The following is a 115,343-nucleotide window of genomic DNA, read 5'->3' as shown; positions in this document are numbered from 1 at the left end:
AAACCTGTGTGGGGTAAGAGAAAAAAATGATCTTATTGACGTCCTTTAGCTCATCAATATTCTCCGGAAATGGAAGGTAAGTGCTTAACGGTTTTGAGAAATCATTGGGAACCAGAATGCTGTCCAGCCTTTTAAGATGGGTGGTATCTACCCGGTTAATTGCATTTAAAATATTAAGGTGTTTAGCCCCTTCAAACGAATCCTTGAGAGACTGCCATTCTTTTTTCTTCATCCAATGATAAGTGATAACCGGCTTCAAGTTTTCTTTTTGTGGAGGTGCGATTGTTTCTACAACATTTTTCATGGTACTGTCTACTATATCCGGGATACTTTTTTTGCTCCTTGTTTTTGCACGAGAAAACAGAGGCTGTTAGCAAAGCCAGGGTGGATAAAGAAAATGCTTTTAAGTTCATGGTACTTGCAAGATGCTGAAATATTTTGAGTAAATGAAATTTTGCCGGGGGCAGTAGTCATCATTTTGAAAAACGTATATTCGTAGCAAACAAATGCTTGTTGTGTGAAAGAGTTCATCACTATTAATTGACAGTTACAACTTTGCTTTGGATCACTTTAATTGAAATATCTAGCTAAAATAAAAAATATACGAATGAAATTTAAGTTAAGAGCCGGTATGATCGGCGGTGGTAAAGGCGCATTTATAGGCGCAGTACATCGTATTGCTCTGAATATGGATGGTTTGATTGAACTGTGTTGTGGCGCGCTCAGTCAGAATCCCGAAAAAGCCAAAGAGTCGGGCCGGGAATTATTCTTGCCTGAAGATAGAATTTACGGGAGTTATGAAGAAATGATCAAAAAAGAAAGTGAGTTGCCCGAAGACAAGCGTATGCACTTTGTGATCATTGTAACACCCAATTTTGCACATTTTGAGCCCGCTATGATGGCCCTGGAACATGGCTTTAATGTAATGATCGATAAGCCGATGACGCTTACACTGGAGCAGGCCAAAGCACTGAAAGCGAAAGTTGACGAAACGGGGCTTTTGCTGGGACTCACCCATACTTATTCGGGTTATCCGCTAGTGAAAGAGGCAAAAAAGATGGTGGCAGACGGAAAATTTGGAGCTATCAGGAAGATCTATGTTGAATATCCGCAGGGTTGGTTAAGCCAGTTTAGTGAAGCAGATGGTAACAAGCAAGCGGCCTGGAGAACAGATCCATCTAAAAGCGGAAAAGCAGGCTGTATGGGAGATATCGGTACTCATGCCGCTCATCTGGCGGAATATATATCCGGTCAGAAAATTGTGAAGCTCTGTGCAGATCTGAACATTGTTGTACCTGGAAGGTTACTGGATGATGACGGCGCTATGTTGTTGAAGTTTGATAAAGGAGCCAGTGGTGTACTGGTAGCAACGCAGGTGGCCGCAGGAGAGGAGAACAACCTGAGAATACGAATTTACGGAGAGAAGGGTGGTTTAGAATGGAGCCAGCAGGAGCCGAATACTTTATTGGTTAAATGGCTGGATGCACCAGCGCAGGTATATCGTACCGGTAACGGCTATCTTTCGCCCATCGCTCAGTTCAATACCCGAACGCCCGGTGGCCATCCAGAAGGATACCTCGAAGCATTTGGAAATATCTACAAAAACTTTGTGCTCGCCTTATCGGCTAAATTAAATAACGAAACGCCAGATCCGCTTATCGATTACCCAACGGTTGAGGATGGTGTACGTGGCATGGCTTTTATCGACAATGTTGTGGCATCTTCCCAAAGCGATCAAAAGTGGTGGGACTACGTGGTTTAATTCGCTTAATATGTATTTTCCACACATTATTCCCAAACAATAATCTTAATATGAACGTCAGGGTAAATTAGTTTATCTTGCCCAGCTTAAAACGATTTCAATTATGAGTTTTCAAAACTATAATGTTCCTTACGAAGTTGATAATAATTATACGAAGAAGGTGGCTTATTTTTCTATGGAATTTGCAACCCATCAGCCTTTAAAAATATACAGCGGCGGTTTAGGATTTTTATCCGGGTCTCATTTACGAAGTGCCTATGAACTAGGCCAGAATATGATCGGTATCGGTATTTTATGGAAGTATGGATATTATGACCAGGAGCGCAACCAGGATCAAACACTGGATGTGGCCTGGAACGAAAAAATGTACAGCTTCCTGGAAGATACAGGTATTAAATTTCAAATAGATGTTCATGATCACCCCGTTTGGGTAAAAGCCTGGTATCTGAGTCCTGATACTTTTAAAACGGCTCCTTTATTCTTACTAAGCACTGATTTACCTGAGAATGATTACGTTTCTCAAACTATCACTCATAAGCTATACGATAGCAATGTGGCAGCTAAAGTGGCTCAATTTATACTCTTAGGAGTGGGCGGCGCCAAGCTGGTTGATATTTTAAACTTTAATCCGGATGTGTATCATTTAAACGAAGCACACGGTTTATCAGCTGCATTTTACCTCTACCAGAAATACAATAGAAATATTGAAGAAGTTAGAAAGAGATTAGTATTTACTACCCATACACCTGAGGAAGCGGGTAACGAAAAGCATGATATTTACCTTTGCCATAAAATGACTTACTTCTGCGGATTAAGCATCGATGAAGTAAAACAATTAACGCAGGATTACAGCGATTCTTTCAATCATTCCCTGGTAGCCTTACGGTTTGCACGTCTTGCAAACGGGGTATCGCAATTGCATGGTGAAGTATCAAGAGAAATGTGGGGTAAATATCCTAATATATGCCCGATCATTTCTATCACCAATGCGCAAAACTGGACTTATTGGGCAGATAAGCAGATGTACAAGTTCAAAGATGTGGGTGATGATTACGGTTTCGATGATCGTAAGAAATGGATGAAAAAACGTGCCTTTGAAATTGTAGCCGATCAGACAGGAAAACTTTTTAATCCTGATGTGTTTACTATTGTGTGGGCCAGAAGATTTGCGGGTTATAAAAGAGCTGGCATGATCGCTTCAGATCCGCATCGTTTTTTTGAGTTGATGAACAATCAACAATACCCTGTACAGATTATCTGGGCTGGAAAGCCTTATCCCATGGACCATCCCGCAATCAGCGAATTTAATGAGTTGGTGCATCTGAGTAAAAATTATAAAAATGTATCGGTTTTAGTAGGTTATGAACTGGGACTTTCTAAAAGATTGAAGCAAGCCGCCGATGTTTGGTTAAACAACCCGCGCGTACCGAGGGAAGCTTCGGGAACCAGTGGCATGACAGCAGCAATGAATGGCGCTGTTAATTTCTCAACCGATGATGGATGGATACCTGAATTTATTAACCACGGACATAATGGTTTTGTTATACCAAAAGCCGATTATGCAAATATGTCTACATACGATCAGGATCAGTATGATCTGAACAAATTGTATGAGATCTTGACCAACGAAATTTTGCCGCTTTATTATGGCGATTATAAAACATGGCGCCAGGTGATGAAAAACGGAATGCAGGATGTGCGTTTCCAGTTTGATAGTAACCGCATGGCTCACGAATATTACGAGAAATTGTACAACGCTTAAGGTCATTAGTCATAAGCGGAGAGGCTATAAAAGAGGATTGATCATATCTACTCTTTTATAGCCTTTTGTTTTATCGGTAGTGTATACTGTGGTTTTGCATTTCTGGAGAAGCACGGGTGTTTAAAAATAATAATATGAAAATTATTTGTTTATCAATATGTTGTGAGTTAAAAGGCTTGAAATTGATTCTTTAGTTATTTGCGCGCGGATATGTACGGGCCCATTCATTAATTGTATATTCGGCGTGAATGATGTTTTGGCTGAAAATCTATCCTGATTGGATTATCGCGCTCACTATGTGATGCTAGCAAATCGTATTGTTCAAAGTCTATTAAAATTGTCTTCGTTTCGGCAAAAATTATGTATTCACCTCTATTGGCGACCTAAATGAGGTAATAAATTTATATCTTTGAGACATAAAGACGTTTTATTTTAAAAGAGATGCCTTCTATTTAAACTAATACACACAGTAGGAAAAAGGCTGATAAACACTGAATTTCGAGCATACAGAAATGAATTTATCTCTGGAAACCTTGTCATTGTTAATGAATAATTCTCCTTCTGTACGAATAATGATCGTTTGATATATCAGCATGATGGGGTGCATTGGAAGTTTCGGGCAGTGATTAGGTTTTGTGTGATAAAAGATGATCAATTGCAATTACTCTTAAAACTAAAATATCGCTTCGTGTCGAATTACGTAAATATATGAATCTGACGAAACCGCAGCTGCAGTCCAATGTTGGATAAAGGGGTATTGCTACCTGTCAAACCGAATGCTAAGCCTGCAGCCGATATCGTTATATGCTGAAAGAAAAAAAATGAAAATGCAGAATCAGATGTACAAGCCGCTTCCTTCCGGAAGCGTTGTGGATTTTTTTGAATTGGCGGCTCATCAAAATGCTGATGGTATAGCTTTAAAATTTGGCTCAAATTCCTACTCTTTTAAAGCATTAAATAATTCTATCAACAAATATGCCAACTATTTACTTAAAAGCGGTGTTCAAAAAGGCGATATTATAGGTGTTGTGCTGGACCGCAGCCCCCAGGTAATAACGGCATTACTGGCCATATTAAAGTGTGGCGCAGCTTATTTACCTATTGATCCCGAGTTTCCGGAAGATCGCATAAAACTGATGTTAGACGATTCAGAAGCGGCTTTTGTTTTAATACATAATGGGCTTTCGGGCAGTATTCATACACCGCAATCAAAACATCTTATTATCGAAGAGTTGGAAGCAGCATTAACGGATGGTGATGTTGCTGATCCGGGTATTAAAGTATCCGGAAATGATCTGGCTTATTTGCTGTATACATCAGGTTCAACAGGTAAACCCAAGGGGGTAATGGTCTCACATAAAAACCTGCTGAATTTTCTGTTGGGTATGAAAGATATCTTCAATACAGATACTCATACCAGGTTGCTTGCCGTTACTACTGTGTCTTTTGATATTGCAGGTCTGGAAATATTTTTGCCGCTTATTTCCGGTGGGCAATTAGTACTTGCCGATAAAGAAATAACCAAGGACAGCAAGGCGCTAATAGATATTTTACAAGTACAAGGCATCAATATTTTTCAGGCTACACCGGCTACTTATAAGCTTCTGTTACAGGAAAAATGGCCTTCTTTGGAATCATTAACATTATTATGCGGCGGAGAGGCCTTGTCAAAAAATATAGCAGATGCGTTGCTGCAGAAATGTGGCCGGCTGTTCAATATGTACGGCCCTACAGAAACAACTATTTGGTCTACAGTAAAAGAGATAACAAAAGAAGATGGTTTTATCTCCATCGGAGCACCTATCAGGAATACCAGTGTTTATATTCTTGATGAAAACCATGCGTTATTACCAGCAGGTACAGAGGGCGAGATATTTATAGGCGGAGATGGTGTCGCACTGGGCTACTACAAACGACCCGAGCTCACGGCAGAGCGATTTATCGCAGATCCGTTTTCAGGTGTGGAAGGCGCGCGTATTTATAAAACCGGGGATCTTGGTAAAGTGCTGGAGAGTGGAGAGTTTCTTTGCCTGGGAAGAAGTGATAACCAGGCTAAAATAAGAGGATACCGGATAGAACTTGAAGAAATTGAACACTATATTTCTAAAATAAGTGGAATAAAAGATGCCGTTGTTAAAGTAGAAGGAGCAGATAGTTTAGAACCCAAGCTTATTGCTTATCTAATTCCTTCAGACCTGGCTACTCTTAACGGCGGAGCCGCAACAAAAAAGGAGGTGGTTAGCTGGCGGAAAGAATTGAGTAAAGATCTTCCGGCTTATATGATTCCTAATGGATGGGTAAAACTGGAAACTTTTCCGCTAACACCCAACAAAAAAGTGGATAGGAAGGCACTGAAATATAAAGAGCCTGAGAATGAATTAAAAACTGTAGTAGAGTCGTCCCGGGAAGAGGCGGTGCTTACCGGAAGGTTGAAGGCTATTTGGGAAACTGAGCTAGGGGTGAAGGGAGTCGAACCCGATGATAATTTTTTGAATTAGGTGGAAATTCTTTGCTGGCTCAAAAAGTTGTCAATATTCTTAAAGCGGATCTTGATATAAAGGTACCCATTACTAAATTATATCAGCATCCAACCATCGAAGCATTTCTTAAGTTTTTAAAAGGGGAAGAAAAGTCGTTACGCAGGCCCGGAAAAAAGAAACGCAACAGGTTTCTGATACAGCAATTGCTGTAATTGGAATGGAATGTAATTTTCCTGGAGTTAACACGGTAGAAGGTTTCTGGGAGTTACTAAAGAACGGCAAAGAAACCACAAGTTTTTTCTCCACCGATGAATTAGATAAGACGTTGCCGGATAGTGTGAAGAATGATCCCTCTTATGTAAAGGCAAGAGGTGTTTTAGAAGGAGTAGAGCTTTTCGATGCTGAGTTTTTTGGCATCAGTCCGCGTTTAGCAGAAATAATGGATCCGCAGCATCGGCTATTTCTGGAAACGTCAAGAAATCTGCTCGAAAAAACCGGGTACCTTTCTGATAAAAAATCAACGGTAATAGGTGTATTTACCGGCTGTGGGCCAAACTCCTATTTCAACAATAATGTAGTAGGGTATAAGAATAAAATAGACATACATAGTATCCCTGTTCTGTCTGTTTCTGATAAAGATTATATAAGCAGCCGGGTAAGCTATCAGCTTAATTTGTCGGGTCCCTCGGTAAATGTAAATACAGCATGCTCTACTTCGCTTGTCGCCATTGCGCAAGCGGTAGAAAAAGCCTGAGAGCCGGGCAATCTGATGCGGCAATAGCAGGCGGTGTTGCGATAACGGTACCGGTAAATAGCGGGCATTTGTACGAAGAAGGTTCAATGTTGAGTGCAGATGGCCATTGCAGGCCTTTTGATGCTGATGCCAGGGGTACTGTGTTTAGTGATGGAGTTGGTGCGGTGTTATTAAAACGATTGAAAGATGCCGAAGAAGATGGCGATACCATCTATGCTGTTGTGAAAGGGGTAGGTATTAATAACGATGGAGGTAATAAGGGAAGCTTTACAGCGCCTAGTGCCGAAGGACAGGCTGCAGCTATATTGATGGCCCTTGATGATGCAAAAGTGAACCCCGCTGATATATCTTATGTTGAGGCTCATGGCACCGCAACGCCTTTGGGTGATCCGATTGAGATAGATGGCTTGAAGCTTGCTTTTGGTAAGCAGGAGAAAAAGCAATTCTGCTCTATTGGATCGGTTAAGAGTAATTTCGGGCATTTGACACATGCGGCCGGTGTAGCGGGCTTTATGAAAACGGTTTTGTCATTGCATCATAAGCAATTGGCGCCTTCTATCAATTTTACCAAGCCTAATCCCCATATCGATTTTCAAAACAGCCCTTTTGTAGTGAATCATACATTCAGAGCATGGGAAACAGAAGGGAAGCGTATTGCAGGTGTTAGCTCTTTAGGAGTAGGTGGTACCAATGCACATGTGGTGCTGGAGGAATATGGTGGTAAAGAAGCAGGGTCAAAAAAACGGTCGATGTAGAACCTCAGTTAATCTGTTGGTCGGCGCACCGTGCGGAAAGTATCACCGGCTATGCTAAAAAGCTGCATGATTTTTTATTGACCGATATTGAAACTGATTTAGGTGACATAGCGTATACCATTAATACTACCAGGCAGGATCTGCCATTGCGCAATTTTGTTGTAGCTAAAACTAAAGAAGATTTGATAGCTCAGCTGGCGCAGCCGGAGCTTATCGTTTCAGCAAGTCATAGCGTAAAAGAGAAAAATAATAGCATTGTTTTTTTGTTTCCCGGTCAGGGAAACCAGTATCCCAATATGGGACGGGACTTATATGATTGTGAAGAGGTTTACAGGAACGCCGTAGATGAATGTGCTGATATACTGGAAACCATAATGAATGAAGATATTCGCGATATTATTTTCGTGGATAATGCGGACGAAGTGACTGCTGAGAAGTTAAAGGATACGCGTTACGCGCAGCCCGCTATATTTACCACTTCTTATGCATTGGCAAAATTGTATATGAGCTGGGGAATAAACCCGGCTGCCTTTGCAGGACATAGCATAGGTGAGTTTGTTGGCGCGCATCTTTCGGGTGTTTTTTCGCTAAAAGATGCATTGCATATTGTTGCAGAACGTGGCAGATTGATGAGCGAATTACCCGCCGGTAGTATGCTGTCTGTAAGAGCTTCCGAAGAAAGAGTGAAAGCGCTGTTAGAAACAGGCGTTTTTATAGCGGCGCAAAATGCTACAGAATTATGTGTGGTTTCCGGAGAAACAGGAGTAATCCATGCTTTTGCGGAAAAACTGACTGCCCAGGGAATCGTTAATAAGCTATTAAGAACCAGTCACGCTTTTCATTCGGCAATGATGGATCCCATGGTTCCATTATTAAAAGCCGTGGTGGAGAGCACCACCATGCATGTTCCTCAAATACCCATAATGTCTACAGTAACTGCAGGCTGGCTCAAAGACGGTGAGGCCACCAGCGCCGCCTACTGGTCCGATCATGCAAGAGAAACAGTGCGTTTTGGCCAGGCATTAAAAAATATTCAACAAGACTTAAATCCAATATTCCTCGAAGCCGGGCCGGGAACCTCGGCTACTATTTTTGTCAGCCAAAATGGCCTTGGATCGAACGCTTTCTCTTCGCTCAGCACAGCTACACTCCTTACGGGAGAGGCCATTGCAGCAAGAGGCGTGCTGGGAAAACTATGGCAACGTGGAGTAGAAATAAACTGGAAAAAGATTTATAATAACAGGGGTTATAACATCGCGCAGAATTTACCAACTTATGCCTATAACAAAAAGCGTTTTTGGATAGATCCTCCCGAACAGTTAGTCGTAACGCAACCGGTATTTGCTGTACAACCTAATACCCATGAAACAATGAGCAATACATCTACAACAACAATGAGCAGAAAAGATATTTTACTGGATAAACTAAAAGAAGTAATAGAGTCGGCGTCAGGCTTGTCTGTGGCAGAAGCCAATCCTAACAGTAATTTTACTGAGCTGGGACTGGATTCACTTTTGCTTACGCAGCTAACAAGCAGCCTGAAGAAGGAGTTTTCTTTACCAGTTACCTTCAGGCAGCTGAGCGAGAATTATGATAGCCTGAATAAACTGGCCGCATTTTATGATGCCAATCTGCCGGCATCAGCGTTCAGCAATCCCGTAACTCAGCCGGTACCTGTTGCTACTGTTGTAAATCCTGTAAGTTCTTTACCCGCTTATACGAATAATTTGCCACAGGCAGGAGGTGATATGCTTAGCATAATGTCGCTGCAATTACAATTGCTTACACAGCAGGTAGCTATGATGCAACAGGGCGTTGCCGGTGGCAATGTGGCAGCAGCCAGCAATTATAGTCAGGCAATGGTGCGAAATACCAGCAATGGCAATGTGAATGGAAATCATACTACAGCTGCGGTAACCACAGAGGAAACAGAAGAATTAACTGCAGAAGAAAAAGTGGAGTTAAAGAAGCCCTTTGGAGCTACAGCGCGTATTGAGAAAAAGTAACTGAAATTTCAGCAGATCAGCAAAAGTATATTACCAACTTCATTGCAGCCTATAATAAGAAGACGGCAAAGAGTAAAGAATATACGCAGCAACATAGGGCAAAGATGGCGGACCCCAGGGTGGTTTCCGGATTCAGACCTTATACCAAAGAAATGGTTTACTCCATCGTTACTAATAAATCGAAAGGATGTTATCTATGGGATATTGATGGCAATAAGTATGTGGATGCATTAAACGGTTTTGGTTCTAATTTCCTGGGTTATCAACCCGACTTTGTGAAGAGTGCATTACTGCAACAGGTGGAAGATGGATATGAAACCGGACCTCAGCATGTGCTGGCCGGAGAGGTTGCAGAACTTGTGTGTGAACTAACGGGTATGGAACGTACAGGATTATGTAACACAGGCTCAGAAGCGGTGCTCGGAGCTATGAGGATTACCCGTACGGTTAGCGGGAAAGATATTATTGTAGCGTTTGCCGGATCTTACCATGGTATTACCGACGAGGTTTTGGTGCGTGGCAGCAAGAAGCTTAAAACATATCCTGCTGCTTCGGGTATATTGGCGGACAATGTTCAGAACATGCTCATACTGGAGTATGGTACTGAAGAATCTCTACAGATTATTAAAGAAAGAGCTTCTGAAATTGCAGCAGTTTTAGTGGAACCTGTTCAAAGCAGGAGGGCTGAATTTGTACCGATAGCCTTTTTAAAAGAATTGCGGAAACTAACAGCTTCGCTCGATGTTGCACTTGTTTTTGATGAAGTGATAACCGGGTTCAGATGCCATTTGGGTGGAGCTCAGGCGCTGTTTGGTATTAAAGCAGATCTGGCAACCTATGGTAAAGTAGCAGGTGCCGGCATATCCATTGGTATTATTGCAGGTAGCAAAAAGTATATGGATGCATTGGATGGTGGTTATTGGGAGTATGGCGATGATTCGATGCCCGAAGTAGGTGTTACTTATTTTGCCGGAACTTTTGTACGTCATCCGCTTGCGCTGGCAACTACTAAGGCTGCACTAACTTTTTTAAAGGCTCAGGGACCCGGTTTGCAAAAAGACATGAATGAAAAGACAGAGCGGTTAGTAAAAAGGCTGGGCCAGATTATTGAAAAGTACCGGGTGCCCATTTATATCGTCAACTTTTCTTCGTTATGGAAAATTAAGTTTAAAGACGAATATCCTTATTATGAATTACTGTTTGCATTAATGCGGTTACGCAATATTCATATCTGGGACCTGTTTCCCTGCTATATGACCATTGCACACACACCGGAAGATATCGATGCTATTTGTATCGCTTTTGAAGAAAGTATCGCTGAGCTTTGCGAAGCTGGCTTCATTCCACAGGGAGAGGCTCAGACAGTGCAGCATGAAGCTGCCGTGAAAATTGTCGACAATTCAATGCCTCCTGTACCTGGTGCGCGGCTGGGAAAGGATAGAAACGGTAATCCCGCCTGGTTTGCGCCCGACGAGAATAGTCCAGGTAAATATTTGCAAATCTCATTGAACGATAAATAAATGATGACCGTAGAAAAAGAAACAACACCGTAATAGACTTTGACCCTTTTGCCGGAGACCTTATTGAAAAAATTGTTCCTGCGATAGAGTCTCAGAAGGAAATTTTTACATCCTGTATTCTTGGTGGAGAAGATGCGAATTTAGCATACAATCTGTCGTTGTCGTTACAATTTTCTGGCAGGTTGAATGAAGATGCACTCAGAAAAGCTATCGTTGATGTACATCAGCGTCATGAATCTTTGAGGTCAACTTTTACAGAAGATGGTGCTCAGATGATCATTTATGAATCTAAATCTCCACACCTCGATTATCAGGATCTGGAAGCCTTAGACAAGACCGCCCAGCAGGATGTATTGGAAAAATACCATTACCAGAATGCGCGATCACCCTTTGACCTGTTCAACGGGCCATTAACAAGAGTGGCACTTTTTCGTTTGAACCAGGAGGAATGGCGCCTTACCATTACTACCCACCACATTATTTGCGACGGATGGTCTTTAGGAATTCTTCTGGAAGATTTGGCCAGGCTTTATAATGCGGGATGCTCCGGATTGGTGCCAGAAATGAAGCCATTATTATTTACGGATTATGTTTTACGCTCGGTTCAATATGAAGAATCGAATGAGTATAATGAAGCGCTTAATTACTGGAGGAAGCAATACGAAGGGGATGTGCCTGTTTTTGAAATACCTCCCGATTTTCCCCGACCGGCCAGGAGAACTTACAAGGCCCACAGAGAGGATTTTGTGTTACCAGCTGAAATAGCAGAAAAAATAAAAAAGTAGGAGCCCGTTACGGAAGTAGTTTTGTGAACACGCTGCTTTCGGTGTTTGAAGTGCTTCTTTTCAAATATTCCGGAAGCGCTGATGTTGTTATAGGATTGCCGACAGCCGGCCAGGCCGCCAAGGAAATGTATGACCTGATAGGGCACTGTGTAAATCTGCTGCCCCTGAGAAGTAATCCTGGTAAAGATTTGTCATTTGCCGACTACCTGGCTGAAAGAAAAGCAAAGATGCTTGACGATTACGATCATCAGCAATTTACCTACGGAACCTTCTTGCAAAAAATTAAGATCGAGAGAGATCCGTCGCGGATTCCGTTGGTGCCGTGGCATTTAATATAGACATCGGAATGGATGGCCAGGTGCATTTCGATAACCTCAATTTCAAGATCATCAATAACAGGAGGGCCGCAGAAACCTTCGAGCTATTTCTCAATATCACCAATTGTGAAGAAGGGTATGAGTTTCAATGGTCTTATAATACACAGCTTTACGAGTCGTCAACTATAACAGGGCTTATGGCCTCTTTTAATTATCTGATAAATCAGATCGTTGAAGCGCCGGAAGCTAAAATCAGCGCATTAAAGATCAGTGAAGCCCGCGGGGTATTTGATCTGTTGCTCGAACAACAGGGAGATGGTATACTGAATATGACGGTGATTGAGCTGTTTGAAAAAGCGGTAAATTCCTATCCCGGCGCTTCAGCCGTTCGTTTCGGAGATCAGGTATTAACTTATACCGAACTTGACCTTGAGTCTAACAGGTTGGCCAATTATCTTCTGTTTAAAGGAATTCATAAAAATGACCGGGTTGCCATAGTATTGGAACGGGGTGTCAATATTATTGTTTCTTTGCTGGCCGTTTTAAAATGCGGCGCCTCTTACATTCCGGTTGACCCGCACTATCCGAAAGACCGCGTGGCTTTTATGATAGAAGATGCCGATGCACAGTTCATAATAACTTCATTAACTCATGTAAACCTTTTCGATAATGAACGGGTAAATACCATAGTTCTGGACGAAGCAGGAAGAGAGCTGGAAAGATGTTCACTTGAACGCCCGGATATAGAATTTGGGCCCGAAACTATCGCCTACATTCTATACACTTCTGGCTCTACCGGTAAACCCAAAGGAGCAATGGTCACTCACCGTAACCTGGCGCATTTTTTAAAAGGTATGCAAAATGCCTTCAACATCACCGCTCAATCCAGGTTTCTGTCTGTATCCAGTATTTCATTCGATGCCTCCTGCTTCGATAATTATTTATGTTTGGTGAACGGCGCTGAACTGGTATTAACCAGTAATGAAATTATTAAAGATGGACAGCTGCTGCTTAATGAAATAGAGAAGAGAAATATTAGCATTATACTGGCAACGCCCATCACGTTTAAATTAATGTTGGCAGCCAGCTGGGATCGGAAAATTCCGGTAACGCTGTTGTCTGCAGGGGAAGTATTGCTACCGGCCCTCGCAAAGGAACTGCTTCCCCGGTGCAAGGCGCTTTACAATGTATACGGACCCACCGAAACCACCGTTATTTGTACGTTGACCAGGATTTTAAGTGATAACCGTATCACAATTGGGGCTGCTATTGCCGATACGCCTATATATATATTAGATGACCAGATGAAACCGGTAGAGGAAGGCGAAACAGGGGAGATTTTTATCGGAGGCGATGGTGTTTCTAATGGATATTGGAAACGGGAAGAGCTGACACAACAACGATTTATACCCGATCCTTTTTCGGCGAAAGCTGGTGCAAGAATGTATCGCAGTGGCGACTTGGGGCGGCGAAAGAAAAACGGGGAGATCAAATACGAAGGGCGAGTTGATAACCAGGTTAAAATAAGAGGATTTAGAATAGAGCTGGGCGAAATAGAATATCACTTATCCAGGTTGCATCATGTAAGAGACGTTGCAACAACTGTTCATGAAGATCAACATGGTGAGAAGAATATCGTGGCATATATTATTTCTGATTTGGAAGAAGGGAAGGATGATAGCTGGTTTAAGAAGAGGAAGTAATTATCAGCTGGGGAAATCAGCTTCGCAATAATCTTCCTTATTTCATGATTCCTTCTTTTTGGGTAAGGGTAAAGGAATTTCCACTTAGCCCGAACGGGAAAGTAGACGTGAAGAAACTGGCGCCACCTGAAATGTACAAAAAGCAGGAGGCTGAACAAACCGTGCGTCAGCGGCCTGATATGACCCCACTTACAGAGTATGAGCAACTCATAAAAGATATCTGGGAATCTGAACTGGGTTTGACCGGCTTATCAATCGAAGATAACTTTTTCGAGTTAGGCGGTCACTCGATGGTTGCTGTAAAAGTGATGAACCGTATTGGTAAGCAAACCAATACTAAGCTTCCCATAGCGTCTTTATTTGAATATTCCACGATATCTTCACTAGCGAAGTTACTCGACAATACTGCTGATTTCAAGCACAGATCTTTAGTTGCTATTAAACAAACAGGGACCAAACCTCCTATTTATCTTATTCATGGCGGATCGTTAAATATCCTTCTTTATAAGGCACTCGAGCCATTTTTGGGTGAAGATCAGCCTCTATACGGTATCCAGGCGCTTGGCCTTGATGGCGATTTAACGCATCTGAGCACTATCGAAAGCATTGCAAAGCGGTATCTTGACGAGTTGCTGGAGCAAAATCCTGACGGTCCTTACATTTTAATAGGCTACTCCTATGGCGGTATAGTTGTTTTTGAAATGGCTAGACAGTTGATTGCAATGGGCAAAGAAATAAGGATGTTAGGTATAATGGATACCAATGTAAGTGATAGAGCTAATATGGAAGAAAAACCGGGTAAGGTAATGCGATTCCTGAGCCGCCAGCTTAAAAAAGCAGTGTTTTTGGTGGTAATTTGTTGCATTCTCCTCGAGAAGTTATTAATTATCAACGATCTGTGCTGAGTAGAAAGCTGAATAAAGATTTTAAAGAGGCAGAAGACGAACAAATTTATGATTACGAGAGGCCGGTAATTGAAGCATATAACAATGCTTACAATAGTTATATTTTAAAGCCACTCGATGTTAAAGTTCATCTGTTCAGGGTTAAAGAGCGTACTTATTTTGTAGATGACCGAACTTACCTGGGATGGATGAGGTATGCCACAAAAGGAGTATCCGTGTATGATGTAAGAGGAGATCATAAGACATTTATTCTTCCTCCACACAACGAACATCTTATTAAAACTATAGAAAAGATAATAGACAAAATTTAATTGCACCTTTAAAAGAATTGTTATATTTATGGCTTTACACCGTTGAAAGAAACCCTCTAAACAAAACTGGTGTAAGATTATTCCTAGGTAATATGACTGCTCAATACCTCATTGTGCTTAAATTTGCTTAATAGAAAAGAATATGATGAAGAAAACAATTCTGATAGTTGATGATGAACCAACCATATTAAAACTTTTAGAGTTTGTTTTATCAAAAGACTACCAAACCGAATTAAAAAGCAATGGGTATGAAGCCATTCGATGGCTGGAGGAGGGGAACAAGCCAGATTTGATTATCCTGGATGTAAATATGCCCTATTTTAATGGTACCGAGTTTTTGAACTCCATCAAGATCAGTGGTATTTTCTCCAAAATACCGGTAATATTGCTTACTGGCACAACTGATACCAAAAATCTCGAAGCTCAATTAAGATTTCCGGTAAACGAAATAATTCAAAAACCTTTTAATCCAACTAAGCTTAAAGATGCCGTCAAATACCTACTTGCTGAACACACAAAACTCTTTGCATCTGAAAACTAATTTTCTAAGTCAGACCGTTGGTATAGCGTATATAGGAAGTGATTTTTTTGATGAGGTAATAGATGAGAAATTTATTTCAGGATACAGGATTGATACATATCCTACTTTAGCAAGTTTCAGAAATCATCTGTCTGGGTCTTCTATTGCTGATGTACCCTACGCGTTATTGATGGAAGTGAAAAATGAAAGCAGCATTTTCAATGAGATAAGCGCGTTGCGTCAAAACGCAATTACTGCGGGTATTATCATTATTTTACTCACTTCTGTTAATAAAACTGAATTACATCAACGGGCGTTAGAAGCAAAAGCTAATGATATTTATTTTAGTCCATTTAACAGTGAGTTGATTCTTGAGCGTATTAATTTCTTAATAAAGTTCAAGCTCATTAAGCCTGATGATGCTTCCAAATTTTCTACCAAAGGCATAGAGTATAAAATGCCCGTTTATAAACGGATGTTTGATATTGCGGTGTCGTCTTTTTTGATCTTATTATTATTCCCACTATTTATTCTGGTCATTATTTTAATAAGACTGGAAAGCAAAGGGCCGGTGGTATATAAAAGTAAGAGAGCTGGAACGGGGTACAAAATATTTGACTTTTACAAGTTTCGTTCTATGGTTACGGATGCCGACAAAAAACTCGAAGCATTAAGTAAAACCAATAATCAATATAGTGCGGGAGAACAAAGCGGCAATGAGCAAAAAGCCTTCGTCAAAATACTTAATGATCCACGAATTACGAAAATAGGGAATGTTTTAAGGAAAACGAGTATCGATGAATTGCCCCAGCTTTTCAATGTTTTAAAGGGAGATATGTCGATTGTCGGGAACAGGCCTTTACCTCTGTACGAGGCGGAGCAACTTACTTCAGATCAGTTTGCAATGAGATTTCTTGGTCCTGCAGGGATAACCGGCCTGTGGCAGATATCTAAAAGGGGACAGGCGGAAATGTCGGAAGATGAGCGTAAAGAACTGGATAATACATATGCCAAAGACAGCTCTTTTTTAATGGATCTGAAAATTATGTTAAGGACGATACCTGCTATGCTACAAAAAGAAAAAGTTTAAAATTGATTTTCTATATGAAAAAAACATGTCTCATAATCTTATTTATCATAACTTCTATTTTAGGAGTAAATGCTCAACAGTCTATTATAAGTGACATCGATAGTGTATTGCTTAATAAATATATCAATCTGGCAGTTCAGAATTATCCCTTAAAGAAAGCTGCTGACGCTACACTTGATAAAGCGAGGATTCAGAAGACAATCGCTGCGGTAGGTCTTTTAGATATGTTTAACGCCGGCTATTTTTACAGTCCTACAAAAAATGATGCCCTGGTAATAATACCTGGCGGTGGTTCAAACGGGTCCAGTAATATTGTTACCCGTGGGTTTCAGTTTGGTATTAGCATGAATCTGGGCAACTTTCTTACTAAACCAGCAATGATCAAAAGCGCAAAGGCCGACTATATTATTGCGCAGGAGCAAAACAAAGATTTCAAAAATGTACTGGTAAATAATGTAAAGGGCAGGTATTACGCATTTTTAGCTGCAAGAAAGATGCTTGAGCTAAGAGCGCTTGCAGCTTCAGACCTGAGAGGCGTCTTTACTAATGCGCAAACCCAGTTTAAAAATAATGAGGTCTCCATAGAAGTCTACACCTCTACTAAAAATTTGCTTGTTGAAGCAGAAGCTTCCAATTTATCAGCCGAGGTTGATTATTTAAAAGCAAAGAACGAGCTGGAAGAAATTATTGGCACAAGGCTTGAAAATGTAAGATAATAACATAAGGAATGAATTTTAATTTTAATCTGAAGGAATTCTTAAAGTACTTAGTCAGGTTTAAATGGCTTCTTATTATAGTGCCTCTTGTGTGCGTTATAATTACCTATTTTTTTGTTAAGCAAATGCCCCGGGAATATCGCTCGGAGGCACTGATCTCCACCGGTTTAACCAGCAGTTTACAAGATGCCGCTTTAAAGGTGGAGCAAAATACCGATTACTTCAAGTTAACCCAACAGTTCGGCAATTTGTTGGAACTGATGAGGTCGAAAAAAGAATTACAGCGCTTTCCTACAAATTAGCTTTACACGATCTGGAAAATCCTGGGGAGGCGTTCAGAAAATACCCGGAGGATGTTCAAAAGCTAACCGCGCAGGAGAAGACCCAGGTGATCGCAGAATATCAGAAGCGTTTGAATGCAAATGCACTTATTTCTATAGCTGATAACGGCGAGATAAAGTTATTTGATATTTTACGGTCTTTCCGTTATGACGATGGCAGCCTGTCGAAAGGCCTGGAAATTTATCGTAATGGGGAGAGCGATTTTATTAAAGTTGTGTTCACTTCAGAAAATCCGCAGCTGTCTACTTATGTTGTTAACACATTGTCGGGCGATTTTATAAACTATTACACCAATATTGTAACCACCAATCAGCAACAATCCATTGCTTCATTAGATACAATCTTAAAAGCGAAGCAAAATGAGATGGTTAAAAAAAACGCCCAATTGTTGAACTCTAGCGCTGGTGCTGCATCCAATGCTGCCAATGCCATGAGTGCCCAACAACAGGCAGATGTGATCAATCAGCAGATCAATGAAGCTGAAAGCCAACGTACGGCTGTTGTACGGAATATTAGTTCGCTAAAAGGAGCATTAAACGAGGTCAACAATAAACTGGCCGGAAGTGGCGGCTATGTGAGTTCCGGCTCCACCAGTTCCGCCAGTAATAGTGATATTGTCAGCATCGACAACCAGATATCTATGGCCAACGCCAGGTATGTCAACAACAATTTCCAGCCCCAGGACAAAGCAACATTAGATTCACTGCAGCGTATCAAATCACGTTTGTTATCCAGTTCCGGAGACAAAGGCAGCTCGTCGGCTGCTGCGGGAATCAGGCAAAGCCTGCTTAATGATAAAATCAGGTTGGAAAATGACCTGGCGGCAGCTAACAGCATGTTAACTGTGGTCGAACAACAATTGGCCAGCTTAGGTCCCAGAAGAGCAGGAGGAAGCGTAGGCCTGGTGAATAATGCCGGGCAGGCAGCTTTAGCCAGAGATGCCGATCTGGCGACAAAGGAATATTCAGATGTGCAGACACAGTTTGAACAAACAAGCATGCTTGCCAGAGCGGGAATTCAATTGAATATTAGCGAGCCGGGTTTGCCGCAACCGCCTAATCCATCAAAAGGCGTTCTATATCTTGGTTTATCAGGTGTATCTAGTTTTATGATCTGCCTGCTTACGTTGTTGATTGTATTCATGTTGAATACAACTATCAATACACCCGATCAATTGAAGTCGGCCACAGGACAGAAAGTACTGGGCTGCCTGAATCTTATTAATGAGGAAAATAAAGACCTCCGCGATATCTGGAAGAATACCGAATCGGTTAATGATTATATGATTTACCGGGACCTGCTTCGTTCTCTTAGATTTGAACTGAATGAAGAGTTGTCTAATGGTAATAATGTTTTGGGTATAACCAGTTTTGCTGACGGAGAGGGCAAAAGTTTCCTGGCAGGTAGTTTAAGTTACGCTTTTGCAATGATGGGTAAAAATGTATTATTGATTTGCGAAAATCACCAGGGCTTAACCAGCCTCGTTACCAACAATTCAAAACAAAAGGAACAAAAGCAAAACCAGGTATTTGAATCATTCCTGGTTAAAAAGGAAATTCAAATTGAAGACAGAATTACGATTTTGAACAGAAACCAGGCTAATAGTAATTCTCTGTTAGAGCTTAAGGATGTTAAAAGCCTTTTTGCCGGGTTTAAAGTTTTAAAAGAAACTTTTGATATCGTTATCATGGACATCGATAGTTCTCAGGAAATGCATAACGTGAAGGAGTGGATGATGTTTACCGATAAATCCATTGCGGTTTTTGGTGCAGGAAATAAAATTGCAGCAAGCGACATGAATTTCCTAAAATATTTGTCTTCCGAAAAAGGATTTTTAGGTTGGGTGATGAACAAAGTAAAAATAACCGAGAATACCTGATAGAGGCGTGGTTTCAGAAAAAACATTATCATGAAACTGGACACCAGTTATTTTAAGTTGACTTTCGGCCAGTGCTTTTTATAATAGCTGCTGTTATCGCGGCTATCTTTATTGGAGTTTGTTTTGCCTTTACGGGTAGCTATATCGTACCCGTGTTGCCGGTACTTTTCCTGGGTTTTGCCGTTTATCTGATAATGGCTTTTAAAGAGCCGTTTATAGGTTTGTTAGGAGTTTTAACTTACTGTTTCATACTTTTCTTTTTTACCGGGAATTTGATGGTATTCCTTATGGAATGGGCATTGAAGCGCTCCTGGTAATTGCCTGGCTAAGCGTTTGGTATAATGCAGATAAATTAGACTTCCGGCTGCTCAATAGTAATCTTGCCTGGATTTTTCTGGTATGGCTTCTGTTCTGTATAGCGCAACTGGGCAACCCTGCGGGCGCTAGTTTCAGGGGATGGTTGCAGGAAATAAGAGGTGTAGGTATTTACCCCATAGCTCTTTCTGGTCTCGGCCTATTGCTTATCAATACCAAAAGCCGTATAAAAGTGGTAACCAAAATGATCCTGGTATTTTCTTTTCTGGGGGCATTATATGGTCTTAAACAAAAGTATATTGGTTTAAGCGCAGGTGACCAGCGTTTCGTTGAGCAATTTCCTACGCATTTAATTTGGGGGCAGTTACGTGTTTTTTCTTTTTATATAGATGCCGGCCAATTCGGTGCTTCAATGGCGGTCATGGTAATTGTCACGCTTTCCCGCGCGTTAGGATGGAAGAAAGGATTTTATAAAACTGCTTTGTTTCTGGCTGTGCCCATTTTTACCATAGCCATGCTTATATCAGGAACGAGAGGGGCTTTTTTGCACTTGTGGCAGCAGCAGGATATGCGCTTATATTAACAAGGCGATACAAGATTATAATAGCAGGATGTATTTTGATGGGACTTTTTGTTGGCTTTTTGAAGTATACCAATATAGGAAATGGTAATTATGCAATTTTCCGATTTAGAACGGCCATCGATCCTCAGGATGCATCTCTAAACCTCCGGTTCATTAACCAAAAAAACTATCAGACTATTTAAGTTCACGGCCACTTGGGGGCGGCCTGGGAGTAATAGGCGCATTTGGCCATGCCTATAACGCAGACAAATATTTGTCAACTATTGAACCGGATAGTTATTGGGTGAAATTATGGGCGCAAACCGGTATTATAGGTTTTACACTTTGGTTTGCATGCTGATGTATCTTTTGGGTAAGGGTACCGGCATCGCCTGGACGATAAAGGATCAAAACTTAAGGGTGATATCAATTGCCATAACGGCGGGCATAGCAGGCATTTTTGTGTGTAGCTATGGCAATGAGGTAATCAATAATATGCCTTCTAATATATTTGTCAATCTTGGATTTGCCATGATATTTAATGCTTCAAAAATTGATAAACAAAGCTCCTGATAGTCTTAATTTAATTATATGCCGGTTCTGATTTTTATAATACCAGGAATACTGTTTTTCCTGTGGGGATTAAAGCGAGGTATCAAATAATTTAATGCAATGATGTATTTCTGGTATATCATACAATTTTTGATTGGTTACAATTTAGTGCTGCCAATTGTATTGTATATATTATTCCGCCTGGCAAAAAGGTCTGGTCAAAAAGCTGCGCCTGGCATCGATGCCTTCAATGCTGACTATGCTATTATAGTTACGGCCTACCAGGAAATAGCTCATATTCCCGAAACGGTGCAATCCATCCTGCGCCTTAAGCATACGAATTTTATATGCTATGTGGTGTTAGATAATTGTTCCGACATTTCTTCATTACATTTTGATGATGAGCGGATAATTTTACTGCGTCCTGAACAGACGCTTGGAGGCAATGTTCGTTCTCATTTATATGCCATGCGCCATTTTAAGCGAAACCATGATTACCTTACCATAATTGATAGCGATAATCTTGTAGATGAGTATTACCTCGATCATTTAAATACTTTCTTTAAACACGGATTTAATGCCGTGCAGGGGTTGCGCGCTGCCAAGAATTTAGATAGCCAGTATGCCTGTTTAGATGCTGCCCGCGATATTTACTACCATTTCTATGATGGGGAAGTATTGTTTCACCTGGGTTCTTCAGCAACTTTGTCCGGATCGGGTATGGCTTTCAGCGTGGCGTTATATGAAGAATGTCTGGGTGGCAAGGATGTTTCAGGAGCCGGTTTTGATAAGGTACTGCAGTACGAAATTATCCGGCGCGGTAATCGCATCGCCTTTGCTGAAAAAGCTATTGTATATGATCAAAAAACTTCAAAGTCGTCACAGTTGGTTAACCAACGCGCAAGATGGATCAATACCTGGTTCCGGTATTTTAGCCTTGGCTTTAAGCTGATCGGGTTAGGTGTGAGGAAAGCTAGTGTCAACCAGTTCCTTTTCGGAATTGTGCTACTGCGACCACCGTTGTTTATTTTTCTTATGTTATCAGTGCTTTGCTTATTGGTGAACCTTATAGTAGCCCCTGTTCTTTCTTTAATGTGGGCTCTAAGCTTCCTCCTGTTCGTGTTAGGATTTTTATTACCCTTGAGAGGGGCAGATAAGCGTATAATAAAAGCGTTAAAACATATCCCGTCTTTTATGTTTTACCAGGTTATTTCTCTTATGCACTCCAGGAACGCCAATAAAAGATCGGTGGCTACAAAACATTTTGAATAAAAGATGGCATCATTATGATTAAAAACCGGGATATCATCATTGTAGGTCAGCAATCTTGGGATACTGAAATTGGCAGCAATTGTAAAAATATTGCTCTCGAATTCAGTAAACATAATCGTGTGTTATATATCAGCACGCCTTTAGACAGGAAGACCCGGTTTCAGCATGGAGATAAAGAATCTACGAAAAGAAGACTGGATGTACTTCTGAAGAAAGCGGAACCTCTCGAATTGATACAGGATAATTTGTGGGTGTGGTATCACGATGTTATGATTGAGTCCATCAACTGGATAAAAGGAGAGTGGCTATTTGATATATTCAACAGGCGGAATAACCGCAAACTCGCAGGTAGTGTAAAAAAGCTATTGCCCTGTTAGGGTTTAAAGATTTTATACTCTTTAACGACGGCGATATGTTCAGAAGTCTGTATCTCCAGGATCATATTACTCCTTCGGTATCGGTGTATTATTCGAGAGATAATTTTTATGCAACGGATTACTGGAGAAAACATGGTATGGTTTGGGAACCACGCCTTATCGCCAAGAGTGATGTTTGCGTAGCTAATTCGGAGTACCTGACACAGCACTGTGCCAAATTTAATTCTAATGCATATTATGTGGGGCAAGGATGTGATTTTTCTTTATTTGTTCCTAACCAGGAGGTGCCCGAAGAATTAGCAAAAAGAAAGCAGCAATCACCTAACGCTCCGGTAATTGGATATGTCGGTGCATTATTATCGGCAAGGCTTGACCTGGCATTGCTGGAAAACCTGGTTGAGGCAAGTCCATCAATGGTTTTTGTTTTTGTAGGCCCTGAGGATGAACCCTTCAAAAATAGTAGGTTACATAATTTGGATAACGCTTATTTCACAGGTTCAAAGCCGCCTGAAGAGCTGCCGGCATATATATCGGCATTTGATGTATGCATAAACCCACAGGTTGTAAATGACCTGACTATAGGAAATTATCCAAGAAAAATAGATGAATATCTTGCCATGGGCAAACCGGTATTGGCAACCAGAACTCAAACCATGGAGTTGTTTAGCGAGTTTGTATTTCTGGCAGACTCTTTAGCCGATTACCAGTCTTTATTGCAAAAAGCTTTAGTACCTCAAACCGAAGCAAGTATAAGCGCGAAGATCGAATTTGCCCACTCACATAGCTGGGAGAATTCTGTTAACAGCATTTACACCGCAATAGAAAACACGCAAAAAAGAAGTGTATGAACCTCTGTCATTTAATTATTACTTATAAAAATGCAGACCAATTAGCTAGGTTGATCAATGCTTTGACCTGCCCCGGAAGTGATATTTTTGTGCACGTTGATAAAAAAATAGACATTACGCAGTTTGAAAGGCTTAAAGAGAAAACGAATGTAACGTTTGTTAAAAACCGGGTCAAGGTTAATTGGGGAGGCTTTAGCCTGATAAATGCTATTACCGCTTCAATAGCCGAAATAAAAGCGAGCGAAACGAAATATGATTTTATCAATTTAATAAGCGGGCAAGACTATCCTATAAAAAAATAACTGAGTTTGTTAAGTTTTTAGAGATGAACAAAGGCAAATGCTTCATCTCTTATGAAGACACCGAGGAGAAAAAGTGGTGGCATGAAAACCTGGTGCGAATCACTAACTACCATTTTAATGATTTTTCTATAAAAGGCAAATATCTGGCTCAACGATTGATAAACACAATACTCCCGCAAAGGAAGTTTCCACTGGATTGGAAATTATACGGGGGAAATTGCTCCAGTTGGTGGACATTGCCTGCAGAAGCAGCTTATTTTTTTGCAGATACAATTACCAATAATAGCAAGCTTAAAAATTTTGCCAAACTCACCTGGGCTCCCGATGAATATCTTTATGCCACTATATTAATGAACTCCCAGTTTAAAGATGATGTTGTAAACGATAATTACAGATTTATCGATTGGTCTGAAAAAAGGCGAATCCCAAATTATTAACACAGGAAGATCTGACTGCTTTGAAAAGTACGCATAATTTTTTCGCAAGGAAGTTTGATACCTTGGTGGATGAAGTTATTTTAGATAGGCTGGATGACTATCTTCAGGTAAACTAATGTTATTGTCTTAAATCACCGTTGACGCTGTAGCTCATTTTTATAATCAATTAGCTCCTTTTGAAAGGGTTACTTTTTGAGCTTCAGCAAAGGGCTTGCAAAAGCAATATCAAAGTTATATTTAACCTGCCTGTAAAATGTTCTCAACAACGATATAAAAAATGAGTTCTTTTGTTTCCAAGCTGTGCGAGACATTGTACTTGGTTCTGCTTCAGAGTTTTTTTGTATAAAAAGCCCGGTAAAATCATTGTAAAAAATAGCCTGACCTTTGTTTTGTAAAAAAGAAATACACATTTTATATTCCGTTACATCGCCTTTAAGGCCTTCCGGATAACGACCGAATTTTTCAAAAAAATCGCTTCTTCTCAAATGCGGGTGGTCAGTATATGCATATATTTTGGTATAGTCGGTAGCAAGAGCGGGAATAGTTATTTTCGAAAACCCCTTTTTGAAATCGGTAAGATAAGGATGGCTATAGTAGGCATAAAACTTGGCCATATCCAGGCTGCGATCTTCTGACATCATATCAAATGCATCCTGCAATGCCTGCGGAAATTTTTCAGTAGCTTCAAAGTCTTCCTGCACATATAACGTATACGGCGTGGTCACTGCATCGTCACCTTTGTTCAAATTTCTTCCCAATCCGCCATTTTTTATGGCAGGAACGAGATTGAAATTGTAGGTAGCCTGTAGCTCCCTCAACTTGTTTGTGTGTACGTCATTACTGCCGTCATCTGAAACTACAATGGCTCCAAAACTACAACCAACTTTAATAAATGATTGAAGCAGGTTTTCTAAAGAAGCGCTGCGGTTATAATGAGTTACTAATAAGCTGATATCGGGAAAATAGTTAGACATAAAAAAACTATTCATTTTTTGAGGTTTTAGTGTCGTGGGGGCATGAGGTGTGAACATTGAGAAAAATCTTTTGATTCTAGTTTTAACCGGTTTGTTAAAGCTTTGCCTAGCCCGCCATCTCTCTGTAATGTTCGGGGACCTGTCCATACACGGGTCTTACTCGTCTTTACCTGCAGTACTTTTCCATAAGGCATCAAGTCAAAACACAAACGTCCATCATCACCCCAAATTTTATAAGTAACATATCCTACTTTCAATCCATATTTTTTACGTATCCCATGCTAATCCCGTAAGCATTCAAATACGGGCGCTTAAAGTGTCTTAATTCTGCAATTACATCCTTCAGCTTTTCAAATATATACAATTGCCACCTCGGATATTTTTGCTCGGGGATAAAGGAGTAACGCCCGTACACACAAACAACGCCGGGTTTGGTTAGGTAGTTCATCATTTCCTCTATCCAACCCTCCGCGTAAATACAGTCTGCATCAGCCAGTAATATGTAATCACCCAAGGCAGTTTCCTGTCCTAGCTGCCGGGCCGGGCCACAACCCTGTACCGGCTGGAAAAGCGCTTTTACATGCAACTTATCTAATGTTTTTTGCGTTTGATCGGTTGAGTTATTATTTATTACGATAATTTCAAATGGATATTTTGTTTTGGATGCTGATAAGCTAGATACGCAGTTCAGGATGTTGGTCTCTTCATTCCACGCCGCAATCAAAATAGAAACAACAGGAGTTGCTGATTGTGTGCTGTCCAGCCTTTTATTAATGGAGTCAAAGACTTCATTGGAGATCTCATCATAAGTGCCAAAGCTATACTTATGATGTTTTACCCAATCAGGATAAGAAAAAATGTAGTGCATCTCACTTGATTTATTAGTTGATTTGACTGACTGTAGCTTTTATGCAAAGCTCAATATCTGCCTAGCTTCTTTCGCACAAAAATAATATTGGTTTAGAAGTAACTTATGTGCAAAGTTGCATATCAAAAATAAACGATAATTAGTTAAGATGGCGCAGTAATTTTAAATCAGATTCTTCTTTCCCGCTCTAAAAATTAATTGTTGGTGACTTGCCATTAGAAAAGTATTATTGCACTTGAATTTAAACAGGATAGTGACTTTTTCAAATACATATATCAGGATAAACAAGCCAACCTGGCGAATCCTACGAAAGGGAAATATATTGTGGTTCTTTTTCGTATTGCGCAGGTTATAAAGCGTAATAAAGTATTGTTTTTGTTATTTTTCTGGTACTTGCTTTTTTACAGGGTGATAGTTGAATGGTGTATGTGTGTAGAACTTTCATGGAAAACCTCTGTAGGTCCCGGGCTTTCTATCTGGCATGGCAGTGGATTGGTAATACATCCTGATACTGTAATAGGAAATAATTTCACCGTTAGGCAATGTACTACCATTGGAATAAAACAAGATGCGAACGGAAATTATTGCTCGTCTGCACCGGTTATTGGTAATAATGTAGATATCGGATGTAATTCAGTAATTATTGGCCCCTTAAATATCGGTAATAATGTAAAAATAGGTGCCGGCACAGTGGTGGTAAAGCACATTCCAGAAAATGCAACAGTTGTTGGCAACCCGGCACGTATTATAAGCTCATCCTGATATCATAAAAGGCCTTTTGATAATTGATCAAAAGCGAAACTACAAGCTCTTGCAGTTAAAGCCATATAAGTTAATGATGGGTTTTGACAAGCGGAAGATGTCATGCAACTACCATCCGTAACAAATACATTTTTTGCTGCATGTATTTGATTATGCTTGTTTAAGACAGAGGTTTTGGGGTCATTGCCCATTCTCGCCGTGCCCATTTCATGTACGGTTGAACCACCTGGTTTATTGTATTTAAAAGTATTTACTCCGTCAAATCCGGCTTCTGTCAACATCTGTCCGCAGGCATCTTTAATATCATCCATCATTTTAGCCTCATTTTCTTTAAAAGAAAAATCAATATGAACCAGCGGCTGTCCCCATTTGTCTTTTTCTGTGTCGCTTAGGTAAACCCTGTTCTCGTGGTAGGGCAAACATTCTCCCCATCCTGCCATCCAAATTGTCCAGTCGCCGGGAGTTGCAATATGATTCTTAAAGTCAGCACCAAAGGCAATATCATCGTTTTTTCGGTCGCCCCATTCCAGTCTCTCGCCATCCCCCTGTATATTATAGCCTCTTAAGAAATCAACTTTATCTGAGGCTTTGTCAAGGTTCCTGAACCTTGGTATTAAAAACCCACAGGGGCGGCGGCCTTTATAGTATTTATCCTGGAATCCCGAGTATCTGCCGGAAGCGCCGGCTGAAGAATGATGATCCATTAAGTTGTGACCTAGTTCTCCGCTGTCATTTCCCAATCCGTTGGGGAACCTGTTTGATTTAGAGTTGAGCAGGAGTGCAGTAGTTGCAATAGTGGACGCGTTTACAAAAATTATTTTAGCACTGAACTCGTATGTTTTATTAGTTATGGCATCTACAACAACTACACTCTTTGCTTTCTGGGTTTTGTCGTCATAAATGATTTCAGTTACAATAGAAAAAGGACGGAGTTCCAGGTTGCCGGTTGCCATAGCTGCAGGAATAGTAGCACTATTGCTGCTGAAGTAGGCGCTGAACGGGCATCCGCGATTACATAGATTACGGTTCATGCAAGGGCCTCTTCCGTTGAGATTCCTTGTGAGGTTGGCCACACGTGCAATTGTTAAAAGGCGTTGATCATGATTTTTTTGATGGATTGCGCCAAATGTGTTTCAATACAATTAAGCTCCATTGGGTCTAAAAAGATCCATCGGGTAGATGAGGCAGGTTTTCTTTTTGCCCGCTCACACCAATAAATCCTTCCACATAATTATACCATGGAGCAAGATCATTATATCTTATGGGCCAGTCTACACCGTGCCCATCTTTTAAATTGGCGCTAAAATCAAGATCACTCCATCGGTAACATTGCCGTCCCCATGTTAAAGATCTGCCACCTACCTGGTATCCTCTCAGCCACCAAAATGGTTTATCCTGGATATAAGGATGGTCTTTATCCTTTACAAAAAAGTGCTTACAACCTTCGTCGAAACCATTCGCCTGTACCGGGTATTCTTCAAAATCTTCTGATGTTACATTGAGGCGATTAGGGAAATCCCATGGATTCATCATCGCTGTAGGGTAATCCTGGCCATGCTTCACATCCCGGCCTCTTTCCAGAAGCAGCGTTTTCAGGCCTTTTTCACAAAGCTCTTTAGCTGCCCACCCTCCGCTAATTCCAGACCCGATAACTATGGCATCGTAATTCATATAATTATTTTTTATTTTGTTGCCCAGGATTTTTGACCTTGTATCAGTGGCATACATGCAATAAATTTTACCGGAACAGCTTCGTAAGCCAGGCCTTTTGTTGCACCCAATTCTGATGTGCAATAGCCAATGGCCGTCATATCCTTCAGAAGGCTGATAAAGCTGCGTCCGATTAACTTAGTTTTCACTTTATTTAAAATAGGATATTTCGTATAAATTTTAATATCCTTTGCCGCATTAAGCGAAGCTACTTTATCATCCACAGCACAGTTAACGAAACTTTTTTATAATGTTTCTTGCAATAGTCGTCAATAAATTGAAGCCCGTCAATAAAGATGTTCGCTTCCTTAGTAGAAATCATATGCTGCACACAATGAATAACAAATTCTTCTACCTTGGCATCTTTCGCGCCCGGTGTGTCGGTTTTGGGGATAACGGTTTCGCATGCTTCTGCAATAAGTGCCTTATGCTGTTGAAGGTATTTATAGTCAGGTTTTCTGAATATAGAGTAAGCTTTATAACTGCCAAAACCTAAAACAGAGAGGGATCCCAGCACCAGCGAACCCTTAAGAAATTTTCTTCTATTCATGTTGAGCATCTTAAATTAGAGAACCTGAAGCAGTGTGGCTTTATTTGCGCGGGTACTATAAAGTATGATACATGCGTGTATAAACTTTACCGCTTGATAACAAAAATATAGTAAGTTTACAGTTCGTAACTGTTTTAAGCAATTTTTTTGATGAAACTAAACCACTTATTGTCAAAGATAAAGAATGTTCATTTTTTGTCTTTATTGGGAACTGGGAGTATATCATTTGTTACTTTTATTTTCACGGCCATCCTTTTCAGGTCTTTATCACCCGAAGATTGCGGTGTGTGGTTTTTCTTTCAAACGATGTTGTCTTTCCTTGATACTTTTCGGCAGGGTTTTTTAAATACCGCTTTTGTAAAATTCTATGCTGGAGCATCGGCTGAGCGTGGAAGAGAACTGATTGGATCGGTTTGGATTATTGCATCTGCCATCACCCTTGGTTTTATTATAATCAACCTCCTGGCTTTATTATTTATTTCATTGATAACAGATTATAGCGTCGTTTATTTTTTAAAGTATTTCGGAATTAATCTCCTGGTAATGTTGCCCATGATCATAGGTGTATGTATTGTACAGGGTGAATTGAGATTTGACAGGCTATTATATATAAGGTTATTTCAGGTATTGTTATTGATCGGCTTTTTGGTAACGCTTAATCTTACTCATAAAATAAGTCTTACAAACCTGATGTATGCCAATATAGCTACCTCTTTTTTAACCAGTTTGCTGGTTATTGTTATGGGCTGGAGCGGTTTAACCCATTTGTTCAGGTACACTAAAAAGGCGATCAGAGAATTGTTTCATTTTGGCAAATACACTGTAGGAACGTCTATCAGTACTAATCTTTTTGGGGTAACGGATACACTAGTATTGAATTTCATGCTTGGGCCCTCTGCTATAAGTCTTCTGAATTTAGGGCGGCGCTTTATGGAAGTGGTTGAAATTCCGTTGCGAAGTTTTTGCAATTCTGCGTTGCCTAGCCTGGCTCAATATTATAATAAGGGACAAAAGACCGAAGTGATCAAACTAATGCAAACATTTATAGGCGGCACCGTTATTGGGTTAGTGCCTATTGTTTTAATAACCTCCGTAGTGGCGCCTTTCTTAATAAGCCTGGTAGGAGGTGGACAATATATTGGTACCACCGAAGGTGTCATTGCCGCTAATATTTTAAGAATATCTCTGATATTGTCGTTCATTGCACCTGTCGATCGTTTTTTGGCAATTACTTTAGATGTGATTCATAAGCCTAATATTAATTTTTACCGGATCCTCCTCTTATTGGTTGTTAATTTCGCTATAGATGTGTTGGGTGTTTATATATGGGGAAATATATATGGTGTTGTATTACTGGGTGCTGTTACTGCCATTATATCGGTTATGATATCATACAAGCAATTGCAGAAACATTATCTTCCATTTCCGCTGTTCGGTAGCATTAAAATGGGCTATAGTTTCCTCGTAAATCTTATTCGGAATAATTTATTTAAAAGTAAGAACGTTTAATCATGAATTCAGGCGAAGTTATAAGCATTGTTACCGTTTGCGATAACCAGTTCGCAGTGTTACTTGCTGCATTGCTGAAGTCGATTGAAGTGAACCATGTGGCTGACACACCCATTGATCTATATATTGTAAATGACGGGATATCGCAGCAAAATGTTGATAAACTTAAAAATGTAATTGGTTCTGATAAAATAAAAATCATCTGGAAGACATTGGAAGAGGCCATTCCCCGCCATCTAAAGCTCCCGATGGATAACACCAGTTTCCCTGCTAATACTTATGCACGTATTTGCATTCCTCATTTTATTGATCCTAAAGCTACGCGGGCCATTTATCTGGATGTGGACATGATACTGCTTAAAGACGTGGAAACTTTATGGCAATTGTCGTTAGATGGTTTTGCTGTGGGTGCAGTGCGGGATCGCTCCCAGGTAGTAAGTTCAGAGTGGGGGGAATTAAAAATTACCGACAGTTGGGGTTACCGCCGGAAAGTGGGTACTTGAACTCAGGCCTGCTTTTGATAGACCCGGTAAAATGGAGAGAAATAAATGTTGCAGAGAAAGCGTTTCAATGCAGTATTGATAATATTGAGTACATTTCTTTTGCTGATCAGTACTCCCTGAATGTTATTTTTAACCAGCAATGGAAAGAGCTGGATGCCCGCTGGAATTGCTATGCACAAAATGATACTCCCGACCCGTATTTGATTCACTTTACAGGTATGAAACCCATCTTTAAAGGCTATTCAGGCAATAGCCGTTATAAAGAACAGTTTTTCTTTTACCTCGATCAAACGCCCTGGAAAGATTTTACAGTGAAAAATGATATGTTGAGGCTGATGAAAAAACTATACAATAAAGTGACCAAAAAGCTTAAACGTATCTGATTTTTACATGTAAATAAATTTAAAAGAACTCCCGGTTCTTATAGAGTTCCTATTTTCTGATTCTCTACGAGTGCATACTTTGAAAGAAATTAGCTAACGATTTTTCTATTGTAGAAGTTAACATATAACGCAGTTTTATTCATTAAAAAATCCCATTACACTGACATGTAACGGGATTTGATATTGGGGAACTGTTTTTGTTCCGCTGAATTAATTGATCATTAAAATTATTGCTTCAGGTTGGCTCCGATTCCTGGTAGCTTAGACTCAAAACTAATCAGGTTCACAAGAACTGCCAATGGGTCCTGCGAATAGATATTGTCCTTATTTACGGTGATCCGTGTTGTAGACATGTTATTGATGATTTGAGCATCCCTGTTATTAACAACTATATTGTTATAAATTTCCAGTGTTCCGTATGTCATATAAAGATCTAATAATCTTGCTTCGAAATATTTTGGATCTTCGAAATTTAAACGACCGGCGGTATTGTTGTACACTTTAGCATTTACCGGGTAAAATACAGAGGATTGCTTCATACCCTCGGTAACCTGCAACTCAAAAGCGCCATACCTTCTGCTGCTGTAAACGATGTTATTGTAAATTTCTATAATGCCTGTCTGGTTGTCAATACTGTGAATCCACGCACGAATAGCATTTCCCTGGTGGTTGGTAACAATATTACTATAGAATTTACCAAAACCTTTCAGAAAGAAGATACCATTGTGATTATCCACCTTCGTATTTACGTTATTAATATAATTGTTATGTACGTTGTAGTTATAGCCGTTACCTACATAAACAATTGTTGAAATGGTAGGAGAATTAACACAGGTAATATTGGCCACTTCCAATCCTTTAATTACACCGTAATGAGCACTACTCTCAATACTGCCGGGTAACATAATAAACGGTCCTACATTGTCAGCATCCAGGTTTAAAAATTTTAAATTCTTAGCATAAGAGTCTGCTGCGCCTGTATACCTCAGCTTTTCAAGTCCTTCATGCATAATTACCAGGTCGGCAATATTCTTAAAATACATGTTCTGAAGGGTAAAATCATTAAGCGTACCTCGCAATGCAATTGCCCTGTAGGTATTGTTCTTAAATTGAATACCCCTGTCAATGCCAGAAGTGCCTGCGCCCGATACAATAAGGTTGTTAACATTCGAAATATCCATTGGTTTGTATCCGTCTTTAAGCTCTACCAAACCATCATTTTGAATAGTCACCGCGCGCCAGTTGAAGGAACGGATATATTTCTTATGTAAATCACTTCATAAGAGCCGGCTTTAATTTTAATTGTGTCAGCATTTTTCAGCGTGATCTTAGTACCGCTTACTGTTAAGTTATTTCCGTCAATAGTTAAACTACCGGCGCCGGAGCCTACCAGAAATGATCTTCCTTTTGCAGAAGTATCTTTAGGCGGTGTAGTGGTCGTATCTTTAGGTGGAGTAGTAGTTGTAGTGTCTTTAGGTGGAGTAGTGGTAGTCGAATCTCCACCCGTATATATGGGAGAGGATTTTGTGCACGAAGAATTAGATTGTACGAATAGGGCCGTACAAAAGCATATGCCTAAGCATTTTAGAGAACTGTAAAAGAATTGGGACATGTTGAAATTTTTATACAAATTGGGGATCTTCCTCACGCGCAGGCGCAAAGATATCATTTTGAGGGTTGAGGGCTTTCTGTTTACCAGATATTTACAAATTTTTAAAATTACAAACTATGAATTTAAGTTTTCTTCAATTATCCTGCCAACTGCGCCATTTTTTGGTGTGAGGTAAATATTTGATATTTATTTAATAAAAGGAGGTGGTTATTGTAAATTTACTAATTATGATGTGGAGCGATTTCTCTTTCAAATTTCTTTCTATGTTGGTTTTTTTTAGCAGTTGCAACGAGCCAAAATCAGCCGATATTCCTACTGTCGTTGGAAATGAATACTTTGGCAGGGTGATTGACACTACGTCTCCTATTACGATGGATAAGTTTATAGGATTAAATGCCTTTGTCGACGATCCTTCACAGTTGATAAACGCCGCCGGTTTTGTACGCGAATATCACAACTGGTTTTGGGACGAAGGGGATGGAAATCCTGGTTACAAGGGTTTTCCACAAAGCCAGATCCGGTTTGCACCTAGTTTCCCGGGATGGAGCTACGATGATTTTTATCGTAACCTTAATGATATCAAAGTAGAAGTGGCGCCTTGTATACAGGGCTCGGTTCCCTGGTTGCAGAAAAACAGCTCTTTTCAATCGGCCTATAAACCGCTAGATGCTCCGGGCCTGAGTGCTGCTAACCCGCAATCTTATCATGCAAAGGCTAATTTTATGTACCAGTTTGCTGCAAGGTATGGCCAAAATGTAGTCAATGATAGTTTTTTGCAATTAGACCCGCACCAAAAACGAGTTTCAGGATTAGGTTATGTTAAATACATAGAAGACTGGAATGAGCAGGATAGGACCTGGGAAGGCAAAAATGCTGAGTTTACCTCTGAAGAATACGCGGCGATGGCGAGCGCTGACTATGATGGCCATGGTAATACCATGAATTTACATAACAAAAAGTACGGCATCAAAAATGCCGACAGCTCAGCAAAACTGGTTATGGGTGGGCTGGCTATTTTTAATATTGATTATATTAAGAGAATGAAAAGCTGGTTTGAGCGTAACCGGCCTGACAAGATATTTGCGGCCGATGTGCTTAATTTCCACTTGTACACTTTTCCAGACGGTTCGCAATTTGGAGATAGCGGCCCCGCTTTGTCGCCGGAGGCGGGTAAATTAAAGGAGCAGTTGATACCGGTTATTAAATACCGGAACGATCATTTACCTGGAAAAGAAGTATGGGTTTCAGAGTTCGGGTGGGATACGCATCCTGATTCCCGGTTAAGTGTTCCTGAAATCGGATCAATGGATCGACAAGAAGTGCAGGGTATCTGGCTGGTAAGAGCGTATATGGCATTAGCGGCTGCAGGCGTAGACAGGGCCCAAATGTATATGCTGCGGGATGTTAATCCAGATGATAAAATGCAGTTTGCCAGTTGCGGTTTAGTAGGCCCTAAAGGTAGCTGGGCGCCTAAAAAATCCTGGTACTATGTAGCTACACTCAAAAATATGCTGACCAATATGCGTTTTGCCGGTGAGGTTGCATCAGCAGATCCTAATGTACTGGTGTATAAATTTAAGGATGTAAAAAGCTCAAAAGGCGTATATGCTGTTTGGGCGCAAACTAGTAACGATTACAGGGTTGAAAACTTTTCAATTCAGCTTTCCGGGCAGTCATCATCAGCCGAAATGGTTTCTCTTCTAACCGGCAGCACATCTGGCGAACGGCAGTTGCTGACAATTAACGGAGGGAAGGTGGCGGTAGCAGTATCGGAGCGTCCCGTCTTCATATTGGTCGACCACATCAATTAATTTTAGTCCAATCTTATTACAGTTTCCAGGCCTTAATAAACCGGTCTTTACCCTGCATGTCTTTTTTAGAAGAGTATTGTAACCCTGTTTTTCAAACAATAACCGGGTCTCTTCACCCAATCCTTCAAATATTTCTACATAAACCATTCCCTCATCTTTCAGTAATATTTTCCCTGCTTCTGCAATAGCAGTATAAAAAATAAGTGGGTCGTTATCTTCCACAAAAAGCGCCAGGTTAGGTTCGTGGTCTAAAACATTATCATGCATAAAGCCCTTTTCCTTTTGTGGAATATAAGGCGGGTTGCTTACGATAATATCGGTTTGGGGAAATGAAGACCAATTCTCTTTTTTAAGAAATCACTTTGTGTAAATGCTATTTCAGTTTTATGCTTACGAGCATTTTTTTGGCTACTTCCAGGGCCGCAGCACTGATGTCACATGAAATTACTTCAGCCTGGGGTATTTTTCGTTTCAATATAACCGGGATACAACCGCTTCCGGTTCCGATATCCAGAATGGACAGGTCTCGCTTTCCCTGGTGATCTTTTATGATCCACTCCACCAGCTCCTCTGTTTCCGGGCGCGGAATTAATACGGATTGATTCACATAAAACGGAATGTCGTAAAACCAGGCTTCATTTAAAATATATTGTATAGGCTCGGCTTTTCGCAGTCGCTGTTCCATTTCGCTCCACATTTTCATAAAGCATCCGTCGGGAGTAAATGTCGCAGCGCTATTATTTCTAAGGTTGATTCCTGTTAAATGTTCTATGGCCAGGTTAAATAGGTTGCTAGCTTCATCAGAGGGATAAACACTCTTTAAGTTTTCAACAAAACCTGCTTTTAATTTTTGTAACGACATATTACAAACTTATAAAATTTACCGGAGGCGCTTTCATTTCATGCAAATAGAATGAGTGGCTGTTAATTCAGTTACATTTGCAGAAATGTACGAGCAGGCACATGAGGTTTATATGCAGCGTTGTCTGCAATTGGCAAAATTAGCCGCAGGCAAGGTAGCGCCTAACCCAATGGTGGGTGCCGTGCTGGTGTTTAATGGGCAAATAATAGCTGAGGGCTATCACCAACAATACGGAGGTCCACATGCTGAAGTGCATTGTATAAAAGAAGCCCTGCAAAATCATCCTGGTAAAATTTCAGCTTCAACATTATATGTTTCACTGGAACCCTGTGCTCATTTTGGTAAAACACCGCCTTGCGCTGATTTGATTATTCAGTATAAAATTCCCAAAGTAGTCATAGCTTGCCGCGATAGCTTTGAAAAAGTAGATGGGAAGGGTATTGATAAGCTCAAGGCCGTCGGTATAGAAGTAACGGTTGGTATTTTAGAAAAAGAAGCCATTGCCTTAAATAAAGCTTTTTCAATTTTCACCAGCTAAAACGGCCCTATATCATTTTAAAGTGGGCTCAAACGGCAAATGGCTATCTTTCTGAGGCTGGCAAAGACAGGTTGATGATCAGTAACGAGTATACCAATCGACTGGTGCACCGTTGGAGGAGTGAGAATGCTGCTATCATGGTAGGTGCCAATACCGCTATAAGCGATGATCCGCTTTTGGATAACCGGAACTGGATGGGACCTGCTCCTAAAAAATATTATTTGACCCCAATTTAAAAGTGCCTTCCACGGCCCGTCTTTTTAATACGGCAGATGTGGTCGTTGTTTTGAATACAGTCAAAGACGCTGTATCAGGTAATCTTATTTATTTAAAGATGAATAAGAACAATATGATACCAGACGCAATGGATCAGCTTCAGTTGCTAAACATACAAAGCGTATTAGTAGAAGGAGGTGCTTTCCTGCACCAATCATTTATAAAGGCTGGTATATGGGATGAAGCCCATGTGATCACCAATAAAGAACTTTTTGTGAGTGACGGCGTGGTAGCGCCCTCACTTTCAGAACAGGTAAAGCTGAAAGAAATAACACTACAAAACGACCGAATCGTCTATTTCAAAAACCAAAACAACTCATTTATTCATGCAGGTACCGCATTATTTTAACACCATCGATACAACCGGTACTGCTGAATTTAAAGACAAGGGGAGTCGTTTTATTGCAGTTGCTTACCCGGTTAAAACCATTGCCGATTGTAAGCAGAAGCTGCTGGATGTTAAAAAGGAATATCCTAAAGCCAGTCACTATTGTTTTGCTTACCGACTGGGGCTTGATAACAATCAATACAGGGTCAGCGATGACGGGGAGCCTTCAGGTTCTGCCGGGCGACCCATTTTAGGACAGATAGATAGTCGAGGCGTTACAGACGTACTGATTGTGGTGGTACGTTACTTTGGTGGCACCTTATTGGGGGTGCCGGGCCTGATCAACGCCTATAAGTCTGCCGCGGTTATGGCATTGCAGGTTACGCCGTTGATAAGAAAACCGGTTTTAGTTCCCCATCACCTGCAATTTGATTACACGCAGATGAATGATGTGATGACCACCATTAAACAATTCGACTGTGAAGTATTAAAGCAAGAGCTACAGCTTTTCTGTATCATGGATATCGCTATTCCTCAGTACCGCCTGGCTGAAACGCTAATGAAGCTGGGAGATATTCGGGATATTTCCATACAGCCCTTACAAAAATAACTCAGGGTGCTGCTAAAATAGCAGACGGATTTCCGCTTTCCTGCACTTTAGTCATATTTAATATACTGAATATGACATCATTACATTAAATACCGGCTTGGATTTTGATTTGATAATCAGAGTGTGTCCTTGATAATTCAACTTCAGCGTGATTGTTGCTGTGAGGTATCTGGGCATCAACTTTTAATTAAGAAACTTTAATTATGAATCTGGGAAATTTTACGATAAAAGCAGCTGAGGCTTTTCAACAAGCTCAGCAACTTGCATTTAATGCACAAAATCCTAATATAGAAACCGAGCATATTTTAAAAGCATTGCTGGAGCAGGAAGACTCTCCGGTAGATTATCTTTTAAAGAAAAATAATGTAACCATCAACCTGTTAGATAATAAGCTCAACGAATTGATAGCCAGGTTACCTAAATCATCTGGTGAGCCGGCGCAACAAATTAGCCGCGATGCGAATAATGTGGTATTACGCGCAGGCGCTGCTTTAAAACAGTTTAATGATGAGTTTATTACCCCGAACATTTGCTATTGGCAATTGTGGAGGGTAGTGATGCCGCAGGGAAATTATTGAAAGATGCAGGTCTTACTGCCAAAGGATTGGTTACGGCTGTTAAAGAGTTAAGGCAGGGGTCTACAGTATCTTCTCAAACCCAGTCGCAGGAGTTTAATGCGCTGAATAAGTATGCCAAGAACTTAAACGAACTGGCCCGGCAAGGTAAGCTAGACCCTGTAATTGGAAGGGATGAAGAAATTCGTCGGACACTTCATATTTTAAGCCGAAGAACTAAAAATAACCCTATCCTGGTGGGTGAGCCTGGTGTGGGTAAAACAGCCATAGCCGAAGGTATTGCGCACCGTATTGTGAACGGGGATGTGCCCGAGAACCTGAAAACGAAGATCATTTATGCCCTGGATATGGGCTTACTGATTGCCGGTGCTAAATATAAAGGGGAATTTGAAGAGCGTTTAAAAGGTGTGGTAAAAGAGGTGAGCGGAAGCGATGGAGAAATTATTCTGTTCATAGATGAAATTCATACCCTGGTGGGCGCCGGAGGTGGTGATGGTGCTATGGATGCCGCAAATATCCTGAAGCCGGCCCTGGCCCGTGGGGAGTTAAGGGCAGTAGGAGCTACCACCTTAAATGAGTATCAGAAGTTTTTGAAAAGGATAAAGCTTTGGAACGTCGTTTTCAAAAAGTAATGGTGGACGAGCCTTCGGTTGAAGATGCCATATCTATTTTACGGGGATTGAAAGACAGATATGAAACACACCACCATGTACGTATAAAAGATGATGCAATTATAGCAGCTGTGGAGTTGTCCAGCAGGTATATTACCGATCGTTTTTTACCCGACAAAGCTATTGATCTGATTGACGAAAGCGCTGCTAAGCTTAGATTGGAGATGAACTCTATGCCCGAAGAGTTGGATAAATTGGATCGGCAGATCCGCCAGCTGGAGATTGAGCGGGAAGCTATTAAACGGGAGAGTGATGAGGAGAAGCTCAAACAGTTAAACACCGAGATTGCAAACCTTTCCGTAGAAAGGGATACTTTAAAAGCTAAGTGGTCAGAAGAAAAAGAACTGGTAGAGCAGATCCAGAACGCGAAAGCGGGTATCGAGAGTTTAAAAGTAGAGGCAGAGCAGGCGGAGCGTAACGGAGACTATGGCAAGGTTGCTGAAATCCGCTATGGTAAAATAAAGGAAGAAGAAGAGCGTATTACCAAGCTTACAAAGGAATTGCAGGAAGACAGTGAGAAGCGGTTATTAAAAGAAGAGGTAGATGCGGAAGATATTGCCGAAAGTGTAGCCAAATCAACAGGTATACCAGTGAGTAAGATGATGCAGAGCGATAAAGAAAAGCTCCTGCAACTCGAAACGCACCTGCATGAAAGAGTAGTGGGGCAAGAGGAAGCCATTACAGCAGTAGCGGATGCTATCAGGCGTAGCCGGGCTGGGTTGAGCGATCCTAAAAAGCCTATTGGTTCTTTTATTTTCCTGGGAACAACAGGTGTGGGTAAAACCGAACTGGCCAAAGCATTGGCTGAGTACCTGTTTGATGACGAGGGAATGATGACCCGTATAGATATGAGCGAATACCAGGAAAAGCATACCGTGAGCCGGTTGGTGGGTGCGCCTCCCGGCTATGTAGGGTACGACGAAGGCGGCCAGCTTACGGAGGCGGTACGTCGCAAGCCTTATAGTGTGGTGCTGCTCGATGAAATAGAAAAAGCGCATCCTGATGTGTGGAATGTGTTGTTACAGGTGCTGGATGACGGAAGGTTGACAGATAATAAAGGCCGGGTGGTTAACTTTAAGAACACCATTATTATAATGACCAGCAATATAGGCAGTCACCTAATACAAGAGGCTTTTGAAGACGTTTCAGAGAAAACCCTGGATGAAGCTACGGAAAAGGCAAAGGTGCAGGTGATGAGTTTGTTGAGGGAAACAGTAAGGCCTGAGTTTCTGAACCGGGTAGATGAGATCATTATGTTCCAGCCTTTGATGAAGAAAGACATTGTGGGCATTATTAAGATACAGCTGGATGGTTTAAAAAGGCAGGTGCTGCAAAACAGCGGCTTGCAATTGCATTTTAGTGATTATGCGCTCGATTTTTTAGCTGAGCAGGGATTTGACCCGCAGTTTGGTGCCCGTCCTTTAAAAAGATTGATACAAAAAGAAATTGTGAACCAGTTAAGTAAGCGGATACTGGCGGGCGATGTGGATCGAAATATACCTGTTTTGATAGATGTATTTGACAACACAGTTGTATTCAGAAACGAAACGCACGAGAACAAAACAGTTTAATAATAGTTGGAAGCCCGTTGTTAAATAACTTCGGGCTTTCACTATTAAATAAGCGCAGCGGTTTGGAAGCCGCTTTTGTTATTTTATAGGCTTTTTTGCGATATTTTGAAGAAAAAATTTGTTAGATCAAAAAAAAAAATTATCTTCAACCGCTTTTTAAAATAGCGTAAATTTTCAGTACAAAAAAGGAAGATACCTGGCCAAAATAAAATTTATATTTTATGAGTTTAAAGAAAGATGATGAACCGATAATAGAACCTAAAGATATTTTTGTGGGCAAGAAAGATGCTCCGGTTATCTTGATGGAATTTGGTGAATACGAAAGCGAAGATTGTGCTAAAGCAAATGAAATTGTTAAGCAGATCCTTACTGATTATGATGGTCAGGTTAAGTTTAATTTCCGTCACTTTCCGCAAACAAGAATTCACCAGCGTAACTTGAAAGCTGCTGAAGCGGCCATTGCTGCGGCGCAGGAAGATAAATTCTGGGAAATGCATAATGTGCTTTTCCAAAACCGTAGAAACCTGGGTACAACCAGTTTGAAATTACACTCAAAAGATGCAGGCGTAAAAAACAAGAATTTCCTGGAAGAGCTGGTGAATGGCACGTACGGCTGGCAGGTGCAGGATGACCTGAAAGAAGGGCTTGACAGAGGCGTTAAAGAAGTACCTACTTTTTTGTAAATAATGAAATGATAAAAGGCAAACCAACTTATGCTTCTTTAAGCACAGCTATCGATGCTGCGTTAAAAAATGGTAAAAAGCCTGCAGCTTCCAAAGCGAAAGCAGCGCCTAAAAAAGATGCTGCTCCGGCGGCAAAAACAAAGAAGTAGACAAGCATGCGGAAGTACTTATATAGTATATTTTATAAGTGTCTGTTTCAGTAGTCTTTACATACTGTCTTATTTATTATATTTTGTCTGAAACCCTTTACTGTAAAGGGTTTCAGACGTTTTAGGCCATGTGTTAATAATAGCGCCATAAGCTAAAGTTATGTAAACAGGCAATTTTTAAGTAAGATCTTTTTTACAATTATTTTGTTTAATTGTTGAATAATTTCGAAAGTGTCAGGCCTGCCAATTTGAATTTGTGTAGCAGCGAAAAAAATGTCTGGGATTATTTTTTTATGTTGAATAAATGTGGATATTCGCCGTCCGTCTTAAAATTTTTTGTTGTATAGGAGAGGTGAAAATGATGATGTTTTTTGATGATTTTTCAAATTGTAGCACCCCCAATAAATTCGCTGTTTCAATGGAGAAAAATGCCGACAAAGTTTGGTCTAATTGTTTAAAGATTATAAAAGATATAGTAGAATGGCAGCATTACAAAACATGGTTCGAACCTATTAAGGCAATTTCTTTAAAAAGCAATGTATTAGTAATACAGGTACCCAGTCAATTCTTTTTTGAGTACCTTGAAGAGCATTATGTAAATTTATTGGCGAAGACGCTAAAACGTGAGTTAGGCAAAGAAGCTCGGTTAGAATACAGGATAATGGTGGATAGCGGTAACAGTAAGAACAAACCGCTTACAATGGATGTACCGGGCACGGGTTACAAAACATATTCTAATAACGAAATGGATTTCCCGCTCGTGGTTAATAACTCTGTAAAAAATCCCTTTGTCATTCCCGGCATTAAAAAGATGCAGATTGATCCGCAGTTGAATGTGAATTACACGTTCGATGCTTATGTGGAAGGGGATAGTAACAGGGTAGCGCGAAGAGCAGGTAAAACAGTTGCTGATAAGCCGGGAGCGAATTCTTTTAATCCACTGGTAGTATATGGCGGAGTTGGTTTAGGTAAAACGCATTTGGTTCAGGCAATCGGTAACGAGGTAAAGCGTTTGCATCCTAATAAGATCGTATTATATGTAAGCTCCGAGAAGTTTATTAACCAGTTTATGGACCATAGCCGTAACGGGGCTATTAACGATTTTATACATTTTTATCAATTGATAGATGTATTAATTGTAGATGACGTACAATTTTTTAGCAAAGCCGAAAAATCCCAGGATGCCTTTTTCGCCATATTCAATCATTTACATCAGTCGGGCAAACAGCTCATCCTTACATCTGATAAGTCACCTAAAGACTTAGATGGCGTACAGGAACGTTTATTAAGCCGCTTCAGGTGGGGGCTAAGCGCCGATCTGCAGATACCGGATTATGAAACCCGTATCGAGATACTGGAAAGGAAGATGAAGGCAGATGGTTTGGATATGCCTAAAGAGGTGGTGAAGTATATCGCTTACAATATCAACAGTAATGTAAGAGAGTTGGAAGGCGCACTTATCTCTTTATTAGCGCAATCTTCTTTGAATCGCCGCGATATCGACCTGGAGCTGGCTAAAAAAGTATTGCGTAATTTCATCAAATCATCCAGCAAAGAAATTACGATCGATACCATTCAAAAAATGGTTTGCGATTATTTCGATGTGGCTTATGATAAGCTGTTGCAAAAAACCCGCAAACGCGAAATTGTACAAGCCCGCCAGATAACGATGTACCTGGCGAAAGCCTTTACAAAAAATAGCTTAAAGACCATTGGCGAGCATTTTGGCGGACGTGATCATACTACCGTGATTCACTCTTGCCAGACGGTTAAAGACCTGATGGATACCGATGCATTGTTCCGTGAGAACGTGCTGGAGTTGCATCAGAAAGTACAATTAGCTGCGATGTAAAAACGCTCAAAAAAACATTTTAAAAGAGCGCATAATCTTGAAAGTTTTCCCTTATATTTGCATCCCTTTTGGTGAGGTGGATGAGTGGCTGAAATCAGTAGTTTGCTAAACTGCCGTACGGGTTAAACTGTACCGCGGGTTCGAATCCCGCCCTCACCGCTGAAAAATAGAAAGTCTGAAGATGTAGTTTCTTCAGACTTTTTTATTCAGTAAATAGAGGGGTTCGCGATTGTATATACTCCTATTCTTTACATGAGTTATGGGGCAGGTAATGAGTACATGCATTACATATAATTCTGAAAATCATGACTGCATTAAGGTTTGTAATACTGCTATTTTCGGTAGGGCTTTTGATGTCAGCGAAGTGCAAAAAGGAAGTTGTAGTAGGACGTCAATATTTTCGTATTGTAAATAACTCTGGTAAAGACATAATGGTTGTCCCTTAGGAAAGTCATTTTATGATAATACCTGTGCGCTTTATGGGTTCTGTGTCGAAACAGTGCGTGCATACTCTTCTGATAGTTGTTATCAGAAGTTTGGATGGGGGAGTGTAATGGGTGATTATATGGATTTCAGCGTTGTTGATCTCACTTATGAGCATATGGAACTTGGAAAGTCTTTTCCTTGTGATTCGCTAATGTTTAAAAGTAAGATATTAAAGACTTATAGATACAATTCCGATAGCCTGATAAAGTATAACTATACCATTACTTATCCATAACGCCACCCTTCTGATCCTTATAATGAAGTATAAGAATTTCTTTCTGAATATAGTGTTGTCTGTTGTAACAGGTCGTAGTAAAGCACCCATCGCAGACTTTTTCTGGGAGTCATAACAGCCCAAAGCCGGCCAGCCCGTATAGTTTAAAAATTGACTGTTAATGCGAAAAAATACTGGAATTTTGACGATATGTTCATGGGCTCCGGTGCGAACCCCTCGCATAATAGCAAAGCTGGAAGCTATATTGTAGATTTAATAGCAGAGAAAGGAGTATTATCTGATAAAAAGATCACAATAAAAGTGATAGATTAATGTATGTTGATATAATGGTCAATGATGTGAGCTGACAAACCCTAAAAATAGAAATATCCATAAATTTCAGATCAGGGTCCGCGCAAAAGGAGTAAGATTTGGTGCATTAAAAAAGCTCACAAAATTGTGAGCTTTTTTCTTTTTTCGTCGGGAAGACAGGATTCGAACCTGCGACCCCCTGGTCCCAAACCAGGTGCGCTACCGGCCTGCGCTACTTCCCGGATCCGCAGCCATTGTGCGAATGGGTTGCAAATGTAAAGGATTATTTTAAATAATCAAAAAGATGAACAAAAATTATTGAATAATTTCTTGCCGGGCCGATAAAGCCGGCTCTTTTTCTAACAACCGTTGTAATAATATGCTTTGATTGGTAGCTCTTACCAGGTTATGTTTGGGATAACGGGCGCCGTAATACACATCATCACTTATATAGTCGGTAATAAAACGCAATGCCTGCATATAAATCATAAACTTACCGGCATAAAAAAGTATTGCTTTTCGGTAGCGGTGAGCTCCACATCCATGAAACTCTTGTATCCGTTTACTATGGCAAAATAAAAGTCTTCCCGGATCTCTATTTTACTGAAATCTTTCTCTTCTTCGCTTACCGGGCATAAATAGGTTCGCATCATATCGCCAACATCGCTGATAAAATAGCCGGGCATTACTGTATCCAAATCAATTACGCAAAGCCCCTTGTTGTCCTTATCAAATAAAACATTACTGATCTTGGTGTCGTGGTGGGTTACTCTTTGGCGGAAAGCACTATTTTGTAATATACGATCGTATTCACTTACAATATCTGCATGTCCCTTCAATTGCTGTACCAGGCCGGTTACTTCAATGATCCTGTCACTATTGCCATGCTCAAGCGCTTCCAGGAACTGTCGGTAACGCAATCCGAGATCATGAAAAGAGGGGAGCGTAATATTAAGGGAATTAATATTCATACCTGACAATACCCGGGTGAAACGGCCAAATTGAGCGGCTGCTTCAAAAGCCTGTTGAGGTGTCTGTACTACATCTATCGTGTTGCTGTCTTTTACAAACGGGAACATACGGTAGTAATTTCCTTCCACACAAACCATCGTTTCCCCTTCCGAGCTTCTGCAGGGCGACGTAAAAAATACGCATCATCTGTTTTTGCCAGATAAGCTCTTATTTTTTCTATATTTTCAGCAATAAGAAACGGGTTGGTAAACACAGCTTTATTAACACGCTGGAGAATGTACTTCTGGTCCTCCTTTTTTACAAGGCAGGTGTCATTGATTAGTCCGTTCCCAAAGCGTTCGATGGTATAGCTATCTTTATTAAACCCATAGCTGGCAAGCACACTATGCATGATATCCATATCTCCGGTTACATTTCAGATAAAGATAACCTATACAGGAATAGTAAAATTGCGCAAACGATTGTATAAGTTTTCTGTCAACTATATACAAGGGAAACAGGCACTTCCACCTGTTCGAAAGGAGGTAGAGGGGCATCTCCTGATTGCTTTTTATTCAAAATATCGATCAGCATGTTCATGGCTGTCTGGCCCTGCTGGTAGGGAAACTGATCCAGGGAAACAACCGGAGGGTAGGCCGCATGCTTGTTGGCAGAGATATTTGCATAGCTGGCGAAAAGAATATCCTCGTTGATGTTTACTCCTTTCTGAAGGGCAAATTTCACGGCATCCAGGTGCACGTAGTCATTAAAACTGATGATGGCATCGGGCGGCCTTTTCAAATTCAGGAGTTGTCCATGGCGAGCTGCGTTCCTTCCTCCGAAAGATCGGTTTTCTCCACCATCTGCATATCGATCTTGAGTTTCTTTTTAGAAATACCCTCCATATAACCCTTCAGGCGTTCGCGGCTCGCGGCAATTTCATCGGGGCCATTGATAAAAGCTATGCGTTTTCTGCCTTGCCTGAACAGCCATTCGATCATTTGTTCAGTACCTTTATATACACTACAGAAAACCTTGCTGGCTCTTTCAAACGGCGGCACCCGGTCGAAATACACCACGGGTATATTGTATTTTTCCAAGGCAACCAGGTGGTTGTATTTGTTGGTTTCCTTCGAAAGAGAGATCAGGAGTCCATCGATCCGTTGTTTTACCATGGCTTCCATTACTGTTTGCTCTTTTGCAATACTATCATGGCTCTGCCCGAACAAAATGGTATAACCATGCTCCATGGCTACATCTTCGATGCCGCTGATACTTTTAGAAAAGAAGTCCTCCGAGATCAGTGGAAGGATCACGCCAATTACAAAGCTTTTCTTTTGTTTAAAGAAGATTGCCTTAGGATTAGGCTCATAATTCAGCTCTTTGGCTAGGCCCTGGATGGCCTGCTTTGTTTTTAGCCCTATTCTGGGGTGATCGTTCAGTGCCCGCGAAACGGTGGACACGGAAACATTCAATCTTTTTGCTATTTCTTTTATAGTAGGTATATCACTCATAAAACAGGACGGATGACTAGAGGTATTAAAGATAGAAAAAAACTCAAGGTTATTGCAAACAAAAGATTTATTAAGGCCAAACGCATTCGATTTTGCCGTTTATTTTACCCTGATTGTGCCATCCGGCAGGGATCGGGTAATTACAGCAGTCAGCTGAGATAGTGTTTGGAGGAGCCTCAAAGGGAAATGTCAATATCAGCGAATATGCTTTCTGTAATAATTCCGGCCTGCCCCTGGAGGTAGGAGGGTTTTCCCGCTTGAAATGTCTTTAAATGCGTTTGCCTTGGCGGTGCTAAGATGGGTGGGTGGTTTTTTATAATATTGTGTTACAGTATTTTTATAGGAGTCGAGGGCGTCCTAACTCATGCAGGAAATAAAAAATAGTGAGGTTGCGTCTTCAGCAATAAATATTCATCTATGCAGAAAGCTACGCGCAATGACAAGGCCTTAATTGTTGATATATTGACAAAAGCTTTTAGCGATAATAAAAGTGTCAACTATATCATTAAACAAGACCAGCGTAGAGCAGAACGCATCAGGGAGCTTTGTCATTACTCATTTGAGATATGTCTCCGGTTCGGCGAAATATTTATTTCTGAAGATGGCGTTGCTTGTGCGCTCACACTTTTTCCCGAAAAAAACGTACAACAGCAGGGACTCTTATGCTGGATCTGAGCTTGGCTATTAAAGCCATGGGATTAACTAACTTGTCGAAAGTATTGAAGCGCGAAAGTGCTATTGGTAAAACGCATCCGCCAGGCCTGCTCTATCATATATGGTATATTGGTGTGGAGCCAGAGCAACAGGGGCAGGGTATTGGATCACAATTGCTGAAGAAAATAATCGCAAGAGCCGGCAACATGAACCGGTTGCCGGTACTGGAAACTTCTACAAAAAGCAATATCGCCTGGTACCAGAAACATGGCTTTACCATTTATAGCCAATTGAATTTTGGATTTGATCTGTATTGTATGAAAATGATGACCACCTGATGTACGGTCCGGAAAACTGTTTCAATAAAATAAGGGTTAATAACTATAAGATGTAGAAAGCAGGTTTAAAACCAGCACACCCGCTATGATGAGCACGATCCCCAATATGGCGGGTAAACCAAGACTTTGCTTAAATATGATCACCGATGCCAAATAAGTAATTCCCAAACGCCAGCAGTATTAGCTGGTATGACTATCTCAGGCTTTTTCTATATCATAGTGGAGCGATGTGCAGGCTTTGTTATAATTCATAAACTTCAATGGGTAACGAATCGGGGTCGGCAAAGAACGTGAACTTTTTTCCTGTAAATTCATCTACTCGAACAGGCTCTGGTACAATGTTTTTGGATTGCAAATAGTTGATTGTTTCCGCTATATCTCTCACGCTAAAAGCAATATGTCTTAGGCCGGTAGCTTCAGGTTTGGTTATTCTGGCTGGCGGGTCGGGAAAACTGAAGAGCTCAATTAAGTATTGGCCATTAAGCGAAAGGTCCAGCTTGTAAGATTTTCGTTCGGCTCTGAATACTTCCTGTTCTATTGTAAAACCCAGTACATCTGTATAAAATTGTTTAGACTTTTCATAGTCCGAACAGATAAGAGCAATATGATGTAGTTTTTCAATTTTCATGCTGTAATGTAGGAAGTCTGCACCGAATTGCAGTACATAATTTTTTTGCGTGTTTTCATCTCTCTTCAGTGGTCCATTCTTTACCGCCATATTTCTTATAAAGCTGTTCTGTGAGTTTCACTTCCCCATTTCTACTTACTGTAAAGGTTTTCTTCTCCCATTCGGTAATAGGATCCCGTCCTGTCTTTTGAAAATGCCGCGTTGTGACAACAATGGTATTGGTTTTCACTGTTAGCCATTCTTTGGTCCAGAACAGATTATTGCAATCACCACCCTCGTCTCTATAAAGATGGTAAGCCAATAGATATTGCTGTTTTCCTTTTTTAAGAATGTATAATTCCCCTATTTCGTCTTTGGTGTTCCATTCATTATTGATTTTTTTAGTCTTAATAACAAATGTTTGGGCATTGACTGTAAATGTTTTTGCCTGCGCCGATACAGAACAGGTAGCAGCAAGAAAAAAGTAATAGATAATAGGATTCTGATAATCATTATTTCCCGTCGGATTTTATCCCGTAAACAAAAATAATATCTTATGACTTATATCAGTCTTCGCGGGTGCAATTCAAATTTTCGCTTTATGCTATACTTCTTTTTGTAGGTCCTTTCGGGCCCGTCGGGAAATTTTCAGGGTGATCACATCAATTCCTATTGGTTTGAAATAAAATATATCGCTGCGCAGCTCCGGTAACTAACGAATTATTATGACCTATTAATACTATGCCGCTATGCGGCAATGATCACAATAATAAAAGCAGCGTAGCTGCAATATATTAGTAAAATAATAGTCATAAGGACAGTAGAGCTGCGTCGCAGCGATATGTTAATGATTATACGTCTGTTCTGGGGAAATCTCCACTATTTAGGAGATGCTTCCACTTCGAATGGCAGGACTTTAGCGAAAATTTGAATTGCACCCGTCTTCGCGGAAATTTCTGAAATCGGGTATTAATAAGTATTAGACATGGGAGCGGTAATATGCTGTGCAGAACTACAAAGTTGAAACAAAGACCTCCGTGGGTATTTCGCTCACGGAGATCTTTAATGCAGCATTTTTCAGGGGCTGTACCCGGGTGTTTTGCATGGGCGTGTATACTAAAAATATCGTATGTTCAGCAGGCGCTTGTTTTTAGCAAATGCCCAGTTTTTATACATTAGTTGGTTATTGCTATTAATTCCCCATTTGCATAGCAAACATATAAAGACAGCAGAACCGAAAAAAGGGGAATTTTCCCGTATTTAACTAATTTTTGTATTCCTGATACATTATACAACTACCGGCTAAAAAATAATAGATTTGTGCACTTGAAATTAGATAGTATTTACTACAGCAACCGCGATGTGCTTTTCCTGGCCAGAGACCTTCTGGGTAAGGTATTGGTAACACAGATCAATGGGGAAATTACCTCTGGTGTTATTACAGAAACAGAAGCCTATGCAGGTGTGGAAGATAAAGCCTCTCATGCTTATGGCGGCAGGCGAACCCAACGTACTTCGGTTATGTATGAGCCAGGAGGCCTTTCTTATGTGTATCTCTGCTACGGTATACATTATTTGTTCAATGTGGTAACTTCTGTTAAGGACGAACCCCATGCTGTATTGATAAGAGCCGTGGAGCCGCTGGCAGGTAAGCATATTATAGAGCAGCGGCGTAAAAGGAGCGCAGGTGTTGCGTCTGTTTCCTCCGGGCCCGGTTCTGTGAGCAAAGCTCTGGGTATTGATCTTGGTTTTAATGCAAAAATCTTACAGGTAACCAGATATGGATTGAAGACCAGGGGCTTCTTTACAAAGATACTGATATTGCTGCTACGCCTCGTGTTGGCGTAGCCTATGCTGCGGAGCATGCGCTATTGCCCTGGCGGTTTTTTGTAAAGAGCAATAAATACGTGAGCAAGCCGAATAAGGTTTAATAGTGGTAAGGCTCTGTTCAATGTATTGTAGCTGGCTGCTTTTTGAAACGCTAACCAAAGACCCTGTGATCAGGCGCCCCGAATGAATAGTTTCCCCGTCGCCATTAATCATCGTTTTTTATATATGACTTTTGTTTTTATTACGAAAATTTTTGGTTGCAGCATCTTCCTGAAAAAGATTTTTCAATTGGAAAGTGATAATGCGCCTGACAGGCCTTACAAATAATCTCACAAAGAAACTTGATGGGGCCATGGCTTCCATATTTTCCAGTACTGATACTACTTCGATATATATCATGAAGTATAGCATAATGTCGCCAAATATCCAGGCAAATTTTTGCCCGAATGGTTCATTGGAAACATATACGATATTGAGAATAACAATAGCGATTAAAATGCAACCGCCATACTGAAGCAATTTAATAATGGATTGCCGGAACCCCTGCGAGGTGCGGGGCGTACCTTTTATAATGGATTTGCAAACCCCAAATAAAAAATCCCAAGTGTATACGATCAGTAGCCAGATCAATAAATGTGTTGTCGGCCAGTATTGAATAAATGAATTCATAAGAAGATATTTTAAAGAATTAAAAAAACGGCAGAACCGGACAATAAGGCAAACAAACCGCCTATAGACGGCTTGTTGCTTTGAGAGGCTTAGAGCTGGGCTCTGCGGGCTTCTACCGCTTGAATGAACTCGGCTGCTTTTTCAACGCTGTAATCTAAAAGATCCAGGTCGAACTCTTTGCCTGCATAACCGGGGCGGCCATAATTACGCTCCCGGCGCAGCGCCCGGTGCAGTTGGTACTCGGCCGTAATCAGCTTGTCTTCCAGATCATCGGCTTCTTTAGCACCCGGCCCCGATTCCAGTCGTTGCTTAAAGCTTGCGATATCTTTTTCAGGTCTTCAATCTGGATGGCGATCGTTTCCGAGGTTTCGCCGTAAGATTCTTTTTGACCTACGAGATTTACCTGTTTTCTTGCCAGTTCTTTTTGCCTTTTAATAAAAGCCTGAATGGCAGCATCGCACTCGGCAACCGTAGTAAATTTTTGTATTGCTTCTATTGGGTAAAGGTGATTTTACGAACATATTTTCCCTTGATGCGACCGTGTTGTCATTCACATTTATTGCGGGTAGTCTTATTTATTTTTTTGTTTCAAAGTGGGAAATAAATGAGCAACGAAAGCGATTTCAAAATAGCTATAACAATTTAAAAGAACGATATACAGATTTATTGGAGCCAGCGGACATCCAGCGGATTTTAAACAATGATAAGGAGTATCTTCAGGATATAGATTTTATAGATAGAAAAACTAAGGCTTATAGTAGAATGTGGATCTTTGTTTTAGTGATTCTGTAAGCTCCCCTTAAATCCGGCCGGTGCAGTTAGAGTTAACACGGAATGCGTTTGTTAACTTTAAATTTTAAATAGCGATGAAAAGGAAATTTACAGAGAGCCAGATCGTGGCAGCAATCAAGAAGCAGGAAGGCGGCATAGCAGTTAAGGATATCTGTCGTGAGATAGGTATCAGTGATGCCACTTTTTACAACTGGAAAGCGAAATACGGAGGTATGGAAGTTAAAGATGTGACCAGGATGCGGGAACTGGAGAAGGAAAATGCCGAGTTAAAGAAGATGTTTGCAGAGATGAGTTTGGAGAATCGAGCAATGAAGATTTTGATAGAAAAAAGTTCTAACGTCTCAGGAGAAAAGGGAAGCTGTTGAATGTCTTACCAAAGATGGACAGCTAAGTAACCGCAAGGCGTGTAAACTGATGAGTTTATCCCGAACCAGCTATCAGTATAAAGCGAAACTTAAGGATGATACAGAGCTACAAAATGCATTAACAGATCTTACTACCAAACATGTTGCGATCGGCTTTTGGCAATGTTGTTACCGGCTTTGGAATAAAGGTTATTGGTGGAATCATAAGCGAATTTATCGGGTGTATACAGATATGAAGCTCAACATACGCCGCAGAGCTAAACGCCGATTGCCAGAACGGGTGAAGCAGCCCCTGGAAGTGCCTACAGGGCCCAATCAGGTATGGAGTATCGACTTCATGAGCGATAGTCTTGTGGATGGGCGCAGATATCGCTTGTTCAATGTCATAGACGATTTTAACAGGGAATCTTTAGCTATTGAAGTAGATACATCATTGCCCTCATTGCGTGTGATAAGAGTATTGGAAAAGCTTATCAATCACAGGGGTATACCGACAACTATTCGTTGTGATAACAGGCCTGAATTTATATCGCATAAACTGGAACAATGGTGTAGCGAAAAGGACAAACCAATAACCTTGCAGTTTATTCAGCCTGGCAGGCCGATGCAAAACGCTTTTATAGAACGAAAAAACGGGAGTATAAGGCGCGAATTGTTGAACGCATACCTGTTTTACAGTTTGAATGAAGTGCGCGAAAAGTGCGAAGAATGGAGGTTGGATTACAATACCGAACGACCCCACAAATCGTTGGGTTATCTTTCTCCCATCAAGTATCAGGATGACCTCCTCCCTAAAAAACGTAGCGATTAAAAGTAGAAAATTGGCGCAATATCGATAACTTAAAAATTAAATATTGCGTATGAAGAAGTCAAAGTTTACGGAGGCACAGATTGTGTTTTCGATTCGTCAATCAGAACAGGGAGTAAAGGTGGAAGAGATCTGCCGGAAGCTGGGGATTTCGGAAGCTACTTTTTACAACTGGAAGAAAAAATATGGAGGATTGGGCGTATCCGAACTTCGGGAATTAAGAATGCTAAAAGAGGAAAACGCCCGTTTAAAACAGATTGTAGCCGATTTGAGTCTTGACAGGCAAATGCTACAGGATGTAATAAAAAAAAGCTCTGAAGCCTGCACAGAAAAAGGAATTAGCGATATATCTGAGGCAGCAATACCAGGTATCAACACGAAGATCGTGCAGGTTAATGATGGTTTATCATTCGGTATACTATTACAAACACCATCGAAGGCAAGATGCACCCCTACGAAGCAGGATCCGTGAGATTGCTGTTACACGTGTGCGATATGGCCTTTGGCGGATATATATACTGCTGAGGCGGGAAGGCTGGAGGGATAATCATAAACGAGTGTACCGGGTGTATAAAGAAGAAGGATTAAACTTAAGAAGCAAAAAGCCGCGGCGATGCAGGGCTGCGGCACAAAGGCTTGAAAGACTGGTGAATACTGAATTGCACCAGTTTTGGTCGATGGATTTTGTGAGCGATGCGCTCTTTGACGGCAGAAAATTCAGGGCATTAACTATAGTGGATAATTTTAGTCGGGAATGTTTGGCCATTATAGCGGGGCAGTCATTAAAAGGCAGCGATGTGGTCACAGCGTTGCAACAGATTAAATCTAAGAGAGGCTTGGTTCCGAAACGGATACAAACAGATAATGGAAGTGAGTTTATCTCAAAAGAAGTTGATCGTTGGGCTTATGAAAATAAAGTAACTCTGGACTATTCCAGGCCAGGTAAACCAACAGACAACCCGTTCATAGAATCTTTCAATGGCAGTTTAAGGGATGAGTGCTTAAATGCCCACTGGTTCTTATCTTTACAAGACGCAAGTGAAAAGATTGAAGCTTGGCGAATTGAGTATAACGAATTTAGGCCGCATAGTTCTTTAAATGATATGACCCCGGCAGAATTTATTAAATGGGTTCAACAACAGCAATAAAAAAGACTTTTCTTATGCCTGCCGGCGGCTCCTACGTTCGGAATGATGTGTGGATTGAGTTAAGAAAAAAAAGTAAAAAAGCAACCACACATCATTCCGCACGCAGGCACAATATCTCAGGAAAATAGCGCCAATTTTCTAGTTTAGGCTGCTACTAAATATGGGAGGACCTCAAACATCTTCCTTGTTTTTGAAAACAGCATTGATTACTCTAATGTATAAATAACCTACTGATATTTTTTGATCAAATAAGTTATAAAAGGTTTCTGTGTAGGTAGGGATTTCAAAACTCTTCTTACCAAATAAGATTTCTAGGTTTTCTTTATCGTAAGCTGCGGAGTTATCTGACTCTAATGCATAGAGTTCGCCTCTTTTAGCAAATAGCTTTTCCTTTCCATCTATTTGTTCAAGAAGGTTTTTCACTACTTCAATATTGTGAGTTGTTTGATCGCTGAATTTTAAATTCTTGAATTTGATATTGAAGCGTTGTTCTATAAAGTTTAGATTTTTAAAGTGCTGTAGTAGGTTCGCGGCATTGTCGATAATATCCTTTGCAGACCTCAGATGAAATCTTGATTTTTTTCCCTCAGCGAAAATGGTAAAGGGTTTTGCTCCTGCAAAGTTGTTTAATAGATGGAAGGCATTAATTTCATCTAGAGTATTAGAACAGATTTGATTGTGTTTGAAGTTTAACGTAATGGGCATTTCATCAGGGCGATCATTTTGGGGATTGAATGATACCGTCAATATGCCTGTTTTTATATTTATTTTAATTTCAATTAGATCAGAAGACTTATTGATTTCATATGGGAGGTCATTTATTTCCAGGCCATCTTCAAATCTTATATCAAAGTTGCCCTTTCTGTTAGGTTCTTTAAATAACTCAATAGAAACTCCATCCTTGAATAAGGGTATATTAATGCCGTTTATTGTTGTGATTATTGAAATGAGGTGTTCAGCTGGAATGGACACTTTACTGGTTCCGATTCCTTTAATCAGGCTTTGAATTTGTTGGTGAATGCCTTCATCTGTAAAGGTCATTTGTATAATTTGTTTTCCTTTACCGCTGATAGATCCCGCTTTTGCAATTTCCCTCTGTCCTTTGCTGGTATCATAATCTACATAGATATCTTGGCTTTGAAGGAAGCTTTCGCTATGGTTAAGACTTGTCCTGTTATTCAATGCGTCATCAATTATCCGATCAGAAATTTTCTCAAATATTAGCTTAAAGAATTGTTCGCCGGAATAACTGAGATATTTAACCCCCTTTTTTTCAGGGAAACCTGGTTGGATTTTGTACAACTTGGAGACACAAGGTAGGCCTCCTTAGCATTAGTGCCGAGGCTTTCCAATGCGTACATGAACTCACCTCTGATATTAATGTCCTGTAAGCTATAGCCAACAAATAAAACGGTTTTGGTTGTGAGCCTTTCCTGGATAACACTCAATAAGGGTGTGTTTATATTTCGCCTGTAAAAGCGAGCATAGTCATCCCTGGTTAGAACGATCGCTTCCGGATTGCCGGGATCGCCATGGATTTTGAACAAGTTTACTTTCTGCTGGTTGATATTCCCTAAATCAGATGTATCAACAATTGCCTGGAGCGAAGGTCCATAAGCTGCTTCGAATAGATAGTCGTAGTTCGTTGTAATTATGTCTCTAATGAACGGGATTTTGACGATCATTTCATGGACTTTGAAATTCTTTACGGTGGATCGACCAAATATTTCACTAATTTTATTGACAAGTACATCTCTGCCTTTTAGGTCTTCAATTACTTGAGCGATATCTAGTAAATCACTTTGTTCAGTAAATCTGGATTCTGCAAACTCTTCACTATCTAAAAGACTTAAAAGATCTGCTGCGAGTTTCCAGGCACTTGGATAACCCGCGTATAGAGATAATCCTGAACCTGCGAATAAAACAACTTCTCCTGAGATAATTTTGGCGACTAACTTATCTAAATCTTCTCCTTGCATCTTTTCTTAATGTTTTTCTTTGACCCTTTTCAAGAATAGTTCAAATTTACAGTATTCCGATATTTTGTTCTGCATACGGCAAAATATCAAAGCCATGATATTTGCCATGGCTTTGATTTAATTGATTAAAATAATACAGTTACTGTTTCACCAGCGCCTTTACCACTTTTGAGTAATTCTTCCCCCATCCTTATCAACCTGTAAGATCCTAACATACAAACTTTGCTCATTAGGATCAATATCATTCACTTTCTTACACGATAGGGTGCTCATCATTAAGCCAGTAATAGTGATGAGAGCAAGATGTTTCCTTTTTTTGCTGAAGGGTAAAAGTACCAGCAGCCCTATTGCCATCAACTCTGCAATAAAAGTAGTACTAAGATCCAGTGTGAATAGGTAATCTAATGAAGTATCAGAATTGCCAGACTTTAAGATTATTTTGCTAAGTTCTTGAAAGCTCACTCCATCTGCCGATCCTTCAATGATAAAATGATCGTTATTAGTTTCCTTCAACGTACTGGAATTGACATAGAGGGTGCCATGGCGGATGAGCTGGTAATGGCGCCAAACTCAACTCCAGGTTGCCTTTGACATTATCGGTATTTGTTACCAATATTAACCTGGTGCATTTTATTATAGCTGGTAAGAACTGTCTGATTAAATCCCTGGACGGTTAGAATCCCTCCAGAAAGGTCATATACTGTTGTACACCCCATGCAATATGGCTGGCAGAAGCATTATGCTCCAACCCATAAAATGCAAAAGGTGGTTGGTAATCGGCTTTAACATATTCAAAACTCAATTCAAAGGGTCTTGTGAGTTCATGTAGCGTATACTTGTATATGCCGGAGTTGCTTAATTCGTTTTCTTCTACCCCCAGGGATATAGCCAGTGCTGTTTTTTTCCTTTCATTCTATACCCGCTTTTACTACCATAAGCCCATCCGTGCGTCAAAACTTCATCAAACCATTTTTTTAATAAAGAAGGACAATTAAACCAATAGTACGGAAATTGGAAAATAATTTTATCATGCTGTTCAACTAAGCGCTGTTCGGCCAAAACATCTATCTTTTCATTTGGGTAAGCCTCATATAACTGGTGTACGGTATATTTTTCAGGAAATTTAAGCAATTCCTCAACCCATTTTTTGTTCATCGCCGATTCGCTGATATGTGGGTGCGTAACAATTATTAAAGTTTTCGTCTTTGACATCATGATCATATTTGATACAAAACTAGTACGCATTGAGAGGTTTTGTATATTGCCTCCCAATTGTTAGGTACTATAAAAAATGTAAGTAATGAGTAAGATTAAGCAATCGTCAACCAATTTCTCCAATAAAATCGCTTTGAGTGATGAATGCCCGGAAGCTTATGCATCAAATATTATTGGGGGACAATGGACCTTAGTGATATGTTCATGGTTACTGGGCGGTAAGCTCAGGTTTGGAGAATTAAAAAGAAATTACCCAACATTACCGAACGGATGCTGACCTTGCAGTTGCGTAAGCTGGAAGAAAACAAAATAGTAAGCAGGACAGTGTATGCGGAAGTACCGCCACGAGTTGAATACGAATTAACCCCTATAGGGTATGCGTTAAAGCCGGTGATCCAAGAATTGGAATTTTGGGGTAATCGTCATAAGCAACTAACAGATGGTTGACGACAATCTGTGACGGGGTCTCAGCCGGGAGTTTTTTCTTACACCCGGCTAATTCCATATACCATTCATTTCCGTGAGTATCATCGGTTGCCCATCGGTAACTACTATGGTATGCTCATGTTGGGCCATAAAGCCGCCCTTATTACCCACCATCGTCCAGCCATCAGCTAAAGTATCTGCATAGCGCGAAGCCGTAGTAATAAAGGTCTCGATAGCTATTACCTGGTTTTTCTTAAATTTCCGGGTATAATGTGGGTTCCTGTAATTGGCTATTTCCAGCGGCTCTTCGTGAAGGCTTCTGCCAACGCCATGGCCGGTAAGATTTTTAAGCACTTGATAGCCGCGTTTTTTGGCTTCGGTTTCAATAAGGTGGCCGATATCTGAAATGCGAACCCCGCCTTTAATATTGGAAATGGCTTTATATAAGATCTGTTTAGAAGCATCTACCAGTTGTTGATGCTGATGCAGGTCTGCTCCCAGCACAAAGGAGCTACCGTTGTCCGACCAGAAACCGTTCAGCTCAGCTGATACATCAATGTTTATAAGATCTCCCTCTTTCAATATTTTTTTATCGGAGGGAATACCATGACAAAACTCATTATTAACGCTGATGCAGGTATAGCCAGGAAAACCATAGGTTAAATAGGGCGCTGAATTTGCCCCGAAATCGGCAAGAATAGCAGCACCGTAATCATCCAGTTGCTTTGTTGTAATACCCGGCTGCGCATAGGCGACCATTTCTTTTAGCGCGTAGGCTACCGCTTCGCTCGCTTTTTGCATGCCTGCAAGTTCTGCTTCTTTTGTTATAGACATATAGACTGATTAATTGGTATAATAAGCACTCCGCTAGTGCTATTGCAAATATACAAATTACATGCGGGCCTGTATATTGTACCGGAGGAACAGAGCTTTTAACGCTTTAACCGGCGCCCCGATCTGTTTAATGCGCTACGAAAATAAGCAACCTGCTATAGCATGCTATAACGGGTTGCAGGCGATCCTTAGTTGCTTTATGGTGCTATCGTACCTGCGGGGACGATAAATGTTATGGATTTTGATGCCTGGTTGCCTTGCGTCGGTAGCTGAAATAAAAGATCTGCGGCAGTACGGTAAGTGATAGTATCATACAAATTAATAGTCCGCCTACGATCATAATAGCCAATGGCTTTTGCACTTCAGATCCCATACCGGTTGACAGGGCTGCGGGCAGTAAACCGATAGACCCCATCAGTGCGATCATGACTATGGGACGGATACGGCTATGAACACCGTTGGAAATAGCTTCTTTTAAATCCATCCTCCGCATATTCTCCTTCATTACTGCAATTAATATGATGCTGTTAATGGTATTTACACCAAATAAAATAATAAAGCCAATACCGGCTGAAATACCAAAAACCGTTTGGGTGATCCATAGGGAGAGAAAGCCCCGATAAATGCAAAAGGAATGGTGCTGGCTGCAATGAGGGTGTCCTTAATAGTACCAAAATTGAAGTACAATAAAAAAGCACCAGTAATAATACCGCCGGCACAATAACGGAAAGCTGCTGAGAGGCTCTTTCTTTACTCTCAAACTCGCCTGCCCAAGTCATTTTGTTCTTTACGGGTATTTTTACTTCTTTAGCTACTTTAGCTTTGGCTTCAGCAATCGTACTACCCAGGTCTCTGCCCTGTATGCTAAAACCTACAGCAATATAGCGGCTGCTGCCTTCGCGGTAAATAAATGCCGGACCGGTGATGTAGCTGATAGTAGCTATTTCTTTTAAAGGTACCTTCTTGCCATCTTCAGCAGGGATCATCATTTCACCGATCTTCTCTTCGTTATCCCGGTAAGGCTTATCAAACCTTAACCGTACATCAAACATTCTTTCTTCCTCGTAGAATTTGGTGGCCGCCCTGCCGCCAATGGCCATTTCTATTACTGCCTGCGCATCGGCAATATCAATGCCATAGCGCGACATTTTATGATCGTGCAGCTGTATTCTCAACTCGGGTAACCCGATATTGCGATACACGTTGAGGTCTTCAATACCTTTAACTGAACGAATGCTATTGGCCACCTGGTCGGCATATTTCTCCAGCTCAAACAGGTTGTTGCCATAGATCTTTACCACCAGTGAACTTTTTACACCTGCTACATACTCTTCCACATTGTCTTGTATGGGTTGGCTAAAGCCTAATACAATACCGGGGTACACATCCAGCGATTTTCGCATTTCTTCCACCATCTCATCTTTTTTCAAAGAACGTTTCCATTGCTTTTCCGGATGCAATTGTATATGGAATTCTATATTGAAGAAACCGGTAGGGTCGGTGCCATCGTTAGGCCGGCCTACCTGGTTAAGCACAAACTTTACTTCTTCGAAGCCGCGGATCTTCCTTTTCATTTCTTCGGCCAGCCTGGTCGACTCCTGCAGGTTAACACTATTGGGTAATGTTGCCCGAACGTATAGCGCTCCCTCGTTGAGTTTAGGGATAAACTCGGTTCCATAGAACATAAACCTCACAGCGCAGCCGGCGAGTATAAGGATAAAACCGAGTACCACCCATTTGCGCCGGCGATTGCTCCAAAGGAACAACTTAAACAGGTTGTTTTTGAAGAAACGCGAAATGACATTTTCTTTCTCCCTGATATTTTTCGTAAGCATGAGCCTGCACAATGCCGGCACATAAGTAATGCTTAAAAGCAACGAACCCAGCAAGGCATAACCCAGGGTGAATGCGAGGGGACGGAACATTTTGCCTTCTACTTTCTGAAAGGAGAATATAGGTATTAGGGCTACGATTAATATCAGCTGTGCAAATACAATATAACCTCCCACACTACCGGCTCCTTTACGTATCAGTCCCAGCTTGCTGCTTTTATTAAACCGCTCCATCCCTAGTTGGTGAGCCCTTACTTCCATAGTTACAAATACAGACTCCACAATAACCAAAGTCCCCTCCAGCAATAAACCAAAATCTATGGCGCCCAGTGAAATAAGGTTGGCAGGAAGCCCCTGTATACGTAGCATGAGCAGCGCAAAAAGAAAGGATAGGGGGATCACAGAAGCTACGATTAAGGTAGTGCGCCAGTTAAACAGGAAGATGAAAACAATGATGGATACAAACAGAATACCTTCCACAATATTTTTACTTACTGTATCTACCGTAGCATTTACCAGTTCGGTACGGTCAATAAAGGGCTCTATTTTTACATCGGGTGGTAAAGTGCTGTTGTTGAGTTCAGCGATCTTTTCTTTTAGCCTGGGTATTACATCTCCCGGGTTTTCACCGCGCAGCATCATTACAATGCCCTGTACGAGGTCGGTGTCATCCTGGAGTCCAACCTTGCCCAGCCGAGGTTTGGCCGCTACGGCTACACGAGCAACATGCTTTACCAGGATCGGCGTATTTGCTTTTACTTTGATCAGGATATTTTCAATATCTTCTATCTGCTCCAGCAAGCCAACACCTCTTACTACATAGGCCTGGTTGCCCCTTTCAATTACATCGCCGCCCACATTGATATTACTTTTGGCTACAGCGTCGTAAACATCCAAAGGAGAGAGGTCATAATTAGCTAACTCTGTTGGGTTGATCTTGATCTCGTAAATTTTTTCTTCCCCTCCAAAGCTGATGATATTGGATACACCAGGCACCGCTACCAGCTCTCTTTCTACCACCCAGTCGTGAATGGCCGTAAGTTCTTTAATATCCCGTTTGCTTTTCAACACATAACGAAATATTTCTCCGGTAGCGCCTGCGGGCGGCTCTATACTGGCGTCGGCCCCATAGGGCAGATCAACGGACTGTAACCTGTTAGCGGCGTATTGTTGCGCATAAAAGTCGTCTACATCATCATCAAAAAGAACGGTAACTACCGACAGGCCAAATAAGGAAATGGAACGTACATCCGATTTTTTCGGGATCGTGTTCAGTTCTTTCATCAGCGGCAGGGTAACAAATTTTTCTATTTCCTCCGCACTACGGCCCGGCCATTGTGTAATGATACGCGCCCTGGTATTGGTTACATCAGGGTATGCCTCAATGGGCGTATGCAGGTAGGCTACTATTCCCGATACCACCAGTAAGGCAGTAAGAAAGAGTACGATTATATAATTTTTTAATGAGAACGAAACTATTTGCTGAACGATCTTTGTCATGTTGATAGTGATTTAATCACACACCCATCCCGGTGCAATGGTATTGCCTGTTAATTTGCTTGTAGTTGCAGGATTAAAATGATTGAAGCGCCTGGTAAATAAGCAAGTGATTGCGGGTGATGATCTTTTCGCCAGGCGTCACACCTTCGGGCAGGTAGATTTTATTATTGTTCCTGTTGCCTGCATTCACCTTGCGTACTTCTATACTGCAGTCTTCTTTATAGATCAGCAGATAATATTCGTTATTGTCAAATACCAGGGCTGCCTCGGGTACGCAAACCTGCATGGTTGTTTCATTTTTTATGGCGGTAATATCCACCATCATTCCCGGCTTTAACAGCAGGTCTTTATTGGGCATTACAATACGGGCCTGCAGTACTTTTGAATCGTTATCCATTACCTGGGAAAGCAGGGATACTTTTCCGTGGAAGATCTTACCGGGATAAGAAAGCGTGGTGATCTCTACCGGCATGGCTTCTTTTATCTCCGCGATATTACTGGTGTAAATATTGGCCATTACCCATACCTCGTCAAGGTTAGATACTGTGAACAGTGCCTCGGTTTCTGAGTTAAGCTGGGTGCCTGGTGCAATATTTTTGGAAGTGACAATACCGCTTGACGGAGCTTTTACCTGGAATACACCCCGTGCTGGGCTGGCATTGTACAGGCTCATATTAGCGCTGGTTTTTTGTTGCTCCGATTTAAGTATGTCCAGCTCACTTTGCGCCTCCTGTAATTCTTTTGCCGATGCTATGCCATCGCTGTGCAGGTCTTTTAAACTCTCCAGTTTTCTTTCAGCTATTTTGATCTGCTGAACAATATTGCCTGATTCGGATTGCAGGCTATTCAACTCCACGCTCTTCACTTCAGCCAATACCTGTCCCATTTGCACTTTATCGCCTAAAGAAAAAATACATTATGTACTACACCGTTGGTAAGGCTGGAGTAGGTAACCTGTTTGTCTGTATTGGCTTCTACGCTTCCCATTAAATGGATACCGGTAGCAACGGGCTCGGCCTTTACTTCTTCAATAGTGATCATGTCTTTAAGCTCTTTATCCAGGCAAAATTGTTGTACAACCGCGCTGCTTCTTTTTCTTTACAGCCGCTGATAAGGGCAATAATTATATAAAATGAGAATATTCTTTGCATATGATATGTTGATTAGATCGGTTAGGATTTTGAGTGTAAGGCGATTAGGGTATCAACTCGGTGCCAGATGCATAGTTGACCTCTTCAACGGCATTATTGAGGTCGCGGGAGGCGTCCAGGATCGATTGCTTGTTTTGCTGATAAGACTCCAGGAAATCCAGGTACTCCAGCATGTTTATATTTTGAGATAAAAAATTGCGGGTATGCGCTTCAAGCGATTGGTCAAGTCTTTCCAGGTACAGGGGGTCAATGGCTTTGTGAAAGTTATGGGCAGTCAGCAATGATTTATAACTGGCCGCCACTTCAGTTTCTACATTGTGAAGCGATTGCTGCGCTACTATTTTCGCTTGCTGTATACCTAGCTCTGCCTTGCGGATATTACCCTGGTTCTTATTAAAAAAGGAAGATCGATAGACGCACCAAAGCCTACAAAGTTCAGCATAGTACTTCCGTTACGGTCGTAGCTGCCGTTGATGGTTACATCGGGTGTACGTAAAGCTTTCTCGTAAGTGTATGATTTTTCAAAATAGGTTTTTTCGAGTAACGCTAATTTATAATCCGGACGATGTGCTGAAGCCTCAGTTACCAGGGTCTGGTAAGTAGGTATTGTTTCATCTGTAATGTTTTTCTCAAATTGATCCATATCCAGCTTCAGCAGGGTTTGAGGTGGCAAATGAAGTAGTTGTTTCAGCTCCTTTTGGACGTCGTTGTTTTGCTGCTGTAATTCATATAGTTCTTTCTGTAATTCAAATTGTTTGCTTTGCAGGCGGGTAACCTGCGTAGCCGCTATATTCCCTTTATCGAGTTGTCGTTCATAAGCGCGCAGCAGGTCGTTTACAGACTGTAGCTGTGTTTGAAAGATTTGCTCTGAGAGCTGCAGGTGTTGTAATGTTGTTATTTGCCGGCGCAACTCCAGCTTCAGATTTCTTAGCAGGTCGTTAAAGTATTGCTGTGCTTTGTCTATGCCAACGCTTTGCAAGGCCATCAGTTTTTTTCGTTTGCCTGCGGTATAGATCAATTGTTCCACAGACACGGCATACTGCTGATTTCTGCCCCAATTGCCGATGATAGGAGGAGATACTTCCTGTCCGCCGGTTTGGTGCCTTGTTGCCCATAGGTTAATCTCGTCGAGCGTGAATTGTGGATTAGGCCATAACGAAGCTTGTTTCACCTCCGCTTCCGCCATGGGTATATTAAGGCGTTCTGCCAGCAGGGACAGGTTTTCTTTTAGAAAAATAGCCTCACACTGGCTGCGTGATAATTGTAAAGTATCTTGTGCGGCTGTATTGAACCATAAAGAAATGATCGCCGCGCCTGATAAAAGTATCCGTTTCATGATGGGGGCAAAGCTGGCGCGAAACACCTTAAGAAAGGCTTAAAGCGGATAAAATTGTACTTAAACTCCTGGTGAAGAAAAGGCTTCAGCACAGAAGTAATACCTTTGGAATATGAACCTGTTATTGATTGAAGACGATCATACATTGGCGCAGAATATAACGGAAGCATTGAAAGCCGAACAGGCCCATGTAAAAGTTATATATGATGGTATGCTGGCAGAACGTGTGCTACGCAAGGAAGCATTTGACTGTGTTATTATGGATGTCAATCTTCCGGGTAAAAACGGCTTTGAATTATGTAAGGCTTACCGACAGTACAATAAAAGCACGCCGGTAATTATGCTGACGGCATTTGCCGAATTAGAAGACAAGGTGACCGGGTTTGATGCAGGCGTTGACGATTATTTAACCAAGCCTTTTTACATGCGCGAGCTTTACCTGCGGGTACAAAACCTGGTTAAACGCTCCAGGCAATTGCAGGAAGATATATCATCCAACCTGGTAGCAGGAGATGTGGTGATCAATGACGCTCAAAAAACCGTGTATCGCCGGCAGCAGGAAATCGTATTGACGCCCAGGGAATACCAGATACTGTACATGCTGATCAGCAATAAAGATAGGGTGGTGTCCAAGTCCGAATTGATGAAAGAGATTTGGGGCGGCAATGTAGATTATAACACCAATACCATTGAAGTGTATATTAATTTTCTTAGGAATAAAATAGATAAGCCTTTCGGCGAGCAATCTATTAAAACAAAAGTAGGTTACGGTTATTACTGGGATATGCCATGAGAATTAAAAACAGGATACTGATTTATGTTTGCTCCACTGTTATAGGTATTACCGCTATTACCTTCCTGTTGATCTATATTCTGTTTTATTCTTACCGGGAACAATCTTTTAGAAAACAGCAGCAAAATAAGATCCGCTACACCGTACAACAGATCCAGAAGTACCGGCAACAAAGCGCTGAAATATCATCCATTTTAGATGAGCAGGATATTAATGATTTTTTCGACGAAAAACTGCTGGTGTATGATAAAGAAAAGGATCTGATTTTTTCCAGCCTTGACAGCTTAGAGATTTATGCTGCCCGGTCTATCCTTCATAGTCTTTCACCTGCCCGGCAATCTGTTTTTACCGATGAACAGCACTACGATGTTTTAGGTGTTTATATAGAGAGCAACCACCAGGTTTACTATGCCATCATCAAAGCCTATGATGCTTTTGGTTATGATAAGCTCTCGTATCTCAGGAATGTATTGATCGCGTTATTTATTGCATTTAGTCTGCTGGTGATATTGGTTTCATTATATATATCAGATAAAATATCCAAACCCATCGCTTTGCTGGCTGATCGTATTCAGCAATATGACTTCAGTAATAACAATATGCCTCTTTCTATAAAGACCAATACCTACGAAATTGAGCATCTTACGGAGCGGTTTAATGAATTAGTAAGGAGAACCAATGAGGCATTTGTTTTTCAGAAACGCACGATTGACCATATATCGCATCAGCTGAAAACACCACTGGCGGTTTTAGTGTCGGAGTTGGAGCGGATCAGCAACGCTGCAGACAATGATGAAATCAAACAGGAGCTGGATCGCCAGGTGATAAAAGCACAATCTCTGGGTAATATTATTACAGTACTGCTTGAGATATCAAAAGTAGAAGCAGGGCAGGAGTTGAAGAAATACACTACCCGTGTGGATGAAATGATCTATGATATTATTGACGAGCTGAATATCATTTACCCGGATTTTCATTTTCAAATTAAATATACTCCCCAGGAGTTTGATGAGAAAAAGCTGGAATTGATGGTCAACCCGCTTTTATTGAAACAGGCTTTTCAAAACTTGTTGTCCAACTGTATTATTTACAGTTCAGAAAATAAGGGTAGCATTGAAGTTGATGCAGCTCAAGATGGTTCTTTAAAAATACATATTACCAATAAAGGCACAACCATTACGGATGAAGAGCAAAAGATGCTGTTTCAACATTTTTTCAGGGAGAGAACAGCAGGGGGCAAACCGGCTATGGTTTGGGGTTGGTATTAACTCAAAAGATACTGACCGTTAATAATGCTGATTTGAGTTACAGCAACCGGGGTGATGAAAATGATTTTACCGTGTCGTTTACGACCTAAAGTTGGGTGCTAGCTTACTCAAAAAGATATTGTATATCTTCAATAGATAAACTCTTCATGAGGCTTTCTTCCGTGGTGATCAGGTCTTCTGCCAGCTTTCTTTTGCCCCCGCCAGTTTAATTATTTTTTCTTCAATACTATCCCTGCAGATCATGCGGTAAGCAAATACATGCTGTTGCTGGCCGATACGATGGGTACGGTCAATAGCCTGGCTTTCCACTGCAGCATTCCACCAGGGATCGAAAAGGAATACATAGTCTGCTTTAGTGAGGGTTAAGCCGGTATTGCCCGCCTTTAAACTGATCAGGAAAACTTCAGCTTTGCTATTGTCAGACTGGAACTCATTTACCAGCTCCTGTCTTTTTTGGACCTGCGTTTGGCCGTCAATTCTTAAAGTAGAAATGCCAGCTGCGTTTAGGTCGCGTTCTAACAGGTCCAGCATAGACGTAAACTGGCTGAACACCAGGGCGCGATGCTGAGGGATAATGCATTTCAGCTCATTGATGAGTACTTTGGTTTTAACGCTGTCGTAAGTAAAAGATCTTCACCGGTAACCAGTTCCGCGCTATTACAAAGCTGTCTTAATTTGGTTAACCCGGCTAGTATGCTCATTTTACCTTTATTCAGGCCATTGCTTTCTATTTCAGTAAATATATTCGTGCGTATATTGTCTTTAATGGTTTCGTAGGCGGCTCGTTGTTCCGAATCCATTTCACACCAAAGTATCGATTCTGTTTTTTCTGGAAGGTCCTTTGCTACCTGTTCTTTGGTTCGGCGTAAAATAAAAGGGCGTATCAACTTTTGTAAAGCAGCTGCTTTTTCTTCGTTGGCCTGTTGCTCAATGGGTATGGCGTATTCTTTTTTAAAGAACTCGGATGTGCCTAACAGTCCGGGCATTAAGAAGTGTACCTGGCTATGCAAGTCGCTGGTACTATTCATAATAGGAGTACCACTTAACGCAATCTTGGTTTTTGCGGTGAGTTGCCATACGGCACGGGTAGTTTGCGTAGCCGCATTTTTTATATGATGACTTTCATCTAATACAATGGTTTCCCATGCAATGTTTTCTAACAGGGACAGGTCTTGCCGCATGGTACCATAGCTGGTAATGATGATCCTGTTCTCATCATCGGTTAATAAAGCTTTATCTCTTTTAGAACCATGCAGTACGGTAGCCTTTACATCCGGGCCAAACTTCTCCAATTCTTTTAACCAGTTATATAATAAACTTGCAGGGGCTATAACCAACTGTTTACTTTGCGGATTGGTCTCTATTTTGTATAACAGAAAGCTAATAGTTTGAAGCGTTTTACCCAATCCCATATCATCGGCCAGGCAGCCGCTGGCGCCTATCTCAGACAATAATCGTAGCCATTCATAACCCGTGCGCTGGTAGGGGCGAAGCGCCTCCACCTGTAAGCCAACGGGTAAAGTATACAATTCTTCTTCCTGCTTTTCCCAACGCTTCCAGCGGGCAAACCATTCTGGCGTAATGCCGGTGTTGATCAGGCCGCCGTCTGCGCTGTTATCAGTGCCCTCACTTAAAGTAAGCCAACGGGCAACAAGCAATTCATTTTTTCTTACTTTACCATGGCGGATCAACAGGCCATATTGTTGCAGCCATTCTTCACCTAAAACACCCAGGCTGCCATCCTTAAGCATGATGGCTTTTTGATTATTGAGCAATGACTTTTGCAAGGTGGTTAATGGCACTTCTTCTTTACCGAATTTGACGCTGATTTCTATACAGGCAAAGTCACCCTCCCAGGTCTGCTTGCTGATTGTTGTGACGGCCTTATGCGGCGAGTAACGAAAGTGCTTTAACAGATCGATGCCCAGCAGGTCAATATTCTTATCGAGCAATAAATGGTAAGTTTTTAAAAACCACCCTTTCTTTTGCGCATCGGCAAAGCTTAGGTAGAAGAAGCCATTATGTTGGTTAGCAAATTTTTCATGAAGGGCCTGGAGAAAATGAACCAGCTCTTCTTCTTTCTCTTTATTGCGCTGAATCAAAACCGTTTTCCTGGGCGTATTAACCTTGGTTACCGGTTCAAACGGGCCTTCGAGGATAAAGCCTTCATATACGAATTGGGGTTCCAGTTTCAGAAAGGTATTGCTCAGTTCGCTTACCATAACCTGCGATTGTGGCTCGGTAATGATCATTTCAGCTTCAGCAAGATCTCCTTTTTCAATTGAAACATCCCATTGTTCCAATTTTTGTAATACCGATTCAAAATAATCGGTCCGTTCTATAGTCCATCGGGAAGTATCCTGTGTACTGATCCAATCCAGGGCTTCATAGCTTTTAGGAGATACCTGGTAATAGCAATTGTCTCTTTCCAGTAAAAAATGGTAGCGGCGAAAATGGCTCAAAGGCACTTTTTCTTTACCTATTTCAATAAAAGTATCAATAGTGTACTGTTGCTCTTTTTTGTCGGCATAAAAACTAACTTCCACAGGATAGCTATAAAAGCTGCACTTTATATTCTGTACTCTTTTATCGCTGGATACAACAGGGTGATACCAGTCCTGTACAGGCTGTCTTCTTAAAGCGCCGGTAATAGATTGTATATGGCGGGCATAAGCGGTTTGAACCGCAGCTTTCTGTTCTGTTTTGTCAACAATATAACTGGTTTGCTGATGCAGTGCAATAGATATCTTCTCCAGGTCAACCATGTTAAATGCCATCAGGGCTTTGATCGTTTCATCGCTATAGCTTTTGAAAAGTGCTTTGATATGCGCCCGGGTTAAAGGTTGTTCGCCGGTGGTAATACCATCAGGTGTTTTGATCAGTTGCTTTAACGCTATTACATTCTTTTTGGAGAATAATAATGCCGGTTGAAATAGTAAGTATGTCTTCGTATTCGCCATTGCCGTATTCATCTTTCTGGCGCGCAAATATAAGATTGTACAAAAGAGAGGACGATTGAATTTACAGATATTTTTTAGCAACAAGCACACGCTCAAATAACTCTCGCAACTTTTTGTATTGATCCCTCATAAAGCTCCTCGTAGAGCGGCATCTGTTGGTTGTGTGATTTTTAGGTATAAAGCAAAAGGCTCTGATTTCTCAGAGCCTTTTTGCGGACCGGACGGGACTCGAACCCGCGACCTCCGCCGTGACAGGGCGGCATTCTAACCAACTGAACTACCGATCCTTTCAAATTGGGAGTGCAAATATAGGAGCGTTTTTTTTTTTACAGCCAAACATTTTCTAAAAAATTTTCTACTTTTTTTAATTTGGTACTATGAAGCTGGATATACTATTACAAAAGGGTTATTCGAAGGAGCAAGCCAATGAGGTGGTAAGTTGGGTAAGTGACAATCAGAAGCATTTTGATGAGCTACTGAAAGTCTTTTTAACGCATAAAGACTTTCGCATTGTTCAAAGGGCTGCGTGGCCTTTAAGTTATGCTGCAGTTAACCATCCGGCATTAATTGGTAAACATTATAAGAAATTTGTACAGCAGCTAAATGCACCCAATCAACCTGCTGCTGTAAGAAGAAATATACTACGTATATTCGATCAGTTACCGAATATACCCGAAGCATACCATGGCGTTTTGATGGATAGTTGTTTTGAATATATTGCCGATCCCGAAGAAGCCATTGCCACGCAAGCCTTCGCGCTGGGAATACTTGATAAGCTGACTAAGTTATACCCTGAGATACTTCCCGAACTGAAGACTGTAGTAGAAGTTAGGTTGCCCAACGCGGCACCTGCGTTCAGGTCGAGAGCCAACAAAATTTTAAAAAGAAAGTAGTAATCTGCAGCGTATGAAACTCAACGCTATCCAAACTATCGAAATTGAAGAAGCTTACGATAGACAAATTTACCGCATCATAGTAACATTAAAAAGCAAATGATTGGACGAACAGGCAGAAGTTATTTGAAAAATAAAAATTATCCCGGCCTGGTAGTTTCAATAAATCGAATTCCTTTTTGCTAATAGCAATAATGTTATAGGGATATAATAATTTGCTTTGAATACTTACTCGGTTGAAGAAGTTGTTTAAAGCTTCTCTGCCAGCTGCCGGCTGTGCCAGAGATTGCTGCTCAAAATTTAATACATCGCCTGGATCAAAATCTTTACCAGCACCAGCCGTTAGCTCAAAATGCATATCGGCTACTTTCGGCAATGTTTCAAAGCCGTTGATATCCCTGTTTATTGTATTTAAAAGCTCTTTCTTTGTTTGTGCGATTATTTTGTTTATGCTCAATAAAAAATAAGACCGGTGAGATATTTCTTCATTATTGATAGTGGATGTATAGCAGCCGGTATATAAATGTACCGCTGTCTGATTGGCTGTAATTGAAATAAAAAATAAGATGAAAGGTAGCGTGATTTACAATTTGCAAGCCTTCTTTTAATATTCGTGACAACTTAAGGGTGAGCCGTTAAAGATGCTGGGAGTGCCATTTATGGGTGGTTCTTATGTCTGCTGCGAATGATGAATAAAACAGTTCCAACCAGCAGGTAAGGTAAGCACAACCACAGGGCAAAGGCCTCCATTGCCAGGGTGGCGTATATCGTAAACACTAACGGCAAGCCCAGCAGCAACAAGGCGTTAAGCCATACTTTATTGACAGTCTTACCACGCACCAGTAACGATGGTAGGGATCCCAGTGCCATAATAATATTAAAGGCAACTGCAAGGCCGTAAGCCAGGCCAACCATATCATCACCATGGTTAGGCGGCACGGCAGGTTGAACCCGTAGCTCCCTGATAATAACTAGGCTTAGCAAAGAGATAAAGCTGCCTGCAAAAAAGTCAACAATATAATTTTCCTGTACTTCATTTGGGTATAATATTTACAAGCGGTATTCAATGCCATGTAATATACTCCCTTGTATGTGCAGCGCTGCTATCTTTTATATATCCGCAGCAAATGAATTATTATTCGCATTAGTCGCGTGAAAGGGCTGTGCGAAATGAGTTAGTATAAGCGGAGGTCACTACACCAGTATAAGTTTACTGGTGATGGTATTTTTCATTTTTTAAAATAGTGCAGGCCCTGTATACCTGCTCGGCCAGTATCAATCGCACCAGCTGGTGTGGAAATACCAATTTAGAAAGGCTCCATTTAAAGTTAGACCTGGTTAGTATGGTATCGCTTAGTCCAAAAGCACCCCCAATCAAAAAGATCACTCTTTTAGTGGAGTTATTGGCACATAGCTGTATTTGTTGGGCCAATCCTTCCGAGCTTAATAAGATGCCTCGTTCATCCAGGGCAATTAAAAAATCATCTTTCTGAATTTTAGACAGGATCAATTCTCCTTCATTTTTTTGATATCGTCGATGCTCATTTTAGCAGCGTTCTTTAAAGGCGCAATGATCTCCCAGTCCTGCTTAAAATAGTTATTGATTCTTTTAGAAAAGTCCTCAATACCCGCTTTTACATAAGGCTCGTGAGCTTTGCCGATAGACCAGAAAGAAATTTTCATAAAAATATTTTATTCATGTTAATGCGATGTACATGGCTGCCGGGATAAAGTTATGTTCGTGGCGCAAAGTTAAGCCCTTGGATTCTATAAATAGTGGGCGCGAGGATGGTTGTTACCCGGTGTGGCTGCAGCCGTCAGGTTAAGGAGAACGTTTAAAAGTATGTGGCAATGGATCGTGATACAAGGACCGGAATTCCTCCGTAATCTATGTTGCCCTTTCAGGGTTCGTTTGTTTACGAATAATCGCCAGAAATTTTGCCGCAGGCCCATATATGAAAGGCTGGCATTTACAGCCCGGTACAGCATGGCGGGGAGAAGCAGGAAAGGTGCCTGGATCCGTGCTTTGGGCTGCATAGCATTGAATCCGAAGCACGGCGACGGTAAGTAACAGTACGAATAGCAAATACTGCTTATCGCAGAGGTTTTTAAATGATTCTCTGGTACCGACGCCTCTCGACTAAAAAGCTCACCGCTTTATAGGCTACTCCCAGTAGGTGTTTGTTTTTTGGGGCACGGCATCACCTGGCAGGCGTCTTTATATTCTTTGTGTGCCGGTTAATTGTTGTTCATTACCGTTACGATTCCGGAGTAAGTTTTTACCCCACCTGCATCAATCTGCGCAATGCGGATATAAGTGTTGGTATTGCCTGTAACATCTTCCATGTTTTTCCCAGGGTATCCTACTATGTGCGTTAATAGGCCCGTTAATACAATACCAGCAAATACCCATCTTGTTTTGCCTGGTAATCCCATTGCCAGACTACCTAATGCCAGCAGTGCTATAACAATACCCAAAGCTGCAAAGCTAACACCAGCCATGTCGGCACTGAACTCGTAACTTAATATAGAAGTAGAATTACCGTCTTCGTCCCGGGACTGCATTTCACCGATAGTAATGAAGTTTACTTTATCTAACGAAACTTCTATGTCAAAGCTTTTATTATTTTTCTCAGATGCGGTTGACCAGTTTACAAAAAGTATATCACCGTTTACTTCAGCAGACAGATCGGCAAAATTTACTTGCATATCCGTAGTGATGCCATCTGCGGTAGTTTCGCTGTTATGCTGGCTACCGGTAAGACTGATTGGATTTATATGTTTGTTGTCAGTATTATTGTCCTTAAAACCTTTGCTATCTGGCCTATGAGCAGTAGTGGATAGTTTGTCCGTGGGTTTAGCTCTATGGTTACCTGAAGCGTATGCAATAGACCCCAGGCTGATAATGAGCAATATTAAAATGATTTTAATAATGGGCATAGTTGTTAATATTTGATTTTAGATGCCTGATAATAATTATTGAATTTGAGGTTTCAACGAGCGTACACTGTCATCTACCCCTCCCCGTATTTTAGCCACAATGCAGCGTAGAACCACTAATGATAAATGCTATCGTTTTTGCTTCTCTTAAACGGATACAAACACCTTTTGAGCAAGGGGTGATTGTAACAATGGCTCCGCTTTATTTATTATGATCTCACAGCCTGGGTCTTATAGCGGACCTTCTTTTTAATCACCAGGACTCAAAGGTAGAACAGACTGCAGTCATACCATTGCCATTAGGTATCTTTAAATGGCGTATTCGTGTCATGCTGATACATTGCAGTGTCAACAACTATACAGTTGGGTAATCTAAGAAATGCCTGGTCGTAAATTCTTGTATCCAGAAATAAATAACTTTTCTTACATACATATAATTGTGCTGCCCTATCAGAGTGTATCTGGTCCATATTTATCGCCAGAGACATGTATCTGGCAGGTACGTAAAAAGCTTTCAGCATTTTGGCCATGCTCGGGCGAACATACCAGATTCACATGTGGGCGGCCGCCTATGTCCTGAAAGAGCAGGTTGTATATAACCCAGGAGCATTTAATAAATACTGTTTTGCTGGTCATCATTAAAATTGATAGTGGGGGAGTCAACAGTTCCTAAAACTAAAAAGCCCGCTCCGTTTCCGGAGCAGGCTTTTTATGTATAAGTGTACAGATTAATGGTTGTTCACTACTCTTACTGTTTTTGAGTAACTTTTGCCTCCGTCTTTGTCTATTTGTGCAATACGGATATAAAAGTTTTTGCCGTCAGATAGGGCCTCTGCACTTTTCTTCTGGCAGCCGATAGCACTAACCACAATACCCGTCAGCATCAAACCTGCAAATATCAGTTTCCTTTTACGCGGTAAGCTCATGGTTAAAGCACCCAGTGCCAGCAAGGCTACTATAAAGCCTGATGTTGCCATAGCTACACCTGCCAGGTCTGCTGAGAATTCATAGCTTAACACGCTGTCTGAATTACCGTTTGTTGCTTTAGAATCTAAAGAGCCGATAGTAGTAAAATGAACACCATCTGCCGAAGCTTCTACTTCAAAGCCTTTATTATTTTTCTCGGAAGATGTAGACCAGTTTATGAACAATGAGCCACCTCTTACTATCGCAGACAGATCAGAAAACTGAACCGGCAATACCAGCGGATCGTTACTGATACCAAAGTTCACGGGGATGTTGTAGTGCCACCTGCAACACCACTTAAGTTACCAATGTTGAGTTGGCCGGTACGGTTGGTATTGTCGATACCTGTAGTACCCCTGTTTACGCCTGTGTAGCCATAACCGCCTGTGGGCACATCTGCAGCAGTAAGCCGGTCACCCACTTCTTTATCGGTATTAGTAATGGTTATTGAGTAGTTGCCACTTGTTGCCAGGTATCCGGTACCCACCTGGAAAGTATACGTGCCATTGGTGTTTACTTTTGCTGAGGCAATAACGTTACCATTGGGATCTACCAGGTTTACCCAAAGCCCGTTGGCCATACCTGTTTCTCCTGAACCTATTACCGCATCCCCGTTGGCATCATTCCAGATAGTGCCTGGTATGGTTACCCTGCTGCCGCAATCTTCAACCGCAAAAACTTTTACTACCGTAACAGTGCCGCAGGAGCTGCCATCGTTAACTGTATAATTAACCCTTAGCGTACCTTCACCGGTAAAGGTTAATGTTGTGCCCGATAAAGTGGCGGTAGCTGTACTTCCGGCTACGTCAATGGCATAAGTACCGCCTGCAGGGGTTCCCAGCAGTTGCAGCGTGTTGCCGATGCAGTAAGGACCATTTACCGCAGCGTTTAAACTGGCATTCACCGTTTCGCCACCACAAACCTGTACCGCGTTAGTGTTAAAGTGGTAGACGGCATCATAACCTCCGTCGGCAACGTTGTCTCCCATGCTTCCCTCAGTTCTGTGGCCTACATAACCGAAAGTGCTGGTGCACTCGCGCAATACCATGGTGGTATGGCCACCGCTTTCTACAGCAATAATATTGCTGTTGGAGTAACCTGACTGGAAGTTTGTTGGCTGTCCCGGATTTACGGCACTGGGCCCGGAATTATTAGAGCCACGCCCGATCATATTACCGCTTTCTTCTCCCCAGGAATATACTACCTTACTGCTATTAATTACGTTGATAGCCGCATATCCAAAATCATGCTCGTTGGGCGATATCCACTTGATATCGTTCATAGGTGTTCCTCCGGCACTGTAAGTTGGCTGCACCCAGTTAGGCTGGCTGGTGGTATTCCAGTTACCTAACTGCCCCATACTATTGTGTCCCATAGAGTAGAGTCTTCCATTTTCATACAGTACATAGTAGCTTACATCGTAGCCGTTGGTTGTATGTGTGGTTCCGATCATTTTAATGGCATCGGTGGCGCCTGCAGGTGCTGCCAGAGGAATAGCTCTGTCATAAGATAAGGAAGTAGTATTTACACCATCCCAGCTTTGGCCCCATACCCACAGGCCTCCGGCTGTATCAAGGGCGATAACGCCTCCCATACTGGCCCGGGCAGCTACTATACCTGACAGAAATCCTCCTGATTGTTTTTGTACGTGCGACCATGCCGTACCTGAGCCGGTGCCGCCAGCACCACGCATATCCCCATTGCCTGATAAAACATAAACATCGCCTCCACAGGTAGTTAAAACCACGGCATAAGTGGTGCCGAATAACATTTTTACAGTGCTGGCCGTAACTCCCGCCGGTAAACCAATACTAAGCTGTTGGAAAGAAGTGCTGGTGGTAAGACTATTAGAAATCATAAAGTCCTCTGTACCCCATGCCCATAGTTTGTTATCGCTGGTAAGCAGTAAAAACTGGGCTCTACCGGTACCATAACTACCAATAGCCACTTTTAAAGGGGTACCCGTTAAACCAGGGTAATTACCGGCATTAATGGTAGTAGGAACCAGCCAGCTATCTGCGCCGTTGGCTTTGGTAAGCTCACCCCATATTTTTAAGGAGCCATCGAGGTCTCTCACTACTGTTTGGTGAAAAGCCGATACGTAGTTATCATATTCCAGTGTGCTGGCTCCGGTGGAGGAGAACCCGAAATTGCTATAGTCCTGGCAGCCGCTGTTGGTGTAACAGGTTTGACTAAATGATGCATTGCTAAGGCATAGGCCTGCGGCCAAAGCCAGCAACAGAACTCTAAATGTGCGTGTTGTTGTCATTGTTTGTTTAGGTTTTAGATATTAGATTATTCCATACAGAATGTTGCACTTGGGATTTAAACAACAGCTGTATAAGTTTGACTGGATTTTTTTGTTTGAATTGTTGAGTTTAATGTTAGATTTTATGTTGAACAAAGTTTTAATAATTACACACCGCCTCCTAATATTATTCATTGACTGCTGCAATTACCCTCATGTCGTATGAACTTACTTCTGTTAAAATGGCCCGGTCGCAAACCCTGTACAAAAGTGGTTTATCAGGCATTTTATTTATCATGAATTAACCACCTAACAAAGGTAAATTGCTGCCAGGCTGAAGTGTTTGCTTTACGTATCTAAAAATGGTTTATTGGTGTCATTGAGATACGGTGAAGTTATTTTTCTAATGTATAAAATGCGTATGGCAACGACGCCGTTCATGCTGTGATATTGGAAGTAAACTGCCTTTACAGCGCGCTTCTGATGGCAACCATTAGCCAAGACATTGGCTAGGGCTGGTGTGGAAGGTTTTCAACGTTTGGGGAATATGGATTTAATTGTTGCTTTAAGTGACCTCGGCCTGAAAGGCTCAGTGAGGTGGATACCATGCCAACGTTTAGTTGGGTAGTTGCCTCAGGCTGATGTATGAAAAGCTTTCAACCTTGGGGCACAGACCTTAATTGACCTGCATGCCCAGGCCTGAAAGGCTTATTTATGGCCTGCCCGGGGCAACATCCCGGGCAGGCAGAGGCAGGTGATCCGCGCCCTGAAAGGGCAGCATATATGTTTATACGGCTATAACAACAACTAAACCTATTTTTTATAACACTAATAATTTTTGAGTAAGTGGCAGTACCATCTTTATCTACCTGAGCAATACGTATAACGTATTTACTGTTATCGTAATGGAGGTCACCGGTATTGTTTTTAGAACAGGAGTAACATATACCCATACATCCCAGGATTGTTAAAGCAGCAGCAATCCGGCGTCGCTTCCGAAGCCATACAGCACTCCATAAAATGCCCAGGAACCCTGCGCCCAGAATGCCTTCAGTAATTGACTTTGAAAAAGAATACGTTAGGGTAGTGCTCGAATTGCCGTCAGTAGCTTTTGATGGTAATTTTGCTATGGTAAAAAGTCCGCCCCGTTTTCAGATACTTCAATCTCAAAATGATCGTTATTATTTTCGGATACTGTGGTCCAGTCCACAATGAGATCATTATTATTCAATACAGCTTTAATATCCCCAAATACCACAGGTAGGCCGGTAGCAAAGTTTACAGTATAGGTGGCAGGGGACAGGTCTTGATTGCCGGCACCATCAACTGTCGAATAGCCAAAACTTGTGGTGGTAGTGCCTACAGGTGTACCGGCGGTAGGCGTTATCGAAAGAAGTGTCGGATCATAATTAGCGATAGTGGTATTAGGGGTAGTAATCGGGGTTCCGTTGTAGGTTAAAGTAAATCCATTGGTAGGTAGTGAAGTTATAATCAACGTACGCGTAGCCCAGGAACCTGTTGTAGCCTGATCTTCCGGATCACTTCCGGCAAGCGGTACACTTGATAAGTCGACAGGCACACCTACTATGGGAGCTCCTGTTACATTATTAGTTAGGCTGGCACTCTGGGGCTGCGAATTGATGCCGAAATTATTGCCTGTTTTATCAGTATTCGTTGAGGCATCTATTATTGCTACAACAGAGGTGATTCCATTTGGAGTACCATCCCCAGGTGAAGGTTCCGTACCTGTTTTCTCTCCGGTGTTTGTATAAGTAGCGGGTAAACCGATGAGCCGTAAAGTATAATTACCGCTGCCAGAGTAAGCGAGGCTATAGGTGCCATCGGAGGCTACCGGTACGCTTGCTACCTGGTTACCTCCTGCATCAAACAGTCCTACAAGCAAAGTGCCTGATAGATTGGTTCCTGTACCATCAATACTTCCATTGTTTAATCCATTGCCATCGCTATATACAGTGCCTGAATATATAATAGGACAACCGAGAAAAGACACAGATTGAACCCTGAAATCGTCATTGCCTCCTATGGAATTGAAGGTTAGTACCAGGTTGCCGCTATTAGGAATGGAAGATGGTAGGATAATGGTAATATCGTTGTAAGTAACGGTACTGGAGGCTGTAACAGTAACAGTATTGGATGTAACGCCGCCTGGACCTACGGCGCCGTTTCCGTAAACAACAGTTGCATTTTCAGGGTCGGTATCGGGTGTGGCAGGGTTGGTAATGGTACAATATACTGTTCCACCATAAGCAATGCTAAACAAAGCCCCATTTGAACTGGTTCGTGGCGTGAAATCTGAAACAGCAATGCGAATGGCCACCGTGGCGCCGTTGCCTTTTAAATTAGCATTGCTTACCGCCTGGGTCATAGTCTGGATCACTTCATTCTCAAAAAAGGCTGTATTGGAAGTATTGGCGCTTACTAAATTGGTTCCACTTCCCGTCCAGCCAAATTGGTTGGAGATAGTAGTGATGCCAATATTAGCATCGCCGGCAGCGCCAAAATCAAAAAAGTCAGTTTTAACAAGCCGCTGGCTGGTTGCACAGGGGGCCTGTGCATTGGCTGGTGCCAAAAAGACAAAAAAACTCATTAAAAAGAAAAAAACGATCCCCAAAGAAACTTTAGTGTCAACGAAGAGCCTGGGCCCCATTTAAAAGAACGGGTTGTTTTTGTTAGAAGGTCCATAAAAGTAGTTTAGATTTTAAGAAAGTTGATACTTAGGTAGGAAGAAATAAGTAACTCACTTCATATCAGGCACACGCTTATCGCTTTAATAGTTACCTGTTAAAAAGGCCTGCGAGAAGATGCGGCAAGCCATCTCATAACAAAGCTATACCATCCGCTTAAAATAAAGATTACTCTGCGTGTCAAGTTTTTTCTTATTTGTATCATGTGTCTAGGCTGAACAGCTTGCTTGTAACAAAAACGGTGAACGAGCCGTTATCAAAACGATGGCTCGTTCACCGCTATAAAGCTGTGAATGTTTATTTATTTTTTACAACGGTAACTGTTTTAGAATACGAAGTAGTACCGTCTTTATCCACTTGTGCGATACGTACAAAATATTTGTTGTCATCATCGTTAACATTGCTTATGTCGTTTTTAGAGCAGGAATAGAACATGCCAACGCTGGCCAGGCCTACGAGTAAAACTGCTATCCAGCGTCTTTTGCGGGCATATATGCCACCGAGTAAGAAGGCCAGGACGCTGGCACCCAAAACGCCTTGCGTTATGGATCTCGAAAAAGAATAGCTAAGGGAAGTGTCGGAATTTCCGTTGCTGGCCTGGGTAGGGGTGGAACCTATTTTAGTGAAGTTAACGCCATCAGCAGAAAGTTCAACATCATAATGGCTGTTATTTACTTCTTTTAAAACTTCCCAGTTTACTGTAAGCGTACCATTGTTAAATAAGGCGTCAATGGCGCCAAAAAGTACCGGCAGTGCACTTGAAAAGTTAACAGCAACAGTAGCCGGAGTAGGATCCTGCACGCCTGAAGCGTCAACCGTAGAAAACGTAAAGCTTGTTCCGGTAGTGCCTGACACCGGTGTTACAAGCCGGGTTACCAGTTTCGCCGGATCGAAATTGGCGATCCTGAACCCATTGCTTCCGATATCTGTACTTGTTATTTCTACACCATCATAAAAAAGAACAAATCCATTTGTAGGCAGACTTGTAATGGCGATAGTACGGGTAGTCCATGGATTTCCATTAGGATTACCACCTGCCGGAAGGTCCTGGCCATCGCTTCCATTTAATGGCGAATCTCCAAATGAAATGTCCTGGTTAGGTACAGGAGCGCCGGTAATAGCCTTGGTCGTATTGTAACTTTCGGGTAATTGATTAACGCCAAAGTTGGTGCTGGCAATATCTGAAGTACCTACCGCAATATTGGTTAAAGTGCCGCTTGGAGTGCCATCACTACCAGTGCCGGTACCAAGTTTCTGGCCGGTAAGTTCCCAGCCGGCAGGTAATACAACAGGCGGTTTCGTAGTGCTGCCTACCACACCTGGCTGGCTGGTGATAAGGACATCGTAAGTTTTTCCGGGTGTAGCAGCCAGGCTGTATGTTCCGTCCGGTTGCACGGGCACTATGTCCAAAACCTTGTTCTCTACAGCATCCCAAAGTACAACGCTAAGGCCACCACCATCGGTACCGCTACCGTTTACGGTATTGTCGGTCATGCCATTCCCATCAGCAAAAACATTTCCCGAAATGGAAACATTATAAAGTAAGGCATTAGGGCAGGAGGCTCCGTCATTACCGCCATTGGGGGCTACGCTCGGCCCTATTTGTGTGGCCGTATTGGCAGTACGGTTAATACTATAATAACGGCCCAGGTTATTGGCAAAAACATACATAGTTGTACTGGCGTCATAAAATACCGAGCCGTATGCTGAAGTCTCGGTTTGTATGCCTGCTCCAGAAATAACACTACCGAAAGATAGTACCCCTGTCCTAGGGTTCAGGGTAACCAGTTTGTAACGGTTCGTTACATCGGGCGCTCCGGTATTCAGAGTAGGGTTGTTTAAGCCGTAAAAAAGCCCATCAGTAGGATTATAGGCCATATCACTTACGTTAATGGTAGCCCCCTGCAAAGTTGGTATAGTAGGGGGCGGCTGTTTTGGCCGGATAAGGATAGGTAGCGCTGGTTGGATCTACCACCTGGCCATAGGTTGCTGTGCGGCTTTCATTGATATCAACAAAAAATACCGGTTATCAGTACCTACAGTGGAGCTTGTTACCAGTAAATATCCATCAGGCGTTATGTCTCCAATATTACCCGATTCGAGCCCGGTTACGTTAAGCGTAACAACAGGGCCGGATGAGCCCATACCAATAACCTGGTTGGTTCCGCCACGGGTAGCGTATATGAGGTTATTTAATGGTGAGTAGGCCGCGGCATTCACCGGGTAAGGTAAGGTTCGAATCGTCGACCTGCTTCCGGTATTAATATTGTAAGAGTAAAGTGTGGTGGTGGTTCCATCATTTACGGTTTGGTAAGCAACGTTGCCACAATTGAAAGGCACCTGGGCCCACAAACCAGTTGTGAACAGGAATACCAATACCACTGGAAGAATAACTCGGAGTTTTAAATGCTTCGTCATAATAATAATTGTTAGATAAGAATATGGGTTTAAGGTTAAAATAGTAAGGCGCTCCTGCTAGTGGCACAAACAAACGGTGTCGCCCACAGGCCATGACCTGCCTGTCATTTTTTAATTTTTCAATCGGCTGCAACAGGTAATACGTATCCTGTTGCAGAAGTTTTTGTTACGGTTTTAGTCAACTCTTTTATACTCCTGTTCACTTTCAAATTGGGCTAAAATGAGCAGCAATGACTTAAAGAGAAGTTGTTGTTGATTCAATTAGATTCAATTCCTGATAGCGAGGTCATATCAGGCTATTAACAGCTTATTTAAGTTTTATTATTACAAAGATGCTTTAATAAAAAGAAAAAAATTTCTCTTCTGTGTCATTTTATTGCCTATTTGTATCAGCTAAAAGTTGGTAGCTATAATCTTGATCATCTACCTGTTTATAGTTATTTATATTAAAAGATTAATATGCTGTAAGAGGATCTTAAGGGAACAGGTTTGGGACAGTAATGAGCTTTAGGTAAAGGTTGGAAAAAAGTAAATACTGGTTTGGATGAGAAGAGGTTGGCAGGCATTATAACATTACTGGAGGCAGGCAGTACAACGCAAATGGGCAATATCATTTATTAAATGGTAAAAGTGATCATACGTCACGAAAGATCACGTGAAGGAACTGCACGTGAAAGTAAAGGGCTGCAATAGGTATTGCCTTGAAAACGGGTGAGTATGCTATGCAGATTAAAAGAAAGCAGTCATATGCAAGTGTCGTGGAAATGACAAATCCTGTGAGTTGGTGCTTCAGCTATAATTAATCAGGTTTCATTCGAGCGGGAATTTGGCTACAGATGGTTCATTAAAGACGCTCGATATGAATATCGGGCAGATAGGTACAAGGTATCATGCCGGTCAAGATTTCTGGTATTATTGTGATGCTCACATAAAAATGCCGGAATCTAAATTAGCCTGAGGTGAACAATCATTGTTAAGGGAATGCGCATAGACAAATAATGAATGGTATTAAAATATGAATTTCTTTTAGAAAGCGCTCGTTTAAAATAAGAATGAGGGCTAATAGATTTTTAGACTTTAGTCTATGTCGGATTTTATTGTATTTAGGTTGTTTTTATACATCATGTTAAAAACATCTGATGTTCTTTGTGGTACGAAGTAGCCTATCCATCCCATGCGTGAGACAAATGAACAAAAAAAGACACTGTGGGTAAAGCCTATTTTTGATTTTTAACGAACCTTTACATCGCCCAAAGTGCCTCTAAATTGTAAAAACCCGATCAATTTTTATAATAGAAACTGCACTTGTACACACAAGCTGAACTTATTGAATAAGAATATTCAGTAACGCGGGCTTTTAATGTTCCGTAACGTAAAACCAGTAAACAAAAAATCATGCAAAAAACGCACAAAAGGAAACCTATGCCGGTTTCGCTAGCATTTCTTCTAACTCTTTTTCTACAACTGCTTGTAGCGCCAGCTGGTATTCATGCACAAAACTGCTTTTCCAGCCAGGGTTGCGCAGATTATAGTAATTATGGTATCAATTCTACGGTGGCGGCTACTTTAGAGTACGATAATATAGTTACAGGGGCCGGCCAAACCATTGCCAGGGATGTGAATGGCGAACTGAAAATCTTTGGAAGGTATACGGCACTCGATGGTATCAGGAACCTATTGTCGCCAATGCCCATTAATAATATTATGTTTCCGGGCCTTACCGGTACGCCGTTGAAAGCGGGTATAGGCTCTTTTGGAAGCGATGCCCAGGTGATACTATTAACAACAGATGGCCTATGGGCCTGGGGTGTTTTAAACTCAGCAGTAAGCAGTAGTAGTACCGTGGCACCCAACAGGAAGTTTAGCAAAATACCTTTAGGGCTACCTGCCGGGGTAACCCCTGCAGATGTAAAAATGATGTTTGTTACCTACAAATCAATTGCTATTACTACCTGTGCAGGAAATGTACACGTGCTTACCAATAGCAATAATTCCGGTAATGCCGTTGCGCGTGGCGATGGAAGCACAGGTACGCCTGCTGGCTGGAATACTACATGGTCTACTGTACAAAAAACTGATGGCAGCCCGCTTACCAATGTGGTAGCAACAAGAGGTGGATGGGGTATGTTCTATGCGCTCACCGGCGCCGGCGAACTGTATACCTGGGGAAGTGATACCTATTTAGGTACAGGTACTACCGAAACTGCCGTTCAAAACAGATCGCGTGCAACTTTGATGACCTTGCCTCCAGCAGACCCCGGAGACGGACCTATCAAAATGATCGGTTTAACAGCCGATGATTTTATAGCACCTACTTACTATGTGTTGTACCAAAGCGGTAAATTATTTGCTATGGGTGCCGGTAGTGCCAGAGCCCGAGGATACTATACACTAACGAACGGCTCCTGGAATGTACCGGAATATCCAAGCGCCGGTAATCCTAATGCTCCAGGTCCTTTGATGACTGATATTAAGTGGATATCGCCCAATGAAACAGACCCTGCTTACCCTTCAATTAATGTAATTAACAGCGCTGGCCGACTATACAATTTCGGAGAGGAAGTGTATGGTAATCTGGGAAGAGACGCGGGAGATGCTAATCGCTATCCCGGCCAGTCTCCTACACTTACAGGTACAGATATACGCGCTGTGGAAAGCAGCGGCTACAATACTGTGGTTATTACCAACTGCCAACCTAATTTTGGCATTGCGGGTGATAACTTTGACGGTAGCAGAGGTAGCGGAATTGCTTCTACGATTATTGACGACGATTTCACCTTTAATACCGCCGGTATTAAGGTATGTGGCGCCTCCAATACCGATATGCCAGAGATCAATATACTTGGTGCACCGTCCATCAATGATGTTGGCGAATACTGTAACGGTACAACTGTGGAGTTAGGATTGAGCCCTGCGGGTGGTACCCTTGCCATCAGGTCGGGAACTGCCAACCTGAATACTACTGATAATACTATCAGCTTCACAACGGCTGGCCTTGTAACGATTGGTTATACTGTAAATGTTTCGGGTTGTGGTCCTGTTGAAGTAATACGCGTTTTTAACGTAAACGGAGGTTGTACACCTAATATTACATTAACCGGTAGTGTATGGAGAGATGATGGTAACGCAGTGATAAACGGTGGCGAACCTAATCTGGCTAACAATATGTGGGCTAATTTAACAGGTCCGGCCGGCGAGGTGATCAGTTCTGTAAGGGTAACCACTTCTGGTGCAAATCTGGGAACCTACCAGTTTTTAGTTAGCAAAGCCATTATTAACGAGATTGGAGCTGGTAACTATTCTATTGTGCTTACCAACGCGGGCAAAAGGCAAGGTACAATATTAACAGCTGCTGATGTACCTGCAAATGGTTACGGATATACCGGCACTAATAATAACGGTACTGCGGATGCTGCTAACAGAACAGGAAAGTTGAATGTGGGTGACTTGATGGCAGCGGCCGATAATAGCACGCTTCCTAATTTATCTTTTGGTATCAGTAACGATCCATTGGTATTGCCAGTGAGCTTTGGCGCTATTACTGCAAAAATAATAGGCGGCCAACTGACTGTAAACTGGAGCACCCTTAAAGAAACCAACAACGATCGTTTCGAAATTGAAGCATCTGTTGATGGAGAAAACTTTACTACAATAGGTACTGTAGACTCGAAGGCAACTAATGGTAATTCTGATCGGGATTTAGAATACCAGTTTGAAAGAAATGCCACCGACAGCAATTCCTTGTTGTTAAGCCTGGGAGTTCTGGCACTGGGTGCCATTGGCCTGGGTGCTACCCGTAAATTCCGTGTATTATTTGGTTTATTGTTACTGCTCGGTGTGTCTGGCTTTATTGTGAGCTGTAAAAATCAGATCCACAATCTTTGGAAGATGGCAAACTGTTTATTCGTATTGCACAAATAGATAAAGATGGTGCTAAAACCTACTCGAAAACTATAACTGTGCTTAAGAACTAAACCTGTCCTGCAATATATACACTAATAAGGGTTAACTTAAACGTTAACCCTTATTTTATAGAGATAGTACAAGATCAATCAGTTGAAGCCTGTGTAAAATTGTGGTAGTATTCTGCTTCATCGGTAAATTGTCAAACCTTCATAAACCGATACAACTGCTTTTTGCAAAACATTCATTTATCAAATGAAATAGTTTCCTTCCTTATCAATCTTTAAATCTAAGTAACATGAGAAAACAAATAGGATTGTTTTTAATGATCTTCTTTTTATGCGCTGACGCCAGCCAGGCACAGAATTTTATCACCAAATGGAGGTTTACAGCTGCTACCACGCAAATAGATTTTTTAGCTGGAACGGCGGGAGTGGTCAACTATACATGGGCTCATGGCGCCAGCAGCGGCAGTGGGAGCTTTAACACGGGTGCTTTCGGTGCGGTAACTATTACTGGCATCAACCTCCCGGCCAATACGGAGCTAACACTGCAGATTGAACCCGCTAATTTCAGGCGCTTTTTTATCAGAAACAATGCTAACAGCCGCGATGGACTTAGAGATATTAGTCAATGGGGCACCGTACCCTGGAGCACCATGCAGGCAGCTTTTGCTGGAGCGCCTAATCTGAATATTTCGGCCACTGATGTACCTGACTTAACCAATGTAACCAACATGGCTGAGATGTTTAGTGCCTCCTCTTCGGTAAATGGCCCCGCTAATATTGGTAGCTGGAATACCGCCAACGTAACAAACATGAGTTTTATGTTTAGCGGAGCCACAGCTTTTAATCAGCCACTGAATAACTGGAACGTGAGCAATGTTATGAATATGCAGAATATGTTTTATGTGGCTGCCTCTTTTAATCAGCCGCTTAATAACTGGAGCGTGAGCAATGTTACGAATATGCAGAATATGTTTTATGGGGCCAGTTCTTTTAATCAGCCACTGAATAACTGGAATACCGGTAATGTTACCGATATGAGCTATATGTTTCACCAGGCTTTTGCTTTTAATCAGCCTATTGGTAACTGGGATGTACGTAAGGTTACTACTTTTAGCAATATGCTCGTTAATGCTATTGCTTTTAATCAAAACCTGGGAAACTGGAGATTAAATCCAAATTCGACTGGTTTGTCTTTTTTAACCACTGCTGTGGATTGTCAAAACTATAGTCTTACCCTTAAGGGCTGGGCGGAAAATAACCCTACAGTAACTAACAGGACCATTGGTGGAGATGGCCGGACTTATGGCCCTGCTGCAGTTGCTTACCGAAATCAGCTGATCAGCCAGGGATGGACTATCCTTAACGATACCTATAATGCAAGTTGCGCTGTAGTGCTGCCTGTAGTATTGGGCGATATTACAGCAGTTAGTAAAAATAAACGCCTGCTGGTAAGTTGGACCACTTTTTCGGAAACCAATAACGATCATTTCGAAATTGAAGCCTCTGTTGACGGTGAAAACTTCACCAGGATTGGCAGGGTAAGCTCAAAAGCCACTAACGGAAATTCAGAGCAGTCTTTAATATACCAGTTGGAAATAAGCGCATCAGAAAGTAATTCATTATTGCTGAGCCTTGGAGTTTTGGCACTGGGAGCTATTGGCCTCGGTGCTACACGCAAATTCCGTTCGCTGTTTGGCTTGTTATTGCTTTTGGGCTTCTTGTTGTATGGTGAGTTGTAAAAAATCAGATACACCATCCTTAGAAGAGGGTAAACTGTTTATTCGTATTGCACAAATAGACAAAGATGGAAGCAAAACGTATTCGAAAACGATAACCGTTTTAAAGAACTAAACCTGTTCTATAATATATAAGACAGATAAGGGTTGACTTAAAACGTTGACCCTTATTTTATAGAGGGGATCAAAAATGACAATTGACAGGAGATAGGAGGGGTGATGAGAGAAGTTGACAGATGATAGATCTTAGATGATAGATCATGGTTCATAGAGCATGGCTCATAGTCGATGTCTATGGATTATCATCTAAGATCCATCATCATCACTTCCTATTGCGGGCATAATGCAGCGGCGATTGACCAAATCTTTTTTAAAGCTTTTAGTGAACTGGGAGGCTGAATTGTAGCCGCTCATTATGGCTACTTCGTTCATTTTATACTGGCTTTTTTGTATAAGATCTGTGGCACGCTTAAGGCGTCGTTGTTCTACAATTTCATAAGGGGTAAGTGGCGTCAGCGTTTTTATCTTTCTATAGAGTGAGGCCCGGCTCATGTGCAGGTGTTTGGCCAGAAACTCCAGGTCGAGCATAGGATCAGCGATATATTCGTCGACAATACTATGTAATTGGCTGATAAAGCCTTTTTCGCCGTTGTTTTCTTCGGCATCGCGGTTCTGTTTTTCCAGTAGCAGGAAGTCTTGCACGCGTGTACGGTTCTGTAATGTGCTTATCACCTGAGCTTTTAAATAATCGGGTGAAAAAGGTTTTTCGAGATACACATCGGCACCCCAGTGCAGCCCCTGTATCTTATGCTCCAGCTCTGCTTTGGCGGTTAGCAGTATAACCGGTATGTGGCTGAGGCTTCCGGTTCTCTTTATAAAGCCGCAAAGCTCAAACCCGTCCATGCCCGGCATAGCTACATCCGATATTACAATAGCGATATTGTGATTCTTTAGATGCTGAATAGCCTCTTCTCCACTGTTAGCGCTAAGCACATTGAAGTCGTAATCCAAAAGGTCGGTTAATAAATTAATAACCAATTCTTCGTCATCTACAACCAGTATAGTTTGTTTCAGCATAAAATAATTGGGGAGTAAGAATGTTTAGAAATTAGGTTCATAAGCTTTTGTTTGCCAATGGCTATATACAGGGTGCTTATTATATCCTTTATAGTGGCTTTGATAGCAATCGTGACTGCTTCTTTTAATCTGCCTTTGGAAGGTCGGGGGAGAAGTAATATAATTATATATGCCTCGATGAAGCGGGTGTCGTTTTATTGTTACCGCAAATTTACTTTGGTGGGCCGGTACCACATTTAAAGTTCCGTATTCATTAAAATATGCGGTTCGTTCATGACTGTTAAAAATAATCCCTTTGCCAACATATTTGTGGCGATAGTTCGCAGGATATACGCCAAACAGAGCCCGGCATATATTGCTATTGAGTTTAGAGGGCAGGTGCCAATAAGAAGGGGTCATTTCACTATTGATTATTCAAATTTAAATATTTGAATTGTAATAATGGATGTACGGCCTGTTTTATTTTGATCAGAAGGTTCCTGAAACTCACCAAGCTCTTTTAAATTGCTATAGCGTGTCATTGTATTGCTTGTGCGTGTCAATTTGGTGGCGCATTTATTTCAAGAAACCAAAACTATTATTTTTGGTTTTATAAAGTTTTTATAGGCTATTTTAATATATATATGATAGCATCATACCCCTACCGCTGAGCGCATGCCCTTTTAAATTTTACAAGGAAGCTTTTTATTTAAGGTTCATCATAAAAAAGCGTATGGGAATGGCTTCTCAAGTGGTATAGGTTCGAGGTAATTGGCAAGGGTAAAGGTTATTAATAGGCATGGGAGAATTAGGCATATGATTTCACGTAGCTATAAAACTTTATACTTTTTTAACACAATCTTATATAAAGGGTAAAACGAAATGAAGGCGCTTTTTAACAGCTATCGTGATGTTGCCACTTGCTGCATATATACTGGAGCTGCTTTGCCAGGTTTGCCTGATACCAGCTACTGCATACAAATTGTTTGCGCTTAACCATAGGTAATAATATGAGGGAACCGGCGATACTTATAATAGACGATGATAAAGTGCTCGTGGATTTGTTAACAGATATCCTGGGTGGCAATTATATTGTGGCTTCGGCCTTTAACGGCGAAGAGGCATGGACGATTTTACGCAATATACAGGTTGACCTGATTATTATTGATATTATTTTGCCTGATATTGATGGCTTTCAGCTTTGTTCGATGATCAAATTAAACAAGGAGTTTAGTCATATACCCATTATCATATTGAGTGCAAAAAGTGATTTAGAAGATAAGGTCTCTGGTTTACAAAAAGGCGCTGACGTATATATTGAAAAGCCTTTTTCTCCGGCCTATCTTGATGCTCAGGTATTCAGTATTTTACAAAATAGGTTAAAATTAAAGGAACGGTTTGAAAGGAGCGGCGACACCCTGATGATTCAGTTTCCACACTTAGCGATCAGCAATTCCTGGCCAAGCTGCACCTGTTAATTGAAACACATATAGGAAATACGTTCCTCAGCATCGAATTCCTTGCCGAGCAGTTACATATGAGCCGCTCGTCATTGTACCGGAAAATAAGGATGACTTCCAGCTATTCACCCTACGAAATAATAGAACAGGTAAGGTTGAAAAGAGCTGCTGCTTTAATGCACGAAGGCCGTTACAAGATCAATGAAATATCCATTTTGACAGGTTTTTCATCTCCCTCACAGTTTACCAAGAGCTTCAAAAGGAAGTTTGGTAAAGCTCCTTTGAGTTACCTGAGAGAGTATTTAAAACGAAGAAATGAGGGGACCGTTTAGGCGGACGATGATGGTAAAACGTAATGACTTATAGCTCACGCTAATAAATAGTTGAGTTGTCAATGCCTTACGGTATGACCTATGAAAAGATTCGTAGTTTTCTGAATCAGAGCGTTACAAAACTTTTTGGGTTTTTCGATCTGAAACCTTCTCATGCCGGTGAGTTGATTCCATTTGTCATTCATCTATTTAGTAATTTATGTATAAAAGGGCCCTTCTTTGCATATACAGGAGATGCTGATATTTATTCATGAATAAAAGATTACCATTGTCGCCGGATGGGATCATTTCATCATAATTTCCTGCCGTCGTCAAACCTAAGTGCTGCCAACCTCTATGTCTTACCGGTTAATGCGACTGCCCGATGTCAAGTCGCTCAAACTTGCCCTCAGCATTTAAGTGAAATTTAAAGAAGACTTTGAAGGTACCCCATTGGCCGGCTTTGAAGCTGCCGTATACATCTTTGCCTTCGTTTTCTACTTTGTCAATTGTGCTGAATTTCTCAGTACCTAATGCTTTTGAAAAGAAAGTTTTAAAATCTACTTTGTTACCATCGTCGGTCATTTGAGGATCTGCAATAAAGAATGTATACCAACTTTTATCGCCGGCATCTAATGCCTCAATAGCCTGTTTTACTTTCTCGTTGGTAATCTTTGAAAAATCCATAGTGGTTTATTTTTAATTTGATTTTGGAGATATTGGCGGGTGAGCGTTTTTGCTTTGCCTTCGGTTAGTGAGCGAAGGGCTCATCATCTATAGCGTAATAATATTAAGACTTTCATGTTGCATATTTTAATGAGACATATTGATTACCTGCCATACCTTTTCGAAGGGGATAGTGCAGATAGATGATGGAAGGTTGAGTAAAAGAAAAAGGAGCTTTCTGCCGACATGCATTTGAAATCTTCATCCAGCATTAATAAGGCAATATGCCTGCTATTGTATTTTTGAATGGAATAACTTCAACGCCAATATAAAACAGTCCGTTCGCGAGCCATCTGACTGCTTGCAGTCACTTTCGAAAAACACGAACATACGTAAGTGTCGTACTGTTAAAGTTGAATAAAAACGACTGAAATTAGTTTACCATACGTGCCAGTTTTTTTGTTATTTGTATCATATGATTTAGGTAAAAAGAGTAGGCCCTGAATTTGTTTTCACGTCTCATTTTTTGAACCGTTTAGCATAGCCGTTCATTTTACACTAAATTTGAATCATCTAACTAGTCTTAAATATTATTGATTCTGTCAATGTCTGCTTTTTCAATGGTGCATACTCTTCAAAAGGACGTATGCCAATGCTGGTGTATGCTATTGTTTTCTTATTGAACGTATACGCTGCTAAAGGACAGTTGCATGTTTTTACCAATTTCGATAATACGTCAGGGCTAAGTAATAATACTGTATTCTGCGTTGTACAGGGCAAGAAAGGATTTATTTGGTTCGGTACTGCGGATGGACTGAACCGGTTTGACGGGAAAAATTTTAAAGTTTTCCGTAATATTTCCAATGGAAAAAGAATTACAGGCCCTCTTTATGTATGGGAAATGATCGTACACAGTAATGGCTCTTTATGGCTTTCTACCAATAAAGGGGTTTTTGTTTTTGATGATACTACTGAACAGTTGCTTCCCGTAAAAAAGCACCGGATGGCGTAGTGTATGGAATGACTGAAGATGCTTTTGGAAAAGTATGGTTTTCTACTGGTCCCCGCATTTATGAATGTGACCCGCAAAAAAGGAAGCAGTATTATATGGTAACCCCGAACAAAAGCAATACAGTGATATTATCGTTACTCAAGATAAGCAGATGTGGGTGGGCACCGAAAGCGGTGAGCTGGGGCTATGGAATCCTGATAAGCGGCGATTTACTTTTTCCCGGTTAACACTGATTTGCAACCCGCAAGTATCAGGAAGGTGTTTCAGATTTTCGAGAAGGACAATGGAACCCTATGGGTAGGTGGTATGCAGGGGCTAAGATCATTTAATACACGATCGCAAGAAGTAACATCTTTGCGAATAGACGGTAGCTTCTTAAAAGATGTAACAGTACGTAATTTCGTTAAAATAAATGCCAACGAATTCTGGATGGCTACTAACAGAGGCATCTATATATTGGATAGTTCTGGTCTTGTAAGGGACAAGATTCAGGAAAATGTTTTGAGCCGGAATTCGCTTGCCGCAAATGATGTACAGGCGCTTTGCAAGGATCTGGAGGGGGTATATGGTGTGCTACTTATCAAAACGGTGTGAGTTATTATGCGCCGGTGAGCAGTGCTTTTGAGATTTATACGTCCGGGAACAGTGCTAATAGTATAAAGGGAAAGATATTTACCAATATTGTGGAAGACGCCAAAGGAGATATATGGATATCCGGAGATAATGGCTTGAACAGGTTTAATACAACAACCCGGCAGTTTACAAGCTATTCTACACAGAGTAAAACCGGCCGGCTTTCGGGAGTAGATCTGTTAGGGATGGGGATTGATAGCAATAAACTATGGATAGGTGCGTGGCGGCAGGGAATTGATGTGATGGATATTAACAACGAAAAAGTTATTAAACATTTTACGGAAGGACCGGGTATACATGATCTGAAAAGTAACCGTATCATGTCAATTTATCCCGATGCTGATGGTCGCATAATTTGGGTAGGCACAACTCAAGGGATTTGTAAGTATAACAAGCTTACCCGCCAATTTACTACAGCCAACAACTTTCCGCAGCTTACACCTTATAACGCTATAGCGCAAGCTGCTGATGGCACAATCTGGGCGCTGTGTCATGGTTTGTTTTTCTATAATGCCAAACAGAAGCTACAAGGGCAATTGAAGATAACGGTACGAGGGGAGGATATTTTACCGACTGGTATTAATTCTGCTTTAATTATTGCAAGAGATGGTAACCTGTGGTTGGGTACAGGGAACGGGTTGATACAGGTGAATGCTAAAAACACTAATGTCCGTATTTTTACAACCAGGAATGGTCTTCCATCCAATATTGTAACCGGCCTCGTAGAAGATGATGACGGAGGCCTTTGGGTAACTACGGCGGGCGGGGTGGTGTTTTTTGATCCGCGTACTCAAACCGTCACTAATTATCAACAGATAAAAGAATTCTCTGGTGGCCAGTTTTCTTATATTGGTTCTTACAAAGCCAGAAATGGGTATGTTTATATAGGCACCCAAAGTGGATTGATACGTATTAATCCAAGGCTTATACAACAGGCTGGTTTCACGCCGCCTCTTTATATTACCGGCATTTCAGTGCAGAATAAACGACTTTATATTAATAAAAAAGGTATTCTAAAACAATCAACTTTGGTCACCGACGACATTACGTTTACGTATGACCAGTCATCTTTTGATATCGACTTTGCCGCGCTTACTTATGCTTCTCTTGAGGGAGTTCAATATGCTTATAAAATGGAAGGCCTTGATAAAGACTGGCATTATATTAAAGGCCGCGACAATGTGAGCTTTACAGGGTTGCCTCCGGGCAATTATACTTTCAAAGTAAAATCTACCAGCAGCAACGGGATGTGGCAGCAAAACGAGAGAGCTTTAAGGATTACCATACTTGGACCTTTTTACACCACTATTTGGGCCTATTTGATCTATATTCTGGTATTAGTCATTTTGATATTGCTATCATTCAGGTATTATAAAAAGCGGTTAGCGCAAAAACAAAAGCGAACCACATTGTTATATGAAATTCAAAAAGAGAAAGAGATTTATGCATCTAAAACAGAATTTTTTACCCATGTTATTCATGAGATAAGAGCGCCGGTAACTTTGCTAAAGGCCCCCCTCGAAATGGCTAAATATGATAGTAGGGACCTGCCACGCACACAGAAATATCTTACCATTATGGAGGAGGGGGTACAAAGAGCTATACAGCTGATCAATCAGTTACTTACCTAAAAAGACCGAGAGTGCCCAGGTGCAATTGCAGCCGGAGTTCATAGAGCTGGCTCCCTTGCTCGAGTCTATCTATTTTATTTTTGATCCGCTTATAAAGGAGAAGGGAATTGTGTTTCAATCTGAGATAGATAAAGGGCTAACACAGGTATATGCAGACCGCGATGCGCTTACCAAGATCATTACCAACCTACTGGATAACGCTATAAAGTATGGCGACGGAAGGGTAGACCTGTCGGCAACGCATAACAGGGATGCTCATACAGTGCAGATCCGCGTAGCCAGTAACGGGCCGTTGATCGCCATCGAAGACCGGGAAAAAGTGTTTGAAACCTTTACCCGTTTAAAGCAAAACAAAAATCAGCCGGGAACTGGTATTGGCCTGGCTCTGTCAAAATCCCTGGCGCTTTTACACAGGGGCACCTTGCAGTTACAGGCAATAGACGGGCTCAATGTGTTTGTTTTAACGTTGCCAGCCCAACCTGGAGAAAAATAGGGTCAGATTATCATCTACCTGGTATCCGTTGATACAAATTGGCTAAAAATTGGCATGCTGAAGAAATGCATTTAACTGCAGCAGCTTGAACTTCGCATGTACAGGTATCGAGCTCGGCGGCAGTGTTGGTATGGTAAAGGGTGTTTTATTGGTTTGTGCAAATAGGTACGGTGTTGATGGGGTGGAAAGCCCGTGATACTGGTATATTTTTTAGGAAGGAGATTGAATGATGATAGAAAATAAGACGATATGAATCTGTTTTAAGAGTAAGATAATAGGATTGGTATATACACTGATCCTTATACGGGGTCAAATAATTGCCAAAATATCAATAATGTCAACAACTGTTTAGTAAGGTCTGGACGCATCGCTTTGCAGCCCCCATTTTATGAATAATTCAATTAAGTACAACCTTAATAGCAATGCTTTTGCGTTGCTGGTAAAGTTTATTGGAGTTTAGGTTAGATTAGATAAGCCCCTGGGTGTCTACCCGGGGGCTGTTTTTTGAGTAATGCAGACTCTGGAAACTACTGAACATAGAAATGGTTTTGATGCGTTCAGTAATAAAAACGGAACAATTGCTCAATGAATTTTAAAACCGGCATCCCAGGTTAATCCGCTGATATCGGTTAATTGGATGCGATAGGTTTGATTCGTATTTAAACCTTTTAGTGGAATGGACAGATCTGCTTTAGCACCTAATGGTATAACCAGGCTATGCTTTCCTGGTTTTACCTGGGCAACATAATGGTTGCGAATGTTTCCCGGAAGAAGCTGTGACAGTTCTCTTTGGCCTAATGATAGCACCCGGTCCCCGCTTTCATTCAGTACTGCTATTTCAATGAGAAAAGAACCGTATACATCAGCTCCCTCTGTTCTGAACAGTTGAAAATGTAGCTCATCAGCCTGATAGCGAATATCAGATAGCTCAATCCTTGGCTTCACCGATTTATTATGCAGGGTGCCCCAAACGCCCCCATGGAAATACTGGTTCGTCAACAGGGTGATGGCCGCTATAAGAACGGAGGACATTAAAACCAGTCGGCGCTGATTTTTGAAGGGCAGTCGTCCTGATCCTATAAGGGAGAACCATTTGGTACTGCTTACCGGGTGCCCCTTTTTTACCAGGTAGTGATCCATAGAAAAGTGCTGCTGCCGGCCAGGAAGATGGTAAATCCCCGGCAATGCCCAATACGCCAATCTGCCATTCGTCAAGGCATGTAGTGCCCAGCCAGCCTGAGCCCAGCAATATGCCCAGGGCAAGCAGCATAACACCAATGCTCATCAGCCGTGTAAATAATCCAAGTATCATCAATAACCCAACAACCGCTTCTATAATAGTAAAAGCTATCATCGAAATGTACAGGGAATCAGGATGAGAAACGAGGTACTCAATAATGGGTTTTATGCCTAATGCATTAGGAAGAAAATGATTAAACTTTTCGCCGATATAACCGGCTTCGCCGGGGATCAACTTGTTTTCAAGAATGAGTCGTCTCCAGAACGCAGAAAAATAGGTCCAGCCGATAACCCAGCGCAATGCCAATGTAAAAAGCCCGGCAGCGTTAGCCGACGCTTCTTCATGATTTAATTTCATATAACTGATATTTTAATAAACGTAAAAAAGAGATAAATTGCCGTTGGTAAATACTACAGGGTGCAATTCAAATTTTCGCTTTGTGCGATACTTCCGTTTGTAGGTCCTTTTGAGCCTGTGGGTCAGTCTCCAGGGCGACCGCATCAATTCCTTTTTGTTTGAAACAGAATATATCACTGCTACGCAGCTCCGGTGAACTAACGAATTATTATGGCCTCTATTAATACGATGCCGCTATGCAGCAATGATGACAATAATAAAAGTAGCGTCGCTGCGATATATTAGTAAAAGAATAGTTATAAAGGCGGTAGAGCTGCAGGGCAGCGATATATTAATGACCGATGCGTTCGCCGCGGGCAAATCTCTACCATTTAGGAGATGCCTCCATGACTTTAGCGAAAACGTGCATTGCACCCATGCTACACTATATCCAGCTTTAAACGTTTATATAAAATATAGATGGGCGGGCTATTGGCCCTCAAGTAGATGAAATCCGGGGAGATAGTTTCCTCCGCTATTACAGCGTATGTTTGTTCTGCGAGATCATAAGAAAAGGATTTTTTATGGATCGGTGTCTTTTGCTGAACGGCTATCTTGCGCCCACTCAAATGGCTATGCTGGCATTGCTGCCCTGTAGCGGTGGTTTTAGAGCCATTGAGCGGCTTGGTGTAGTCCAGGCCTGCAACAGAAAACCAGGCCTCTTTAACGGTGCAGGGCGCCAAGGCAAACACCAGTAACCAAAGTAAAGCGATCTGTTGGTATTTGTTGATATGACGGATTAAACCTGGCAAGTTTTCAAAGATAGTGATCCTGTGGCCTTGAACCGGGTAGCAATTTTTAAAACAAGGTTAAAACTCAAAAAGGCGAATCGGAAGAGGGATATTACCGGTTAATCGTTAAGCCATTTCCATCTTTGGGCCCAGTCCATAAGGATGGCCTTTCTCCATTTGGAAATGGTTTTCCTCCCTGCAGTTTTCCAAAGTAAAGCGACTGGTCGGGTTTGTCCGAATACCAGTTAGGGCCCAGCCGGTAGTCGGATGCGCTGCTCTTTCCAGGCCAGAGATTATCTACTACTATCGCGCCGGTTTTACCATTAAGCTCTTTAATAGCCGAAGAGAAGGTATAACGGAGGGTTTCGGCTTTTTAGGAATATACCTTAAGGAGAATACGCCATTACCTATGTAGTAGCCGGGCCATTTTTGAACGGTATTGCCATAAGGCACTTCCATCCAGAAACAGATCGAATCTTTAACCGCTTTAATATCCGGAATAGTAAAGCTGAATTCTAAAATGGAGCAGTAGGCTACTGTATCTTTTAGGGTAGTGGTATGCTCCAGTATGGTTCTGGGGCTATAGCCGATCTTTTCAAAGCTGCCTCCCCAGCTTTCACGAGTGGGGTCTTTAGGGTTGCCATCCATCATGTAAAGTAAAGATGGGGTATCGCCCATTTTGATCTCGCCTTTATAATAGTTTAGGAAGTCCTTACCCATAAAGCTATTGCCCTGTATATATTTATCGTAGTAGTTAGAGGCCGTTACACTATCAGGTTCATCGCTATGCGAAAAAAGCCATAGTAGCTTGAGTTGTTTTCAATAAACCAGAGGTTGGGGAAATTGGCCACTATATAAGCATAAGCATTAGCGCTCCATTTTTTATTTGGTCCGCCGATCCAGTATATCCTGATCTTATCCTGGATTCCAGGGGCATCATGTAATGCCTGCGCCACATCTTCCAATCCGCCCCATACTAACACCCATAGCGGCTCCTTATCTTTTTTAGGGCACATTTAATGATCCAGTCAGAGCCTTCGGTTGCCCTGTCATAGCCCTTAAACGGAGCTGCGCCTTTACGGCCCTGTTTGGTAACGGATCTCAGGTATTGCGGAGCCGCCATTTCTTTTTCATGCGACAATAGTTTGGGGAGGTCTTTCTCGTATAGATCAATAGTTTTTAAAATTTCTTCTTTATTGCCTTCGCCAAAAGAGGGGGATGATATCAGGCCTTCTATCCTGAATTTTTCGCTATACATGAGCAGGTGTATCAGCGACTGGTTATCGTCGGGGTCTGTGCCTCCTATATCTGAGCTGATCAGTATACGTGGCTTTAGCGGTGTGGGTTGCTGTGCAGATAGGTTCGTAGCTACCAAAAGAAACAGGGCACAATAAAACAGCTTACAAATCATAATAGATGGTATTGTTGCAATCGGTTGCAATATATCTTTTTTTTGCCAAATGGCTGATGGTGGCCGGCAAATGCATCTGGTTTTAACGGGTATACCGGCTGATTTTATCAATAGTGATAGAAATATGTAGCGGTGGTATTTAAACAAACTCCGAAGATTATTCGGACAGTTGTGAAAATGTCGTCCCTTGGGGATTTTAACATATCTAAAAATATTTTTTTCGATAATAACACCAGCTTTTCAGGCTTCAATATGTTGTAAACGCATTTACCCTATGACTCAGTTAATGCCCATATGTGCCGGGTAGACGGGGATAAAATATTAAGGCATAGATATTGCGTAGCTACCCTTAAAACCAGGATTATGAATGTGAAACGTATTTTCGGAACCGTGTTGACTATCTTAGGTATCATTGGCCTTATTTATACCGGCTATGAACTGATCAATAAAAGTAACAGTTATATCACATTAGTGGTGGTAGGTGTTATTGGTCTTATCTTTTTCTTCTCCGGTATCGGGTTGGTAAAGAACACCAAAGATGAAGCCTGACGTAACATAGATAGTCTTTCAATATTCTACATTATTTACCTGTTAGCCAGGGTGCCCGGCACTGGTAATATTGAAAAATATATGGCAGTATTATTGGTTTGCATCTGCGTGAGTATATTTTCTGTTATCAGTATCTTTTTTTTTGAAGCAGTTGATGCAGAGCCCTTTCATCCTCCTTTTAAATCTCCTTGTGTTACTTCTCACCTTTACCTGGTTATTGTTTTTTGTGGAACATTGGCAGGTGGTATAAGCCCTGATCAAACAACAACCAAGGCCACGAATAAAGGAAGGCCACGATTTAAATCGTGGCCTTCCTTTATTCGTAATAAAAACATTATTTTAATTGCTTCACCGCCTCGGTAAACTTGGGTATTACGTCAAATAAATCGCTACAATGCCATAGTCAGCTGCTTTGAAAAAGGCGCTTCCGAATCTTTATTGATCACCACAATAACTTTACTTCTGTTTACACCAGCCAGGTGCTGAATAGCGCCCGAAATGCCCACTGCAATATATAAATTGGGAGCTATGGCGCCCCCGTCTGACCTACGTGTTCGTTATGAGGACGCCAATGCGCATCGGCCACGGGACGACTACAAGCCAGGCCAGCATGTAGTTCTTTGGCAAGGTCTTCCAATATACCCCAGTTTTCAGGTCCTTTCAAACCACGGCCGCCACTCACCACTATTTCTGCTTCGGCCAATGGCACTTCTCCGCTCTGCTTTTTAACAGCGGTTACTTTTACCTTAGGGGTATCTACTGTGGCGTTCAGTTCCACCACTTCGGCTGTCCCTGCTCCTTCTTCTACTTTAAAAGCATTCGGGTTCAATGAAATAATCTTAACCGATGTAGTAATATTTACATTGGCAAAAGCCTTACCCGAGAATACACTTTTCTTAACTACAAAACCGTTTGAAGTGTCCGGAAGCGCAACAGCCCCGGCAACAAGTCCCGCTCTTAAACGGGCCGAAAGACGGGGTGCCACTGCTTTACCGTCGGTGTTATTTGAAAAAATAACTACGGTAGCCCCTGATTGTTCTACTGCCTGGGCAATAACCTGGGTATACACCTGTGCATCAAAATGTTTTAAGGCTTCGTTTTTACCTGGTGTATTTTACTTACACCATACCTGCCCAATGCACTCAGGTCTTCTGAAGCCGGTGCTAACACTACACCCTGTGCGGCTACACTTAATTGTTTGGCTAACTGTGCACCATAAGTAAGCGCTTCTAAGGATGATTTTTTTACACTGCCATCTTCTGCTATATCTATAAATATTAAAACCATAAATGTTGAATTTGAGATGAGGTAATTAAAGTTGAATGCCTGGTTGAAGCTTATATCACTTTAGCTTCTTCTCTTAAAAGTCTTACCAGCTCGACTACGTTATCGGCATCAATTAGTTTTACACCCGCTTTTGCCGGAGGAAGACTGAATTCAGTAATATTTGTTAGTCCTTCTGCTGCTACGGGCTCCACTACTTTTAAAGGTTTGGTTCTTGCTGCCATAATACCTCTCATATTGGGTATGCGCTGCTCAGCCATGCCTTTATTACAACTTACCACTACCGGCAAGCTTACTTCGCAAATTTCCTCACCACCTTCAATTTCACGGGTAACTGTAGCAGTATTCCCATTAAGCTCAAATTTAGTGGCCAGCGAAATATAAGGGAGGTTTAGCAATTCCGCCACCATACCGCCCACAGAGCTGCCATTATAATCAATAGTTTCCTTACCCAGGAAGACAAGATCATATCCGCCTTCTTTGGCTACTTCGGCTATTTGTGAAGCAATGGTAAAGCTGTCCTGGCTTTCGGTATTAACCCTTATGGCTTCATCACCTCCCAGGGCCAGAGCCTTGCGGATGATTGCATCCGCATCGGGCGCGCCTACCGTAACCAGGTGAATAGCAGTTGATGCGTCTGCTTCTTTCAGTTCAATGGCACGAACCAGGGCATAATACTCGTCGTTCGGATTAATGATCCATTGTACATTACCCGCGTCAAATTTCGTGTTGTTATCTGTGAAAGCTATTTTTGCCGTTGTATCAGGCGTTTTACTGATGCATACTAGTATTTTCATCTGTTGATATTTAGGTTTATAAATAGTATTGATCGGAACCGCGTTGCTTTAATGGCCTGTTGCTAAACAAAGTAACAACCAGGTTTCATATGACAAAAGACTTAAAAAGGTTGTTTATGCAACTAAAACAAAGATAAAAGGATATTGGTATAAAAAAAGATTCGTTTAAAAAATTAACATGTCCAGAATTGATCAGATAACAGAATTATTAAAAGAGAATCCGTCGGATAGCTTTTTGCAGCATGCCCTGGCTTTGGAATATGTAAAGGCCGGAAATGATGGAGATGCTAAAAGCATCTTCGAGAAATTGCTGTCAGATAATCCTCATTATGTAGGTAGCTATTATCACCTGGCTAAATTATTTGAAAGACTGGGCCAGGACGATGAGGCCATTAAAGTGTATGAGCGGGGAATGGATATAGCGCAGGAGCTGGGCGAACGCCATGCTTACAGCGAGATGAAGAGTGCTTACGAATACCTTATTTACTAATGCAAGCCAATAAAGAAGGATTGACCTTAACAGAGCGATTGGTAGCTTACATCAATCAAAACCACCTTTTTACTCGCAATGCCCGCCTGTTGTTGGCTGTTAGCGGGGAGTAGACTCTGTTGTACTATGCCATTTATGTAAGGCAGCTGGTTTTGACTTTGCTATTGCCCATTGTAATTTCCAGCTAAGAGGAGAAGATAGTAACCGGGACGAAGTATTTGTGCATGAATGGAGTAAGCAACTGGAAGTGCCCTTCCATGTAGTACGGTTTGCTACCAAACAATATGCAGAAGATCAGAAACTGTCTACGCAGGTTGCAGCACGCAAGCTCAGGTATGAATGGTTTGAAGAGATACGTAAAGAGCAGGGCTATGATTTTATTATAACAGCTCATCACGCCGATGACAATATAGAAACCGTCTTAATGAATTTCTTCAGAGGTACTGGTATCAACGGTATTACCGGTATACAGCCTGTTTACAATAAAATACGCAGGCCATTATTGTTTACCAAAAGATGGGAGCTGGAAGCGTACCTGGAGCGGGAGGCCTTATCATTTGTACAGGATGAGTCTAACCTGCACGATGATTATACCCGGAACTATTTTAGGAATACGATACTGCCATTGATCGCAAAAACCTATCCTGAAGTACAGCAGAATTTATTGGACAATATCAGCAGGTTTAAGGAGGTGGATATACTTTACAAAAGGGAAGTGGAAAAACTCTCGAAAAAATTAGTGCAGCAAAAAGGCGAGGAGTTGTATATACCCGTACTGTTACTCCAAAAACACCGGCGATGAAAACGGTTTTGCTGGAGCTGATCAAACCTTACGATTTTAAAGCTACTCAGCTGGAAGAAGTAGCCCGTTTAATGGATAGCGACTCCGGCAAATATATATTGTCGCCTTCGCACCGAATACTAAAGGACAGGAAGCATCTGATCCTGTCTCCCTTAAAAGACCAGAACCGGGCAACGGTAATTATAGAAGGAGAGGGGATAGTTGATTTTACACAAGGTATATTAAGGCTTACTCGAACGGAGAAGATAGTAATGGGTGATGATGAGCGTATGGCATTGCTGGATGCGGCCTTGATACAGTATCCCTTGTTATTAAGACCCTGGAGGGCAGGGGATTATTTTTACCCGCTGGGTATGAAGGGGAAGAAGAAGCTGGCCAAATTTTTTGTTGATAAAAAACTTTCGCTGGCTGATAAGGAAAAAGTGTGGGTGCTTGAAATGAACCGGAAAATTGTATGGGTGGCAGGCTACCGGATCGATGACCGGTTTAAAGTAACGGATAAAACAAGATCGGTTTTAAAAATAGAATGGATCGAATCAAAAAGGACGTGGTTTAAACCACGTCCTTTTTGTTGGAATTTATTGCTTCATTTATTTGCTAAACCTGTAAATCGTAGACGTTTTATAAACGGTTCCGGGTTTCAAAGTAGTTGAAGGGAAAGATGGAATGTTCGGTGAATCAGGATAATGCTGTGTTTCCAGGCAGAATGCTGTACGATAGTCATCTTTGGTATTGTTCTTCATGGGCTTTTGGCTCTTCATAAAGTTACCGCCGTAAAACTGTAAGCCTGGCTCTTCCGACCATACTTCCATTAATATGCCGCTCTGGTCTCCTCTAATCTCAGCAGCCTTTCTAAAACCTGTTCCTTTGATCACAAAATTGTGATCATATCCTTTTCCATATTCCAGCTGTGTATTCTTTTCATCTACTCTCGCTCCAATGGCAGTTGCGGTAGTAAAATCAAATGGGGTGCCTTTTACCGTTTCATTTTTACCAAATGGAATCAAAGTAGAATCAACAGGCGTATACTCATCAGCATTTACCTGTAATAAATGGTTGTTGATAGTTCCGCCGCCGTTGAGGTTAAAATAAGTGTGGTTGGTAAGGTTACAAACCGTTGTTTTATCCGTTGTTGCTTCGTAGTCAATTTTTATTTCTTTATTAGCCGTTAGCGTGTAGGTTACTTTCACGTTCAGGTTGCCTGGGAAGCCCATTTCGCCATCCTTAGAAAGGTAAGTTAACTGAAGAGCACTGTCGCTTAGCTGCTTCGGATCGAATACCACATTGTGAAAGCCATCTGGTCCACCGTGCAAGGTATTAGCTCCATTATTCTGGGGTAATATGTATTCTACACCATCCAGTTTAAATTTACCTTTGCCAATGCGGTTACCATAGCGGCCGATAGTGGCGCCGAAGAAATCCTTGGTTTCATACATGTCTTTATAGTTACCCGGACCAATCACCACATCTACCATCTTGTTGTCTTTATCTGGTACGAACAGGTTAACAACACGTCCTCCATAATTGGTAATAGACGCTTCTATACCGTTATTTCTCAGGTAAAAAATGCTGACCATTTTGCCGTTTAAGGTATCGTTAAATGCATCATTGTCCGCAAGCTTTACTTTGCTGCTATCGGTTGTAGCTTCGCCTGCTTCACCCGACTCATTTTTAGGTTGGCTATTGCATGAAAAAACAGCAACCGAGGCAGTAGCTGCAAAAAGAAGAAAGTACTTTTTCATTAATATATTTTTTGTTTTTAATAGTCTGGGCAAACCTGGCATGCAGTGCTTCATTTGAAACGGAAGGCATCGTGTCACCCATCAGTTTTTAATATTATACAATCGGGTTTAAATTATTTCATTTGAAAACAATCTGCGTTTTTGAATTTTCTTTGAAATAATTTTACTTCAAAAGAAACGCAATATATTCAAATATTCAAAGAAGAGCAAATGATTAGAGAATATGAAATAATTGAGACAGAAGATGGTAGTCATACGTTGAGGCTAGCCGGTACAAATGTTACTTTTCATTCTAACAGGGGGCAATACAAGAGTCCTCTCATATTTTTATACAGGGCGCATTTGATTATTTTGTACAGAAAAATCCATCGAAAAAGAACTGCGGATATTTGAACTGGGATTGGGAACCGGGCTTAATGCTTTACTTACTGCTATAGCCGCCCGTGGAAGCGGTAAACAGGTTGTATATAAGGCTGTGGACCTGTATCCCTTGCCTGGCTCGGTTTTTAGCAAGCTAAATTATGCCTCTCTGTTAAATGAGGTGGAACTCTATAAAATTATTATGCAAACCGGTTGGGAGCAGCTGTTATATATCGATCCTTTTTTCAAGATCCAAAAATGAATACAGGTATTGAGCAGTATAACTTTACTGAACAGTTTGATATGATTTATTTCGACGCGTTTGCTCCCGAAGACCAGGAAGAGTTATGGCAAATTACTATTTTTGAGAAGCTGCTGAATGCATTGCAGCCCGGAGGAGTGATGGTAACTTATTGCTCGAAAACTATAGTGCGAAGAGCGCTGGAAGCTGCCGGCTTTGTGGTAGAAAAAATACCCGGCCCCTGGGGTAAAAGAGAAATTGTTCGCGCTACCAGGCCTTAATATCCGGGCTGCTTATGCTTTACAGTTCGCGCGCGAAACCTGTTCAGTATTTTCTTAATCACCCATATAAATAAAAGCAGGAAGATTACAGCCATTACAACGGGTATCAGGAAGCTTAATAAGGCTCCGCCCAATGCGGCGGTATTTTCCCCGGTAGCCACTACGGCGTTTCCTGTGCCCAGTGTGGTTTTGCTGCTAAATAATCTCAGCAGGCCGGTTCCCGCAGATACCAGTCCCGCACCGCCACCGCCCGCCACGATACCAATGATCCATTTCATCCATTCGTTATCAATAGGGATAACCGATGTAGCCAGCAAAGTGCCGGCAATAGCCGCTGCAGGGGCCGCGATCGTATCCAGAAGATTATCTATAAACGGAACATAATAGGCCGTAATTTCCAGTACAGTTGCGGCTCCCAGGCAAATCAATGCCGGTGTGGTAGATAGCCATTGGAAGCTGTCAGAAAAATGAAATAGCTGGAACCGGCTTACCAGCCCGGCTACCAGCATGGGGAGAAAAACCCTGAAGCCACAGCAGGCGGCCAGGGCAATCCCTAGTGCAGTGGCTGCAATAGCCTGAATTTCAAAATTCATAGTTTATTGTTTATGCAGGCCAGGCCTGTTATATAAAGTTAATTAAATCCTGATTAGGTATGACGGTTGTTAGATGATGGCCGGCAGCAAAGCGTTTACAGTTCGTATAATGAAAACGGTGAATGGCAGTTTAAATCCGGCAAATGCCGAACGAGGTATGACAGAAAGAAGAAAAGCAGACAGAGACGATTTTGGCTTGCTACTTCTGGTCCTTGAGCGCTTCTTTGTCATCTCTCGTCCTGGCCAATGCATAAATACTGGCATTAATTTCAAACCCAATTAACAGGATCAGTGAGTTTAAGAACACCAGTACCAGCAGAAAGATAATCGTTCCGATAGAACCATATAGTTTGTTATAGGTTTCAAATTGGCTTACCCACCATGTGAATGCTAACGTGGCCACAATAACCAAACAGGTAGCAATCACAGATCCAGGTGTAATCAACTTCCATTTTTTGTCAACAGATGGGGCATGGCGATAGATATACGAGATGATAAAGAACACCAATAACCATATTAATATCCATCTTGCATTTACCCATATAGCGGTTACGATCTCGTTGGTAATACCCAGCCATTCCAATACAGAACCCTGCGCTATCAGCAATGCCAGGCAAAGAATAAAAAGCAGGATCAATGTTATAGTTATCCGTATAGCTGTCAATCTTTTTTGATGCCTTTTCTTTTAATAAAACCCGTATAATCCTGGTCGAAAGATCGCATCACACCCATCATTGCGTTGGACGAAAAGAATAGGGAGAGCAAAATACTTAAAAATAAAAGTGCATTTCTGGGCTTCTGAACTATGGTGTCTATAAAGCTTAATATGGGGTCGTGATTAGAACTCGCCGGTATAACGTCTATAATTAGTGTTTTCAGCTGGTCCATCAGCCTTAGCTTTACAATAAACTGCAAATTGGCGATAATAGGTATAAGGGTGCACAAAAAAAGCAGCAATGGCGGAAGGGCCATAGCTGTATTGAATGAGATAGCCGAGGCCCTTTCAATCAGGTCGTCCCAAACCACATGTTCCCTGAATTTTTTAACGGTATTGAATAAGGATACGCTTCTGAAACCGGGCAGATTTTCAGACCTGCTCCTGGCTACAAGTTTCCTCCAAACACTTGACTCAGCTACTTTTTCTTTTATCTTTTTACCTACGCCCATTACTTTTTAGTGGAATCCTGAATTTTTCCAAACCGCTGGTTTAATGCTTCCTGGTATAGTCTGGCCAATTTTACATGATCTTCGTAATTGGTCGAAAAATCATGTGTACCGTCAAAAGCCGGACTGGCAACAAAATAGATATACTCGGTTTTGGGAGCATCAAGCACTGCGTCCAGCGTCGCTTCCTGCGGGGTACAAATTGGCCCGGGAGGAAGTCCTTTATTGCGATAAGTATTAAAAGGAGATGGTGTGGCCAGGTGTTTAAACAACACTCTTTTAATGGTGAAGTCTTTGAGCGCGAATTTTACGGTAGGGTCTGCCTGCAAGGGCATTCCTTTGGCAATGCGGTTCATATACACGCTGGCTATTGTCCCTTTTTCTTTGGCGGCATTCGTTTCCTCATCTACTATAGAAGCTAATGTAATCACCTGTTGTATAGAAAGTCCTTTGCCTGCAGCTTTCTGCTTTCTCTCTGCGGTCCAGAAGCTTTTATAAGCATCATTGAATTTGCTAAAAACAGCTTCAGGGGTAGTGTTCCATTTATTCTCGTAGGTTAATGGAAGTACAGCACCCATTACAGTATTGGTATCCAGGCCATATTGCGCTAATGAGTCATTATTGTTTAAAAAACGGATGGCTTCAGTAGAGTCGAATTCAAAAGCCCTTCCCATTTTGCCAGCCAGCTGCTCCCTGGTTCGTAGTTTAGTTATTACAAAGCTTACGGGTGTCTGGCTGCCATTACGCAGCATTCTCAATAGGCTTACCACGCTCATTCCGGCATCAATCTTATATTTACCGGGTTTTACCTCGTCGAAACTAAGAAATTTCTCAGCTATATTAAACCAGGTAAGACCGGGAAGAATAGCCTCTTCCGTAAGTTGCTGCTTTAATTGCTCCATGGTAGTGCCGGTTTTTACATATAAAAATCCATCTTCCGGTTTTTGAGCAGCAGGTCCTATCAGCTTGAAGGCTATGAAAATGCCTGCTAACAGGATGATTACGAAGAGAATTTTCGGGAGTTTATTCATTGCTATTTGAACTGAATTAGTTGATACGGGTTTTGCCTGGGTGAAAATAATACAAAAAGGGTAGAGCCGAAAATGAAAAAACCTGTAAGGATCATAATCTTTACAGGTTTTAAAATTATTTATATAGACTTTTAGAGTCGATCTTATTTACCAGAATCTGCAGCAGGAGCCGTAGTAGCAGGCGCTGTTGTAGCGGGCACTGTATTCAGCGGAGTAGCTGGTTTTGTTGCCGGTTGTTGAATAGGCGCGTTGCCAATATCCTGCAATCTGCCGTCTGCACCAGTGTTGCTGCCGGAAATGAAGAAAGTGGATAAAAGACTTAAAACACCGATGAGAACCGCAAAGATCCAGGTACCTCTTTCTAAAATATCGTTGGTTTGCTTTACGCCCATAAACTGGCTGCTCACACCTGCAAAGTTGCCCGAAAGCCCACCGCCTTTAGGATTCTGTATCAAAACGAAAAATCCCAGGATCACCGCAACAAGTATTATGAGTATAACAAATAAAAGGGTCATGTCTATTTTTTTAAATGGTCTATTTTGGCTGCAAAATAAGCGCTTTTTGCGGGAATTTGCAAACTTAATTTCTTGTAGATATCGATGGCTTTTTTGCATTGCCTTGTTGTGCCCAAACCTGCGCCATGGCTTCAGTATCAGCGTTTTCGCCTTTCAATGATTGTTCAGCCATTTGTTCGATGCTTTTTCTTCCGTTAGGCTGATATTACCCTTGGCCGTAGCTCCCGGTAATCGTTTCATTTGCTTTAACCAGGCAGTAAAGCTTTTTAACTGTGTACCAAACCGGTCAGCAGAGCCTTGTTCGTCTCCCAATTTAATACCCTGGGCAGCAAAATAATCGATCGTGTGGTAGGGCGTGAAGGATAATTCTGCTTTTGCGGGATCGATAGGCTCAAACTTAAATTGGGGCAAGGGGAAGCGTGGCTTCATCCTCGGCTTCTAAGTCCTCATCATCATCTGCGGTGCCTGATTCTTCTGGAAGGGGCAGCTCTTCCGCTGTGATTTCCGGAGTGGCTAATACTTCGGGTATTTCCGGCACAAACTGCTCAGGCGTGGTTGCTGCACTTTGCTCCGGTTGTTGTGTAATTGTTGCTTCTGCTTCTATAATATCTACAACAGTTGCCGGTTCCTTCGCTACAGCCAGCGTATCTGTTGGGGTTACCTCAATTGTCGCAACCGGTACTGTTGACAGCTGTTCCTCAGTTTCTATTAAATGTTTAATGAAAAGCGGGTTGCTGTAATACAATAACGTCTTTTGCAGCTGCTCCTGGTAGCCCTCACTTCCCGATTTTTGTAACTTCTGTGCATACAGTAGCTGGATAGCTGAGGAGTAAGGGTGCTTTTGTGAAAGCGCTTGAAGCTCTTCCAGGTTACAAGATTCGAATGGTTTAGATAGAACCGTATCAGATAAAGTATTAATAAAGCTGTTCATGCTCGCTGGTTACCAGTTGGAAAATATTCTATTAAAAATGGCATCGGGTATATCGCGAAGCATCTGGTCCAGCAAGCCCTGCTCTGCCTGCTGTAAGCTTAGCGTTCCCGAGTAGTCAAACGGGGTACTTACGTCATATTTCCCAATGATTTTTTGTGTTTTATCTCTTACCACAATGTTCACACTTACATTTAAACGGTTCGCATTTACCTGCTGGTTAGAGATACCTGCGGTAGAGAAAGAGTAACTGGTTATTTTGCTGTCAATAATCCATTGGGCATCATCTCCTCTTGTTTGCTGTAACTTGGTTTGACGCATTACCTTTTGTATTAACCGGTCTGTAAGCTCAGGCGCCAGTCTGGGGTTTACGTAAGAGGCTGTATTAGTCATAGGATTGATTTTCACTATTTTTAGTGAATCGGGAATGGATTTGGCATCCTGGAATCCGTAACGGACTTTACAGCTGCTTTGTGTAAAGGCGAGAAAAAAATACCGGTAACAGTAAGGAAAACAAGTAATCCCTTATAACTCTTCAATGTCATATTCTTTTAGTTTTCTGTAAAGTGTACGTTCACTGATGCCCAGGTCCAGCGCAGCATCTTTTCTTTTGCTTTTATGTTTTTTCAGCGCTTTAATGATCAGCTCTTTTTCTTTGTCCATTATATTCAGGCTTTCTTCTACTTCTTCATGGTCGTGAATACTATTAGCCATTCCAATGTGAATCGGCATGGCTTGCTGATTCGGTACAGGCAAAGCAGACGGCAGCTCAATATGTAAAGGCGATGAAATTTGCTGAAAACTATCAGGGCTGGTTTTCAAATCTTTCAGATCGTTAATGAACGAAGGGTTTTGTTCGGCAATAGAAGGATTCTGCAATACTTCCAGGAACATTTTCTTAAGTTCGTTCACGTCTTTTTCATATCGAAAAAGAGCTTGTATAATATCTCTCTTTCATTTTGAAATTCCTGCTGGTTTTGTCCACCTACCACAACGGCAGGCAACCTGTTATTAGAGTAGGGTTGTAAATAGCGGCTAAGCTCCCTGGAACCTATATTTTTTTCAGGCGATAGTACAGAGATCTGTTCAGCAATATTCTTCAGTTCACGCACGTTACCCGGCCAGGGGTAGGTAAGCAATAAGTTTTTTGCCTCATCATCAACTGTACCGATTGTGTTTTGTATTTGTCAGCAAAATCGGCTGCAAATTTTCTGAACAGCAGTACGATATCTTCTTTGCGATGTGTAAGCGAAGGTACCCTGATGGGTACTGTGCTTAAACGGTAGTAAAGATCTTCCCTGAATTTATTTTGCTGAACCAGTTGCAATAAGTCTTTATTGGTGGCAGCTATTACTCTTACATCCGTTTTTTGAACCTTGCTCGATCCTACCCGTATATATTCCCCTGCTTCGAGCACACGTAGTAGGCGGGCCTGTGTTCCTAAAGGCATTTCCCCTATTTCATCAAGGAAAATGGTGCCACCGTTTACCGTTTCAAAATAACCTTTGCGGGCATCAACAGCACCGGTAAAAGACCCTTTTTCATGACCGAAAAGTTCTGAGTCGATCGTTCCCTCTGGTATAGCACCACAGTTGACCGCAATAAAAGGGTTGTGCTTACGTGATGATAGTGAATGTATAATGGAGGAAAAAGCTTCCTTTCCCACACCACTATCTCCTATAATTAAAACCGTCAGATCGGTATTGGAAACCTGGGCTGCAACCTGTAATGCATAGTTGAGCTCGGGCGAGTTGCCAATAATGCCAAAGCGGTTTTTTATTGATTGTAAATCCATAAAGTTTAAAACTCAAATTTCAAAATAGCAAGTGTCAGTTGTAGTAGCTGTGTAGCGGGAGCTTATATAATTTCTCCAAACAAAGTCGCCTGTGTGCAATCCTTAATATGCACTTCCACATAGTCACCTTTTTGCAGGGCGGCATTATTTTTAGGAAATATTACCACTTTATTCTGTGAGGTACGTCCCACCCAGTCGTCGGCGCTTCTTTTACTATCGCCATCGATCAGTACTTTAAAGGTTTTGCCCAGATCCTGTGCAAAGTTGATGCGTGATAACTCATTTTGTTTTTCGATGATCTCCTGCAGCCTCCGTTTTTTACATCCAGCGGAATATCATCCTTGTAACGGCGCTGCGCCAGTGTGCCCGGGCGTTCGCTATAGAAAAACATGTAGCTGTAGTCGTATTTGGTGTAATCCATAATGGAGAGCGTCTCCTGGTGCTCTTCCTCCGTTTCTGTACAGAAGCCTGCGATCATGTCTGATGTGAGACTGCAGTCGGGTATGATAGATCTGATCTCATCAACCTTGCTCATGTACCATTCGCGGGTATAAGTACGGTTCATTAGCTGCAGCACGCGCGTAGAGCCACTTTGTACCGGCAGGTGAATGCACTTACAGATGTTTTCATGAGCCGCCATAGTATGCAGCACATCACTGGTAATATCTTTAGGATGAGAAGTAGAAAAACGAACCCTGAGCAAAGGGGAGATCAAAGCTACTTTTTCCAATAGCTGCCCAAAAGTTACTGCGTGCTCCGTGCTGTTACTTTCGGGGTTGTAGTAATAACTATCTACATTTTGTCCCAGCAGGGTTACTTCGCGGTAGCCATTTTCAAACAGGTCTCTGCACTCATTGATAATGCTTACTGCATCGCGGCTACGCTCACGGCCCCTGGTAAAGGGTACTACGCAAAAGGAACACATATTATTGCAGCCCCGCATAATACTTACAAAGGCCGATACGCCATTCGTATTTAATCGAACGGGTGCAATATCTGCGTAAGTTTCTTCGCGGCTCAACAGTACGTCAATGCTTCTATGTCCGTCAGCAGCTTCATCTACCAGCCTGGGCAAGCTACGGTAAGCATCAGGTCCAACCACTATATCCACCAGTTTCTCTTCTTCTAAAAACTTAGATTTTAAACGTTCTGCCATGCAGCCCAATACGCCCACCAGGGTACCCGGGTTGCGGGTTTTTAGCTTCCTGAATTCTGTGAGGCGTTTACGAACCGTTTGCTCCGCCTTTTCACGAATGGAGCAGGTATTGATAAAAATAAGATTAGCTTCTTCCACGTTCCGTGTAGCGCCAAAACCTTCTTTGTTTAATATGGAAGCTACTACTTCGCTGTCAGCAAAATTCATCGCACAACCGTAGCTTTCGATATAAAATTTCTTCTTGTACTCATTAGGGTCCACCGAAAAAGGAGCGTAGGTTTCTCCCTGACGCTGCTCATCATGTGTTTTATTTGCTACCAAATCAAGCATTAATTTCTTTTTAATAGTTTCAAGCGTGCAAAGATAGGCGAATTTTAGTAGCTTTATGACAGGATGACAGGGTGAAAAGTTAAAACTTGAAATAATAGAAAACTGTATTTTTACAGTAGTTTGCAAACGACCAGTATAGTTAAATTGTTGAAAGGCTGCCGGATGTGCAAGGCCTGGCCCAGGAGGCCGAAGCGTAGCGGAGCCTGGAACAGCCGGAACTGTTGACGAGGTTTGTACTGAAGTTGACAGTCTAAAATAATATTGAAAATAAACCTTCTTTTTTACAAAAATCTTCGTACATTTGCACGCTCTAATTTCGGGGTAAGTAGTTTTTATGGCTAGCAGGAGAGAATACGATATTGCATTTGTGGGGTTAAAGCCTGGTATTCATGAGTTTGACTACGAAATCTCTGATAAGTTCTTTGAGGCATTTCAGCAACAGGATTTTACCGATTGCCATGCGCAGGTAAAACTACTCTTGGACAAGAAGAGCAGTTTTATGCAATTGAAGTTTGAAATTGGTGGTAGTTTGATGGTAACCTGTGACCGTTGCAATAATGATTTAAAACTCGAACTCTGGGACGAATTCAATATCACCGTTAAAATGGTGGAAGAGCCGGAGTTGATGAATGATGAGGAGGGCGACCCGGATGTATTCTATATCAGCCGTGGGGAAAGCCATCTGAATCTGGAGAACTGGATATACGAGTTTATAAATCTGAGCATTCCAATGCATAAAACCTGTGGTTATGATAATGCCGATGGACCGCAATGCAACCAGGAAGCGCTGAAGATGTTAGACAAATTAGAGGTGGATAAACCTGCAAAACCGGATGTGAATCCGATTTGGAAAGGCTTAGACCAATTCAAAGACAAGAAAGATTGATTTTTAGATAAACAGAATTTTTAACGCATATAAATAAAGAGTTATGCCAAATCCTAAACGCAGGCACAGCCAGCAAAGAAGCGCAAAACGTAGAACACACTATAAAGCTACTGCACAAACTTTAACTACAGACGCTACTACCGGCGAAATTCATGTACGTCACCGTGCGCATGTGAGCGAAGGAAAGCTGATCTACAAAGGTAAAGTAGTAGCTGAAACAGCTCCTTCAAAGGCTTAGTATCTTTAGTTCTATATTATTTTTAGGAATTCCATGTACATACAGGCTATTCAAGGGCCGATGTATCTGGAATTTTTTATTTTAGCCGATACAAACAGTATCCTGTATTTTCGATGCGGGATGTTGGTACACTGAAGTTTGAAATAAGGGAACGTACCCGATTTGATAAGCAAAAAGTCTGCGGATGAATATTGGATTAGACATGATGGGTGGTGATTTTGCACCTTTTGAGGCAGTAAAGGGCGTAAAGCAATATTTGCTGGAGCATGATTTTGATGGGTTGTCGCTGGTGCTGTTTGGAGATGAAGGTCAGTTGAGCGCGTTATTGGCTGAGCAGGAAGTGCCACAGCATAAATGCCAGGTTGTAGCAACTACTGAGATCATCGAAATGAATGAGCATCCCACCAGGGCGCTGAAGGAAAAACAAAATTCATCCATATCTGTAGGCTTTAAATACCTGGCGGCCGGGAAAATTGATGCTTTTATAAGCGCGGGTAATACCGGTGCCATGTTAGTGGGCGCCATGTTCAGTATAAAAACAGTTGAAGGTGTGTTAAGACCTACCATATCGTCTGTTATTCCCAAGCAGGATGGCGGAACCGGTTTGCTGGTGGATGTTGGGTTGAATGCAGACTGTAAGCCTGAACAGCTTAATCAGTTTGCAGTAATGGGCTCTGTCTTCAGTCAGTATATATACGGCGTAGAGCAGCCCAAAGTTGGATTGATCAATGTAGGCGAGGAAGAAGGAAAGGGTAATATATTGGCTCAGGCCACTTACCCGCTGTTGAAAGAGAATAAGGCCATTCATTTTGTGGGCAATGTAGAAGGCCGCGATGTTTTTGCTGATAAAGCAGATGTAATGGTTTGCGAAGGTTTTACAGGGAATGTTATTTTAAAGCTCGCTGAATCGATTTATGATATTGCTCAAAACCAACAAATCGATAACCCTTACCTGAACCGCTTTAATTTTGAAATTTATGGGGAACTCCTGTCCTGGGAGTGGAGAAGCCGGTAATTATCGGCCACGGCATATCGCATGGCACCGCTTTCAGCAACATGATAGATGTAGCTGTAAAAATGCTGAATACAAATGTATTGGGCAAGGTGAAAGAGGCGATCAGCCAGATGTAGTTATACAAAAGTTTTTGTACATTAGCTGAATAGTGAGCTGACCACCCGGCTGACTAGCTGTTTTGTTATACAATCCTAATCATCTTCTTAATTAACCAATGATGAAAAAAGTACTATTTATGGCGCTGGGCATGGCGGCACTGCAGTCTTTTGCCCAGAACAATTTTACCTATGCTCCGCAACAGCCCAGAGGTGGGGACGAAATAACCTTTCAATATACCCAGGGTGGAGAATTGTCGGGTATAATGAAATTGCCTACAGCTTATGCCTTACAGTTCTCTTCTAAAGGCAATAAGATTATTGATATACCCTTACGCCGCGAGTACGGAAAGCTGGTGGGGAAAATAAAAACAGATACCAGTGCCAGTCTTTTGGCTTTTGCATTTTCGATAGACGACAAATTTGATAAAAATAACGAAGACGGATTTTTGATTGAGCTATATGAAGGAAATCAGCCGAAAAAAACAGTTAACGCTAATGCTGCTGCTTTTTACACGCAATATGGTCCTAATTATTTTGGATTAAAATCTAACCCAACCAAAGCCATTACGTATTACGAAAAAGCATTTGCCTCTGATTCGGCATCAAGGGAAAAATTGCTGACCAACTATTTATATGCTAAGCGTGCAGCCGATAAAGAAAAAGGAACTGCGGCTATACAGGCTGAGATAGAAAAGCTGTTTAAAGCCGGGTTGAAAATAAAAGACGATTATTCGAAGGCTTCCTCGCTTTACAACCTATTAGGATTAAGACAACAGTCTGCATTTGTAACAAAGCTCAGGAGCGAAAAGTTCCCGGTCGGGGTAGAGGTAACTCCGATGGCCTTCTATGAAAAGTTTAATACTAAAAAGAGCCTTGCCGAAAAAGGCGAAGTGTACCAGGAAATAGTAGCAGTAGCTGACACAACGCAAAACAACGACGAATATAAAGCCCTCATCAGCTACCTGCAGGGAAATTTATTGAATGGATATGCCGCAGCTAAAGATTGGAAGGGGTTTGGAAGTATTGCAGCAAAAATTACGGATAAGGCTGCTTTAGCACAGGCTTATAACGGAGTGGCCTGGAAGATGCAGGAAAATGGCGATAGTTTAAAATATGCAGAGCAACTGTCTTCTTTTGCAA

124 protein-coding genes, 3 tRNA genes and 7 pseudogenes (1 of these 134 running past the window's edge) are annotated in these 115,343 nt (G+C 41.5%); 70 read left to right on the top strand and 64 right to left on the bottom strand.

The genetic code is table 11. The annotated features are described in order from the left end of the window. Nucleotides 1-304, bottom strand: partial view of a L,D-transpeptidase gene (locus tag MKP07_RS31630; protein ID WP_240852084.1) — the 5' portion only. 506 nt of this gene lie to the left of the window's left edge; the window shows 304 of its 810 coding nt (coding positions 1-304); it begins with the start codon at nt 302-304; its stop codon lies off the left edge, out of view. Between the two features lie 303 nt (nt 305-607). Here MKP07_RS31630 and MKP07_RS31625 point away from each other — a divergent pair, with 303 nt between their 5' ends. The 24 genes and pseudogenes from MKP07_RS31625 (at nt 608) to MKP07_RS40200 (ending at nt 24,272) form a co-directional block, all read left to right on the top strand. Then, the gene (locus MKP07_RS31625; RefSeq protein ID WP_240852083.1) at nt 608-1,762 is read left to right on the top strand and encodes a Gfo/Idh/MocA family protein; all 1,155 of its coding nucleotides are present in this window, start codon (nt 608-610) and stop codon (nt 1,760-1,762) included. Between the two features lie 103 nt (nt 1,763-1,865). After that, nucleotides 1,866-3,524, top strand: a complete 1,659-nt coding sequence (gene glgP, locus MKP07_RS31620) for an alpha-glucan family phosphorylase (RefSeq protein ID WP_240852082.1) — start codon at nt 1,866-1,868, stop codon at nt 3,522-3,524. Nucleotides 3,525-4,351: 827 nt separating this feature from the next. Next, a complete protein-coding gene (locus MKP07_RS31615; RefSeq protein WP_240852081.1) occupies nt 4,352-6,022 on the top strand; it encodes a non-ribosomal peptide synthetase in 1,671 nt (556 codons plus the stop codon). An 11-nt stretch (nt 6,023-6,033) separates the two neighbouring features. Continuing rightward, nucleotides 6,034-6,216, top strand: a complete 183-nt coding sequence (locus tag MKP07_RS43260; protein WP_394803738.1) for an acyl carrier protein — start codon at nt 6,034-6,036, stop codon at nt 6,214-6,216. Nucleotides 6,217-6,221: 5 nt separating this feature from the next. Further along, nucleotides 6,222-6,758 carry a polyketide synthase gene (locus tag MKP07_RS31610; RefSeq protein WP_240852080.1) on the top strand — a complete coding sequence of 179 codons (537 nt, stop codon included), beginning with the start codon at nt 6,222-6,224 and terminating at the stop codon, nt 6,756-6,758. Beyond that, on the top strand, nt 6,710-7,513 hold the full coding sequence (locus tag MKP07_RS31605) for a polyketide synthase (protein ID WP_240852079.1): 804 nt from the start codon (nt 6,710-6,712) through the stop codon (nt 7,511-7,513). Before MKP07_RS31610 ends, MKP07_RS31605 begins: the two co-directional genes overlap by 49 nt. 11 nt (nt 7,514-7,524) lie before the next feature. Continuing rightward, entirely contained in the window at nt 7,525-9,519 is a 1,995-nt protein-coding gene (locus MKP07_RS31600) for an acyltransferase domain-containing protein (protein WP_394803755.1), read from the top strand. A gap of 104 nt (nt 9,520-9,623) precedes the next feature. Further along, the gene (locus MKP07_RS31595; RefSeq protein WP_240852077.1) at nt 9,624-11,039 is read left to right on the top strand and encodes an aminotransferase class III-fold pyridoxal phosphate-dependent enzyme; all 1,416 of its coding nucleotides are present in this window, start codon (nt 9,624-9,626) and stop codon (nt 11,037-11,039) included. Between the two features lie 158 nt (nt 11,040-11,197). Beyond that, a pseudogene (locus MKP07_RS41630) lies at nt 11,198-12,162 on the top strand (condensation domain-containing protein). Continuing rightward, nucleotides 12,147-13,844 carry a non-ribosomal peptide synthetase gene (locus MKP07_RS31585; RefSeq protein ID WP_240852076.1) on the top strand — a complete coding sequence of 566 codons (1,698 nt, stop codon included), beginning with the start codon at nt 12,147-12,149 and terminating at the stop codon, nt 13,842-13,844. Before MKP07_RS41630 ends, MKP07_RS31585 begins: the two are co-directional and overlap by 16 nt. 44 nt (nt 13,845-13,888) lie before the next feature. After that, nucleotides 13,889-14,749 carry a thioesterase domain-containing protein gene (locus MKP07_RS31580; protein ID WP_240852075.1) on the top strand — a complete coding sequence of 287 codons (861 nt, stop codon included), beginning with the start codon at nt 13,889-13,891 and terminating at the stop codon, nt 14,747-14,749. Next, nucleotides 14,743-15,060: a thioesterase domain-containing protein gene (locus MKP07_RS31575; protein ID WP_240852074.1), complete on the top strand. Its 318-nt coding sequence runs from the start codon at nt 14,743-14,745 to the stop codon at nt 15,058-15,060. Before MKP07_RS31580 ends, MKP07_RS31575 begins: the two co-directional genes overlap by 7 nt. A gap of 142 nt (nt 15,061-15,202) precedes the next feature. Next, the gene (locus MKP07_RS31570) at nt 15,203-15,601 is read left to right on the top strand and encodes a response regulator (RefSeq protein ID WP_240852073.1); all 399 of its coding nucleotides are present in this window, start codon (nt 15,203-15,205) and stop codon (nt 15,599-15,601) included. After that, the gene (locus tag MKP07_RS31565; protein ID WP_240852072.1) at nt 15,564-16,670 is read left to right on the top strand and encodes a sugar transferase; all 1,107 of its coding nucleotides are present in this window, start codon (nt 15,564-15,566) and stop codon (nt 16,668-16,670) included. The genes MKP07_RS31570 and MKP07_RS31565 overlap by 38 nt, the downstream gene beginning before the upstream one ends. A 14-nt stretch (nt 16,671-16,684) precedes the next feature. Further along, the gene (locus MKP07_RS31560; protein ID WP_240852071.1) at nt 16,685-17,386 is read left to right on the top strand and encodes a TolC family protein; all 702 of its coding nucleotides are present in this window, start codon (nt 16,685-16,687) and stop codon (nt 17,384-17,386) included. 11 nt (nt 17,387-17,397) lie between these two features. Further along, nucleotides 17,398-17,688 (top strand): Wzz/FepE/Etk N-terminal domain-containing protein, encoded by a 291-nt coding sequence (locus tag MKP07_RS43255; RefSeq protein ID WP_394803737.1) that lies wholly within the window; start codon nt 17,398-17,400, stop codon nt 17,686-17,688. Between the two features lie 86 nt (nt 17,689-17,774). Further along, on the top strand, nt 17,775-19,607 hold the full coding sequence (locus MKP07_RS31555; RefSeq protein WP_240852070.1) for a hypothetical protein: 1,833 nt from the start codon (nt 17,775-17,777) through the stop codon (nt 19,605-19,607). Nucleotides 19,608-19,899: 292 nt separating this feature from the next. Then, on the top strand, nt 19,900-20,505 hold the full coding sequence (locus tag MKP07_RS31550) for a hypothetical protein (RefSeq protein WP_240852069.1): 606 nt from the start codon (nt 19,900-19,902) through the stop codon (nt 20,503-20,505). 279 nt (nt 20,506-20,784) lie between these two features. Beyond that, entirely contained in the window at nt 20,785-21,057 is a 273-nt protein-coding gene (locus MKP07_RS31545) for a hypothetical protein (RefSeq protein WP_240852068.1), read from the top strand. A 99-nt stretch (nt 21,058-21,156) separates the two neighbouring features. Beyond that, a complete protein-coding gene (locus MKP07_RS31540) occupies nt 21,157-22,308 on the top strand; it encodes a glycosyltransferase (RefSeq protein ID WP_240852067.1) in 1,152 nt (383 codons plus the stop codon). Nucleotides 22,309-22,322: 14 nt separating this feature from the next. Then, nucleotides 22,323-22,685 carry a hypothetical protein gene (locus MKP07_RS31535; RefSeq protein WP_240852066.1) on the top strand — a complete coding sequence of 121 codons (363 nt, stop codon included), beginning with the start codon at nt 22,323-22,325 and terminating at the stop codon, nt 22,683-22,685. A 35-nt stretch (nt 22,686-22,720) separates the two neighbouring features. After that, on the top strand, nt 22,721-23,533 hold the full coding sequence (locus MKP07_RS31530) for a glycosyltransferase (protein ID WP_240852065.1): 813 nt from the start codon (nt 22,721-22,723) through the stop codon (nt 23,531-23,533). Next, a complete protein-coding gene (locus MKP07_RS40205; RefSeq protein ID WP_262920082.1) occupies nt 23,530-23,835 on the top strand; it encodes a beta-1,6-N-acetylglucosaminyltransferase in 306 nt (101 codons plus the stop codon). Before MKP07_RS31530 ends, MKP07_RS40205 begins: the two co-directional genes overlap by 4 nt. Before the next feature lie 23 nt (nt 23,836-23,858). After that, nucleotides 23,859-24,272, top strand: a complete 414-nt coding sequence (locus MKP07_RS40200; RefSeq protein WP_262920081.1) for a beta-1,6-N-acetylglucosaminyltransferase — start codon at nt 23,859-23,861, stop codon at nt 24,270-24,272. Nucleotides 24,273-24,457: 185 nt separating this feature from the next. Here the strand turns inward: MKP07_RS40200 and MKP07_RS31520 are convergent, their stop codons facing one another. Both MKP07_RS31520 and MKP07_RS31515 read right to left on the bottom strand, forming a co-directional pair. Beyond that, a complete protein-coding gene (locus MKP07_RS31520; RefSeq protein WP_240852064.1) occupies nt 24,458-25,246 on the bottom strand; it encodes a glycosyltransferase family 2 protein in 789 nt (262 codons plus the stop codon). Nucleotides 25,247-25,499: 253 nt separating this feature from the next. Continuing rightward, nucleotides 25,500-26,114, bottom strand: a complete 615-nt coding sequence (locus tag MKP07_RS31515; RefSeq protein ID WP_240852063.1) for a glycosyltransferase family 2 protein — start codon at nt 26,112-26,114, stop codon at nt 25,500-25,502. Nucleotides 26,115-26,540: 426 nt separating this feature from the next. Here MKP07_RS31515 and MKP07_RS31510 point away from each other — a divergent pair, with 426 nt between their 5' ends. Further along, a complete protein-coding gene (locus MKP07_RS31510; RefSeq protein WP_240852062.1) occupies nt 26,541-26,876 on the top strand; it encodes a serine O-acetyltransferase in 336 nt (111 codons plus the stop codon). Between the two features lie 2 nt (nt 26,877-26,878). Here MKP07_RS31510 and MKP07_RS41625 read toward each other — a convergent pair whose 3' ends face one another. The 3 genes and pseudogenes from MKP07_RS41625 to MKP07_RS43250 form a co-directional block, all read right to left on the bottom strand. Further along, nucleotides 26,879-27,949, bottom strand: a complete 1,071-nt coding sequence (locus MKP07_RS41625; RefSeq protein ID WP_317236183.1) for a GMC family oxidoreductase — start codon at nt 27,947-27,949, stop codon at nt 26,879-26,881. An 85-nt stretch (nt 27,950-28,034) separates the two neighbouring features. Then, nucleotides 28,035-28,547 (bottom strand): GMC family oxidoreductase, encoded by a 513-nt coding sequence (locus tag MKP07_RS41620; RefSeq protein WP_317236182.1) that lies wholly within the window; start codon nt 28,545-28,547, stop codon nt 28,035-28,037. Between the two features lie 11 nt (nt 28,548-28,558). Continuing rightward, nucleotides 28,559-29,136 (bottom strand): annotated as a pseudogene (locus tag MKP07_RS43250) (gluconate 2-dehydrogenase subunit 3 family protein). A gap of 168 nt (nt 29,137-29,304) precedes the next feature. Here MKP07_RS43250 and MKP07_RS31490 point away from each other — a divergent pair. The 3 genes from MKP07_RS31490 to MKP07_RS40190 are packed head-to-tail and all read left to right on the top strand — an operon-like array spanning nt 29,305 to nt 31,531. After that, the gene (locus MKP07_RS31490) at nt 29,305-30,645 is read left to right on the top strand and encodes a lipopolysaccharide biosynthesis protein (protein ID WP_240852059.1); all 1,341 of its coding nucleotides are present in this window, start codon (nt 29,305-29,307) and stop codon (nt 30,643-30,645) included. Nucleotides 30,646-30,647: 2 nt separating this feature from the next. After that, nucleotides 30,648-31,148, top strand: a complete 501-nt coding sequence (locus tag MKP07_RS40195) for a glycosyltransferase family 8 protein (RefSeq protein WP_262920080.1) — start codon at nt 30,648-30,650, stop codon at nt 31,146-31,148. Next, complete coding sequence (locus MKP07_RS40190) at nt 31,145-31,531, top strand: glycosyltransferase family 8 protein (RefSeq protein WP_262920079.1); 387 nt, start codon at nt 31,145-31,147, stop codon at nt 31,529-31,531. Before MKP07_RS40195 ends, MKP07_RS40190 begins: the two co-directional genes overlap by 4 nt. Nucleotides 31,532-31,758: 227 nt before the next feature. Here MKP07_RS40190 and MKP07_RS31480 read toward each other — a convergent pair whose 3' ends face one another. Next, entirely contained in the window at nt 31,759-32,763 is a 1,005-nt protein-coding gene (locus MKP07_RS31480; protein ID WP_240852058.1) for a hypothetical protein, read from the bottom strand. Nucleotides 32,764-32,853: 90 nt separating this feature from the next. On the opposite strand from MKP07_RS31480, the gene MKP07_RS31475 reads away from it, so the two are divergent. Together MKP07_RS31475 and MKP07_RS31470 are read left to right on the top strand one after the other, a co-directional pair. Then, nucleotides 32,854-33,129 carry a hypothetical protein gene (locus MKP07_RS31475; protein WP_240852057.1) on the top strand — a complete coding sequence of 92 codons (276 nt, stop codon included), beginning with the start codon at nt 32,854-32,856 and terminating at the stop codon, nt 33,127-33,129. Nucleotides 33,130-33,406: 277 nt separating this feature from the next. Further along, on the top strand, nt 33,407-34,954 hold the full coding sequence (locus MKP07_RS31470; RefSeq protein WP_240852056.1) for a hypothetical protein: 1,548 nt from the start codon (nt 33,407-33,409) through the stop codon (nt 34,952-34,954). Between the two features lie 373 nt (nt 34,955-35,327). Here MKP07_RS31470 and MKP07_RS31465 read toward each other — a convergent pair whose 3' ends face one another. Further along, nucleotides 35,328-35,816 (bottom strand): N5-glutamine methyltransferase family protein, encoded by a 489-nt coding sequence (locus MKP07_RS31465; RefSeq protein ID WP_240852055.1) that lies wholly within the window; start codon nt 35,814-35,816, stop codon nt 35,328-35,330. A 55-nt stretch (nt 35,817-35,871) separates the two neighbouring features. Here MKP07_RS31465 and ribD point away from each other — a divergent pair, with 55 nt between their 5' ends. The 12 genes from ribD to MKP07_RS31405 all read left to right on the top strand — a co-directional run bounded on the left by ribD (nt 35,872) and on the right by MKP07_RS31405 (nt 44,102). After that, nucleotides 35,872-36,354: a bifunctional diaminohydroxyphosphoribosylaminopyrimidine deaminase/5-amino-6-(5-phosphoribosylamino)uracil reductase RibD gene (gene ribD / locus MKP07_RS31460; protein ID WP_240852054.1), complete on the top strand. Its 483-nt coding sequence runs from the start codon at nt 35,872-35,874 to the stop codon at nt 36,352-36,354. 11 nt (nt 36,355-36,365) lie between these two features. After that, entirely contained in the window at nt 36,366-36,590 is a 225-nt protein-coding gene (locus MKP07_RS40185; RefSeq protein ID WP_317236220.1) for a RibD family protein, read from the top strand. Nucleotides 36,591-36,592: 2 nt separating this feature from the next. After that, entirely contained in the window at nt 36,593-36,979 is a 387-nt protein-coding gene (locus MKP07_RS40180; protein ID WP_317236181.1) for a dihydrofolate reductase family protein, read from the top strand. Continuing rightward, nucleotides 36,957-37,568: an IMPACT family protein gene (locus MKP07_RS31450; RefSeq protein WP_240852053.1), complete on the top strand. Its 612-nt coding sequence runs from the start codon at nt 36,957-36,959 to the stop codon at nt 37,566-37,568. Before MKP07_RS40180 ends, MKP07_RS31450 begins: the two co-directional genes overlap by 23 nt. Before the next feature lie 203 nt (nt 37,569-37,771). Next, nucleotides 37,772-38,146 carry a Clp protease N-terminal domain-containing protein gene (locus MKP07_RS43905; protein WP_317236180.1) on the top strand — a complete coding sequence of 125 codons (375 nt, stop codon included), beginning with the start codon at nt 37,772-37,774 and terminating at the stop codon, nt 38,144-38,146. Continuing rightward, entirely contained in the window at nt 38,098-38,775 is a 678-nt protein-coding gene (locus tag MKP07_RS43900; protein ID WP_317236179.1) for an AAA family ATPase, read from the top strand. The genes MKP07_RS43905 and MKP07_RS43900 overlap by 49 nt, the downstream gene beginning before the upstream one ends. Next, a complete protein-coding gene (locus tag MKP07_RS43895; protein ID WP_317236178.1) occupies nt 38,751-40,385 on the top strand; it encodes an AAA family ATPase in 1,635 nt (544 codons plus the stop codon). Before MKP07_RS43900 ends, MKP07_RS43895 begins: the two co-directional genes overlap by 25 nt. 221 nt (nt 40,386-40,606) lie before the next feature. Continuing rightward, entirely contained in the window at nt 40,607-41,068 is a 462-nt protein-coding gene (locus tag MKP07_RS31425) for a DsbA family protein (protein WP_240852052.1), read from the top strand. Nucleotides 41,069-41,076: 8 nt separating this feature from the next. Then, complete coding sequence (locus MKP07_RS31420; RefSeq protein ID WP_240852051.1) at nt 41,077-41,217, top strand: hypothetical protein; 141 nt, start codon at nt 41,077-41,079, stop codon at nt 41,215-41,217. Nucleotides 41,218-41,635: 418 nt separating this feature from the next. Continuing rightward, entirely contained in the window at nt 41,636-43,069 is a 1,434-nt protein-coding gene (gene dnaA / locus MKP07_RS31415) for a chromosomal replication initiator protein DnaA (RefSeq protein ID WP_240852050.1), read from the top strand. A 70-nt stretch (nt 43,070-43,139) separates the two neighbouring features. Further along, nucleotides 43,140-43,228, top strand: a tRNA-Ser gene (locus tag MKP07_RS31410). Nucleotides 43,229-43,940: 712 nt separating this feature from the next. Further along, on the top strand, nt 43,941-44,102 hold the full coding sequence (locus tag MKP07_RS31405; protein ID WP_240852049.1) for a hypothetical protein: 162 nt from the start codon (nt 43,941-43,943) through the stop codon (nt 44,100-44,102). 147 nt (nt 44,103-44,249) lie between these two features. Here the strand turns inward: MKP07_RS31405 and MKP07_RS31400 are convergent. The 6 genes from MKP07_RS31400 to MKP07_RS31380 all read right to left on the bottom strand — a co-directional run bounded on the left by MKP07_RS31400 (nt 44,250) and on the right by MKP07_RS31380 (nt 46,546). Continuing rightward, nucleotides 44,250-44,323 (bottom strand) — tRNA-Pro (locus MKP07_RS31400). Nucleotides 44,324-44,396: 73 nt separating this feature from the next. Beyond that, nucleotides 44,397-44,570, bottom strand: coding sequence for a hypothetical protein (locus tag MKP07_RS31395; protein ID WP_240852048.1), 174 nt, complete (start codon nt 44,568-44,570; stop codon nt 44,397-44,399). After that, the gene (locus tag MKP07_RS31390; protein WP_240852047.1) at nt 44,567-45,181 is read right to left on the bottom strand and encodes a phosphotransferase enzyme family protein; all 615 of its coding nucleotides are present in this window, start codon (nt 45,179-45,181) and stop codon (nt 44,567-44,569) included. The genes MKP07_RS31395 and MKP07_RS31390 overlap by 4 nt, the downstream gene beginning before the upstream one ends. Beyond that, the gene (locus MKP07_RS31385) at nt 45,145-45,453 is read right to left on the bottom strand and encodes a hypothetical protein (protein WP_240852046.1); all 309 of its coding nucleotides are present in this window, start codon (nt 45,451-45,453) and stop codon (nt 45,145-45,147) included. The genes MKP07_RS31390 and MKP07_RS31385 overlap by 37 nt, the downstream gene beginning before the upstream one ends. 77 nt (nt 45,454-45,530) lie before the next feature. Continuing rightward, a complete protein-coding gene (locus MKP07_RS40175) occupies nt 45,531-45,833 on the bottom strand; it encodes a substrate-binding domain-containing protein (RefSeq protein WP_262920078.1) in 303 nt (100 codons plus the stop codon). 2 nt (nt 45,834-45,835) lie between these two features. Then, a complete protein-coding gene (locus MKP07_RS31380) occupies nt 45,836-46,546 on the bottom strand; it encodes a LacI family DNA-binding transcriptional regulator (RefSeq protein WP_262920077.1) in 711 nt (236 codons plus the stop codon). 417 nt (nt 46,547-46,963) lie between these two features. On the opposite strand from MKP07_RS31380, the gene MKP07_RS31375 reads away from it, so the two are divergent. Both MKP07_RS31375 and MKP07_RS31370 read left to right on the top strand, forming a co-directional pair. After that, complete coding sequence (locus tag MKP07_RS31375) at nt 46,964-47,221, top strand: hypothetical protein (RefSeq protein ID WP_240852045.1); 258 nt, start codon at nt 46,964-46,966, stop codon at nt 47,219-47,221. Next, the gene (locus MKP07_RS31370; RefSeq protein WP_240852044.1) at nt 47,209-47,538 is read left to right on the top strand and encodes a GNAT family N-acetyltransferase; all 330 of its coding nucleotides are present in this window, start codon (nt 47,209-47,211) and stop codon (nt 47,536-47,538) included. Before MKP07_RS31375 ends, MKP07_RS31370 begins: the two co-directional genes overlap by 13 nt. Before the next feature lie 36 nt (nt 47,539-47,574). Here the strand turns inward: MKP07_RS31370 and MKP07_RS40170 are convergent, their stop codons facing one another. From MKP07_RS40170 to MKP07_RS31360, 3 genes are all read right to left on the bottom strand, one after another. After that, entirely contained in the window at nt 47,575-47,706 is a 132-nt protein-coding gene (locus MKP07_RS40170; RefSeq protein ID WP_262920076.1) for a DMT family transporter, read from the bottom strand. Nucleotides 47,707-47,779: 73 nt separating this feature from the next. Then, nucleotides 47,780-48,256, bottom strand: coding sequence for an SMU1112c/YaeR family gloxylase I-like metalloprotein (gene gloA2 / locus MKP07_RS31365; RefSeq protein WP_240852043.1), 477 nt, complete (start codon nt 48,254-48,256; stop codon nt 47,780-47,782). Continuing rightward, the gene (locus tag MKP07_RS31360; RefSeq protein WP_240852042.1) at nt 48,222-48,467 is read right to left on the bottom strand and encodes a hypothetical protein; all 246 of its coding nucleotides are present in this window, start codon (nt 48,465-48,467) and stop codon (nt 48,222-48,224) included. Before MKP07_RS31360 ends, gloA2 begins: the two co-directional genes overlap by 35 nt. A 998-nt stretch (nt 48,468-49,465) precedes the next feature. Between MKP07_RS31360 and MKP07_RS31355 the strand changes: the two are divergent. Further along, nucleotides 49,466-50,076: pseudogene (locus MKP07_RS31355) on the top strand (DNA-3-methyladenine glycosylase). 118 nt (nt 50,077-50,194) lie between these two features. On the opposite strand, the gene MKP07_RS31350 reads toward MKP07_RS31355, so the two are convergent. Beyond that, nucleotides 50,195-50,644 (bottom strand): phage holin family protein, encoded by a 450-nt coding sequence (locus MKP07_RS31350; protein ID WP_240852041.1) that lies wholly within the window; start codon nt 50,642-50,644, stop codon nt 50,195-50,197. Nucleotides 50,645-51,510: 866 nt separating this feature from the next. On the opposite strand from MKP07_RS31350, the gene MKP07_RS31345 reads away from it, so the two are divergent. Together MKP07_RS31345 and MKP07_RS31340 are read left to right on the top strand one after the other, a co-directional pair. Then, nucleotides 51,511-52,612, top strand: a protein-coding gene (locus MKP07_RS31345) for an IS3 family transposase (RefSeq protein ID WP_240852040.1) whose coding sequence is annotated in 2 segments (ribosomal slippage) — nt 51,511-51,761 and nt 51,760-52,612 — 1,104 coding nt in all. Because the reading frame shifts where the segments join, the coding sequence is not laid out codon by codon here. 49 nt (nt 52,613-52,661) lie between these two features. Then, a protein-coding gene (locus tag MKP07_RS31340; RefSeq protein ID WP_240851303.1) for an IS3 family transposase occupies nt 52,662-53,757 on the top strand; the annotation gives its coding sequence in 2 pieces (ribosomal slippage) (nt 52,662-52,918 and nt 52,917-53,757; 1,098 coding nt in all). Nucleotides 53,758-53,928: 171 nt separating this feature from the next. On the opposite strand, the gene MKP07_RS31335 is transcribed toward MKP07_RS31340, so the two are convergent. From MKP07_RS31335 to MKP07_RS41600, 5 genes are all read right to left on the bottom strand, one after another. Beyond that, nucleotides 53,929-55,059, bottom strand: coding sequence for a hypothetical protein (locus MKP07_RS31335; RefSeq protein WP_240852039.1), 1,131 nt, complete (start codon nt 55,057-55,059; stop codon nt 53,929-53,931). Continuing rightward, nucleotides 54,978-55,736 carry an SIR2 family NAD-dependent protein deacylase gene (locus MKP07_RS31330; protein WP_240852038.1) on the bottom strand — a complete coding sequence of 253 codons (759 nt, stop codon included), beginning with the start codon at nt 55,734-55,736 and terminating at the stop codon, nt 54,978-54,980. Before MKP07_RS31330 ends, MKP07_RS31335 begins: the two co-directional genes overlap by 82 nt. A gap of 159 nt (nt 55,737-55,895) precedes the next feature. Continuing rightward, nucleotides 55,896-56,198, bottom strand: a complete 303-nt coding sequence (locus MKP07_RS31325; RefSeq protein ID WP_240852037.1) for a hypothetical protein — start codon at nt 56,196-56,198, stop codon at nt 55,896-55,898. A 211-nt stretch (nt 56,199-56,409) separates the two neighbouring features. Continuing rightward, complete coding sequence (locus MKP07_RS41605) at nt 56,410-56,538, bottom strand: hypothetical protein (RefSeq protein WP_317236176.1); 129 nt, start codon at nt 56,536-56,538, stop codon at nt 56,410-56,412. 68 nt (nt 56,539-56,606) lie between these two features. After that, entirely contained in the window at nt 56,607-57,008 is a 402-nt protein-coding gene (locus tag MKP07_RS41600; protein WP_317236175.1) for an NAD(P)H-dependent oxidoreductase, read from the bottom strand. 28 nt (nt 57,009-57,036) lie between these two features. Between MKP07_RS41600 and MKP07_RS43240 the strand changes: the two are divergent. Then, nucleotides 57,037-57,398: pseudogene (locus MKP07_RS43240) on the top strand (winged helix-turn-helix transcriptional regulator). Nucleotides 57,399-57,446: 48 nt separating this feature from the next. Here the strand turns inward: MKP07_RS43240 and map are convergent. From map to MKP07_RS31280, 7 genes are all read right to left on the bottom strand, one after another. After that, nucleotides 57,447-58,211: a type I methionyl aminopeptidase gene (gene map, locus MKP07_RS31305; RefSeq protein WP_240852034.1), complete on the bottom strand. Its 765-nt coding sequence runs from the start codon at nt 58,209-58,211 to the stop codon at nt 57,447-57,449. A 232-nt stretch (nt 58,212-58,443) separates the two neighbouring features. Further along, entirely contained in the window at nt 58,444-58,776 is a 333-nt protein-coding gene (locus MKP07_RS40160; RefSeq protein ID WP_317236219.1) for an efflux RND transporter permease subunit, read from the bottom strand. Further along, nucleotides 58,739-61,543 (bottom strand): efflux RND transporter permease subunit, encoded by a 2,805-nt coding sequence (locus MKP07_RS31300; protein WP_262920075.1) that lies wholly within the window; start codon nt 61,541-61,543, stop codon nt 58,739-58,741. The genes MKP07_RS40160 and MKP07_RS31300 overlap by 38 nt, the downstream gene beginning before the upstream one ends. Nucleotides 61,544-61,616: 73 nt before the next feature. Next, nucleotides 61,617-62,429: an efflux RND transporter periplasmic adaptor subunit gene (locus MKP07_RS31295; RefSeq protein WP_240852033.1), complete on the bottom strand. Its 813-nt coding sequence runs from the start codon at nt 62,427-62,429 to the stop codon at nt 61,617-61,619. 14 nt (nt 62,430-62,443) lie between these two features. After that, nucleotides 62,444-62,584, bottom strand: coding sequence for a hypothetical protein (locus MKP07_RS31290; protein WP_240852032.1), 141 nt, complete (start codon nt 62,582-62,584; stop codon nt 62,444-62,446). Nucleotides 62,585-62,738: 154 nt separating this feature from the next. Next, nucleotides 62,739-63,035, bottom strand: coding sequence for a TolC family protein (locus MKP07_RS31285; RefSeq protein ID WP_240852744.1), 297 nt, complete (start codon nt 63,033-63,035; stop codon nt 62,739-62,741). 17 nt (nt 63,036-63,052) lie between these two features. Further along, entirely contained in the window at nt 63,053-64,030 is a 978-nt protein-coding gene (locus MKP07_RS31280) for a TolC family protein (protein WP_240852031.1), read from the bottom strand. A gap of 112 nt (nt 64,031-64,142) precedes the next feature. Between MKP07_RS31280 and MKP07_RS31275 the strand changes: the two genes are divergently transcribed. Then, entirely contained in the window at nt 64,143-64,823 is a 681-nt protein-coding gene (locus MKP07_RS31275) for a response regulator transcription factor (RefSeq protein WP_240852030.1), read from the top strand. Continuing rightward, entirely contained in the window at nt 64,820-66,091 is a 1,272-nt protein-coding gene (locus tag MKP07_RS31270; RefSeq protein WP_240852029.1) for a sensor histidine kinase, read from the top strand. Before MKP07_RS31275 ends, MKP07_RS31270 begins: the two co-directional genes overlap by 4 nt. A 168-nt stretch (nt 66,092-66,259) precedes the next feature. Here the strand turns inward: MKP07_RS31270 and MKP07_RS31265 are convergent, their stop codons facing one another. From MKP07_RS31265 to MKP07_RS31255, 3 genes are all read right to left on the bottom strand, one after another. Further along, nucleotides 66,260-66,643 carry a helicase-related protein gene (locus MKP07_RS31265; protein WP_240852028.1) on the bottom strand — a complete coding sequence of 128 codons (384 nt, stop codon included), beginning with the start codon at nt 66,641-66,643 and terminating at the stop codon, nt 66,260-66,262. Between the two features lie 29 nt (nt 66,644-66,672). Next, the gene (locus tag MKP07_RS31260) at nt 66,673-69,078 is read right to left on the bottom strand and encodes a DEAD/DEAH box helicase (protein WP_240852027.1); all 2,406 of its coding nucleotides are present in this window, start codon (nt 69,076-69,078) and stop codon (nt 66,673-66,675) included. Nucleotides 69,079-69,264: 186 nt separating this feature from the next. Continuing rightward, a tRNA-Asp gene (locus MKP07_RS31255) sits at nt 69,265-69,338 on the bottom strand. Between the two features lie 90 nt (nt 69,339-69,428). Here MKP07_RS31255 and MKP07_RS31250 point away from each other — a divergent pair. Further along, a complete protein-coding gene (locus MKP07_RS31250; RefSeq protein WP_240852026.1) occupies nt 69,429-69,944 on the top strand; it encodes a hypothetical protein in 516 nt (171 codons plus the stop codon). Nucleotides 69,945-70,032: 88 nt separating this feature from the next. Here MKP07_RS31250 and MKP07_RS31245 read toward each other — a convergent pair whose 3' ends face one another. From MKP07_RS31245 to MKP07_RS31205, 10 genes are all read right to left on the bottom strand, one after another. Then, nucleotides 70,033-70,401, bottom strand: a complete 369-nt coding sequence (locus MKP07_RS31245) for a hypothetical protein (RefSeq protein WP_240852025.1) — start codon at nt 70,399-70,401, stop codon at nt 70,033-70,035. 200 nt (nt 70,402-70,601) lie between these two features. Then, nucleotides 70,602-70,928, bottom strand: coding sequence for a hypothetical protein (locus MKP07_RS31240; protein ID WP_240852024.1), 327 nt, complete (start codon nt 70,926-70,928; stop codon nt 70,602-70,604). 226 nt (nt 70,929-71,154) lie between these two features. After that, nucleotides 71,155-71,454 carry a 23S rRNA (pseudouridine(1915)-N(3))-methyltransferase RlmH gene (locus MKP07_RS41595; RefSeq protein ID WP_317236174.1) on the bottom strand — a complete coding sequence of 100 codons (300 nt, stop codon included), beginning with the start codon at nt 71,452-71,454 and terminating at the stop codon, nt 71,155-71,157. Beyond that, nucleotides 71,451-71,627, bottom strand: coding sequence for a hypothetical protein (locus tag MKP07_RS41590; protein ID WP_317236173.1), 177 nt, complete (start codon nt 71,625-71,627; stop codon nt 71,451-71,453). Before MKP07_RS41590 ends, MKP07_RS41595 begins: the two co-directional genes overlap by 4 nt. A gap of 555 nt (nt 71,628-72,182) precedes the next feature. Next, entirely contained in the window at nt 72,183-72,884 is a 702-nt protein-coding gene (locus MKP07_RS31230; protein WP_240852023.1) for a hypothetical protein, read from the bottom strand. A 728-nt stretch (nt 72,885-73,612) separates the two neighbouring features. After that, a complete protein-coding gene (locus MKP07_RS31225; RefSeq protein ID WP_240852022.1) occupies nt 73,613-74,116 on the bottom strand; it encodes a hypothetical protein in 504 nt (167 codons plus the stop codon). Beyond that, on the bottom strand, nt 74,113-76,119 hold the full coding sequence (locus tag MKP07_RS31220; protein WP_240852021.1) for a hypothetical protein: 2,007 nt from the start codon (nt 76,117-76,119) through the stop codon (nt 74,113-74,115). The genes MKP07_RS31225 and MKP07_RS31220 overlap by 4 nt, the downstream gene beginning before the upstream one ends. Nucleotides 76,120-77,224: 1,105 nt before the next feature. Further along, nucleotides 77,225-78,730: a hypothetical protein gene (locus MKP07_RS31215; RefSeq protein WP_240852020.1), complete on the bottom strand. Its 1,506-nt coding sequence runs from the start codon at nt 78,728-78,730 to the stop codon at nt 77,225-77,227. 370 nt (nt 78,731-79,100) lie between these two features. After that, entirely contained in the window at nt 79,101-80,711 is a 1,611-nt protein-coding gene (locus tag MKP07_RS31210; protein WP_240852019.1) for a hypothetical protein, read from the bottom strand. Between the two features lie 60 nt (nt 80,712-80,771). Then, nucleotides 80,772-81,221: a WD40 repeat domain-containing protein gene (locus MKP07_RS31205; RefSeq protein WP_240852018.1), complete on the bottom strand. Its 450-nt coding sequence runs from the start codon at nt 81,219-81,221 to the stop codon at nt 80,772-80,774. A gap of 1,422 nt (nt 81,222-82,643) precedes the next feature. On the opposite strand from MKP07_RS31205, the gene MKP07_RS31200 reads away from it, so the two are divergent. Both MKP07_RS31200 and MKP07_RS31195 read left to right on the top strand, forming a co-directional pair. Beyond that, complete coding sequence (locus tag MKP07_RS31200) at nt 82,644-85,142, top strand: hypothetical protein (RefSeq protein WP_240852017.1); 2,499 nt, start codon at nt 82,644-82,646, stop codon at nt 85,140-85,142. Between the two features lie 280 nt (nt 85,143-85,422). After that, nucleotides 85,423-86,871 (top strand): BspA family leucine-rich repeat surface protein, encoded by a 1,449-nt coding sequence (locus tag MKP07_RS31195; RefSeq protein WP_240852016.1) that lies wholly within the window; start codon nt 85,423-85,425, stop codon nt 86,869-86,871. 303 nt (nt 86,872-87,174) lie between these two features. Here the strand turns inward: MKP07_RS31195 and MKP07_RS31190 are convergent, their stop codons facing one another. Then, a complete protein-coding gene (locus MKP07_RS31190; RefSeq protein WP_240852015.1) occupies nt 87,175-87,945 on the bottom strand; it encodes a response regulator in 771 nt (256 codons plus the stop codon). A 965-nt stretch (nt 87,946-88,910) separates the two neighbouring features. Between MKP07_RS31190 and MKP07_RS31185 the strand changes: the two genes are divergently transcribed. Together MKP07_RS31185 and MKP07_RS31180 are read left to right on the top strand one after the other, a co-directional pair. Further along, complete coding sequence (locus MKP07_RS31185) at nt 88,911-89,402, top strand: response regulator (protein WP_240852014.1); 492 nt, start codon at nt 88,911-88,913, stop codon at nt 89,400-89,402. Beyond that, nucleotides 89,381-89,716 (top strand): helix-turn-helix domain-containing protein, encoded by a 336-nt coding sequence (locus MKP07_RS31180; protein WP_317236218.1) that lies wholly within the window; start codon nt 89,381-89,383, stop codon nt 89,714-89,716. Before MKP07_RS31185 ends, MKP07_RS31180 begins: the two co-directional genes overlap by 22 nt. Before the next feature lie 348 nt (nt 89,717-90,064). Here MKP07_RS31180 and MKP07_RS31175 read toward each other — a convergent pair whose 3' ends face one another. After that, complete coding sequence (locus MKP07_RS31175) at nt 90,065-90,382, bottom strand: hypothetical protein (protein WP_240852012.1); 318 nt, start codon at nt 90,380-90,382, stop codon at nt 90,065-90,067. Nucleotides 90,383-91,013: 631 nt separating this feature from the next. Between MKP07_RS31175 and MKP07_RS31170 the strand changes: the two genes are divergently transcribed. The 4 genes from MKP07_RS31170 (at nt 91,014) to MKP07_RS31155 (ending at nt 94,130) form a co-directional block, all read left to right on the top strand. After that, entirely contained in the window at nt 91,014-91,373 is a 360-nt protein-coding gene (locus MKP07_RS31170; RefSeq protein ID WP_240852011.1) for a ligand-binding sensor domain-containing protein, read from the top strand. 258 nt (nt 91,374-91,631) lie between these two features. Then, entirely contained in the window at nt 91,632-91,967 is a 336-nt protein-coding gene (locus MKP07_RS31165; RefSeq protein ID WP_240852010.1) for a hypothetical protein, read from the top strand. Further along, nucleotides 91,964-93,637, top strand: coding sequence for a ligand-binding sensor domain-containing protein (locus tag MKP07_RS31160; protein ID WP_240852009.1), 1,674 nt, complete (start codon nt 91,964-91,966; stop codon nt 93,635-93,637). The genes MKP07_RS31165 and MKP07_RS31160 overlap by 4 nt, the downstream gene beginning before the upstream one ends. Before the next feature lie 19 nt (nt 93,638-93,656). Beyond that, a complete protein-coding gene (locus MKP07_RS31155) occupies nt 93,657-94,130 on the top strand; it encodes a sensor histidine kinase (protein WP_240852008.1) in 474 nt (157 codons plus the stop codon). A 582-nt stretch (nt 94,131-94,712) separates the two neighbouring features. On the opposite strand, the gene MKP07_RS31150 is transcribed toward MKP07_RS31155, so the two are convergent. The 5 genes and pseudogenes from MKP07_RS31150 to MKP07_RS31130 form a co-directional block, all read right to left on the bottom strand. Beyond that, a complete protein-coding gene (locus tag MKP07_RS31150) occupies nt 94,713-95,075 on the bottom strand; it encodes a TQO small subunit DoxA domain-containing protein (RefSeq protein ID WP_240852007.1) in 363 nt (120 codons plus the stop codon). 7 nt (nt 95,076-95,082) lie between these two features. Then, complete coding sequence (locus MKP07_RS31145; protein ID WP_240852006.1) at nt 95,083-95,727, bottom strand: TQO small subunit DoxD; 645 nt, start codon at nt 95,725-95,727, stop codon at nt 95,083-95,085. Nucleotides 95,728-96,146: 419 nt separating this feature from the next. Then, nucleotides 96,147-96,518: a hypothetical protein gene (locus tag MKP07_RS31140; protein WP_240852005.1), complete on the bottom strand. Its 372-nt coding sequence runs from the start codon at nt 96,516-96,518 to the stop codon at nt 96,147-96,149. Nucleotides 96,519-96,800: 282 nt separating this feature from the next. Continuing rightward, nucleotides 96,801-97,235, bottom strand: coding sequence for a hypothetical protein (locus MKP07_RS31135; protein WP_394803754.1), 435 nt, complete (start codon nt 97,233-97,235; stop codon nt 96,801-96,803). A 26-nt stretch (nt 97,236-97,261) separates the two neighbouring features. Beyond that, nucleotides 97,262-97,908 (bottom strand): annotated as a pseudogene (locus MKP07_RS31130) (DUF1593 domain-containing protein). Between the two features lie 369 nt (nt 97,909-98,277). Between MKP07_RS31130 and MKP07_RS31125 the strand changes: the two are divergent. After that, nucleotides 98,278-98,457, top strand: a complete 180-nt coding sequence (locus MKP07_RS31125) for a hypothetical protein (protein ID WP_240852003.1) — start codon at nt 98,278-98,280, stop codon at nt 98,455-98,457. A 524-nt stretch (nt 98,458-98,981) separates the two neighbouring features. Here MKP07_RS31125 and MKP07_RS31120 read toward each other — a convergent pair. After that, nucleotides 98,982-99,744 (bottom strand): annotated as a pseudogene (locus MKP07_RS31120) (electron transfer flavoprotein subunit alpha/FixB family protein); the annotation flags it as partial. A 50-nt stretch (nt 99,745-99,794) separates the two neighbouring features. Further along, nucleotides 99,795-100,538 (bottom strand): electron transfer flavoprotein subunit beta/FixA family protein, encoded by a 744-nt coding sequence (locus MKP07_RS31110; RefSeq protein ID WP_240852001.1) that lies wholly within the window; start codon nt 100,536-100,538, stop codon nt 99,795-99,797. Between the two features lie 178 nt (nt 100,539-100,716). Here MKP07_RS31110 and MKP07_RS31105 point away from each other — a divergent pair, with 178 nt between their 5' ends. The 3 genes from MKP07_RS31105 to tilS (MKP07_RS31095) all read left to right on the top strand — a co-directional run bounded on the left by MKP07_RS31105 (nt 100,717) and on the right by tilS (MKP07_RS31095) (nt 102,483). After that, nucleotides 100,717-101,028 carry a tetratricopeptide repeat protein gene (locus MKP07_RS31105; protein WP_240852000.1) on the top strand — a complete coding sequence of 104 codons (312 nt, stop codon included), beginning with the start codon at nt 100,717-100,719 and terminating at the stop codon, nt 101,026-101,028. A gap of 163 nt (nt 101,029-101,191) precedes the next feature. Beyond that, nucleotides 101,192-101,830: a tRNA lysidine(34) synthetase TilS gene (gene tilS, locus MKP07_RS31100; RefSeq protein ID WP_240852743.1), complete on the top strand. Its 639-nt coding sequence runs from the start codon at nt 101,192-101,194 to the stop codon at nt 101,828-101,830. After that, nucleotides 101,827-102,483, top strand: coding sequence for a tRNA lysidine(34) synthetase TilS (tilS, locus tag MKP07_RS31095; RefSeq protein ID WP_240851999.1), 657 nt, complete (start codon nt 101,827-101,829; stop codon nt 102,481-102,483). Before tilS (MKP07_RS31100) ends, tilS (MKP07_RS31095) begins: the two co-directional genes overlap by 4 nt. On the opposite strand, the gene MKP07_RS31090 is transcribed toward tilS (MKP07_RS31095), so the two are convergent. Beyond that, nucleotides 102,421-103,572 carry an aldose epimerase family protein gene (locus MKP07_RS31090; protein ID WP_240851998.1) on the bottom strand — a complete coding sequence of 384 codons (1,152 nt, stop codon included), beginning with the start codon at nt 103,570-103,572 and terminating at the stop codon, nt 102,421-102,423. The two genes, tilS (MKP07_RS31095) and MKP07_RS31090, sit on opposite strands and share 63 nt — an antisense overlap. Nucleotides 103,573-103,972: 400 nt before the next feature. Between MKP07_RS31090 and MKP07_RS31085 the strand changes: the two genes are divergently transcribed. Together MKP07_RS31085 and MKP07_RS31080 are read left to right on the top strand one after the other, a co-directional pair. After that, the gene (locus MKP07_RS31085; RefSeq protein ID WP_240851997.1) at nt 103,973-104,194 is read left to right on the top strand and encodes a hypothetical protein; all 222 of its coding nucleotides are present in this window, start codon (nt 103,973-103,975) and stop codon (nt 104,192-104,194) included. Beyond that, entirely contained in the window at nt 104,191-104,454 is a 264-nt protein-coding gene (locus tag MKP07_RS31080) for an MnmC family methyltransferase (RefSeq protein ID WP_240851996.1), read from the top strand. The genes MKP07_RS31085 and MKP07_RS31080 overlap by 4 nt, the downstream gene beginning before the upstream one ends. Here MKP07_RS31080 and MKP07_RS31075 read toward each other — a convergent pair. The 11 genes and pseudogenes from MKP07_RS31075 to miaB form a co-directional block, all read right to left on the bottom strand. Beyond that, nucleotides 104,451-105,047, bottom strand: a complete 597-nt coding sequence (locus MKP07_RS31075) for a DUF4126 domain-containing protein (RefSeq protein ID WP_240851995.1) — start codon at nt 105,045-105,047, stop codon at nt 104,451-104,453. The genes MKP07_RS31080 and MKP07_RS31075 overlap by 4 nt on opposite strands. Before the next feature lie 199 nt (nt 105,048-105,246). Continuing rightward, the gene (locus MKP07_RS40155; RefSeq protein ID WP_262920071.1) at nt 105,247-105,711 is read right to left on the bottom strand and encodes a YihY/virulence factor BrkB family protein; all 465 of its coding nucleotides are present in this window, start codon (nt 105,709-105,711) and stop codon (nt 105,247-105,249) included. Beyond that, nucleotides 105,708-106,214, bottom strand: coding sequence for a YihY/virulence factor BrkB family protein (locus tag MKP07_RS40150; RefSeq protein ID WP_262920070.1), 507 nt, complete (start codon nt 106,212-106,214; stop codon nt 105,708-105,710). The genes MKP07_RS40155 and MKP07_RS40150 overlap by 4 nt, the downstream gene beginning before the upstream one ends. Further along, nucleotides 106,214-107,242 (bottom strand): endolytic transglycosylase MltG, encoded by a 1,029-nt coding sequence (gene mltG, locus MKP07_RS31065; RefSeq protein WP_240851994.1) that lies wholly within the window; start codon nt 107,240-107,242, stop codon nt 106,214-106,216. The genes MKP07_RS40150 and mltG overlap by 1 nt, the downstream gene beginning before the upstream one ends. A gap of 143 nt (nt 107,243-107,385) precedes the next feature. Then, a complete protein-coding gene (secG, locus tag MKP07_RS31060; protein ID WP_240851993.1) occupies nt 107,386-107,757 on the bottom strand; it encodes a preprotein translocase subunit SecG in 372 nt (123 codons plus the stop codon). 153 nt (nt 107,758-107,910) lie between these two features. After that, nucleotides 107,911-108,168 carry a hypothetical protein gene (locus MKP07_RS31055; protein WP_240851992.1) on the bottom strand — a complete coding sequence of 86 codons (258 nt, stop codon included), beginning with the start codon at nt 108,166-108,168 and terminating at the stop codon, nt 107,911-107,913. Next, on the bottom strand, nt 108,155-108,688 hold the full coding sequence (locus MKP07_RS31050; protein ID WP_240851991.1) for a hypothetical protein: 534 nt from the start codon (nt 108,686-108,688) through the stop codon (nt 108,155-108,157). Before MKP07_RS31050 ends, MKP07_RS31055 begins: the two co-directional genes overlap by 14 nt. A 9-nt stretch (nt 108,689-108,697) precedes the next feature. Next, complete coding sequence (gene lptE, locus MKP07_RS31045) at nt 108,698-109,093, bottom strand: LPS assembly lipoprotein LptE (protein ID WP_240851990.1); 396 nt, start codon at nt 109,091-109,093, stop codon at nt 108,698-108,700. A 117-nt stretch (nt 109,094-109,210) separates the two neighbouring features. Beyond that, a pseudogene (locus MKP07_RS43235) lies at nt 109,211-110,480 on the bottom strand (sigma-54 interaction domain-containing protein). A gap of 62 nt (nt 110,481-110,542) precedes the next feature. Continuing rightward, nucleotides 110,543-110,671 carry a TRAM domain-containing protein gene (locus MKP07_RS31025; RefSeq protein ID WP_240851986.1) on the bottom strand — a complete coding sequence of 43 codons (129 nt, stop codon included), beginning with the start codon at nt 110,669-110,671 and terminating at the stop codon, nt 110,543-110,545. Nucleotides 110,672-110,706: 35 nt separating this feature from the next. Then, the gene (miaB, locus tag MKP07_RS31020) at nt 110,707-111,966 is read right to left on the bottom strand and encodes a tRNA (N6-isopentenyl adenosine(37)-C2)-methylthiotransferase MiaB (RefSeq protein ID WP_240851985.1); all 1,260 of its coding nucleotides are present in this window, start codon (nt 111,964-111,966) and stop codon (nt 110,707-110,709) included. A 334-nt stretch (nt 111,967-112,300) separates the two neighbouring features. Between miaB and MKP07_RS31015 the strand changes: the two genes are divergently transcribed. From MKP07_RS31015 to MKP07_RS31000, 5 genes are all read left to right on the top strand, one after another. Continuing rightward, nucleotides 112,301-112,852 (top strand): YceD family protein, encoded by a 552-nt coding sequence (locus MKP07_RS31015; RefSeq protein WP_240851984.1) that lies wholly within the window; start codon nt 112,301-112,303, stop codon nt 112,850-112,852. 43 nt (nt 112,853-112,895) lie between these two features. Then, nucleotides 112,896-113,090 carry a 50S ribosomal protein L32 gene (gene rpmF, locus MKP07_RS31010; protein ID WP_114788998.1) on the top strand — a complete coding sequence of 65 codons (195 nt, stop codon included), beginning with the start codon at nt 112,896-112,898 and terminating at the stop codon, nt 113,088-113,090. Nucleotides 113,091-113,274: 184 nt separating this feature from the next. After that, nucleotides 113,275-114,105: a phosphate acyltransferase PlsX gene (gene plsX / locus MKP07_RS31005; protein ID WP_240851983.1), complete on the top strand. Its 831-nt coding sequence runs from the start codon at nt 113,275-113,277 to the stop codon at nt 114,103-114,105. Continuing rightward, on the top strand, nt 114,090-114,221 hold the full coding sequence (locus MKP07_RS40140) for a hypothetical protein (RefSeq protein WP_262920069.1): 132 nt from the start codon (nt 114,090-114,092) through the stop codon (nt 114,219-114,221). The genes plsX and MKP07_RS40140 overlap by 16 nt, the downstream gene beginning before the upstream one ends. A 119-nt stretch (nt 114,222-114,340) precedes the next feature. Continuing rightward, nucleotides 114,341-115,343: hypothetical protein (locus tag MKP07_RS31000; RefSeq protein ID WP_240851982.1), on the top strand; the 1,003-nt coding region annotated here is incomplete at its 3' end.

The organism is Paraniabella hibiscisoli (assembly GCF_022512515.1).
GTDB lineage: Bacteria > Bacteroidota > Bacteroidia > Chitinophagales > Chitinophagaceae > Niabella > Niabella hibiscisoli.
The sequence above is the reverse complement of the archived record's forward strand: the minus strand, read 5'-3'. Positions and strand labels throughout refer to the sequence as shown.

Coding starts and splice junctions, on each gene's coding strand:
- MKP07_RS31625 (WP_240852083.1), top strand. CDS start 608: ATGAAATTTAAGTTAAGAGCCGGTATGATCGGCGGTGGTAAAGGCGCA.
- glgP (WP_240852082.1), top strand. CDS start 1,866: ATGAGTTTTCAAAACTATAATGTTCCTTACGAAGTTGATAATAATTAT.
- MKP07_RS31615 (WP_240852081.1), top strand. CDS start 4,352: ATGCAGAATCAGATGTACAAGCCGCTTCCTTCCGGAAGCGTTGTGGAT.
- MKP07_RS31610 (WP_240852080.1), top strand. CDS start 6,222: ATGGAATGTAATTTTCCTGGAGTTAACACGGTAGAAGGTTTCTGGGAG.
- MKP07_RS31605 (WP_240852079.1), top strand. CDS start 6,710: ATGCTCTACTTCGCTTGTCGCCATTGCGCAAGCGGTAGAAAAAGCCTG.
- MKP07_RS31595 (WP_240852077.1), top strand. CDS start 9,624: ATGGCGGACCCCAGGGTGGTTTCCGGATTCAGACCTTATACCAAAGAA.
- MKP07_RS31580 (WP_240852075.1), top strand. CDS start 13,889: ATGATTCCTTCTTTTTGGGTAAGGGTAAAGGAATTTCCACTTAGCCCG.
- MKP07_RS31570 (WP_240852073.1), top strand. CDS start 15,203: ATGATGAAGAAAACAATTCTGATAGTTGATGATGAACCAACCATATTA.
- MKP07_RS31560 (WP_240852071.1), top strand. CDS start 16,685: ATGAAAAAAACATGTCTCATAATCTTATTTATCATAACTTCTATTTTA.
- MKP07_RS43255 (WP_394803737.1), top strand. CDS start 17,398: ATGAATTTTAATTTTAATCTGAAGGAATTCTTAAAGTACTTAGTCAGG.
- MKP07_RS31550 (WP_240852069.1), top strand. CDS start 19,900: ATGGGCATTGAAGCGCTCCTGGTAATTGCCTGGCTAAGCGTTTGGTAT.
- MKP07_RS31540 (WP_240852067.1), top strand. CDS start 21,157: ATGATGTATTTCTGGTATATCATACAATTTTTGATTGGTTACAATTTA.
- MKP07_RS31535 (WP_240852066.1), top strand. CDS start 22,323: ATGATTAAAAACCGGGATATCATCATTGTAGGTCAGCAATCTTGGGAT.
- MKP07_RS31530 (WP_240852065.1), top strand. CDS start 22,721: ATGTTCAGAAGTCTGTATCTCCAGGATCATATTACTCCTTCGGTATCG.
- MKP07_RS40205 (WP_262920082.1), top strand. CDS start 23,530: ATGAACCTCTGTCATTTAATTATTACTTATAAAAATGCAGACCAATTA.
- MKP07_RS40200 (WP_262920081.1), top strand. CDS start 23,859: ATGAACAAAGGCAAATGCTTCATCTCTTATGAAGACACCGAGGAGAAA.
- MKP07_RS31520 (WP_240852064.1), bottom strand. CDS start 25,246: ATGTCTAACTATTTTCCCGATATCAGCTTATTAGTAACTCATTATAAC.
- MKP07_RS31515 (WP_240852063.1), bottom strand. CDS start 26,114: ATGCACTACATTTTTTCTTATCCTGATTGGGTAAAACATCATAAGTAT.
- MKP07_RS31510 (WP_240852062.1), top strand. CDS start 26,541: ATGTGTGTAGAACTTTCATGGAAAACCTCTGTAGGTCCCGGGCTTTCT.
- MKP07_RS41620 (WP_317236182.1), bottom strand. CDS start 28,547: ATGAATTACGATGCCATAGTTATCGGGTCTGGAATTAGCGGAGGGTGG.
- MKP07_RS40195 (WP_262920080.1), top strand. CDS start 30,648: ATGAATTCAGGCGAAGTTATAAGCATTGTTACCGTTTGCGATAACCAG.
- MKP07_RS31470 (WP_240852056.1), top strand. CDS start 33,407: ATGTTGGTTTTTTTTAGCAGTTGCAACGAGCCAAAATCAGCCGATATT.
- MKP07_RS31465 (WP_240852055.1), bottom strand. CDS start 35,816: ATGTCGTTACAAAAATTAAAAGCAGGTTTTGTTGAAAACTTAAAGAGT.
- MKP07_RS31450 (WP_240852053.1), top strand. CDS start 36,957: ATGCAGGTACCGCATTATTTTAACACCATCGATACAACCGGTACTGCT.
- MKP07_RS43905 (WP_317236180.1), top strand. CDS start 37,772: ATGAATCTGGGAAATTTTACGATAAAAGCAGCTGAGGCTTTTCAACAA.
- MKP07_RS31425 (WP_240852052.1), top strand. CDS start 40,607: ATGAGTTTAAAGAAAGATGATGAACCGATAATAGAACCTAAAGATATT.
- MKP07_RS31420 (WP_240852051.1), top strand. CDS start 41,077: ATGATAAAAGGCAAACCAACTTATGCTTCTTTAAGCACAGCTATCGAT.
- dnaA (WP_240852050.1), top strand. CDS start 41,636: ATGGAGAAAAATGCCGACAAAGTTTGGTCTAATTGTTTAAAGATTATA.
- MKP07_RS31395 (WP_240852048.1), bottom strand. CDS start 44,570: ATGATTTATATGCAGGCATTGCGTTTTATTACCGACTATATAAGTGAT.
- MKP07_RS31385 (WP_240852046.1), bottom strand. CDS start 45,453: ATGGATATCATGCATAGTGTGCTTGCCAGCTATGGGTTTAATAAAGAT.
- MKP07_RS31380 (WP_262920077.1), bottom strand. CDS start 46,546: ATGAGTGATATACCTACTATAAAAGAAATAGCAAAAAGATTGAATGTT.
- MKP07_RS31375 (WP_240852045.1), top strand. CDS start 46,964: ATGCAGAAAGCTACGCGCAATGACAAGGCCTTAATTGTTGATATATTG.
- MKP07_RS31370 (WP_240852044.1), top strand. CDS start 47,209: ATGCTGGATCTGAGCTTGGCTATTAAAGCCATGGGATTAACTAACTTG.
- gloA2 (WP_240852043.1), bottom strand. CDS start 48,256: ATGGCGGTAAAGAATGGACCACTGAAGAGAGATGAAAACACGCAAAAA.
- MKP07_RS31350 (WP_240852041.1), bottom strand. CDS start 50,644: ATGAATTCATTTATTCAATACTGGCCGACAACACATTTATTGATCTGG.
- MKP07_RS31330 (WP_240852038.1), bottom strand. CDS start 55,736: ATGCAAGGAGAAGATTTAGATAAGTTAGTCGCCAAAATTATCTCAGGA.
- map (WP_240852034.1), bottom strand. CDS start 58,211: ATGTCTATAACAAAAGAAGCAGAACTTGCAGGCATGCAAAAAGCGAGC.
- MKP07_RS31300 (WP_262920075.1), bottom strand. CDS start 61,543: ATGACAAAGATCGTTCAGCAAATAGTTTCGTTCTCATTAAAAAATTAT.
- MKP07_RS31295 (WP_240852033.1), bottom strand. CDS start 62,429: ATGGGACAGGTATTGGCTGAAGTGAAGAGCGTGGAGTTGAATAGCCTG.
- MKP07_RS31290 (WP_240852032.1), bottom strand. CDS start 62,584: ATGATCACTATTGAAGAAGTAAAGGCCGAGCCCGTTGCTACCGGTATC.
- MKP07_RS31280 (WP_240852031.1), bottom strand. CDS start 64,030: ATGAAACGGATACTTTTATCAGGCGCGGCGATCATTTCTTTATGGTTC.
- MKP07_RS31275 (WP_240852030.1), top strand. CDS start 64,143: ATGAACCTGTTATTGATTGAAGACGATCATACATTGGCGCAGAATATA.
- MKP07_RS31270 (WP_240852029.1), top strand. CDS start 64,820: ATGAGAATTAAAAACAGGATACTGATTTATGTTTGCTCCACTGTTATA.
- MKP07_RS31250 (WP_240852026.1), top strand. CDS start 69,429: ATGAAGCTGGATATACTATTACAAAAGGGTTATTCGAAGGAGCAAGCC.
- MKP07_RS41590 (WP_317236173.1), bottom strand. CDS start 71,627: ATGAAAATTTCTTTCTGGTCTATCGGCAAAGCTCACGAGCCTTATGTA.
- MKP07_RS31230 (WP_240852023.1), bottom strand. CDS start 72,884: ATGCCCATTATTAAAATCATTTTAATATTGCTCATTATCAGCCTGGGG.
- MKP07_RS31220 (WP_240852021.1), bottom strand. CDS start 76,119: ATGACAACAACACGCACATTTAGAGTTCTGTTGCTGGCTTTGGCCGCA.
- MKP07_RS31205 (WP_240852018.1), bottom strand. CDS start 81,221: ATGACGAAGCATTTAAAACTCCGAGTTATTCTTCCAGTGGTATTGGTA.
- MKP07_RS31200 (WP_240852017.1), top strand. CDS start 82,644: ATGCCGGTTTCGCTAGCATTTCTTCTAACTCTTTTTCTACAACTGCTT.
- MKP07_RS31195 (WP_240852016.1), top strand. CDS start 85,423: ATGAGAAAACAAATAGGATTGTTTTTAATGATCTTCTTTTTATGCGCT.
- MKP07_RS31190 (WP_240852015.1), bottom strand. CDS start 87,945: ATGCTGAAACAAACTATACTGGTTGTAGATGACGAAGAATTGGTTATT.
- MKP07_RS31175 (WP_240852012.1), bottom strand. CDS start 90,382: ATGGATTTTTCAAAGATTACCAACGAGAAAGTAAAACAGGCTATTGAG.
- MKP07_RS31170 (WP_240852011.1), top strand. CDS start 91,014: ATGCTGGTGTATGCTATTGTTTTCTTATTGAACGTATACGCTGCTAAA.
- MKP07_RS31145 (WP_240852006.1), bottom strand. CDS start 95,727: ATGAAATTAAATCATGAAGAAGCGTCGGCTAACGCTGCCGGGCTTTTT.
- MKP07_RS31110 (WP_240852001.1), bottom strand. CDS start 100,538: ATGAAAATACTAGTATGCATCAGTAAAACGCCTGATACAACGGCAAAA.
- MKP07_RS31105 (WP_240852000.1), top strand. CDS start 100,717: ATGTCCAGAATTGATCAGATAACAGAATTATTAAAAGAGAATCCGTCG.
- tilS (WP_240851999.1), top strand. CDS start 101,827: ATGAAAACGGTTTTGCTGGAGCTGATCAAACCTTACGATTTTAAAGCT.
- MKP07_RS31090 (WP_240851998.1), bottom strand. CDS start 103,572: ATGAAAAAGTACTTTCTTCTTTTTGCAGCTACTGCCTCGGTTGCTGTT.
- MKP07_RS31080 (WP_240851996.1), top strand. CDS start 104,191: ATGAATACAGGTATTGAGCAGTATAACTTTACTGAACAGTTTGATATG.
- MKP07_RS31075 (WP_240851995.1), bottom strand. CDS start 105,047: ATGAATTTTGAAATTCAGGCTATTGCAGCCACTGCACTAGGGATTGCC.
- MKP07_RS40150 (WP_262920070.1), bottom strand. CDS start 106,214: ATGGGCGTAGGTAAAAAGATAAAAGAAAAAGTAGCTGAGTCAAGTGTT.
- mltG (WP_240851994.1), bottom strand. CDS start 107,242: ATGAATAAACTCCCGAAAATTCTCTTCGTAATCATCCTGTTAGCAGGC.
- secG (WP_240851993.1), bottom strand. CDS start 107,757: ATGACCCTTTTATTTGTTATACTCATAATACTTGTTGCGGTGATCCTG.
- MKP07_RS31050 (WP_240851991.1), bottom strand. CDS start 108,688: ATGAACAGCTTTATTAATACTTTATCTGATACGGTTCTATCTAAACCA.
- miaB (WP_240851985.1), bottom strand. CDS start 111,966: ATGCTTGATTTGGTAGCAAATAAAACACATGATGAGCAGCGTCAGGGA.
- MKP07_RS31015 (WP_240851984.1), top strand. CDS start 112,301: ATGGCTAGCAGGAGAGAATACGATATTGCATTTGTGGGGTTAAAGCCT.
- rpmF (WP_114788998.1), top strand. CDS start 112,896: ATGCCAAATCCTAAACGCAGGCACAGCCAGCAAAGAAGCGCAAAACGT.
- plsX (WP_240851983.1), top strand. CDS start 113,275: ATGAATATTGGATTAGACATGATGGGTGGTGATTTTGCACCTTTTGAG.